106 protein-coding genes (1 of these 106 cut by a window edge) are annotated in these 115,343 nt (G+C 50.2%); 41 read left to right on the forward strand and 65 right to left on the reverse strand.

From position 1 onward, the window contains the following. From ACO0LB_RS03375 to ACO0LB_RS03395, 5 genes are all read left to right on the forward strand, one after another. Window positions 1-601, forward strand: the 3' portion of a protein-coding gene (locus tag ACO0LB_RS03375; protein ID WP_423046477.1) for a methylglyoxal synthase. 302 nt of this gene lie to the left of the window's left edge; 601 of the gene's 903 nt are visible here — the last part of the coding sequence; its start codon lies off the left edge, out of view; it ends in the stop codon at window positions 599-601. A gap of 49 nt (window positions 602-650) precedes the next feature. Then, entirely contained in the window at window positions 651-1,139 is a 489-nt protein-coding gene (locus ACO0LB_RS03380; RefSeq protein ID WP_423046479.1) for a phage regulatory CII family protein, read from the forward strand. A 62-nt stretch (window positions 1,140-1,201) separates the two neighbouring features. Then, window positions 1,202-1,792 carry a chromate transporter gene (locus ACO0LB_RS03385; protein WP_423046481.1) on the forward strand — a complete coding sequence of 197 codons (591 nt, stop codon included), beginning with the start codon at window positions 1,202-1,204 and terminating at the stop codon, window positions 1,790-1,792. Then, window positions 1,789-2,385, forward strand: a complete 597-nt coding sequence (locus ACO0LB_RS03390) for a chromate transporter (RefSeq protein WP_423046483.1) — start codon at window positions 1,789-1,791, stop codon at window positions 2,383-2,385. Before ACO0LB_RS03385 ends, ACO0LB_RS03390 begins: the two co-directional genes overlap by 4 nt. A gap of 257 nt (window positions 2,386-2,642) precedes the next feature. After that, window positions 2,643-3,485: a hypothetical protein gene (locus ACO0LB_RS03395; RefSeq protein ID WP_423046485.1), complete on the forward strand. Its 843-nt coding sequence runs from the start codon at window positions 2,643-2,645 to the stop codon at window positions 3,483-3,485. Here the strand turns inward: ACO0LB_RS03395 and ACO0LB_RS03400 are convergent. Then, window positions 3,465-3,902 (reverse strand): hypothetical protein, encoded by a 438-nt coding sequence (locus ACO0LB_RS03400; RefSeq protein WP_423046487.1) that lies wholly within the window; start codon window positions 3,900-3,902, stop codon window positions 3,465-3,467. The genes ACO0LB_RS03395 and ACO0LB_RS03400 overlap by 21 nt on opposite strands. A 271-nt stretch (window positions 3,903-4,173) precedes the next feature. Here ACO0LB_RS03400 and ACO0LB_RS03405 point away from each other — a divergent pair, with 271 nt between their 5' ends. Both ACO0LB_RS03405 and ACO0LB_RS03410 read left to right on the forward strand, forming a co-directional pair. Then, window positions 4,174-5,616 (forward strand): PLP-dependent aminotransferase family protein, encoded by a 1,443-nt coding sequence (locus ACO0LB_RS03405; RefSeq protein ID WP_423046489.1) that lies wholly within the window; start codon window positions 4,174-4,176, stop codon window positions 5,614-5,616. Window positions 5,617-5,789: 173 nt separating this feature from the next. Then, window positions 5,790-7,112 (forward strand): dicarboxylate/amino acid:cation symporter, encoded by a 1,323-nt coding sequence (locus tag ACO0LB_RS03410; protein ID WP_423046491.1) that lies wholly within the window; start codon window positions 5,790-5,792, stop codon window positions 7,110-7,112. A gap of 78 nt (window positions 7,113-7,190) precedes the next feature. Here the strand turns inward: ACO0LB_RS03410 and ACO0LB_RS03415 are convergent, their stop codons facing one another. Next, window positions 7,191-8,432, reverse strand: coding sequence for a TCR/Tet family MFS transporter (locus ACO0LB_RS03415; RefSeq protein ID WP_423046492.1), 1,242 nt, complete (start codon window positions 8,430-8,432; stop codon window positions 7,191-7,193). A 78-nt stretch (window positions 8,433-8,510) separates the two neighbouring features. On the opposite strand from ACO0LB_RS03415, the gene ACO0LB_RS03420 reads away from it, so the two are divergent. The 3 genes from ACO0LB_RS03420 (at window position 8,511) to ACO0LB_RS03430 (ending at window position 13,616) form a co-directional block, all read left to right on the forward strand. Beyond that, window positions 8,511-9,833 carry a hemolysin family protein gene (locus ACO0LB_RS03420; RefSeq protein WP_423046494.1) on the forward strand — a complete coding sequence of 441 codons (1,323 nt, stop codon included), beginning with the start codon at window positions 8,511-8,513 and terminating at the stop codon, window positions 9,831-9,833. A 159-nt stretch (window positions 9,834-9,992) separates the two neighbouring features. Continuing rightward, a complete protein-coding gene (locus ACO0LB_RS03425; protein WP_423046496.1) occupies window positions 9,993-11,267 on the forward strand; it encodes an Hsp70 family protein in 1,275 nt (424 codons plus the stop codon). 78 nt (window positions 11,268-11,345) lie between these two features. Next, window positions 11,346-13,616: an EAL domain-containing protein gene (locus ACO0LB_RS03430; RefSeq protein WP_423046498.1), complete on the forward strand. Its 2,271-nt coding sequence runs from the start codon at window positions 11,346-11,348 to the stop codon at window positions 13,614-13,616. Between the two features lie 187 nt (window positions 13,617-13,803). Here the strand turns inward: ACO0LB_RS03430 and ACO0LB_RS03435 are convergent, their stop codons facing one another. From ACO0LB_RS03435 to dnaA, 9 genes are all read right to left on the reverse strand, one after another. After that, window positions 13,804-14,418, reverse strand: a complete 615-nt coding sequence (locus ACO0LB_RS03435; RefSeq protein WP_423046500.1) for a hypothetical protein — start codon at window positions 14,416-14,418, stop codon at window positions 13,804-13,806. Between the two features lie 89 nt (window positions 14,419-14,507). Beyond that, the gene (locus tag ACO0LB_RS03440; RefSeq protein WP_423046501.1) at window positions 14,508-14,756 is read right to left on the reverse strand and encodes a DUF3297 family protein; all 249 of its coding nucleotides are present in this window, start codon (window positions 14,754-14,756) and stop codon (window positions 14,508-14,510) included. Between the two features lie 59 nt (window positions 14,757-14,815). Continuing rightward, on the reverse strand, window positions 14,816-15,628 hold the full coding sequence (locus ACO0LB_RS03445; RefSeq protein WP_423046503.1) for a tRNA-uridine aminocarboxypropyltransferase: 813 nt from the start codon (window positions 15,626-15,628) through the stop codon (window positions 14,816-14,818). A 151-nt stretch (window positions 15,629-15,779) separates the two neighbouring features. Then, window positions 15,780-16,445, reverse strand: a complete 666-nt coding sequence (locus tag ACO0LB_RS03450) for a glutathione S-transferase (protein ID WP_423046505.1) — start codon at window positions 16,443-16,445, stop codon at window positions 15,780-15,782. A 478-nt stretch (window positions 16,446-16,923) separates the two neighbouring features. Beyond that, a complete protein-coding gene (locus ACO0LB_RS03455; protein WP_423046507.1) occupies window positions 16,924-17,799 on the reverse strand; it encodes a DNA adenine methylase in 876 nt (291 codons plus the stop codon). Continuing rightward, window positions 17,786-19,501, reverse strand: coding sequence for an AAA family ATPase (locus tag ACO0LB_RS03460; RefSeq protein ID WP_423046509.1), 1,716 nt, complete (start codon window positions 19,499-19,501; stop codon window positions 17,786-17,788). The genes ACO0LB_RS03455 and ACO0LB_RS03460 overlap by 14 nt, the downstream gene beginning before the upstream one ends. 126 nt (window positions 19,502-19,627) lie before the next feature. Next, the gene (gene gyrB / locus ACO0LB_RS03465; protein WP_423046510.1) at window positions 19,628-22,126 is read right to left on the reverse strand and encodes a DNA topoisomerase (ATP-hydrolyzing) subunit B; all 2,499 of its coding nucleotides are present in this window, start codon (window positions 22,124-22,126) and stop codon (window positions 19,628-19,630) included. Between the two features lie 191 nt (window positions 22,127-22,317). Next, on the reverse strand, window positions 22,318-23,424 hold the full coding sequence (dnaN, locus tag ACO0LB_RS03470; RefSeq protein ID WP_423046512.1) for a DNA polymerase III subunit beta: 1,107 nt from the start codon (window positions 23,422-23,424) through the stop codon (window positions 22,318-22,320). A gap of 147 nt (window positions 23,425-23,571) precedes the next feature. Further along, on the reverse strand, window positions 23,572-24,957 hold the full coding sequence (dnaA, locus tag ACO0LB_RS03475; protein WP_423046514.1) for a chromosomal replication initiator protein DnaA: 1,386 nt from the start codon (window positions 24,955-24,957) through the stop codon (window positions 23,572-23,574). Window positions 24,958-25,516: 559 nt separating this feature from the next. Here dnaA and rpmH point away from each other — a divergent pair. The 5 genes from rpmH (at window position 25,517) to mnmE (ending at window position 29,704) form a co-directional block, all read left to right on the forward strand. Continuing rightward, complete coding sequence (gene rpmH, locus ACO0LB_RS03480) at window positions 25,517-25,651, forward strand: 50S ribosomal protein L34 (protein ID WP_061535510.1); 135 nt, start codon at window positions 25,517-25,519, stop codon at window positions 25,649-25,651. Window positions 25,652-25,691: 40 nt separating this feature from the next. Next, window positions 25,692-26,102, forward strand: a complete 411-nt coding sequence (gene rnpA, locus ACO0LB_RS03485; RefSeq protein ID WP_423046516.1) for a ribonuclease P protein component — start codon at window positions 25,692-25,694, stop codon at window positions 26,100-26,102. 1 nt (window position 26,103) lies between these two features. Further along, entirely contained in the window at window positions 26,104-26,403 is a 300-nt protein-coding gene (gene yidD, locus ACO0LB_RS03490; protein WP_423046518.1) for a membrane protein insertion efficiency factor YidD, read from the forward strand. Window positions 26,404-26,411: 8 nt separating this feature from the next. Next, entirely contained in the window at window positions 26,412-28,079 is a 1,668-nt protein-coding gene (gene yidC / locus ACO0LB_RS03495; protein WP_423046520.1) for a membrane protein insertase YidC, read from the forward strand. Between the two features lie 227 nt (window positions 28,080-28,306). Then, the gene (gene mnmE / locus ACO0LB_RS03500; protein ID WP_423046522.1) at window positions 28,307-29,704 is read left to right on the forward strand and encodes a tRNA uridine-5-carboxymethylaminomethyl(34) synthesis GTPase MnmE; all 1,398 of its coding nucleotides are present in this window, start codon (window positions 28,307-28,309) and stop codon (window positions 29,702-29,704) included. Window positions 29,705-29,829: 125 nt separating this feature from the next. Here the strand turns inward: mnmE and ACO0LB_RS03505 are convergent, their stop codons facing one another. Together ACO0LB_RS03505 and ACO0LB_RS03510 are read right to left on the reverse strand one after the other, a co-directional pair. Continuing rightward, the gene (locus ACO0LB_RS03505) at window positions 29,830-30,468 is read right to left on the reverse strand and encodes a DsbA family protein (RefSeq protein ID WP_423046524.1); all 639 of its coding nucleotides are present in this window, start codon (window positions 30,466-30,468) and stop codon (window positions 29,830-29,832) included. Window positions 30,469-30,480: 12 nt separating this feature from the next. Next, window positions 30,481-31,347, reverse strand: a complete 867-nt coding sequence (locus ACO0LB_RS03510) for an MBL fold metallo-hydrolase (protein WP_423046525.1) — start codon at window positions 31,345-31,347, stop codon at window positions 30,481-30,483. A gap of 120 nt (window positions 31,348-31,467) precedes the next feature. Here ACO0LB_RS03510 and ACO0LB_RS03515 point away from each other — a divergent pair, with 120 nt between their 5' ends. After that, the gene (locus ACO0LB_RS03515; RefSeq protein WP_423046527.1) at window positions 31,468-32,358 is read left to right on the forward strand and encodes a LysR family transcriptional regulator; all 891 of its coding nucleotides are present in this window, start codon (window positions 31,468-31,470) and stop codon (window positions 32,356-32,358) included. Between the two features lie 109 nt (window positions 32,359-32,467). Here ACO0LB_RS03515 and ACO0LB_RS03520 read toward each other — a convergent pair whose 3' ends face one another. Beyond that, window positions 32,468-32,635 carry a hypothetical protein gene (locus ACO0LB_RS03520; protein ID WP_423046529.1) on the reverse strand — a complete coding sequence of 56 codons (168 nt, stop codon included), beginning with the start codon at window positions 32,633-32,635 and terminating at the stop codon, window positions 32,468-32,470. A gap of 62 nt (window positions 32,636-32,697) precedes the next feature. Beyond that, a complete protein-coding gene (locus tag ACO0LB_RS03525) occupies window positions 32,698-34,413 on the reverse strand; it encodes a tannase/feruloyl esterase family alpha/beta hydrolase (RefSeq protein ID WP_423046531.1) in 1,716 nt (571 codons plus the stop codon). Between the two features lie 105 nt (window positions 34,414-34,518). On the opposite strand from ACO0LB_RS03525, the gene ACO0LB_RS03530 reads away from it, so the two are divergent. The 3 genes from ACO0LB_RS03530 to ACO0LB_RS03540 all read left to right on the forward strand — a co-directional run bounded on the left by ACO0LB_RS03530 (window position 34,519) and on the right by ACO0LB_RS03540 (window position 36,762). After that, window positions 34,519-34,893 carry a LysR substrate-binding domain-containing protein gene (locus tag ACO0LB_RS03530; RefSeq protein ID WP_423046532.1) on the forward strand — a complete coding sequence of 125 codons (375 nt, stop codon included), beginning with the start codon at window positions 34,519-34,521 and terminating at the stop codon, window positions 34,891-34,893. Between the two features lie 105 nt (window positions 34,894-34,998). After that, window positions 34,999-35,769 carry a class II glutamine amidotransferase gene (locus tag ACO0LB_RS03535; RefSeq protein WP_423046534.1) on the forward strand — a complete coding sequence of 257 codons (771 nt, stop codon included), beginning with the start codon at window positions 34,999-35,001 and terminating at the stop codon, window positions 35,767-35,769. A 6-nt stretch (window positions 35,770-35,775) separates the two neighbouring features. Continuing rightward, window positions 35,776-36,762 carry a LysR family transcriptional regulator gene (locus ACO0LB_RS03540; RefSeq protein WP_423046536.1) on the forward strand — a complete coding sequence of 329 codons (987 nt, stop codon included), beginning with the start codon at window positions 35,776-35,778 and terminating at the stop codon, window positions 36,760-36,762. Window positions 36,763-36,944: 182 nt separating this feature from the next. On the opposite strand, the gene ACO0LB_RS03545 is transcribed toward ACO0LB_RS03540, so the two are convergent. The 4 genes from ACO0LB_RS03545 to ACO0LB_RS03560 all read right to left on the reverse strand — a co-directional run bounded on the left by ACO0LB_RS03545 (window position 36,945) and on the right by ACO0LB_RS03560 (window position 41,987). Further along, on the reverse strand, window positions 36,945-38,114 hold the full coding sequence (locus ACO0LB_RS03545; protein WP_423046538.1) for a BMP family ABC transporter substrate-binding protein: 1,170 nt from the start codon (window positions 38,112-38,114) through the stop codon (window positions 36,945-36,947). A gap of 164 nt (window positions 38,115-38,278) precedes the next feature. Further along, window positions 38,279-39,193, reverse strand: a complete 915-nt coding sequence (locus ACO0LB_RS03550; protein WP_423046707.1) for an ABC transporter permease — start codon at window positions 39,191-39,193, stop codon at window positions 38,279-38,281. A 6-nt stretch (window positions 39,194-39,199) separates the two neighbouring features. Beyond that, window positions 39,200-40,267 (reverse strand): ABC transporter permease, encoded by a 1,068-nt coding sequence (locus tag ACO0LB_RS03555; protein WP_423046540.1) that lies wholly within the window; start codon window positions 40,265-40,267, stop codon window positions 39,200-39,202. Then, the gene (locus tag ACO0LB_RS03560) at window positions 40,260-41,987 is read right to left on the reverse strand and encodes an ABC transporter ATP-binding protein (RefSeq protein WP_423046542.1); all 1,728 of its coding nucleotides are present in this window, start codon (window positions 41,985-41,987) and stop codon (window positions 40,260-40,262) included. The genes ACO0LB_RS03555 and ACO0LB_RS03560 overlap by 8 nt, the downstream gene beginning before the upstream one ends. Window positions 41,988-42,310: 323 nt before the next feature. Between ACO0LB_RS03560 and ACO0LB_RS03565 the strand changes: the two genes are divergently transcribed. The 3 genes from ACO0LB_RS03565 to ACO0LB_RS03575 all read left to right on the forward strand — a co-directional run bounded on the left by ACO0LB_RS03565 (window position 42,311) and on the right by ACO0LB_RS03575 (window position 47,573). Then, on the forward strand, window positions 42,311-43,489 hold the full coding sequence (locus tag ACO0LB_RS03565; RefSeq protein ID WP_423046543.1) for a serine hydrolase domain-containing protein: 1,179 nt from the start codon (window positions 42,311-42,313) through the stop codon (window positions 43,487-43,489). A 146-nt stretch (window positions 43,490-43,635) separates the two neighbouring features. Then, window positions 43,636-45,078: a metallophosphoesterase family protein gene (locus ACO0LB_RS03570; protein WP_423046545.1), complete on the forward strand. Its 1,443-nt coding sequence runs from the start codon at window positions 43,636-43,638 to the stop codon at window positions 45,076-45,078. A 275-nt stretch (window positions 45,079-45,353) separates the two neighbouring features. Continuing rightward, on the forward strand, window positions 45,354-47,573 hold the full coding sequence (locus ACO0LB_RS03575) for a TonB-dependent receptor (protein ID WP_423046547.1): 2,220 nt from the start codon (window positions 45,354-45,356) through the stop codon (window positions 47,571-47,573). A gap of 95 nt (window positions 47,574-47,668) precedes the next feature. Here ACO0LB_RS03575 and ACO0LB_RS03580 read toward each other — a convergent pair whose 3' ends face one another. Together ACO0LB_RS03580 and ACO0LB_RS03585 are read right to left on the reverse strand one after the other, a co-directional pair. Further along, on the reverse strand, window positions 47,669-48,307 hold the full coding sequence (locus ACO0LB_RS03580; RefSeq protein ID WP_423046709.1) for an ATP-dependent Clp protease proteolytic subunit: 639 nt from the start codon (window positions 48,305-48,307) through the stop codon (window positions 47,669-47,671). A gap of 56 nt (window positions 48,308-48,363) precedes the next feature. Then, window positions 48,364-49,572 (reverse strand): M20 aminoacylase family protein, encoded by a 1,209-nt coding sequence (locus ACO0LB_RS03585; RefSeq protein WP_423046711.1) that lies wholly within the window; start codon window positions 49,570-49,572, stop codon window positions 48,364-48,366. A 259-nt stretch (window positions 49,573-49,831) separates the two neighbouring features. Here ACO0LB_RS03585 and ACO0LB_RS03590 point away from each other — a divergent pair, with 259 nt between their 5' ends. The 6 genes from ACO0LB_RS03590 to ACO0LB_RS03615 all read left to right on the forward strand — a co-directional run bounded on the left by ACO0LB_RS03590 (window position 49,832) and on the right by ACO0LB_RS03615 (window position 56,078). Beyond that, the gene (locus ACO0LB_RS03590) at window positions 49,832-49,990 is read left to right on the forward strand and encodes a hypothetical protein (protein WP_423046549.1); all 159 of its coding nucleotides are present in this window, start codon (window positions 49,832-49,834) and stop codon (window positions 49,988-49,990) included. Between the two features lie 67 nt (window positions 49,991-50,057). Then, on the forward strand, window positions 50,058-51,038 hold the full coding sequence (locus ACO0LB_RS03595) for an ABC transporter permease (protein WP_423046551.1): 981 nt from the start codon (window positions 50,058-50,060) through the stop codon (window positions 51,036-51,038). Further along, window positions 51,038-51,970, forward strand: a complete 933-nt coding sequence (locus tag ACO0LB_RS03600; RefSeq protein ID WP_423046713.1) for an ABC transporter permease — start codon at window positions 51,038-51,040, stop codon at window positions 51,968-51,970. Before ACO0LB_RS03595 ends, ACO0LB_RS03600 begins: the two co-directional genes overlap by 1 nt. A 10-nt stretch (window positions 51,971-51,980) precedes the next feature. Beyond that, window positions 51,981-53,033, forward strand: a complete 1,053-nt coding sequence (locus ACO0LB_RS03605) for an ABC transporter ATP-binding protein (protein WP_423046553.1) — start codon at window positions 51,981-51,983, stop codon at window positions 53,031-53,033. Then, window positions 53,033-54,052, forward strand: a complete 1,020-nt coding sequence (locus ACO0LB_RS03610) for an ABC transporter ATP-binding protein (protein ID WP_423046555.1) — start codon at window positions 53,033-53,035, stop codon at window positions 54,050-54,052. The genes ACO0LB_RS03605 and ACO0LB_RS03610 overlap by 1 nt, the downstream gene beginning before the upstream one ends. Window positions 54,053-55,367: 1,315 nt before the next feature. After that, window positions 55,368-56,078 carry a GntR family transcriptional regulator gene (locus ACO0LB_RS03615; protein WP_423046557.1) on the forward strand — a complete coding sequence of 237 codons (711 nt, stop codon included), beginning with the start codon at window positions 55,368-55,370 and terminating at the stop codon, window positions 56,076-56,078. 66 nt (window positions 56,079-56,144) lie between these two features. Here the strand turns inward: ACO0LB_RS03615 and ACO0LB_RS03620 are convergent, their stop codons facing one another. The 15 genes from ACO0LB_RS03620 to ACO0LB_RS03690 form a co-directional block, all read right to left on the reverse strand. Further along, complete coding sequence (locus ACO0LB_RS03620; RefSeq protein WP_423046559.1) at window positions 56,145-56,675, reverse strand: DUF6985 domain-containing protein; 531 nt, start codon at window positions 56,673-56,675, stop codon at window positions 56,145-56,147. Window positions 56,676-56,798: 123 nt separating this feature from the next. Continuing rightward, window positions 56,799-58,088, reverse strand: a complete 1,290-nt coding sequence (locus tag ACO0LB_RS03625; RefSeq protein ID WP_423046561.1) for an HDOD domain-containing protein — start codon at window positions 58,086-58,088, stop codon at window positions 56,799-56,801. 227 nt (window positions 58,089-58,315) lie between these two features. Beyond that, window positions 58,316-59,347, reverse strand: coding sequence for an adenosine deaminase (locus tag ACO0LB_RS03630; protein WP_423046563.1), 1,032 nt, complete (start codon window positions 59,345-59,347; stop codon window positions 58,316-58,318). A 14-nt stretch (window positions 59,348-59,361) separates the two neighbouring features. Beyond that, window positions 59,362-60,243, reverse strand: coding sequence for a xanthine dehydrogenase accessory protein XdhC (gene xdhC, locus ACO0LB_RS03635; protein WP_423046565.1), 882 nt, complete (start codon window positions 60,241-60,243; stop codon window positions 59,362-59,364). Between the two features lie 298 nt (window positions 60,244-60,541). Further along, window positions 60,542-60,799 (reverse strand): BTH_I0359 family protein, encoded by a 258-nt coding sequence (locus tag ACO0LB_RS03640; protein WP_423046567.1) that lies wholly within the window; start codon window positions 60,797-60,799, stop codon window positions 60,542-60,544. Window positions 60,800-60,938: 139 nt separating this feature from the next. Next, on the reverse strand, window positions 60,939-61,370 hold the full coding sequence (locus tag ACO0LB_RS03645) for a GTPase (RefSeq protein ID WP_423046569.1): 432 nt from the start codon (window positions 61,368-61,370) through the stop codon (window positions 60,939-60,941). 1 nt (window position 61,371) lies between these two features. Beyond that, window positions 61,372-62,100 (reverse strand): response regulator, encoded by a 729-nt coding sequence (locus ACO0LB_RS03650; protein ID WP_423046571.1) that lies wholly within the window; start codon window positions 62,098-62,100, stop codon window positions 61,372-61,374. A gap of 85 nt (window positions 62,101-62,185) precedes the next feature. Beyond that, window positions 62,186-64,567, reverse strand: a complete 2,382-nt coding sequence (locus ACO0LB_RS03655) for an ATP-binding protein (protein WP_423046573.1) — start codon at window positions 64,565-64,567, stop codon at window positions 62,186-62,188. Continuing rightward, complete coding sequence (locus ACO0LB_RS03660) at window positions 64,564-65,154, reverse strand: DUF4390 domain-containing protein (protein WP_423046575.1); 591 nt, start codon at window positions 65,152-65,154, stop codon at window positions 64,564-64,566. The genes ACO0LB_RS03655 and ACO0LB_RS03660 overlap by 4 nt, the downstream gene beginning before the upstream one ends. A 66-nt stretch (window positions 65,155-65,220) precedes the next feature. Further along, window positions 65,221-66,549: a 16S rRNA (cytosine(967)-C(5))-methyltransferase RsmB gene (gene rsmB / locus ACO0LB_RS03665; RefSeq protein WP_423046715.1), complete on the reverse strand. Its 1,329-nt coding sequence runs from the start codon at window positions 66,547-66,549 to the stop codon at window positions 65,221-65,223. A gap of 91 nt (window positions 66,550-66,640) precedes the next feature. Beyond that, window positions 66,641-67,279 (reverse strand): LysE family translocator, encoded by a 639-nt coding sequence (locus tag ACO0LB_RS03670; RefSeq protein WP_423046716.1) that lies wholly within the window; start codon window positions 67,277-67,279, stop codon window positions 66,641-66,643. 47 nt (window positions 67,280-67,326) lie between these two features. Continuing rightward, window positions 67,327-68,214 carry an alpha/beta fold hydrolase gene (locus ACO0LB_RS03675; protein ID WP_423046577.1) on the reverse strand — a complete coding sequence of 296 codons (888 nt, stop codon included), beginning with the start codon at window positions 68,212-68,214 and terminating at the stop codon, window positions 67,327-67,329. A gap of 3 nt (window positions 68,215-68,217) precedes the next feature. Beyond that, window positions 68,218-68,562, reverse strand: coding sequence for a DUF1840 domain-containing protein (locus tag ACO0LB_RS03680; protein WP_423046579.1), 345 nt, complete (start codon window positions 68,560-68,562; stop codon window positions 68,218-68,220). Between the two features lie 83 nt (window positions 68,563-68,645). Beyond that, the gene (locus tag ACO0LB_RS03685; RefSeq protein ID WP_423046581.1) at window positions 68,646-69,152 is read right to left on the reverse strand and encodes a hypothetical protein; all 507 of its coding nucleotides are present in this window, start codon (window positions 69,150-69,152) and stop codon (window positions 68,646-68,648) included. A 44-nt stretch (window positions 69,153-69,196) separates the two neighbouring features. Continuing rightward, on the reverse strand, window positions 69,197-70,144 hold the full coding sequence (locus ACO0LB_RS03690) for a DMT family transporter (RefSeq protein ID WP_423046583.1): 948 nt from the start codon (window positions 70,142-70,144) through the stop codon (window positions 69,197-69,199). A 389-nt stretch (window positions 70,145-70,533) separates the two neighbouring features. Between ACO0LB_RS03690 and ACO0LB_RS03695 the strand changes: the two genes are divergently transcribed. Beyond that, on the forward strand, window positions 70,534-70,890 hold the full coding sequence (locus ACO0LB_RS03695) for a hypothetical protein (protein ID WP_423046585.1): 357 nt from the start codon (window positions 70,534-70,536) through the stop codon (window positions 70,888-70,890). A 19-nt stretch (window positions 70,891-70,909) separates the two neighbouring features. Next, complete coding sequence (locus ACO0LB_RS03700; RefSeq protein WP_423046587.1) at window positions 70,910-71,416, forward strand: GNAT family N-acetyltransferase; 507 nt, start codon at window positions 70,910-70,912, stop codon at window positions 71,414-71,416. Between the two features lie 94 nt (window positions 71,417-71,510). Here ACO0LB_RS03700 and ACO0LB_RS03705 read toward each other — a convergent pair whose 3' ends face one another. Next, on the reverse strand, window positions 71,511-71,759 hold the full coding sequence (locus ACO0LB_RS03705; protein WP_423046589.1) for a DUF1161 domain-containing protein: 249 nt from the start codon (window positions 71,757-71,759) through the stop codon (window positions 71,511-71,513). A 369-nt stretch (window positions 71,760-72,128) separates the two neighbouring features. Between ACO0LB_RS03705 and ACO0LB_RS03710 the strand changes: the two genes are divergently transcribed. Then, window positions 72,129-74,297 (forward strand): PAS domain S-box protein, encoded by a 2,169-nt coding sequence (locus ACO0LB_RS03710; RefSeq protein WP_423046591.1) that lies wholly within the window; start codon window positions 72,129-72,131, stop codon window positions 74,295-74,297. Window positions 74,298-74,305: 8 nt separating this feature from the next. Here ACO0LB_RS03710 and ACO0LB_RS03715 read toward each other — a convergent pair whose 3' ends face one another. The 5 genes from ACO0LB_RS03715 to ACO0LB_RS03735 all read right to left on the reverse strand — a co-directional run bounded on the left by ACO0LB_RS03715 (window position 74,306) and on the right by ACO0LB_RS03735 (window position 81,805). Beyond that, on the reverse strand, window positions 74,306-75,541 hold the full coding sequence (locus tag ACO0LB_RS03715) for a DUF1501 domain-containing protein (protein ID WP_423046593.1): 1,236 nt from the start codon (window positions 75,539-75,541) through the stop codon (window positions 74,306-74,308). Between the two features lie 179 nt (window positions 75,542-75,720). Beyond that, entirely contained in the window at window positions 75,721-77,325 is a 1,605-nt protein-coding gene (locus tag ACO0LB_RS03720; protein WP_423046595.1) for a DUF1800 domain-containing protein, read from the reverse strand. 158 nt (window positions 77,326-77,483) lie between these two features. Next, window positions 77,484-78,212, reverse strand: coding sequence for a DUF2076 domain-containing protein (locus tag ACO0LB_RS03725; protein ID WP_423046597.1), 729 nt, complete (start codon window positions 78,210-78,212; stop codon window positions 77,484-77,486). Window positions 78,213-78,345: 133 nt separating this feature from the next. Then, window positions 78,346-80,100, reverse strand: coding sequence for a GspE/PulE family protein (locus ACO0LB_RS03730; protein ID WP_423046599.1), 1,755 nt, complete (start codon window positions 80,098-80,100; stop codon window positions 78,346-78,348). A 181-nt stretch (window positions 80,101-80,281) separates the two neighbouring features. Beyond that, window positions 80,282-81,805 (reverse strand): YifB family Mg chelatase-like AAA ATPase, encoded by a 1,524-nt coding sequence (locus tag ACO0LB_RS03735; RefSeq protein WP_423046601.1) that lies wholly within the window; start codon window positions 81,803-81,805, stop codon window positions 80,282-80,284. 173 nt (window positions 81,806-81,978) lie between these two features. On the opposite strand from ACO0LB_RS03735, the gene ACO0LB_RS03740 reads away from it, so the two are divergent. Further along, complete coding sequence (locus tag ACO0LB_RS03740) at window positions 81,979-83,577, forward strand: glycosyltransferase (RefSeq protein ID WP_423046603.1); 1,599 nt, start codon at window positions 81,979-81,981, stop codon at window positions 83,575-83,577. Here the strand turns inward: ACO0LB_RS03740 and ACO0LB_RS03745 are convergent. The 3 genes from ACO0LB_RS03745 to ACO0LB_RS03755 form a co-directional block, all read right to left on the reverse strand. Then, window positions 83,558-84,223, reverse strand: coding sequence for an acetyltransferase (locus ACO0LB_RS03745; protein ID WP_423046718.1), 666 nt, complete (start codon window positions 84,221-84,223; stop codon window positions 83,558-83,560). The genes ACO0LB_RS03740 and ACO0LB_RS03745 overlap by 20 nt on opposite strands. 20 nt (window positions 84,224-84,243) lie before the next feature. After that, entirely contained in the window at window positions 84,244-85,086 is an 843-nt protein-coding gene (locus ACO0LB_RS03750) for a 3-keto-5-aminohexanoate cleavage protein (RefSeq protein ID WP_423046605.1), read from the reverse strand. A gap of 239 nt (window positions 85,087-85,325) precedes the next feature. After that, window positions 85,326-85,565, reverse strand: a complete 240-nt coding sequence (locus ACO0LB_RS03755; protein WP_423046607.1) for an accessory factor UbiK family protein — start codon at window positions 85,563-85,565, stop codon at window positions 85,326-85,328. A gap of 475 nt (window positions 85,566-86,040) precedes the next feature. Here ACO0LB_RS03755 and ACO0LB_RS03760 point away from each other — a divergent pair, with 475 nt between their 5' ends. The 3 genes from ACO0LB_RS03760 (at window position 86,041) to ACO0LB_RS03770 (ending at window position 88,742) form a co-directional block, all read left to right on the forward strand. Beyond that, a complete protein-coding gene (locus tag ACO0LB_RS03760; protein WP_423046609.1) occupies window positions 86,041-86,787 on the forward strand; it encodes a TorF family putative porin in 747 nt (248 codons plus the stop codon). Window positions 86,788-86,802: 15 nt separating this feature from the next. After that, entirely contained in the window at window positions 86,803-87,141 is a 339-nt protein-coding gene (locus ACO0LB_RS03765) for a P-II family nitrogen regulator (RefSeq protein WP_110254759.1), read from the forward strand. A 77-nt stretch (window positions 87,142-87,218) separates the two neighbouring features. Next, window positions 87,219-88,742 (forward strand): ammonium transporter, encoded by a 1,524-nt coding sequence (locus ACO0LB_RS03770; RefSeq protein WP_423046720.1) that lies wholly within the window; start codon window positions 87,219-87,221, stop codon window positions 88,740-88,742. 288 nt (window positions 88,743-89,030) lie between these two features. On the opposite strand, the gene ACO0LB_RS03775 is transcribed toward ACO0LB_RS03770, so the two are convergent. The 5 genes from ACO0LB_RS03775 to ettA all read right to left on the reverse strand — a co-directional run bounded on the left by ACO0LB_RS03775 (window position 89,031) and on the right by ettA (window position 94,098). Next, window positions 89,031-90,299: a tetratricopeptide repeat protein gene (locus tag ACO0LB_RS03775; protein WP_423046611.1), complete on the reverse strand. Its 1,269-nt coding sequence runs from the start codon at window positions 90,297-90,299 to the stop codon at window positions 89,031-89,033. A gap of 380 nt (window positions 90,300-90,679) precedes the next feature. Then, window positions 90,680-90,979: a DUF2288 domain-containing protein gene (locus ACO0LB_RS03780; RefSeq protein WP_423046613.1), complete on the reverse strand. Its 300-nt coding sequence runs from the start codon at window positions 90,977-90,979 to the stop codon at window positions 90,680-90,682. Between the two features lie 113 nt (window positions 90,980-91,092). Next, a complete protein-coding gene (locus tag ACO0LB_RS03785) occupies window positions 91,093-91,674 on the reverse strand; it encodes an IMPACT family protein (protein WP_423046615.1) in 582 nt (193 codons plus the stop codon). 206 nt (window positions 91,675-91,880) lie between these two features. Next, window positions 91,881-92,294: a flagellar basal body-associated FliL family protein gene (locus ACO0LB_RS03790; RefSeq protein WP_423046616.1), complete on the reverse strand. Its 414-nt coding sequence runs from the start codon at window positions 92,292-92,294 to the stop codon at window positions 91,881-91,883. A gap of 136 nt (window positions 92,295-92,430) precedes the next feature. Next, a complete protein-coding gene (gene ettA / locus ACO0LB_RS03795; RefSeq protein WP_423046618.1) occupies window positions 92,431-94,098 on the reverse strand; it encodes an energy-dependent translational throttle protein EttA in 1,668 nt (555 codons plus the stop codon). A 183-nt stretch (window positions 94,099-94,281) separates the two neighbouring features. On the opposite strand from ettA, the gene ACO0LB_RS03800 reads away from it, so the two are divergent. Next, entirely contained in the window at window positions 94,282-94,893 is a 612-nt protein-coding gene (locus ACO0LB_RS03800; protein WP_423046620.1) for an OmpW/AlkL family protein, read from the forward strand. A 103-nt stretch (window positions 94,894-94,996) separates the two neighbouring features. Here ACO0LB_RS03800 and ACO0LB_RS03805 read toward each other — a convergent pair whose 3' ends face one another. Beyond that, complete coding sequence (locus ACO0LB_RS03805) at window positions 94,997-95,329, reverse strand: hypothetical protein (protein ID WP_423046622.1); 333 nt, start codon at window positions 95,327-95,329, stop codon at window positions 94,997-94,999. A gap of 291 nt (window positions 95,330-95,620) precedes the next feature. Here ACO0LB_RS03805 and ACO0LB_RS03810 point away from each other — a divergent pair, with 291 nt between their 5' ends. Further along, window positions 95,621-96,130, forward strand: coding sequence for a DUF1993 domain-containing protein (locus tag ACO0LB_RS03810; protein ID WP_423046624.1), 510 nt, complete (start codon window positions 95,621-95,623; stop codon window positions 96,128-96,130). A 59-nt stretch (window positions 96,131-96,189) separates the two neighbouring features. On the opposite strand, the gene ACO0LB_RS03815 is transcribed toward ACO0LB_RS03810, so the two are convergent. The 7 genes from ACO0LB_RS03815 to ACO0LB_RS03845 form a co-directional block, all read right to left on the reverse strand. Beyond that, window positions 96,190-96,756: a YceI family protein gene (locus ACO0LB_RS03815; protein ID WP_423046626.1), complete on the reverse strand. Its 567-nt coding sequence runs from the start codon at window positions 96,754-96,756 to the stop codon at window positions 96,190-96,192. A 76-nt stretch (window positions 96,757-96,832) separates the two neighbouring features. Beyond that, window positions 96,833-97,636 (reverse strand): class I SAM-dependent methyltransferase, encoded by an 804-nt coding sequence (locus ACO0LB_RS03820; protein WP_423046628.1) that lies wholly within the window; start codon window positions 97,634-97,636, stop codon window positions 96,833-96,835. 137 nt (window positions 97,637-97,773) lie between these two features. Beyond that, entirely contained in the window at window positions 97,774-98,448 is a 675-nt protein-coding gene (locus tag ACO0LB_RS03825) for a methylamine utilization protein (RefSeq protein WP_423046630.1), read from the reverse strand. 102 nt (window positions 98,449-98,550) lie between these two features. Beyond that, a complete protein-coding gene (locus ACO0LB_RS03830; protein ID WP_423046631.1) occupies window positions 98,551-99,000 on the reverse strand; it encodes a group I truncated hemoglobin in 450 nt (149 codons plus the stop codon). A gap of 56 nt (window positions 99,001-99,056) precedes the next feature. Next, a complete protein-coding gene (locus ACO0LB_RS03835) occupies window positions 99,057-99,881 on the reverse strand; it encodes a DUF3034 family protein (protein ID WP_423046722.1) in 825 nt (274 codons plus the stop codon). A 292-nt stretch (window positions 99,882-100,173) separates the two neighbouring features. Further along, window positions 100,174-100,662: a group I truncated hemoglobin gene (locus ACO0LB_RS03840; protein ID WP_423046633.1), complete on the reverse strand. Its 489-nt coding sequence runs from the start codon at window positions 100,660-100,662 to the stop codon at window positions 100,174-100,176. A gap of 9 nt (window positions 100,663-100,671) precedes the next feature. Continuing rightward, window positions 100,672-101,574, reverse strand: a complete 903-nt coding sequence (locus ACO0LB_RS03845) for a DUF3034 family protein (RefSeq protein WP_423046635.1) — start codon at window positions 101,572-101,574, stop codon at window positions 100,672-100,674. 466 nt (window positions 101,575-102,040) lie between these two features. Here ACO0LB_RS03845 and ACO0LB_RS03850 point away from each other — a divergent pair, with 466 nt between their 5' ends. Next, window positions 102,041-103,762, forward strand: coding sequence for a diguanylate cyclase (locus ACO0LB_RS03850; protein WP_423046637.1), 1,722 nt, complete (start codon window positions 102,041-102,043; stop codon window positions 103,760-103,762). 50 nt (window positions 103,763-103,812) lie between these two features. On the opposite strand, the gene ACO0LB_RS03855 is transcribed toward ACO0LB_RS03850, so the two are convergent. Next, window positions 103,813-106,185, reverse strand: a complete 2,373-nt coding sequence (locus ACO0LB_RS03855) for an EAL domain-containing protein (protein ID WP_423046639.1) — start codon at window positions 106,183-106,185, stop codon at window positions 103,813-103,815. A gap of 72 nt (window positions 106,186-106,257) precedes the next feature. Then, window positions 106,258-106,872, reverse strand: coding sequence for a methylamine utilization protein (locus ACO0LB_RS03860; RefSeq protein ID WP_423046641.1), 615 nt, complete (start codon window positions 106,870-106,872; stop codon window positions 106,258-106,260). A 277-nt stretch (window positions 106,873-107,149) separates the two neighbouring features. On the opposite strand from ACO0LB_RS03860, the gene ACO0LB_RS03865 reads away from it, so the two are divergent. Beyond that, entirely contained in the window at window positions 107,150-108,196 is a 1,047-nt protein-coding gene (locus tag ACO0LB_RS03865; protein ID WP_423046643.1) for a GGDEF domain-containing protein, read from the forward strand. 141 nt (window positions 108,197-108,337) lie between these two features. Here ACO0LB_RS03865 and yedA read toward each other — a convergent pair whose 3' ends face one another. Further along, window positions 108,338-109,225, reverse strand: a complete 888-nt coding sequence (gene yedA / locus ACO0LB_RS03870; protein ID WP_423046644.1) for a drug/metabolite exporter YedA — start codon at window positions 109,223-109,225, stop codon at window positions 108,338-108,340. A gap of 330 nt (window positions 109,226-109,555) precedes the next feature. On the opposite strand from yedA, the gene ACO0LB_RS03875 reads away from it, so the two are divergent. Both ACO0LB_RS03875 and ACO0LB_RS03880 read left to right on the forward strand, forming a co-directional pair. Then, the gene (locus tag ACO0LB_RS03875) at window positions 109,556-110,011 is read left to right on the forward strand and encodes an Lrp/AsnC family transcriptional regulator (RefSeq protein WP_423046646.1); all 456 of its coding nucleotides are present in this window, start codon (window positions 109,556-109,558) and stop codon (window positions 110,009-110,011) included. A 3-nt stretch (window positions 110,012-110,014) separates the two neighbouring features. Then, window positions 110,015-110,950 (forward strand): LysR substrate-binding domain-containing protein, encoded by a 936-nt coding sequence (locus tag ACO0LB_RS03880; protein ID WP_423046648.1) that lies wholly within the window; start codon window positions 110,015-110,017, stop codon window positions 110,948-110,950. Window positions 110,951-111,015: 65 nt separating this feature from the next. Here ACO0LB_RS03880 and ACO0LB_RS03885 read toward each other — a convergent pair whose 3' ends face one another. From ACO0LB_RS03885 to ACO0LB_RS03900, 4 genes are all read right to left on the reverse strand, one after another. Further along, the gene (locus ACO0LB_RS03885) at window positions 111,016-112,164 is read right to left on the reverse strand and encodes a glucokinase (protein WP_423046650.1); all 1,149 of its coding nucleotides are present in this window, start codon (window positions 112,162-112,164) and stop codon (window positions 111,016-111,018) included. 57 nt (window positions 112,165-112,221) lie between these two features. Continuing rightward, complete coding sequence (locus ACO0LB_RS03890; protein ID WP_423046652.1) at window positions 112,222-113,358, reverse strand: ABC transporter ATP-binding protein; 1,137 nt, start codon at window positions 113,356-113,358, stop codon at window positions 112,222-112,224. 77 nt (window positions 113,359-113,435) lie between these two features. Next, a complete protein-coding gene (locus ACO0LB_RS03895) occupies window positions 113,436-114,305 on the reverse strand; it encodes a carbohydrate ABC transporter permease (protein ID WP_423046654.1) in 870 nt (289 codons plus the stop codon). Beyond that, entirely contained in the window at window positions 114,295-115,218 is a 924-nt protein-coding gene (locus tag ACO0LB_RS03900; RefSeq protein WP_423046724.1) for a carbohydrate ABC transporter permease, read from the reverse strand. Before ACO0LB_RS03900 ends, ACO0LB_RS03895 begins: the two co-directional genes overlap by 11 nt. Between the last annotated feature and the right edge of the window lie 125 nt (window positions 115,219-115,343).

Here is a 115,343-nt window from a genome sequence, read left to right on the forward strand (position 1 = left end):
TGATCCGGTTGATCCTTCATCCGTGTTTCCTGAGGCAGCCGCCTTGAAGCGCCAGTGCGTGATTCATCGCAAACCGTTTCTATCCACATTGGCCAGTGCCCTGGAATGGCTGGAAATCGAAGCCGTGGCAGCCGGTGCGGTACCGAATGCAGCACTGAATGCCAGTTTTCATACTCAGCAGGAAGGCATTGCGCTGATTGCGCACGATGCGATGAAAACCAGAATGCTGGAGCTGGCCGAAAAGCATTTTGATTTGCTTGATCGCTTTTCTTTTCGTTATGCGACAGGAACAACGGGTGGCTTGCTGAATCAGCTGGCGCAAAAAATCAAAGGTGTGGATGCAGGACGTAACTGGGTTAAACCTTTTTTGTCCGGGCCACTCGGAGGTGATGCGCAATTGGCAGAACTGGTACTGGATCGACAAATCCGCCGCATCCTGTTTCTGGAAGATCCCCATGTGGCACGTCAGCATGAAGCCGATATTCAATTGCTGGAAAGAGCCGCACGTACAGTCACCGATTTTTCTCAGGTGATTAGCGAAGTGAACGGCGCTGACCGCTGGATGCAATTGCTGTCGCGACGTATGGCTTTACAGGCCTGATAGAAATGTTGATTTCTACATTTTTCAGGATACTTGATCAGGACACGATATGACTCGCAGATATTCAGACATGAACCAGCATGACGCTTTGTACAAGGTCGCGCGCGCTTATCCCGGCGGGTTGGAGGCACTGGCAGCGCGCATGCAGATTTCGGTCAATGTCCTTCGCAATAAACTCGCTCCCGGGATTGAAACCCACTACCCTTCATTTGAGGAGTTGTCCCAGATTATCGAACACTGTCAGCAGGCTGGCGTCAAGGATGCCCATTTGCCGCTGCACGCGTTACTGAGCAGGCATGGTATGGCGGCGTTTATTGTTCCCGAGCCGGAGATTACCAGTGGTGATGATTTATCGCAGACAGTGTGTCGTGTCATGAGTCGTGTCGGCGATGTAGCGGAGGCAGTCTCGACCGCATTGCTGGATGGTGTGATTACCGATGTGGAAGCAGATCTGATCGAGCGCGAATTTCAGAGTGCACTGACGGTGCTGGGTGAGTGGCGTGCCAGAATCCGCGCCCATCGCCATCAACAGGAATAAACACTCAACACAGAAAAGGCGTCTGATTTAAAATAGGGGCTCTTCTGATGTTCCGCTGCCCCATGTCTACTGATCCCGCTCCCCTTCATGCTGATGCGCCTCTGGCGCGTCCTGAGTCCCTGACTGATTTATTTTTCTCGTTCACCTGGCTGGCTCTGCAAGGTTTTGGCGGGGTTATGGCGATCGTACAAAACGAGATCGTCGAACGAAAACGCTGGCTGTCGCCTGAAGAATTTCTGGAAGACTGGGCAGTTGCCCAGATTATGCCGGGACCGAACGTCATGAACCTGTCGATGATGCTCGGTAGCCGTTATTTTGGCCTGGCCGGTGCGTTGACGGCGCTGGCGGGAATGCTGGCCTTACCGTTGGTGATTGTCGTCGGCTTGGCACTGTTGTACGGCGAATTTGCCTCTCATCCCGGTGTGGCAGGCGCTTTGCGCGGCATGAGTGCCGTGACTGCCGGGCTGATTATTGCCTCCGGTCTGAAACTGGCTCCAGCGTTGAAATACCATCCGCTGGGATGGCGCTCGGCAGTCATGCTCAGTATTCTCTGTTTCATTTGTGTTGGTCTGTTGCGTTTGCCATTGGCCTATGTATTGTTCGGGCTCGGTGGCCTGGCTTGTGTCTGGACTTACAGAAAGCTGCGTTCATGAGCGTTGAACATTTGCCAGTGATACAACTGACCTTGGATTGGACTGACTGGTTGCAGCTATGGTTGCATTACATGATGCTGTCCTTATTATCCGTTGGTGGTGCAATTTCGACCTTACCTGACATGCATCGTTATCTGGTTGATCACCAGCATTGGCTCAGTGATGCACAATTTAATGCTTCACTGGCGATTGCGCAGGCTGCACCGGGGCCGAATGTGCTGTTTGTCGGGTTGATGGGCTGGAACGTCGGAATGAATGCCGGCAACATCTGGACCGGCCTGTTTGGCATGATGATTACGATGACCGGGATCTTGTTGCCCAGCGCGACGCTGACATATAGCGCCGCCCGTTGGGGGCACAGGAATCGCGAGTTGTTATCGGTACGCAGTTTTAAATTGGGCATGGCACCGATTGTGATTGGTCTGCTGGTAGCGACGGGCTGGATTATGGCAGCATCGCATCACGAGGTATCACGCGACTGGCCATTATGGGTATTGACTGCCGTTTGTACGCTACTGGTCTGGCGCACCCGCATTCATCTGTTATGGCTGCTGGCTGCTGGTGCTGTCATGGGCGTGATGGGAATGGTCTGAAGCAGATACAGGCAGCTTATTCACATCGCAGTGGCAGTATCAGCATCAGGAGTTACGCAAGACGGCTCTGGCGACGTGCTGGCTCCAAGCTCGTACCGCCTGTCGACTTGCTTTGCCGGGACAATGTTGGGTTAGTCCTCCGTATTATTTTGTTGAAATATCAATATCAGATCAGCCGTCAACATTTGTTACAGGTGATAAGCGGACTTTGAGGTATGCTTGCCAGCTTAAAATTCTGCCAAACCTGACCGTAGCCTATGAAGTTGAGCATAGAAGCACCTGAAAACGAAGTCGCCTTGCCGGGCGAGGTGCATTTGCATATCCGCTTTCGCCCTGCTAATTTCTTCGGCATCGTACTGGTTATTTTGCTCCATGCAGTGCTGCTTTATTTCATTTTGCATATGCATGCGCCAACAAAACAAGGTGACAATGCCGGGACGCCAAATCCCATCGTGCTGATGATTGATAAGGCCACGGTGAAGAAAATGGCAGCGGCAGAAACCAAAAAAAGCCAACCTAAGCCCCCACCTCCTATTCCGCATACCAAGAAATCGATTACTCCGCCTGTCATTCCACCGGTCGTGGCGACTCAGTCACCGGTGGTACAGCCGCCTCCGGTGGCCGAAGCACCGCAGCAAGATATGATGAGCATGCTCAATGCTGCCCGGGCACGTCGTCAGGTCAGCGAGCAGGAAGCGGCGCAGGAAAACGAGAGCAGTCGTCAGGCTGGCCGTGGTATGAGTCCGCAGGAAGTGGCAGAGGCCAATGTGCGCAGTAGTATGCAGCAGGCTGCGGGGCGCGATGGCACCAACGGTGTATTTCAGGTACTGAGCAAAAGTACCCGTATGGCCACATTCTCTTTCAATGGCTGGCGACCGAATTCTAATAACCGCTGGAGACAGGTCATCGAAGTCGATGCCGGTTTGGGTGGCAATGTTGAGTTGGCCATCGTACGCCGTATGATAGAGCTGATTCGCTCCCATTATCAGGGTGACTTCCAGTGGGAATCACGACGTCTGGGGCAAGTCAGAACATTGTCCGCCAGACCCCAGGATCAGAGCGAGCTGGAAGCCTTTTTGTTAAAAGAGTTTTTTAGTTAAAGTATGTTCTGTTGAGACATTCCTTTTTGGGATGCCTTCACTCTGGCGGTCATTCGTCGTACCAGCGCGTTGAACCAGCTGGCATAAGGCTTTCCAACTGCGATGGCATTGCCGAAGCCAGTTTTTGTCATTTTCCTCTATTCTGATGTTACAACTGGAGTGTGCTTCCAGCTGTAACCAGCCACTGTCTGCGATCAGATAATAGTCTTCCTGCGATAGCCGCAGAGTAGTCGGGACAGCGAATCCATCCGTTGTACAGATGGTTCTGTTGATCGTCAATGTACCTGATGCCAGATACAAGAAACTGCCAGCACTGGCATGCCAGTCGTAACGCTGCCCCGCTTGCAAGGTTTTCACACTGCTGTTGCTGCTTTTGCTGGTGTCAGTGAGGTTGGCGGTGTTGTTGATTCTGTTCATGCTGTTTCTCCTTTGGTACCTGCGCTGGCGATATAAATGAATGAGAACAAACGGATGAGAACAAACCGATGGGGCGCAGGTGTTACCACAGCATAAGCATTGTTGATGTGCGCAGACAGACACAGAATGTCGGCTTCTGTATCGTATCAAACACGAATTTTTGCATCTGTTATCGTCAGTATTATGTTCAACTGTATCTGTTCGTCTTCGGCCCGAACAGAGATGATCAATTCCTGTGTTTTCAGGCACAGACTTCTGACAGGTGATTTTGATGCATACCCAGACTCCAGCGTTGTACCGGCAATTGTCGGCACATTATCTGAGCGCGATACAAACCGGTACCTTGGCCACCGGTGACCGCATGCCATCGGTTCGTAAGCTGATGCAGATACATCACGTCAGCCTATCGACCGCCCTGCAATGTTACCGTCAGCTTGAAATGGAAGGCTGGCTGGAAGCCAGGCCACGTTCAGGCTATTTTGTCCGCCAGCCGCGTCGTTCGCGTCTGATTCCGGCGCAGGAGCCAAAGCCAATGGCGCGTATCGATCCGGCACAATATGTTGGCATTCATGAGCGGGTATCAGCGATCATTGCCAAAGGTCAGCGTGCCGTCAGCGTCAACCTTGCGCGCGCCACCGGTGCTGCTGAGCTTTATCCACATCAGGCCTTACGTCGTTTGGCGGGAAGTGTATTGCGTCAGCATCCCTATTTGCTGACGAAGGCGATTTCACCCGGTGGTAATGCTGAACTCAAAACCGTAGTGGCCAGACGTGCATTGAATGTCGGTATCAGTACCGTGGCAGAAGACGTGATTGTGACGAATGGTTGTATCGAAGCGCTGAACCTGGCCTTACGCGCTGTTGCGCAGGCAGGTGACGTCATTGCAGTGGAGTCGCCGACGTTTTACGGCTTATTGCAGGCGTTGGAAAGCCTGGGAATGAAAGCGCTGGAAATTCCAACCAGCCCCAGCACCGGCATATCGATCGAGGCGCTTGAGCTGGCGATACAAACGTATGCCAATATCAAGGCTGTCGTGGTAGTACCGCATTTACAGAATCCACTGGGCAGCATCATGCCCGACCAGCACAAACAACGCTTGCTGGCCTTATGCGAGGCACAGCAGATTCCATTGATTGAAGATGATTCTTACAGTGCGCTTGTGGACAGCGACAGCATACCGACAGCGATCAAACACTGGGATCGGACTGGCAACGTGATTTATTGCACGTCACTGCATAAAATTCTCGCTCCCGGAATGCGCATCGGCTGGATGCTTGCCGGACGCTGGCATGCCCGTGTCAACATGCTCAAATATGCGCAGACACGCTACAACGAAGAGCTGTCGCAGGCGATTGTGGCGGCGTTTATGCAATCGAGTAACTTTGACCGTCATCTGCGTCAACTACGCAGCACCTTGTCCAGGCAAAGAGAATCGATGGTAGAGGCAATTGCCACGTATTTTCCGGAAGGCACCCGGCTCAACCTGCCGAATGGCGGTATTTCTGTCTGGGTAGAGATGCCGCAGGCAGTATCCTCCATGACTGTATTTGATGCGGCACTGGAACGTGGCATTCTGGTTTCTCCGGGTTTGTTGTATTCCAATTCAAATCGTTTTGATCATTTTCTCCGCCTGAATTGCGGGACGACTCCTTCACCGCATCTGGACAAAGCCATGCGTACACTCGGGCGGCTGGTCACAGACTTACAAAATTAAATACGATTTTGTCATCCGAAAAAAAGGTGAGTTAACAGGCGCGTGTGGAAACCCACAATTGCCGGAATTTCTGCTGTTTTTCATAATGGGACTATCGACGGAAAAATGATTCCGCGTTGTTGAGCGTTGCTGTCTGGGCGCGCAGCACATCATTCCTATAACGGAGATTCAGGATGAACAAGCCCCCCTTTTACAAGTCTCTCTATTTCCAGGTCATCACCGCGATTATTCTTGGTGTCTTGCTTGGACATTACTATCCCGAATTCGGCGCCTCGTTGAAACCATTAGGCGACGGATTTATCAAACTCATCAAAATGATGATTGCACCGATTATTTTCTGTACCGTGGTGGTGGGTATCGCCGGTATGGAAGACATGAAAAAAGTCGGTAAAACCGGTGGCATGGCGCTGCTGTATTTTGAAATTGTCAGTACCTTGGCATTAATTGTCGGTCTGGTGATTGTCAACGTTGTACAGCCTGGAGCAGGTATGCATATTGATGTGCATACACTTGATACTAAAGGCATTGCTGCTTTTACCGCACCAGGTAAGATGCAGACAACGATAGAATTCGTGATGGCGATTATCCCGACGACAGTCGTGGATGCCTTTGCAAAAGGCGAAATCCTGCAAGTATTGCTGATCTCGGTATTTTTTGGTTTTGCTCTGCATCGCTTTGGTGGTCGCGGTACCTTGATTTTTGATTTCATCGAAAAAATGTCCCACGTCCTGTTCGTCATCGTCGGTTACATCATGAAGGTAGCTCCACTCGGTGCGTTTGGTGCGATGGCATTCACGATCGGTAAGTTCGGTATTGGTTCACTGTTGTCGTTGGGATATCTGATGGCGACTTTCTATGCAACCTGCCTGATCTTCATTTTTGTTGTTCTCGGAACGATCTCCAGACTGCACGGCTTCAGTGTCTGGAAGTTCATCAAATACATCAAAGAAGAATTGCTGATCGTATTAGGAACTTCTTCTTCTGAATCTGCCTTGCCTGGCATTATTGCTAAACTTGAAAAACTGGGCGTAAAAAAATCTGTGGTCGGTCTGGTGATTCCAACGGGTTATTCTTTTAATCTGGATGGCACGTCTATTTATCTGACAATGGCAGCAGTCTTCATTGCGCAGGCGACGGATACACCGATGACATTGGTACAACAGATCACCTTGCTGGCAGTATTGCTGCTGACATCCAAAGGTGCTGCGGGTATTACTGGTAGTGGTTTCATTGTGCTGGCAGCGACTTTGTCCGCAGTAGGCGGGATTCCGGTAGCAGGTCTGGCATTGATACTCGGCATTGATCGCTTTATGTCGGAAGCCCGCGCGTTGACCAATCTGGTCGGTAACGGTGTTGCAACCATCGTCGTTGGTAAGTGGGGAAATGACGTGGATATGGAGCAATTACATAAGCGTCTGAATAATGAAGTGACGGATGATGAAGAGGAGCTTCCTGTCTCTGTTTCCGGTCATCCAGCAGTTCATGCAGCACATTAATTGATGATCTGATACTCACGATATCAATCAAAAAAAGCGGACCATGTGTCCGCTTTTTTTATGTCATACCAAAAACGTTTATTGATTTCTGACCTTGATTAACAGATGTCGTGCCGCCAGAATCAATGCCAGCATTTGTACGCTGGCAGCCATGAAAAACGGTGCTCCCAGCCAGATACTCCCTGCAGGTTGATGGCTGACTCGTGCCAGAATGGAGGTTCCGGCCAGAGTAGCAGCCACGCTCATAATACTGGTCAGCGCGGATAAAGAACCCATCGCGACACCCTGAGAGCGAACATCCACTGCCCGTGAAAATATGGCCTGCATGGCCGGACCGGCAGCATATGCCAGTACATTGCATAAAATCAGGACGTACATCATCCAGCCCTGGCTCGCAAAGCCGTATAAGGTTAATGCGATGCAGGAAGAGCATAGTCCTGTCAGCACGGCTCTGGCATCACCGATTTTCTTGATATATGCGCCCAGAAATACACCCTGCATCAGTACGCTGGAGATGCCTACTAAAAATAAGGAGAGGCCATTTTGCAGCGGTGACCAGCCAAAACGCAATTCTGTAGAGAGCACCCAGGTTGTTTGCAAGGTGAACTGCGCAAACATACTGAGTGCATAGACCCACACCAGCGGGCCGACGCTATTCAGATGTGCCAGACCGCTCAGGCCTGCAAATGGGTTTGCCGAACTCAATGAAAAAGCCTTGCGGTGACTGAGTGGCAGTGATTCAGGTAAAGAAAAATAGCCGTAGGCCACGTTCATCAACGAGACGGCTGCGGCCAGATAAAACGGATAATGGATATGCATTTCACCCAGAATACCGCCGAGTACAGGGCCGCAGATAAATCCCAGACCAAACATCGCGCCGATTTTACCTAGCGCTTTACTGCGGTTTTCTGGCGATGAGACATCCGCAATATAGGCGTTTGCCACAGACAAGTTACCTGCCGTGACACCGCCAAACGCACGTACGACCAGCAACCAGAAAATACTGGTAGCCTGAGTCAGCATCAGAAAATTCATTCCCAGACCAAAGACGCAGGTCAGTAACACAGGACGCCGTCCATATCGGTCACTAAGCGCCCCGATAATGGGCGCGCAGAAAAATTGCATCACCCCATACATAGCGACAATGGCACCGTACCAGTAGGCTTGCATGTCTGCCTGTTGCGTAAATGAGCCAACCAGCCGGGGTAAGACCGGGATAATCAGGCCAATGCCTAAAATATCCAGAAATACCGTAATCAGCACAAAACGGACATTGGTGGCAGGTGGTGAAGCGGTGACATCATTCTTTGGTGAAGGCATATCGGCGAGCTTTCTGGCGGGATCGTAAAGGCTTGATAGTATATGATGCGCATAGAACACACGAGAACGAGTGCATGTATGGCCTTATTTGACCACTTCCTGATCATCGCCCTGCTGGTCGCAATCAGCGCTTTTTTTTCCATGGCAGAAATTTCCCTGGCGGCTGCCCGTAAAGTCAAATTGCAGGTGCTGGAAGCGGAGGGTGAAACCCGCGCTGCCAGAGTCTTGCAATTGCAGCAGGAGCCAGGACATTTCTTTACCGTTGTGCAAATTGGGCTGAATGGCGTTGCCATTCTTGGCGGTATTCTCGGAGAGCAAGCGCTGACACCTTATTTTGCCCGTTTGCTACATTCTCTTTTCGGCGACATCGCCTGGGTAGAGACCGTCAGTTTCCTGAGTTCTTTTTTATTTGTCACGTCGATTTTTATTCTGTTTGCCGATTTAATGCCTAAAAAACTGGCAATGATTGCGCCAGAGTCAGTTGCCATGCTGGTGGTGACGCCGATGTCGCTCTGCGTACGTGCTTTCAAGCCGCTGGTATGGGTATTTAACGGATTGTCGGAATTATTCTTCCGCATACTGCATTTACCGACTGCCCGCGATGAGCAGATCACCTCTGACGAAATTTATGCGATGGTCGATGCCGGCGCCGAAGCGGGTATCTTGCAGGCACGTGAACATCATATGATCGGTAATGTGTTTGAGTTGGAGAGCCGGACGGTGCCCAGTGCGATGTCGCAGCGTGACAGCATCGTGTTTTTTACGTTGCAGGATAGCGATGTGACAATACGGCAAAAAATTGCTGACCATCCGCATACCAAATTCCTGGTATGCGATGGACATATTGATAATGTGGTCGGCTATGTCGAATCCAAAGACATCCTTAAACGGGTGTTGACGAATCAGCCCTTTTCCAAGGTACAGGAGCTGTCATTGCGCACCGCGCTTGCCGTTCCGGACTCACTGACCCTATCGGATATGCTGGAGCAGTTCAAAGGCACACGTGAGGATTTTGCCGTCATTCTGAATGAATATGCGCTGGTGGTCGGTATCATCACGCTCAATGATGTCCTGAGTACGTTAATGGGGAATCTGGTGCATCCGTTTCTGGAAGATCAGATCGTTCAGCGTGACGCGGCTTCCTGGCTGATTGATGGTGCGACGACGATAGAAGACGTGTGCCGGGCGCTGGAGATAGATTCCTTGCCCGAGCAGGGCAGCTATGAGACTATTGCGGGCTTCATGATGACGATGCTGAAAAAAATCCCGAAACGGACTGACTACGTCATGGTAGGCTCGTATAAATTTGAAGTCGTCGATATCGATCATTATCGTATCGATCAACTGCTGGTGGTGCGCATGGATGCACCGCCCGCATCCCCCGGTGCATCCACCGGATAATGCAACAGGCAATCAACGCCGCCAGTGACAGACTGACGGCGTTTTCGTTTTTTACAGTACTTATAGAGCTTAAGGGCTTACAGGACTTACACACACCACAGCAGCGTGACCGTTTGTATCGTGACGATGGTGTATAGGTTCTTTTTTTCAGGAAGTTTCATGTCGCAAGCTTGTGGAGTAGATTTTGGTACATCAAATTCAACGGTCGGCTGGCACCGCGCGGATCAGCCTGCGCTGCTGACGCTGGAGCAGGATAAGGTCACCTTGCCTTCCGTCGTTTTTTTTAACGCAGAAGATGACGAGATCAGTTATGGCCGTGCCGCGCTGGCAAATTATCTGGCTGGATATGAAGGTCGTCTGATGCGGTCAATGAAAAGTCTGCTGGGTACCAGCCTGATCGATGGACAGACTGAAGTGCTGGGCAAATCTGTGCCGTTTCGTGGTCTTCTCGGACAGTTTATCGGCGAGCTGAAAAAGCGTGGCGAACGAGCTGCTTGCCAGAGTTTTGATTGCGCAGTATTTGGTCGCCCTGTGCATTTTGTGGATGACAACAGCAAGGCGGATCAACTTGCTCAGGATACTCTGGAAGAGATTGCCCATGCGGCAGGTTTTAAAGAGGTACAGTTCCAGTTTGAGCCGATCGCCGCTGCATTTGATTATGAATCCCGTATCAGTCAGGAAGAGCTGGTATTGATCGCCGATATCGGCGGTGGTACTTCCGATTTTTCTCTGGTGCGTCTGGCGCCGGAGCGCTCACATTTGCTGGATCGTCGTAATGATATTTTAGGCAATGGCGGTGTGCATATTGGTGGTACGGATTTTGATAAATATCTGAGTCTGACGCACATCATGCCTTTGCTGGGGTTGGGGGGCCGTCTGGCGAGCCAGATTGAAGTGCCTTCCAGTTACTACTTTAATCTGGCGACCTGGCACACGATCAATCTGGTGTACACCCAGAAAGTCTGGCGTGAATTACAGGATGTGTATCGTGATATCCAGAGCAGCGATGTACGTCAGCGTTTTGAACGTTTGCTCAATCTGGTGGAAGACAGGGATGGTCACTGGCTGGCGATTAAATCCGAAGAAGCCAAAATTTTATTATCTGATCAGGAATCGATACAGTTATCGCTTGAACGCCTGCGCAGCAAGCAGCCTTCAGCACCTTGTTCACTGATGCTGGATCAGGATGGATTGCAGCAGTCTATCGCTCATCTGAGCAGTGATATTGGTCGTGCCGTATCACAGGTATTGCAGACTGCAGGTGTTCGCCCGGAACAGGTAGACACCGTGTTTTTTACCGGTGGCTCCAGCGGAGTACGTAGCCTGCGTCAACAAATTGCAGCGATTGTGCCGGACGCACGGAAGGTCGAAGGAGACTTGTTCGGCAGCATTGGCGCAGGCCTCGGCCTGGATGCGGCACGTCGGTTTGCCTGATTTTTTGCTGTGATGTCATCGCGACTCTACGTTATACTGAGGTCATCAGATTTGTAGGCTTTCTCATTCGGAGGTTGCATGTCAGTTGATTGTGGCGATGATGATGCGTTATTGTTTGACGACGATGCTGAGCAGCCTGCTCCTCTCGCACCGCAAAACGCACGCACCTGGAAAATCGCTATCGTCGATGATGATGATGATGTTCACAGAACGACGTGTTTCGCTCTGGAATATGTGCAGATCCTGAATCGCCCTCTCGAATTTATCCACACCTATTCCAAAGAAGAAACCCGCCGGGTGTTTGCCGGCGAATCTGACATCGCGGTGATTTTGCTGGATGTGGTGATGGAAACCGAGCATGCAGGTCTGGAGCTGGTCAGTTATATCCGCGATGAATTGCAATGGCATGATACCCGCATTATTCTGCGTACCGGTCAGCCCGGATATGCACCGGAAGAAGATGCGATACGTGATTACGACATCAATGACTACAAAACAAAAAACGAACTGACACGCAAAAAACTGTTGACCGCGTTGACTGCTGCTGTCCGCTCGTATGAGCAGATTCGTACGATTGATGCGAGCCGTCGCGGCTTACATCAGATCATTTTATCCAGTGCCGCATTTACCTTTGATCATGGCATACAGGCGTTTGCTGCCGGCGTCATTACGCAGATCGCCGCATTATGCGGTGTGCCGCCCGAAGGTTTGTTATGCGCTCAGGGCGAGCTTGCAGAGCAAGGAAAATCCCCGCAAATATTTAATGTGATTGCGTCGGCAGGACGTTATAGCGAGCTGATGAATCGCACGATTGACGACATCCATGATGAGCGCATCCGCGATGCATTAAAGCATGTGCTGATCCGGGGGGAGTCTTTGTTTACCGAGCACAGTATGACCCTGTACTTTGCCGGGCGCTCCAATCGTCCGCTGGCAGCCTATATTGATCTTCCTTTTGCTCTTTCAGAAATCAATCATCATTTGCTCGAAGTATTTTGTTCGAATCTCGGTGTCTGTCTGGATAATCTGGGACTCATTAATCAACTGAAAAATCACGCTTATCGTGATCAGTTGCTCAAACTTCCTAACCGGCTGAAATTTATTGAGCAAATCGATCTGTTGTTACAACAAAAACAGTCAGACCAGATGGCTGTGTTGATTGATATTGATGATTTTGCCGAGATTAATGATGTACTTGGACATCACTATGGCGATCTTTTATTGCAGGCGGTGGCTGACCGGCTGCATCAGGAACTGGGACAGCAAATTTTTCTGGCGCGGATTTCGGGTGATGTGTTTGGTTTATTTGGTGATGCCGCGTTGTTGCAGCCAGAGCGCTTGCGCGGGCTTTTTACAACGCCATTCTTTATTGAAGAAACAGCACATGCCGTATCGGGTTCGATGGGAATGGTGGCGCTGGAGGGATATGAAGGCAATGACGGTGCTGAAGTTCTCAAAGACGCCAGTATTGCGCTGAAACGCACCAAGAGTCAGCAGCGCGGTACCTATACCTTGTTCACGCGGCAGATGGGAATACAGATACGCGAGCGTGCCACGTTGATGCAGCATTTGCACAAGGCATTTGATGCCGAGCGTCTGTTTCTGATGTATCAGCCTCAGATTGATCTGGTCAGTGGCAAACTGACAGGTCTGGAAGCGTTAATACGCTGGCGTAACGATGATGGGCAATTGATTCCACCGAATGATTTCATTCCGTTGGCAGAGTATTCGGGTTTGATTATCAGCTTGGGTGCCTGGGTACTGCGGACGGCTTGTTTCACCATGGTGCGCTTACAACAGGCTGGTCTGACGCCAGGCCGGATTGGTGTGAATGTGTCTGTTATCCAGTTTCGTCAGGATGATTTTATTGATATCGTGCGCCGTGCATTACAGGATAGCGGATTGGATGCGCACAAGCTGGAACTGGAAATTACTGAATCCGTGACCATGAGCAGTGCGGCATTGTTTGAAAGCCGTTTAAATCAGTTAAAAGCACTGGGGGTCAGCATTGCTATTGATGATTTTGGCACCGGGTTTTCTTCTCTTAGCTATCTCGACAAATTACCCGTGGACAGGCTGAAGATTGATCGTGCTTTTGTACAGCAGATTGATACCCCCGAAGGGCCACGCATTGCCGAATTAATTACCCAGCTTGGCCAAAAACTGGGGCTGCAAGTCATTGCGGAGGGAATAGAGCAAGCAGAGCACATCAAGATTCTGGCAAACATGGGTTGTCATGAAGGTCAAGGTTTTCATATTGGTCGTCCCATGCCGGAGGAACAACTGATCGACTGGATCAGAACCTATGTGAACACACAGAGTGCGCAGAACACGCCTGAATCTTGCTAATTCTTTGCCATCACAGCATGGTCAGAATCATGCTTTGTACCGCCAGGCGATATGATTTTTCAACATAAAAAGAATGATGTTTGTCGCGGCATCATTCTGTGGTGAGATGTTTATTGGTTCTGATTCTATCGGTATGTTACTGACGTCATGGATGGATTTTGTGGCAATCCTGATGGCGTTAGTTTGATCAATGCTCACTCATATAAATCACTCTTGGACAAGGCAATGTCGCGGATACTTGCGGGCACCAGAACGACACCGTAATCGACCAGCGGCGACAAGAAATTTCGATCAGATCAGCAGTATCGCCCATGCCCAGATTACAGGTGGACTGCAATGCCGCATCCAGCGATTTCGCCTGAAAATATCCATAGGTGCTGATTTTTTGAATGGCGTTGACTGCCCGTAATGGTGCTACAGTGCCGGGGCGCACGATCAGATCACGATCTTTGAGTGGCACGAGGGTTTCCAGTTCGGCGTGACCGCAACTCCATCGCCCAGCATCGCGTCCGCATTGCGCTACGTAATACAGGGGCTTACCTTTTAACTGTGTATGAGGTTGACAGCGAACATCGGCAAAACTGGCTTGCTTCGCATTGGCTTCAAATGCCCAGGCATCTACCTCTGCCAGCCTCATACCAAACTGCGCACCACATGCAAGGTGCTCCAGACGCAGACGTTCATCACGACTGATTTTCGCAGGAAAAGTCTGCTCCGCCCGGACAGTGAGTGCGCACAATGGCAGCAACAATAAGCTTGCCATCAACATCGTACGCAACGAAAAATCTGACAAGGTTCTCACGTGTTATTCACCTGATGGTGAGATTGAGTGAAAGAGTCAAAGGATGGCGGCATACAAATGGATGCGGGTAGTACATCCATTTGTTTTTATTAACGGTAAAACGCGGTGACTACGCCTTTGACCTTGATCATCATTGGATTACCCTTGCGATCACGGGTTTTACCAGCCTGAACGCTGATCCAGCCTTCGCTGATGCAATACTCTTCGACATCGGTACGTTCCTTGCCGTTGATGGTGATCCCGATTTCATGCTGAAACACGTCAGCGTTGTAAAAGGGGCTGCGCGGATCAATAGATAAACGATCCGGTAATGGAGGGAGTTGAGTTGTCGTATTCATGGGGCAGAATTATCCATCAGATAGGCGTCGTATTCAATGGTTGAATCGACAAGCCGGTGTCATGTTGTGCGTGCTTGCGCCATCAGATCACGCAGACGCTGATGCGCCGCATCTTCACGGTCGATTTTCCATTGCTGCTTTGCGCAAAGATAATGCCCCGTAAATACATCCAGATAAGCTTCCAGCGTTTGCGCTGCCAGCGCCTCGCCAGCCAGATCCAGACACAGCGCCGCGACCTCAGAGGTACACAGATGATCTTCGCGACGTGAACGGCGCAGCTGATAGCGTGATACCTGTTCCGGCTCCAGGCTCAGCACCGGAAACGGCAGCAGATAGGGGCTTTTCTTAAAGATTTTGCGCGCTTCCGACCAAGTGGCATCGAGCAGGATAAACAGCGGTCGCTTAGGTTTGATCGTATCGCCAACAGCGAGAGTGAGCGTATTATCGGTATCCGACGATAGCATTGGAGGTGCCGGCAGCAATTGCGTAATCACCCGTTCCGGTGCAACAAATTCACCCGGAAACACCACATACGGTTGCCATTGTGGATCTGCCAGCAGCGCCAGCAAGGCCGGGTCCGTTTCCGTACGAGCCCAGCCGAATGCTATCGTATCCTGCACCATATCCGCGATCAACCAGCCGGTATTGCTTGGCTTTAATGTCTCATGCTCCGCCATCAACAGGCAAAACCCCGCCCGTGTCGGCACCACAGGCCGCAAATCGCACAGGCAATGACTGAGGATCAGCCGACAGCCGCTACATCGCTCACCATGCGGCCCTCCCCGCGCAAGAAACGGCCGCGTACTGCGCGCCAGGCGGGCAGTACGTAAACGGGAAACAGCATGGGGGGAATGAACATCAAGTGACATCATACAAAAACGAGAGAACGAAACAATCAATCAGCCAATACAGAAAACACTGAGGCGCAGATAATCTGCGTCAGCATGTGGCAGCACTATATAAAAAAACCACCTGCATGATAACAGGTGGCCTATGTAAAACCCGGTGAACGAGGTCGCCGTTTTATTTTGCAAATTTGGCGTAATACGCCTGTACAGCTGGCAGCGCTGCAATGCGTTCCATATGCGCATTCAGCGCCGGAGCAACCTGTTGCACTAGGTCTGTTGGTATATGATCGAGACGACCGGCATTCAGCGTGCGGATATCCATAAATACCTTCAGATCCGCCACCGTCAGGCGGCCATCCGCAAAGTATTCGCCGCCATGTGCGAGCAGTTGCTTTTCCAGCCATCGCAGATATACCGGCATCGAACCATTCACGAGCGCCAGTCGCGCCGCCTTTTGCTCTTCACCTGTCATGCGGAAGGTCGGCCCTATTTTGATGCTCGCTTCTTCCACCACGAAACTGACTTCATCGCAGTACAGCGCCTGCAAAGGATCCGCCGGATACAGCCCCTCCAGCTTGCCTGCATAGCGCAGCATCGCATCACACTGCGTCACCTGTATACCATCCACTTCCAGCACCGGTACTTGCCCGAACGGCGCAGTCTGACGCACATCGGCAAATTCCGGATACGCAAAACGATGATCCTCAAACGCCACCCCGCTAATCGCCAACGCCAGCCGTACCGGTTCGCCACGACCACCGTGAAAATCGAAATAAGTCAGTTTAAGTTGCGGTATTTTTCTCTTGGGGATTGATAAAAGTCGGGCGGAAAAATTGAGCATTTCGGGTGTGTGATACACCCAAAACCCGCGCCATCATAGCAGGGAACGCAGGGATCAGTGGAACACTGTATTGCCAATTACCTTTTGGTCATATGTATGAACGTGATCCAGAAATCATTGAGTTGAATAAGCTGATCAAGCGCAAACCATTTGCAGTCGTAATGAAGTTGGTCAATCTCGCAAGCCTAGACAAAATATTACTAGCACCGGACGCAGCGGATTAAAAATACATCGCGCATTGATCGTCAATTACGAGACGAATTTAAGAAAAATTGGGAACTGAGACGAAATCTAAGTATCGGCTGCCAGTTTTTCATAGGAATATACTTTCAGTCAACATCATCGAATTCAAAAGCAAATTTGATAAAAAAAACGGCTCTTCGTACAAGGCTTACAGTGCGTTCATTAAGGTGCGAGCATGAACTTCAATAAATTGCGGTGGTAGCGTCAAAAGGGTCAATATCGACTAAAAATTAATTTATACTGACCCTTTGGCTCGAGGAATTTCATCCTCAGAAACGATAAGACCTTGGCTAAAGAACATGACTTCATTACCTACGTAACGTCGGTGTGCCGTGTAGTTGAGTCCATATGTTTTCGCATTGGCGAATTGATACATGGCACTGATTTCGTCAGTATTGTCATATGAAACAACCCAATGTCGCTTAAAGCTTTTGGCTTGAATGGCTTTTGCAATCGCAACGTGATCGTCGTGCTCATAATAATTTCGGTATAAGCCTTTGCCCTTCACGTAATAGGGTGGATCAAGATAGATCAGTGAATCTTTTGGCAGAAAATCTTTGCATCGCTTCAACAGAACCAGCGAATCTTCACTGTAAACCGTAATGTCTTGCGCCCGTTTGGCGATGGCAAGAATGCGTGCCGAAATCACGTCTTTTTTGAAACGTGCATCCAGCTTATAAGCACCCTCTTGTTTTTTTCCTCCAATGACGCCGGCCTTTAGGATTCCCGAGCGGTTGGTTCTGTTCATGAACAACGTAGCAAATCCTTTCTCGACCACGCTGGCTTGGCATTCTTCACGGAGTACCGAACGCCACTTGAACCATTCAGCCATGGTGATGGGGGTTGATGCGAGCAACTCAAGCAACTGATTAGGATATTGTGTAACAGACACCCAAAACGCATACACGGCGGGGTCTGCATCGTTTATATGGATGTGTTTAGCCTGGCCCTGAAACAGAAGATCGAGAGCTACCCCCGCGCCCCCCGCATAAGGCTCTAGGTAATGACCACCCGCAAGACCATTATCCACCATCAACTTAGCGATGAATGGCGCAAAAGATGCCTTGCCACCGGGATAGCGTAATGGGCTGTAAAGCCTATTTGAGAACATGAGGTATCTTCTTCAACTTTACTTGTAAGGCGCAGAGTTTGGCATCGTCAACGGCGTAAGCATTTTTCATGACACCGTAGATTGTAGCCCTGAATTGCTCCAAAAACTGGTTCGCAAGCTCTGGATTACTTTCGATCCAATGTTTCCATGCGCCATACGGTTTAGTTCCGCAGTTCAGCACTTTCTGTACTTCATCGCCTTTGTAGAACTTCTTGAAAATGTCACGTGGCTTCGGCGTACCCTTGTATGCTTTGATACGCTCATCTAGATCAACCTTGGAACCTGCAATTTTCAGCTCATTGGTTGTATCCCGCGCTGCATTGGTGAATACATCACGAGTGAATTGCAACTCATTTTGCCAAAATTTATCTTCAGCAGAAAGGTTATATAAGTGCTGAAAAATCAACTGATCAGGTGGAAGGTTTCCAGGTAAAAGTACAATAGTCTTATAGTTTTTCCCTTTGATGTGTGAATGTGCATCTGAGTCAAGACAGATCACACTTTTTTCTGTGAACTCGGGAACGTTGTTTTTGATGAGATTCACGTAGTTTGTACATCCCAATGTCACCTCTGACATTGAGATAGTGAATTTTTTAACCGACTGCCTACTCATTAACGCATCAAAAAAGTTCTCTGCCTCTTTGTCTTCAAAATAAACATTGACGCTTGGCAGGGTTGCGGATGGTCCTGCGCTAACAGTTCTTGTGTGGATGTCTGCACTGATTTTCGCCCAAGACCAGTCTTGCATAACTTGAACAGATCCATACGTATTGCTCAAATAGACGGTTTTGAACTTCTTGCTATATTTGTGCTGACTCTGCTCATAAGCGTACTCGATCATAACTGGTGAATGAGATGTCATCACAACCTGCAAATTGAGTTTCCTGCATTCGCGTTCAAGAATCCTCAATAGGTTGACTTGTGCGGTTGGAAACAAGCCCGCATCAGCCTCATCGATCAGCAGCAAACCACCTTTGTAATCACCATATTCTGATTGGAGTTTTTTGAAAGACAGCAGCGCCATGATGATTTGCCCAGCATTGTCTTCGCCTGCCGAAACCGACTCATGATTATAGTTGTCACCGTGAGCTACGGCAGAGGTGATTGTTCCATGGGTGCCGGTAGCTTGGGTTGAGTTGCGGTTGAGTAACTCGTTTGTTAGCGCAATGAAATCCTGCTCATGAGTTTTCAAATAATCGAAGTCGATTGCTTTGTAGTCTCGATCTGCAATTGGGTACAAACGTTTCAAACTCAAAAAAACTACCGGATGGGTGAAGTTCCTACTTGTATTGCCCTTAGCCGTGCTATTTTTACGTATGACGGGGCGCGGTAATATTTTCTCATCATCAGTCCGCGTCATTAACTCCAAGTTGGCTGTTGCCTCTTGGTCAGTGTACCCATCGTGGAGAAGAATGCTGGCTGAAAGGGAGCCTGGCACGTCAAATTTCTCCGATATGCGGATGTGTTCTTTGTACTGCGACTTGAATCCCTTACCGCTAATTTGTTTGAAGCTGCGAAGACTCGCTTCTGTTACGTAGTCTTTTTCAAAGCTGAAAATTTGCGCTGCGATCCCAAGGATTGAGGACTTGGATGTGCCGTTCTTGCCACAAATCACGGTGATGTAATCACCGAATTCGACCTCGACATTGTTTAGTGCACGAAATTTCTCAATTGTTATTTTTTTGAGTCTTGTTTGTGTCATGTTGCATCCTTTATGCACTAAACGGGGGTTCTTTCTAACGTTCCGAAACTCCCCTTTCAGTTTTGAAATTCACCAACCAACAAAAAAGCCCAACAAACTGCTGGGCTTCGTCAAATTCAACAGATATCAAACGTCAATATTCCCTGCCCTTAACGCATTGCTTTCAATGAAGGCGCGGCGGGGTTCTACGTCGTCGCCCATCAGGGTGGTGAAGATCTGGTCGGCGGCGATCGCGTCTTCGATTTGCACTTTGAGTAAGCGGCGTACGGTTGGGTCCATGGTGGTTTCCCAGAGTTGGCTTGGGTTCATTTCTCCCAGACCTTTATAGCGTTGCTTGGAGACGCCGCGTTCGGCTTCGTCGCGCAGCCATAGCATGGCGTGGTGGAAATCTTGTACGGCGATTTCTTTGGTACGTTCGCCTTCACCGCGGCGGACGAATGCACCTTCACCCAGCAGGCCTTTGAAGGTTGCAGCAGCGTTTTCGAGCACTTTGTAGTCGGTGCTGTCGACAAAATCTGCTTCGATGTTGCTGACTTTGATGTTGCCGTGGTGCAGACGTTCTATGCGCAGACTGAAGGCGCCGGATAGTTCGTCGGTGCGGACAATCGCTTTAACGGCGTTGTCCCCCATGGCTGCTGTCATGGCATCGGCAGACATTTGTGCGTTGTCAGCTGTATCGAGTTTTAATGTTACGCCTGTCATGATGGCAGTCAGTGCGGCACGGTCAATGACGCGTGTCAGTCGCAGCATGATGGCATTGGCCAGGTTGTACTGGCGTACCAGCTCACTCAGTGCTTCGCCGACGATAGGCGTGGCACCGGTGCTGGGTGTTAATGAGGCACCGGTTAATGCAACAGTCATCATGTAGGTGGCTTCTTCGGCATCATCTTTCAGATAGCGTTCATCGCGGCCTGCTTTGACTTTGTACAAAGGCGGTTGGGCAATGTAGATGTGGCCGCGTTCTACCAGTTGCGGCATCTGGCGATAGAACAGGGTCAGCAACAGGGTACGGATGTGGGCACCATCGACGTCGGCATCGGTCATGATGATGATGCGGTGGTAGCGCAGTTTGTCTACATTGAATTCGTCGGGTCCGATAGAGGTACCGAGCGTGGCGATCAGTGTAGTGATTTGCTCGCTGGACAGCATTTTTTCAAAGCGGGCTTTTTCTACGTTCAGGACTTTACCGCGCAGTGGCAAAATCGCCTGGAATTTACGGTCACGGCCTTGTTTGGCTGAACCGCCCGCAGAGTCACCCTCGACGATGTACAGTTCGCATAGTGCCGGGTCTTTTTCCTGGCAGTCTGCCAGTTTGGAAGACAGGCCGAGTCCATCCATCACACCTTTGCGGCGCGTCAGTTCACGTGCTTTACGCGCAGCTTCGCGGGCGCGTGATGCTTCTACGATTTTGCCGCAGATGATTTTGGCATCGTTTGGTTTTTCCATCAGGAAGTCGGTCAGCGTTTTGGCGACGATTTCTTCGACCGGACCACGGACTTCGGAAGAGACGAGTTTGTCTTTGGTCTGAGAACTGAATTTTGGTTCAGGCACTTTGACAGACAAGACGCAGGTTAAACCTTCGCGCATATCGTCGCCGGTGACTTCGACTTTAGCTTTTTTAGCGTATTCGTGTTCTTCGATGTATTTGTTGATGACGCGGGTCATCGCGGCGCGCAAACCGGTCAGATGCGTACCGCCATCGCGTTGCGGAATATTGTTGGTGAAACACAGAACTTGTTCATTGTAGGCGTCGTTCCATTGCATAGAAACGTCGACAGTGATGTTGGTGCCTTGATCAGAGACGCGTTCGCCGGTTGCCTGGAAAATGGTTGGATGCAACACGCTCTTGGCTTTGTTGATGTATTCCACAAAACCACGGGTGCCGCCTTCAAACGCAAATAACTCTTCTTTACCAGTACGGTGATCGTTCAGTTTAATGCGCACGCCATTGTTCAGGAAGGACAATTCGCGGATACGTTTTGCCAGAATTTCATAGTGGAATTCGACATGCGTGAAGATTTCTTCATCAGCCCAGAAATGGACTTCGGTACCGCGTTTGTCGGTTTCACCGATGACTTTGATTGGCGATGTCAGTACGCCGTCGACCGTTTCCAGTTCGCGGTTTTGTACAACGCCTTTCGCGAATTCCATCGTATGGACTTTGCCATCGCGACGGATGGTCAATTTCAATAATTTGGACAGACCATTCACGCAAGAGACACCCACGCCGTGCAAACCACCGGAGACTTTATACGAGTTTTGATCGAACTTACCACCCGCATGCAGTTCGGTCATGACGATTTCGGCGGCGCTGCGTTTTGGTTCGTGCTTGTCATCCCATTTGATGCCGGTCGGAATACCGCGGCCATTATCAGTAATCGAAATCGAATTATCGGTATGAATCGCGACGTTGATTTCAGTACAGTGACCTGCTAAGGATTCATCGATGGAGTTATCCAGAACTTCGAATACCAGATGATGTAGGCCAGTGCCGTCCGATGTGTCACCAATGTACATGCCCGGACGCTTACGCACGGCTTCCAGACCTTCCAGAATCTGAATGGAAGATGCGCCGTAAGATTGATTTGGCTGCGCTGGAGTGTTGTCTTGGGTGTTATCGGACATGGCTACCTTCTGTTATGTTTGCTTCTGAATCAAAACTAATGTGATGCGAATGACTGCATTCACATGTTGTACTGCTGTCGTACGTGTCTGACCTGAGTATGATTTTGGTGAACCGGAGAGCTGCTTGATATGCCAATAAGTTCGTTATATCAAGCGGCTGTTTTCCTGGTGTTATTTTAAAAAAATCAACATCAAATTCGCATTGGCATCACGACATATTTAAAGTCAGTGTTATCTGGAATCGTGATCAATGCGGACGAGTTGGAGTCGCCCAAAGAAACGCACACTTGATCACATTTCAGATTGTTGAGCACATCCAGCAGATAGCTGACATTGAAACCAATATCGACGCTGTCGCCGCCGTAGTCGATTTCGATTTCTTCCATTGCTTCTTCCTGGTCGGCATTCGTCGACAAAATTTGCAAGCTGCCTGGTGTGATAACGCAACGCACACCTTTAAATTTGTCTGAAGTCATGATCGCTGCTCGTTGCAAAGAGCGCAGCAACTGTTCGCGGCTCAGGGTGAAGCTGTTTTTGTACCCCTTCGGAATCACGCGATTGAAATCAGGAAACTTACCTTCGACCAGCTTGGAAATCAGTTCGATATCGGCAAAGGTCAGTTTGACCTGATTATTTGCGATATCGATTTGTACCGGGTCTTCTTTATCTTCCAGCAAGCGTTGCAGTTCAATAATGGTTTTGCGTGGAATGATCACTTCGTGACGAGGAAATTCCTGTTCTACTTCTACCTGGCAATAGGCCAGACGATGACCATCGGTCGCAACCGCAATCACGTTTTTGCCATCCACAACCAGAAGCAATCCGTTCAGGTAGTAGCGGATGTCTTGCTGCGCCATGGAGAAATGCACCATGTTAAACAAGTGCTTCAAGGTTTTTTGCGGCAGATTAACGCTGGCATTGAAATGTTCTGCCTGTGCCACGGTCGGGAATTCTTCTGCTGCCAGTGTCTGCAAGGAGAAACGGGATTTGCCCGATTGCACGGTCATCTTTTTATTGTCGAGCTTGAGCACGACATCATTATCATCTGGCAGTGCACGCAAAATATCCAACAGTTTGCGGGCGGCGACAGTAGTGGCGATATTGTCTCCGCCAGAACCGATTTCAGCTTTGGTTGTGATCTGAACTTCTATATCTGTCGACAGAAACGACACTTGCTCACCATCTTTGCGAATGAGGATATTGGCCAGAATCGGCAATGTGTGCCGACGCTCGACAATACCACTCACGATTTGCAGAGGCCGGAGCAGGGTGTCCCGGTGGGTTTTAACCAATTGCATTTGACTATCCTCGCTTAATTTGTCATTGATAAACGATGTTAACTTTTCTTTTGCCGCTGTACTTCTGATGTGTTGTCATTCCGCTCATTTGAAATGTGATCAACATGTAATTGGGTGGGTATGCTCCACCCAATCGCACTCAACTACTTAACCTTTCAGTGTCTGTTCCAGTACATGTAATTCATGATTGCATTCAGGATTTTTACTACGATCTGCGGTGATCTTCCGTACCGCATGCAAGACCGTAGTGTGATCACGTCCACCAAATAACTCACCGATTTCAGGCAAACTTTTTTGTGTCAGTTCCTTTGCCAGATACATTGCAATCTGACGCGGTCTGGCAATATTTGCCGGACGTTTTTTTGAATACATATCGGCGACTTTAATATTGAAAAAGTCAGCTACAGTTTTTTGAATATTTTCGACAGAAATCTGACGGTTCTGGACGGACAGCAAATCTTTTAATGCTTCCTTGACGACATCAATCGTGATTTCTTTGCCGTGAAAACGTGAGTAAGCAAGAATCTTGCGTAGCGCACCTTCAAGCTCGCGTACGTTTGAGCGTAGGTGCTTGGCGACGAAAAATGCAACATCATCTGAGAAATGCACGCCTTCGGAGTGGGCTTTTTTCAGCAAAATAGCGACGCGCATTTCCAGTTCAGGTGGCTCAATTGCGACCGTCAGACCAGAGTCAAAACGTGAAATCAGGCGGTCATCCATACCAGTGATTTCTTTTGGATAGGTGTCACTGGTGATGATGATCTGTTTCTTGGCAGCGATCAGTGCTTCGAAGGCATAAAAGAATTCTTCCTGTGTGCGGCTTTTGCCACCAAAGAATTGAATATCATCAATCAACAACAGATCCAGCGAATGATAGTAGCGCTTGAATTCGTCAAAGCCTTTTTTCTGATATGCAGTCACGACGTCGCGCACATACTGTTCTGCATGGATATAACGGATTTTAGCGTTCGGATTATCGACCAGAATCTGGTTGCCTATCGCGTGGATCAAATGAGTTTTACCCAAACCTACGCCGCCGTACAAAAATAGCGGGTTATAGGAAACACCAGGATTATTCGCGACCTGTATCGCAGCGGCACGTGCCAGTTGATTGGCTTTACCGGTAACGAAACTGTCGAATGTGAGCTCGACATTGATGCGGCTTAAATCGCGTCGCGGAGATACCTCCGGGGCGATGACTTCAACCGGTATTTCTGGCATGGTGCCTTGCACATCCGTATTGGCATCTGTCCCACCAGGGCGTGTAGCTGTTGGTGCTGGTTTTTTGCCGCCGCGCGGATCCAGTACGAACTGAACTTCAACAGCATCATCCCAATACTGGTTTGCCAGCTCTGAAATACGATGAGCAAACTGCGCTTTCACCCAGTCCAGTTTGAAACGATTAGGCGCAGCAATACGCAGCTTGCCATTCTCAAAATCGAGTGGGACGAGCGGTTTGATCCATGCACTATATTGTTGCGGTGGAAGCTCTTGCTCCAGTTGGGAAGAACAGGCTTGCCAGAAATTTTCCATGTATGACTTTATTTATTAAATGCAAATGCGCGGAGCCGAATCTACGAGAAATGACGAAATCACCCTGGCGTTTATTTACATTCATTTGCCAGACCCATTTCGCAGCAGTCTCTCAAGGCTTCTTACTGAGCAGTAGCACCTGAAGATGCCACCTGATCGTCAGGTTCATATTGATCCCGTATAAGAAGTTGCCAATAAGGCATAAACCGGTGCCGCGCTAATCCTCTATTTTAACCGTGTCGGGCAGAGTTATCCACAGCCTGATGCTTAAATTTATTCCTTGCTTTTTATCAGAAGCCAAAAAGCGCTTTGATTAAAATTTGCGCTAAGTGATTGACATGTAAGCTAAAAATGGTGTCTAATTCAGGGTTCCCTACCCTCTTTTATTGGATGGTGCATTGTTTGTACTCAGCTTGTACATATTTGCAGCAAGCCATGAGCAGCGGTTTTGGGGCAGTAAAGGCGAAAGGCCTGACGTTATGCGCGAGCCGAAGTCGTATGCACGACAGCCTTTATCCGTAATTCCGATTTTTTTTATTGCTCAAATAGCGAGACCAACATGAAACGTACTTACCAACCTTCCGTCGTTCGCCGCAAGCGCACTCACGGTTTCCGCGCACGTATGGCAACCCGCGGTGGCCGCGCTGTTCTGAACGCACGTCGCGCCAAAGGTCGCAAACGTCTGGCTGCTTGATTTTAAGTTATTGGTCAGCGTCAGCTTTGGCTGAACCTGCATGATCAATCATTTAGCTGACCCAGCTCAGACAGATGCAGGCGGTGCAGATTTTGCCCGCGTCCGGCGCATCGTTAAAACGGATGAATTTTCATCCGTTTTTCGTTTGCGCCCTGTGCAAAAAACACCCCACTTTGTGCTGTATGCACGAGTGAACGAGTTGTCGCATGCCCGTTTAGGGGTAGTTGCGGCAAAGCGTTTTGCGCCACGGGCGGTTACCCGCAATACCATTAAGCGTATGACGCGTGAGATTTTCAGACAAACCTGTTTGCTGAATGTTGATTGTATTGTGCGTTTGTCTCGCCCTGTCAACAGCAAGGATGGCCCTGCCACAACGTCGCAGCTCAAACGCGCGCTGCGGGCGGAGATCGTGCGTCTTTTTGCCGCGCCTGTCTGTAAAAAGGTAGGTTAGGATGAAAAAAATTCTGCTGTTGTTGCTACGGTTTTATCAAGTCGCAATCAGTCCTATGCTGGGGCAGAATTGTCGTTTTTATCCCAGCTGCTCGGAATACGCTACACAGGCAATTCGCTTGCATGGCGCGACCAAGGGCTCGTTGCTGGCTGGCAAACGTTTGTGCAAATGCCATCCGTGGCATCCCGGAGGCGTGGATCATGTTCCACCTGCCACTGAAAAAAAAGAAACTGTCCCCACATCCGACAAGTGCTGCCATGAACATTCTGGTCACACTGGTCATTCTTCACACCTTTCCTGACATACAAAATGGATATCAAACGTACCGTCCTGTGGGTTATTTTTTCCATGTCGCTCTTGCTGTTGTGGGATAACTGGATGCGCCATAACGGCAAGGCATCCATGTTCTTTCCTGCCGCGTCTACTCAGCAGAGTAAAAATGCATCTGCAACTACCGCATCTGTAGCCAGTGCCGCTGGTGCGACTGGTATTGCTAACGGCAGCAGCGCTGCGTTACCAGCTGCCGGCGCAGCAGCAACTGCGATCAAGAGTGAACGCATCACCGTGACCACGGACGTGATCAAGGCCGATATTGATACCATTGGAGGTGAGCTCAAGCGTCTGGAACTGCTCAAGCATAAAGATGGCAGCGATCATACACAAAACGTTGTTTTGTTCAATGAATCGGCGAAGCGTACTTATCTGGCACAGACAGGTTTGCTGGGTGGCGCATTCCCGAATCACAAATCAGGATTTATTGCCAAGCCAGGTGTGCGTACTCTGGGTGATGCGAATCAGGTGCAACTGGTGCTGGAATCCGAGCAGGGCGGCGTAAAGCTGACTAAAACCTATACCTTCAAAAAAGGTGATTACACGATTGATGTCCGTCATGATGTGACGAACAATTCTGGCGCGGCAGTCAAACCTTCTTTGTATTTGCAATTGCTGCATGATGGTACGAAACCTGAAAGCGGTGGTATGTTCTCTGGCAGTGGTGAATTCTATGCGCCAGCGGTCTATACGGATGCAGACAAATTCCAGAAACTGGATTTTGAAAAAATCGAAAAAGGTTCAGACAGTCATGCAAGCAAATCAGATAATGGTTGGGTCGCATTACTGCAGCATTTCTTTGTTTCTGCATTTATTCCACAAGATAAAACACCTCGTGAAATATTCACCAAAAAAGTCGATACCAATCTGTATGCTGTCGGTAACATTTTGCAGGTAGGTACTATTGCCCCAGGTGCAACCGTGACGCTCAATGCACGTTTGTATTCTGGTCCGCAAGAGTCGGCCAAACTGGAGCAAATTGCTCCTGGTCTGGAACTGGTGAAAGACTATGGCGTACTGACGATTCTGGCAAAACCTTTGTTCTGGCTGATGACGCAAATTCATCAGTTGCTCGGCAACTGGGGCTGGACGATCGTGGTCTTCACAATTGCCATCAAATTGGCATTATTCCCGTTGTCCGCTGCTGGTTATCGCAGCATGGCCAAGATGAAAGTAGTGACGCCTAAGATGCAAGCCGTGCGTGAGCGTTATAAAAACGATCCGCAAAAAATGAATCAGGCCATGATGGAGTTGTATAAAACCGAAAAAATCAATCCACTCGGTGGTTGCTTCCCTATCCTGATTCAGATGCCGGTTTTCCTGTCTTTGTACTGGGTATTACAGGCGAGTGTGGAAATGCGTGGCGCACCATGGGTAGGCTGGATTACTGATCTGACTTCGCCTGATCCATGGTATATCCTGCCGGTAATTTATGCGATTTCCATGTACATCACGACCAAGCTCAATCCTGCTCCGGCAGATCCTATGCAGGCCAAGATGATGATGTTCATGCCACTGGCTTTCTCGGTCATGTTCTTCTTCTTCCCATCTGGTCTGGTGTTGTACTGGGTTGTGAATAACGTCTTGTCGATCGCTCAGCAATGGGTGATCAACAACAAGCTTATTCCGCAAGAGCATAAGGCGTAAAAAACGCTGATCCCTTAGAAGCCCGCGCCTGTTGCGCGGGTTTTTTTTCATGTCATATCCTTTCGATCCATTGAAAAAGAGAGGGCACGAAAGCAGCGTCTCATGCGCTGATCGAGCAGCATCTGCAGGACACTCACCACCTTCCCATGTGTACATTGTCGTATTTGTGTCACAGTCGATTTTTTATTTCCGTATTGCTTTTGTCTCAGCACAGATAGAATTTACCTATGATTTATGACCCTATCCCTATCGTTGCCATTGCCACAGCGCCCGGACGCGGTGGTATCGGCGTTGTCCGCATTTCAGGCAAAGACCTGAGCGGTATCGTTACGGCCATGTTTGGTAGTACCAGATTCACGCCAAGGCACGCGAGTTATCTGCCATTTACTCAGCAAGACGGTACCGTGATTGATCAGGGAATTACTCTGTATTTCAAAGCGCCACATTCCTATACAGGAGAAGATGTACTGGAGTTACAAGGTCACGGTGGCCCTGTGGTGATGCAGATGTTATTGGCGCGGTGTCTGGAAGCGGGTAAAGAGTCTGGTTTGCGACTTGCCCAACCGGGGGAGTTCACGCAACGTGCATTTCTGAATGACAAACTAGATTTGGCTCAGGCTGAAGCCGTGTCTGATCTGATCGAAGCATCAACCGAAGCCGCGGCTAAATCGGCATCTCAATCGTTGTCAGGTGCCTTTTCAAAAGTGATCCACGACCTGGTCGATAAAGTGGTGCATTTGCGCATGCTGGTCGAGGCGACGCTGGACTTTCCTGAGGAAGAAATTGATTTTCTGGAAAAATCCAATGCCAGAGGACAGCTCAATACCATACAGACCGCTTTACAAAAAGTATTTGAACAAGCTGCACAAGGTGCATTGCTGCGTCAGGGACTCAATATTGTGCTTGCTGGACAGCCTAATGTGGGCAAATCTTCCTTGCTGAATGCATTGGCCGGTGATGATGTGGCGATCGTTACGCCGATTGCTGGTACGACTCGTGACAAGGTAACAGAAACCATACATATCGAAGGCATACCTCTGAACATTATTGATACTGCAGGTATTCGCGACGATCACGACGAACATGAAACATCCGGTGGAATCGATGCGGTAGAGCGTATAGGGATAGAACGCACCTGGGCAGAAGTAGAAAAAGCGGATGTGATTTTGCATCTGCTCGATGCCAGCCGTGGGCCGACACGCGCCGATGAAGCAATCATTGCACGCTTTCCGACAGGTGTGCCTGTGATTCGCATCTGGAATAAAATTGATCTTTCCGGTCATCATGCCAGTGTGGATAGCACTGAAGAAGCAACGCACATCTATCTGTCTGCACAGGATCATATCGGCATCGATTTGCTGCGTTCTGAATTATTGCGGATTGCTGGCTGGGAACAAACTGGTGAGTCATTATATCTGGCGCGCGAACGCCATCTGATTGCTCTGAAACATGCGCATGAACATTTGCAGCATGCGGCCGACTATGCCGCGCAAAATGATCAGTCGCTGGATTTATTCGCTGAAGAACTGCGCCTGACACAAGATCGCCTCAACAGCATCACTGGTGAATTTACTTCGGACGATTTGCTAGGGGTGATTTTCTCGCGTTTCTGCATAGGAAAGTAGGCAGACAATTGTTGACGGCAGAATGATCGGTAATCACCGTGTTGGGGTAATTTGCTCGGATGCGACGCTAAAAAAGCTGACCAAACGGTCAGCTTTTTTTATGGTGATGAGCGGAATGATTTGCGTCACGCTCCCGCAATGTCGCTGAGCAGGGTATCAAAGCTGGTGTACAGTGCATTACTTCTGAGCAGACGGCTCCCCTGTTCATCGCTGATAATCAACGCCGGTACTCCTTGTACGCCGAAACTGTGCATCATTTCCTGTGCGTTGCGGATACGCGTCCGGTGACGGTCGCGCAGGGCATCGTCGGGTGATGCCAGACTATCTGCAGCACGATTAAAATTGTTATTGCGTAAAACTGTGGTCACGACAGACCAATCGCAGGTGTCCTGTGCGTATAGATAACGGGCTTCCTGTAACAGCCTGAGTGCGTCGAGTTCCCTTTCCGGTGCGCTCATCGCAACCGCGCTGAGCGCCATTGTTGCTGCTGCCGAATCGAACCGGCTACCCGGCTTACCCAGAATGTGCGAGCGGTATTCCGGAGTAAAGCGTTGTCCTGTGAGTTTTTCGATACGCTGATCATTTGACCATGCGTAATCAGCAAACGCCGCATCCATGACGCGTCCGCCGCTGTCCGAAAACAGGCCGGATGGTGCCAGCACCAGAGTGATATCGCTTTGTTCGCTCAGCTTTCCTATCATCGGTGCCGTACCGTAACACCAGCCACACAAGGGATCAAACAAATAGGTGATTGTCGTTTTCATGTTGCTTTCTCCTTACCACTTCATTTCGCCTTTGTTGACCTTGGCGCCGATGTCCAGCGACATACTACCAGCGCTGATTTGAGGATAGGCCTGTTTCATTGCATTGATCAGCTCTGCACTATTGCTGCTGGTCGTGAGTTTTTTCTCAAATGTTTGCAGATAATCTTTAGTGAACGTGATGTTGCTGATATCGATTTTTGTTCCTGATTGCATGTGGCTGGGCACGACGAGCTCAGGTTTCAGCGCTGCCATTTCATCCAGTTGCGCGACCCAGGCGGCACGCTCTGCTGCGGTTTGGGTGTCTGCTGTCCAGACATGCATCTGACCGAAAACACCGATGTTACCGACAATGGCTTTGATGGACGGAATCCAGGTATAAGGACGGTGCGCCAGTACGCCTTGTGTGCCGCGGATCTCAATGGTTTGCCCTTCCAGCGTCAGGGTATTACCTGACAATGCACGCGGTACCACCGGTTTGCGCGGTGCATTGGCGCCCATTTTAGGTCCCCAGAATGCGACTTTACCTGTCAGTTTCGGCATCAGTTTTTCCAGCACAGCCGGAGTCGTTACGACGTCAGCCTGAGGAAATATTTCTTTCAGCGTTTCCACACCAAAGTAGTAATCGGGATCAGCCTGACTGACATAGATGGTCGTCAATTGTTTGCCACTGTCGAGTACATTGGCGGCAATACGCAGTGCGTCTGCGCGGGTAAAGCCGGCGTCAATGACCATCGCATCTTTCTCGCCATACACCAGGGTTGAATTAACGTTAAAACTATTGCCGTCCGCGTTGTACACCTTCACTTGCAGCGGTTGTGCTGCGTGTGCAGAGGTGAAAGCGATGGCGAGAGATGCTGCGACGATGGATGTGCGGATCATGGTGAACTCCTGTTGAGGATTAAAAAACTGCTTTGCAGTACAGGTAGCTACTATAGTTTCAGTATTTGTACAGATAAATACGATAAAGTGCGCATAACTGTTTCATAAAATGAGCTAATGATGGATAGACTGATTGCAATGCAAGTGTTTACCGAGGTGGCAAAGAGTGGCAGTTTTACGGCAACTGCTGACAAGCTCGATATGTCGCGTGCGATGGTCACGCGCTACGTCAGTGAGCTCGAACAATGGCTGGGCGCACGTCTGCTGCAACGGACGACGCGACGCGTGACGCTGACCGATGCGGGTGAAAATTGTTTGCGGCGCAGTGAGCAAATGATGGCGCTGATGGAAAACATGGAAGAAGAAACCGGTAGCCACGAAGGCGAATTGCGCGGGCAGTTGCGTATCACTTGCAGCATGTCATTTGCCTATGCGCAGATCGCAGCAGCCATTGTCGATTTTCTGAAACGCTATCCACAACTCAAAATCGATCTGAACATCAGTGAAGGCGCACTCAATCTGGTTGATGCCCGTATTGATCTGGCGATCCGCATCAGCGCTGAACCTGATCCCAGCCTGATAGGGCGGGTGCTGGCAACGTGCTCTTCGGTTTTGGTTGCGTCTCCCGCGTATCTTCATGCTTACGGTATGCCACAGACACCAGCCGAACTAGCGAACCATCGTGGCCTCAGTTATGCCAATTTTGGTAAAAGCGTGTGGACTCTCAGGCGCGGACAAGAGCAGGTGTCCGTCAGAATCAGCAGCTATTTCAGTGCCAACGAAGCAACCGCATTGTTGCGCGCTGCGCAGGCCGGTGGCGGCATTGCGCTGCAACCTGTTTATCTGGCAAAGCCATATCTGGAAGACGGAAGTCTGCAAGTGGTGCTGCCCGAATGGCAATTGCCGGACATGTCTATCTATGCGCTATACCCGTCACGCAAACATTTGTCGCCAGCAGTAAGGGCGTTACTTGATTTTCTGGTTGAGCGCTTCGCTGTGACTATCTGGTAGCGTGGCTTCAGGTTGATATCACAGTCTGAATATCCATCGCTGGGAAGCATAAATAAGTTCACCTATGTTGAGGTGTGCGGATACCAAATTTTTCTGTTTGCATCATGTATCAATGATTAGGAATGAATTGCAATATCCCGACCGACATCGTATTCAGCTTCACCAATTTGCCACGCATGGCAGCCAGGCCGGGTACCGCACCAATGGAAGCGGCGGCCGGCAAGGATAGAGTAGCCAGCACCAGCAGGACGGCAGAAGCCCATGGACGTGATTTCATGGGCGTCCTTTCTTACGCCAGACCCACCGCGCTCTGATTGTACCGGCCGCGCGTTAGCGAAACTAGCTGCAGCTGAAGTTCGCAGCGTCCTCGATACTGCCGCTGCCCTTATATTTCGCTACCTTCGGGTAAGCGCACAGCGGCCGCGTGCGGTTCGCTGCCCAGGACGACGGCACGTCGGCACTGACGCCACCGCTGTTGCCGGGGCCCCGGACGGAGGCCTGCACAACATCGGGCGCCAGTCCCTTCTCAACCCAGTTGACGAGTGGCGTGAGCATATCGAACTGTTCGGTGGCAGGGCCGCCCGAGCAGTGGTTCATGCCTGGCACCGGGAAGTAGCGGGCAAAGTTCGAGGCGTCGCCGCCATTGGCAGCCCGTACGCTTTCGTACCATGCGGCAGTGTCGTTGCTCGAAAAGATAGGATCGCTGGTGCCGTGGTAAGCCAGCAGCTTGCCACCGCGCTTCTTCACAGCACTCAGATCTGTCCGGTTGGGCGGTGTCATGAACGACATCCCGCTTTCCGTGTAGAGGCCGCTCGTGGCGTTGACCTTGGCTACCATCGATTCGATATTGCCATTGACAAGGAAGTTCTGGGCATCGAAACCGGTGGCGTTTTCTGGCGGCGATTGCCAGATCAGGCCAATGGCCCCGGCATTGCGCTGGGTCGGCATATTGAATTTCCAGGAAGCCCAGCCGGCTGTCGCCAAGCCTGCGTCATACGGGAAACTGGTATAGACCAAATTACCAGATTCGGTTGTGGCACCCGTAAACAAACTGCCAATGGCGGTCTTTTGCGCCGGGCTCAGGCAGGTACCGTCGCGCGCGCCGGAGCAGACCGGAACGTCGCGCTCAAAGTTGAAGGCAGCCTGGCAGGCGGCGACGTCCTGTACCAGACCGTCCTTGACACCATCGAGGCTGTCACACTTGGCCAGCACGGCGTTTGACACCAGCGCGCGCTCGGCGAGCGTGAAGCCTGTGGATAGGTCGCCCGGCGTAGTCGCGAGTTTGTTGTAGAGTTTGGCGCCAGCCAGATTGGCGATGGACGCCAGCGGCAACCGGATGCCCGGATCGCCGACCAGGAAGCCGTCATACAGTTCGGCGTAGCGCGCAGCGGCCACCAGGGTATGACGCCCACCGTTGGAGCAGCCCCCTATGTACGAGCGGTCGGGCTCCTTGCCATAGGTGGATTTGATGAAGGACTTAGCCATTGGCGTCAGCTTACCGACGGCCTGGTAGCCGTAGTCGAGCCGCGCCTGTGGATCGATGCCGAAAGTGGGGTTTTGCGCGTCGCTGTGTCCGGCGTCCGAACTGATGACAGCGAAGCCTTGGTTCAGCGCATGATCGAGTGGGCCACCGCCGCCCACTGGGCCGGTAGCGGCGAGAACGACCCCGTCCGTGCCGCCGTTGGCCTGATAAAAGAAGCGCCCGTTCCAGTTGAGGGGGAGCCGCATTTCGAAACCGATCGCGTAGCGCTGGCCGTCCACCGGACTGACGCGCTGGAACATCTGGCCGATGACCTGGCAATGTCTCGGCACTGCCTTGCCCGCCACGGTCTGCGCACCGGCGGCGATGTCGTTCACCGCCGTGACGGTGGTATCCGGATAGGTCAGGCGTCCGACCAGACTGGCGCAGGTCGCCAAGTTGGCGCCCGTCGCCGCTGTCAGTTGCGGCAACAGTGGCGTGGTCGTTACGGTTTGCGTGCTATCGCTTCCGCCGCAAGCGGTGAGCAGCAGTGCACTGACGGCAGCAGCCGTCCCGGTCAGTTGCAGACCTTTCATGTTGTGTCTCCTATTTGTTGTTGTAGGTTGTTGTGAGCCAGTGCATGCGGAAACGTGCCGCGTTGCACTGGCCTAAGTTGGACTATACACATACAAGTATATTTTGTGCATAAAAATATTAATGAGCATAAAAATATATTTACGCATAATATTGGTGGTGTGCGTGTAATCGGCCGCACGGTGCCCAGGCGGGGAAGCCGCATCGGTGGCATACCGGCTGTGGATAGGCCGCGTGGCGGCCGGCGCACTCCGAGCAGCCATAGCGTGGCGCGGGTGGCGACCACTCGGCTCGACTGTCCGCAATCTGTTTATCTGGCCAAACCACATCTGGAGGACGACAGCCTGCAAGTGGTGCTGCCCGAATGGCAATTGCCCGACATGTCTATCTATGCGTTGTACCCATCACGCAAACATTTGTCGCCAGCGGTACGGGCGTTACTTGATTTTCTGGTTGAGCGTTTTGCTGTGACTATCTGGTAGCACGGCTTCAGATTGGCAATCACAGTCTGAATATCCATCGCTGGGAAGCATAAATAAGTTCGCCTATGTTAAGGTGTGGGGATACCAAATTTTTCTGTTTGCATCATGTGTCAATTATTAGGAATGAACTGCAATACCCCGACCGACATCGTGTTCAGTTTCACGGGTTTTGCCACGCGGGGTGGTTTGACGGATGAGCATAGGGATGGCTGGGGGATTGCATTCTTTGAAGGAAACGGTGTCCGTCATTTTGTCGATCATCAACCTGCCATTTCGTCGCCTGTTGCTGAGCTGATCAAGAGTTTTCCGATCAAGTCAAAAAATGTGATTGCGCATATCCGCAAGGCGACACAAGGCCCCGTGATTCTGGAAAACTGTCATCCATTTGTCAGGGAATGCTGGGGGCGATATTGGGTTTTTGCGCACAATGGCGATCTGAAAGACTTTGCACCGGTGCTGGATGGCGCTTACCATCCGGTGGGAACCACAGACAGTGAGCAGGCTTTTTGCTATCTGCTGCAGGAAATGCGTCGCCGTTTTGGCGATACCCTGCCGGCGATGTCTGAACTGACAGCATTTATGCGTGAGATGACGGCAGAAATTGCCAGCTATGGAACCTTCAATATGCTGCTATCCAACGGTGAGGCGTTGTTTACACATTGCTCCACTAACCTGTATTACATCGTGCGCCAGCATCCGTTTGCGACTGCTGCGTTATCCGATGACGAAGTGGCAGTGGATTTTTCTGAGCTGACGACACCCAAAGACAAAGTGGCCGTGATCGTCACTGCACCGCTGACCAAGAATGAGTGCTGGACACAGTTTAAAACCGGTGAGTTGAAAGTGTTTGTTGATGGCGACCTTTTGCCAGATTAATGAACAATGAACAAGCCATCTTTGGTGGAACAGCTGGATGCCTACTTGTTACGGGTGCTGCATACCTTGTTGACAGAGCGCAGCGTCACTCGTACGGCGATCCGGTTGGGGCAATCGCAACCGGCGATCAGCAATACCCTGAAACGCTTGCGCGACATTACTGGCGATGCCATTCTGGTACGCGGCAAAAATGGTATGACTGCCACTGCACGCGGGGAAGAGTTGCTGAAGTTGGCGGCAGAGGGTTTGCAGATACTGGAGCAGATTGCCAGCCCTGCACCAGCATTTGTACCGGCATCCAGTCAACGCGTGTTTCATCTGGGAGCACCAGATTATCTGAGTCCGTCGCTGATTCCTCTGGTCATGGAAAAAATCCGCATTCAGGCACCACAGGCGGGTCTGGTGGTGCATGCGCTGACCGCAGGATTTGACTATGCTGCGGCGCTGGAACTAGGAGAGCTGGATTGTGTGATCGGCAATTGGCCAGAGCAGTTGCCTCACTTGCATCTGGCACCATTGTTTGACGATGAACTGGTCTGTATGCTGAATCGTCAGCACCCAGTCATCAACAAAGGTTTGTCGCTGCGATATTATCTGGACATGCCGCATCTGGCACCGACGCCTTATATGGCGGGGCATCGCAGTATTATCGATGTCGCACTGGAGGCGCAGGGACTTAAGCGGCATATCCAGATGACCGTGCCCTATTTTGGGATGGTGCCTTATATCCTGTCACGCACAGATCTGATCTTTACCACCAGTCGTAGTTTTGCAATCGCCTGCGCGAAAGACTGGCCACTGGCCATCTTACCGGTGCCTGTCCATATGCCGAAAATGCAGTTTTTTATGCTTTGGCACCAGCGGGCACATGCGGCGGCAGATGTTCAGTGGCTGCGTGGCATCATTGCTGAAACTTCGACTCAGGTGCTCGCATCAGCGCCGAATGGCATTGCTGGCGTTGTCACCGATGCTCATGCGCCACCTCATTGCTGAAACAGGTTATCGGGACTGAGGCAAAACCATCCCAGCGACGGGATGGATTCTTGCTGTAGCAACTACAAGCGCCAAAGCTGGCAGTGCCGTCGCCTCCATACTTTACCGGGATCATGTTGCGTCAGTCCTGCTGATAAAAAACGCGAAACCGACGCTGCGTTCGCGTTTTTATCGATCTGCTATTAGCCAGGCATTTTTCCTTCAACACCTTCTACGTAAAACTGAATATTACGTAGGAAAACATCGTCAGCCACAGCGTCTTTGGCGAGCACTTCGTTACCCGAATTGTCTTTGATGGGGCCTTTCCAGATCGGCATACTGCCATCGATGACACCCTGACGTTTTTCTGCTACCAGTTTTTTAACATCCTCAGGCAACGCGGCATTGAAGGCCTTCAGGTCGATCATGTTTTCTTTCAGACCCCACCAACTGGTTTCTGATTTCCAACTGCCATTCAGCACTTCTGCCACTCTTTGCGTGTAATACACGCCCCAGTCGATGACAGACGCGGCGATATGCGCCTTGGTGCCAAATTTGCTCATGTCGCTGTCCCAGCCGAATGCGTAGACGCCTTTTTCTTCTGCGGTCTGCACGACAGCAGCAGAATCTGTATTTTGCATCAACACATCTACGCCCTGACCAATCAGGGTGGTTGCCGCTTCACGTTCCTGACCGGGATCAAACCATTTATTGATCCAGACCACTTTGGTAGTGGCTTTGGCATTGACCGACCGCGCACCCAGCGTGAAGGCGTTAATGTTGCGCAGGACTTCTGGAATCGGTACCGAAGCGACAACGCCGAGTTTGCCGGATTTACTCATTTTTCCCGCTGCTATCCCTGCAAGATAAGCGCCTTCATAAGTACGGGCATCGTATTGCGCCAGATTACCTGCTGTTTTAAAGCCGGTAGCATGTTCAAAGCGGACATCAGGAAAATCCTTTGCGACTTTCAGCATGGCTTCCATGTAGCCAAATGTCGTGCCGAAAATCAGTTTGTTCCCCTGATTCGCCAGATCACGAATAACCCGTTCGGCATCTGCCGCGCTTTCCGGAATACTTTCGATGAAGGTAGTTTTTACCTTATCGCCAAATTTTGCCTCCACTGCCTTACGGCCAGCATCGTGGGAGTAGCTCCAGCCAGCATCGCCAACAGGGCCAACATAGATGAACGCAACTTTGAGAGGGCCAGCTGCGCCCACTGAGGCAACTGATCCGGCAGCTGCAGGGCTTGTCGGTTGAGATTCTTCTTTTTGACCACAACCCGCGAGGCTGCTGATGGTTGCGAAGCCAGTCAGGTGGGCCATCGCCAGCGACAGGCTGGCAGTCAGTGTTTTGCGACGAGAAATAGACATGCTCGACATCCTTCGATAAGCAAATAAATAGTGAGAATTATGCAACGTTGTTTCAACGGTGGTATAGCGGTATAGCGTACTGGTGATGCGTTCAGTGCTACTTTTCCGCTATACCTTGTCGGATTGTTATTGCATGTATCGGATAGCAATCAGTTATGTCTGACTCAGCCCGGGCGGAATGGTTTGCCCAGCGAGGCCGGCATGTTCAGCCGTATCCAGTCCGGGTTACGCGAGATCAGTACGAGTACAACGATAGTTGCAATATACGGCAGCATCGACAAAATTTGTGACGGAATCGTGATTCCAATCGCCTGAAAATGAAATTGCAAAATGGTCACGCTGCCAAATAATAAGGCACCGAGCAGGACGCGCGCCGGGCGCCAGGTAGCGAAGGTAGTCAGTGCCAGTGCGATCCAGCCGCGTCCCGCCACCAGTCCTTCCACCCACATCGGTGTGTAGACGACTGACAGATAAGCACCCGCCAGACCACAGCAAGCGCCGCTGAACAATAAGGCAAGATAGCGGATTCTGATGACCGGATAGCCAAGCGCATGGGCCGATTCTGGTGATTCTCCAACAGCGCGCAAGACTAGTCCGGCGCGGCTGCGATACAGAAACCAGACCAGGCCAGCACATAGCAACCAGCTGACATACACCATCCCGTGATGATCAAACAAGGCTTTGCCCAGCACTGGCAGATCGCTGAGGAACGGTATTCCGTGTGCGTTGCTGGTCAATGACTGCCCGACAAATGATTGCCCGATAAATGCGGACAGACCACCGCCAAAGATAGACAGCGCAAGTCCCGTGGCAACCTGATTGGTATTCAGCACCAGCACAAACCAGGCAAACAGACTGGCCATGAGCATTCCTGCAACAGCACCAGCCAGCATGCCCAGAAAAGGCATATGCGTCTGATGGGCGACGGCAAAGCCGACGATGGCAGATACCAGCATCATGCCTTCGGCACCGAGATTGAGAACGCCTGCCCGTTCATTGATCAGCAGACCGAGCGCAGCGATCAGTAACGGAGTTCCAGAGTTGATTGAGGCCGCAGCCAGAGTGGCAAAATTTTCCAGCATGGCTTAGTTCTTCCAACGCAGACGGTAATGGATCAAAGTATCGCAGGCCAGCAGCATGAACAGCAACATGCCCTGAAACAGGCCTGTGATCGCAGATGGCAGACCAAGGCGGGATTGTGCCATTTCACCTCCCAGATAAAACAACGACAGAATCAAGCCGCCGAATATGCATCCGACTGGATGCAGTCGTCCGATAAAGGCAACAATGATGGCGGCAAAGCCATAGCCGGGTGAAATAGAGGGCAACACTTGTCCTATCGGCCCGGTCACTTCAAAAGCGCCTGCCAGTCCAGCGAAGCCGCCAGAAATCAGCAGGGATGCCCACAATGCCTTGCGACTCGAAAATCCGGCATATCTGGCTGCCAGCGGCGCCAGACCGCCCACTGTCAGACGATAACCGGCAATGCTGCGGAAAATGAACACGGTCATGCAGGCACTGGCGATCAGCATGACGATCAAGCCGATATGGAGGCGACTTCCATGAAACAGGTGCGGCAACAAGAAATCACTGGAAAACACTTTCGACTGAGGAAAGTTCATGCCATGCGGGTCTTTCAGTGGACCGCTGACAGCGTACATCAGCAATAACTGTGCGATATAAGTCAGCATCAGCGACACCAGAATTTCATTGGCATAAAAGCGATCACGCAGCCAGGCAGTGATGGATGCCCAGCATGCGCCGCCGGTTACACCCGCCAGTGTTGCCAGCCAGAGCACACTGCTACCGGATAAAGCCGGATGTGCTGTATCGAACAATAAAACGGTACTGCCCGCTGCCAGTCCGCCGGCAATTAACTGACCTTCCGCACCGATGTTCCAGACATTGGCGCGATAGCAGACGGACAGACCAAGGGCGCACAATACCAGTGGCGTGGTCTTCAACAACAGTTCTGCAATAGCCGCAGTGTTACGTACTGGTTCAATTAACAATACCTGTAATCCGGTGACTGGATTTTTACCCAATGCGATGAACAGTAATCCACCGAAAAAAATCGTCAGCAGCAATGCCAGCACTGGTGACAGATACGCCATGCTACGTGATGAGGCCGTCCTTAATTCGAGTTTAAACATGATCTGTCTCTGATTTTTTAACGCTTCGCTGGGATACGGTTTGTGCCGTCGTCCACGCGTCCCACAAGCCACTCATCCACAAACCGATTTGTTCACGAGTTGCGCTGGTGGTGGCGACCGACGGAGATAAACGACCTTTGGCCATCACATACATGCGATCACACAAGCTGAATAATTCATCCAGTTCTTCAGAAATCACCAGTACCGCACAACCAGCGGCGCGCAGTTGCCGGATTTCCGCATGGATCTGCGCTGCAGCCCCCACATCTACGCCCCAGGTTGGTTGGGCGACGATGAAGACATCGGGTTGGCGCATGATTTCGCGTCCGACAATGAATTTTTGCAGATTGCCACCGGACAAACTGCGTGCGATTGCCGACGGCCCGGAAGCCTTGACGCCGAACCGGCTGATGATCTCTGCTGCTGCCTGTCGGATTTGTGCAAAATTGATCATGCCATGACGTACAAACGGCGTTTCCTGATGCGATAGCAGCATGTTATCCGCCAGACTCAGCTCTGGCACGGCACCGCGTCCCAGTCTTTCTTCCGGCACCAGACTTTGTCCCAGCGCGCGTCTGGCCTCCGGACCCGATTGTCCTACGGCACGACCTTTCAGCAGGATCATTTGTGCAGCGGTACGCTGATCTTCGCCGGATAACGCGGCCAGTAATTCTTGCTGACCATTGCCGGAAACTCCTGCAATACCGACAATTTCGCCGCCAAACAGCTCCATATCGATATCAATCAACGTGGTACCAAAGGCATGTGCTTTGGGCAGATTCAGGCGTTGTAAGCGTAAGCGCGACTCGCCCAGCGCTACGTTGCCGGTCAATGGGTTCTCAGCGCTGCTTGTTACTGCATTGCTGACGTTTGTTGTATTCGTTACGTTGGTTGCATGTGCCGTTTTTGTGGGCAATGCTGTTCCTATCATCATGCGCGACAGGCTTTCTGCGGTTTCCTGCGCCGGGCTGCAATGCCCAGTGACTTTACCAGCACGCATGACGGTGGCTGAATTGCAGAGTTCGCGGATTTCGTCCAGTTTGTGGCTGATATACAAAATACTGCAACCTTCTGCTGCGATTTTGCGCAAGGTGACAAATAGCGACTGTACTGCCTGTGGCGTCAGTACCGATGTGGGTTCATCGAGGATCAGCAATTGTGGATGGGTTAGCAGCGCGCGCACAATTTCTACTCGTTGTCTTTCGCCGACGGACAGCGTATGTACATGCCGGTGTGGCTCAAGCTCCAGACCGTAATTGTCCCCGGTCTGGCGAATTTGCTCCGCCAGCGCCTGCATATCCACCTTGGTATCCAGGCCAAGTGCGATATTTTCTGTGACTGTCAGCGTGTCAAACAGGGAAAAATGCTGAAATACCATCGCAATACCCATCTGGCGTGCCACTTGTGGCGTCGTGATGTGAATGTCCTGCCCATTCCAGCGCAACTGGCCGGAATCCGGGCGTACAGCACCGACAATGATTTTCATCAGGGTGGATTTGCCAGCGCCGTTTTCGCCCAGTACCGCATGAATTTCGCCGGGTGCGACACGCAGGTGGACATGGTCGTTCGCGATTACCGCAGGGTAGCTTTTGCAGATGTCTGTCAATTCCAGTCGTGCAGGGACGGATGCAGCAACAGAGGTCACGTTTTTTTCCAATACAGGTGGAGCGAAAATGAAACCGCAGTGCACGAGGTCGGTGGCTGCGGTGAGCAGGAGCATCGCCGTATTGCTTTGCTCTCTGCAAGAAGCCCCTATTATAAATGCCTTGAAGGCTCATCAGGTTCCTCAGTTTTAGCCTGTTCATCATAGCTAAGAGCCAAAATCACAGACCGCCATAACAGCCTGGTCTGGTCGGGGTAAGATGTTGGTTTTTTATTTCATCTCCTTTTTATTTCAGAACTGACGCAAAGCCGCCCCAGCGGCGTGTGGCTCCGTGTTGTACAAAGCTCCGTACTAGACCGTACTGCTTTCGTTGCCATACCTTGCTGTGACATTGTTGCACCAGTCCTCTATTTTTTTCTTTTACAGAACCCTGACAGAACATGCGCGATCAATTCAATGAAGTTAATCTGGCAATGCAAAAATATGTGGATAAGGAAATCCTCGCAGGTGTTTCGACGGCTGTATTGCATGGGCAGACGCTGGTACATCAGCATTGCACAGGCTGGGCAGACAAGGAAAACCAGATTGCCTTGCGCGAAGATCATTTATTCAGAGTATTTTCCAATACCAAACTCATTACTTCGATAGCGATTTTGCAATTGATGGAGGCAGGAAAATTAAGCCTCGATGATGCGGTCGAACATTACTTGCCACAACTGGGGCAGCGTCAGGTGTTGCTGCCCAATGCCAGCAGCCTTGACGACACCGAACCTGCACGTTCTTCCATTACGTTGCGCCAACTACTGAATCACAGCTCAGGTCTGAGTTATGGCCTGCTCGATCATGGCAGCATGATGTACAAGGCGTATAACGAGCGTCGTGTTTTGAATGCATTTCAGACGCTGGCAGAAATGATCGACGTGCTGGAAACATTACCGCTGAGTTTTCATCCCGGAGAAAGCTGGCAATATTCCATTGCCACCGATGTATTGTCGCGCGTGGTCGAAGTGGTCAGCGGTCTGAATTTTGATCAATATATACAGCTACGGATTTTCAATCCATTAGGCATGGACGACACAGGCTTTGTCGTGCCTGAACAAAAGCTGTCCAGATTGACAGCCTATTACGGTGGTGCTGATCCACAAAATATTTTGCAACGTGGTTTGCGCAGACTGGATAAATCACCTTATCCCGGCGCATTTGTCACGCCGGTAGCACGTCTTTCCGGTGGCGGCGGTCTGGTCTCGAGCCTGCATGACATGCTGGCGCTGATGCGTAGCCTGATGCCGGATGGCGACCATATTCTGAAGCCGGAAACCATGCAACTGATGATGCAAAATCATTTGCCTGATGGCATGAGTATTGGTTTTCCGGGCATCGGCGATGTGCCGGGCAAGGGGTTTGGACTGGGTGGCGCAGTGACCCTGCAAGCGTCTTCTATTGATCCCCCTGGCTCCGCCGGTGAATTTGAATGGGGAGGTATTGCCGGAACACACTGGTGGATTTCTCCGCGTCACAATATCGCGGGTATTCTGATGACGCAAAAACTGATGAGCTTCTGGCATCCGTTTTCTTTCGACTTTAAACGTCTGGCCTATCAAGCCATGGGTATCCGCTGAGTCTATGCAATTTCAATGATGGTTGCGCCTCATCTGCGCTTGATCGACCTCTCGCTTGTCATGGCGACAGGAAGGAGATTTCATCTTCCCGACATGATCAGCAGATATCATGATGTCATGCGTCCTGACTAATTTTGGAGAACTGAATGAAGGTAAATCTGAGTAGTAATATGTCTCATCGCTGGCTGACACTATCCGGTATTCTTTGTGCCGGGCTATTGTCTGCCTGTAGCAGTGTCCCTGTGCAATCCGGCAAAGCGGCAGCGCAATTGCAGACTGCCTGGGTGGTGATGGGTGAACAAGGGCAGGCAGTTGCCCGCGCGGTGACGACAGATGCTGTCTGCCCCGCTATTTCTCAGGATGGTGTGACGCAACTGATGTCAGTCAGAGCACCGGCCGAAGTACTGGCCCAACGTAAAACGGCGAGTAAGCCGGATGATTCCAAGGCATCGGCTTTTCCCGTATTGACATGTGAGGCCACGATTGCGCCGGCAACTCGCATCGCCAGTATCGTCGGACGTGAATTACCGTTACCGAAAGCTGTTGCGCAAAAGATCGTCGTGATTGGCGATACGGGCTGCCGTATGAAGCTGGCGGATAATTATTTTCAGTCTTGCAATGACAGCGAAAAATGGGCTTTCCGCCAAATGGTAGAAACTGCCGCCAAATTCCAACCAGATCTGGTGGTGCATGTTGGTGATTATCACTATCGTGAAAATGCCTGTCCTGATGGTAATCCTGCCTGTGGCGGAAGCCCCTGGGGTTATGGCTGGGATACCTGGCAGGCAGATTTTTTCTCACCGGCGAATGCTTTATTGAAAGCGGCTCCGTGGGTGGTGGTCAGGGGAAATCACGAATCCTGCCTGCGCGCCGGACAAGGCTGGTGGCGTCTGATGGATCCGCGTCCTTTGGTGAGTGGACGTGATTGCAATCTGGAACAGAACGATCAGGCGGGCGATTACAGCGCTCCATATGCTATACCTTTGGGCAAGGTCGGGAGTGAGCAGGCGCAACTGATTGTGTTTGATTCTTCCAAAGTCCCGAATAAAGTGCTGGCAAAAACAGATCGTGCTTATCAGGTGTACATGGAACAATTCAACACAGTGAATCAACTTGCTGAACAGGCCGACTTTAATATTTTCATGAACCACCATCCTATATTGGGGTTTGCGGTTGAAAAGAAAAAAAACGGTGAGCTTGCCACATATCCGGGGAACGCTGCATTGCAGGACGTGATGCAACAAATTAATCCTACTCGTTTGTTCCCTTCCAAAGTGCAGGCAGTCTTGTCAGGCCACGTGCATTTATTCGAGGCGCTGACTTTTTCTACAGATCACCCGACGCAATTCGTGTCAGGCAATGGCGGTTCGTCACTGGACATGATGTTGCCGACACCTTTGCCAGCAGGCGCGACACCGTTTTCCGCCGCTAAACTCGAGCATTTCAGTAATTCGAATGACGTAGGGTTTATGACGATGGAGCGTGAACTGCAGGGCTGGAAAATTCAGGCTTGGAACAAGCAGGGCAAACAGATTGCTGATTGCCGCATGCAAAACAAGAAAACCAATTGTACTCAGCTGGCACCTTGATGATGGTTCTGACGTTCTGATCTGTGCCGTGTTTCAGGAAGGAACAAAAACACAAATAGAACGTATGGGCTGAGTGCATCAATACAATACACAAACCGAACGTACAAACAGAACGCACAAACAGAACAGCGAAGCAAGCGCAAATCAGCCTTGCTTCGCTTTTTTTTAAAGTGTTGTTGTGTCATCGAATTGTCATCATCGATTCATTTTCCTGTCATACCGGCTTCCTACAATCGTGGGCTTTCTACCCACCAAATTACCCGGAAGGCACGACAATGGATCGCAAGAAGCAGCAATTCGCCAGACAATTGATGTCAGCGCATGTTTTAATGGCTCTGACACTGATGGCTCATCAGCATGTACATGCGCAGACTGTACAGACGACTGCAGAAACTGAAACAGTCTCTTCTTCCGCACTGGATGCAGAAGCGATCAAATCCAAAGTTGTGATTACCGGATCTGCTGTTGCCAACCGCGCACCCGTGTTGACTTCACTCAAAGCAACGCAGCCACAATCCATTATTACTGCAACATTCATTGAGCAATCCGTGACGCCACTGGCAGACTTTAATGCCGTGGCACGTATCGCACCAAGTATCGGCTCCGGCGTTTCTGCAAATGGTCCTGGCCTTGCTGAAACAAAAGTGACCCTGCGCGGTTTTCAGGATGGCGAATACAATATGACGTATGACGGTATTCCTTTTGGCGATACCAATAATCCTACGCACCACTCCACATCGTATTTCCCAGCCCGTATCATCGGCGGTATGGTGATAGAACGTGGTCCGGGCAATGCCAGCAATCTGGGACAAGCTACTTTTGGTGGCTCTATCAATTTGTTTTCCAAGGAATTGTCTAACGAATTCAATTTCACACCGTATGCGACTTTCGGCTCCTGGAACACGAGAATGTATGGCGCAGAAATTGATAGCGGAACGCTCGCCAATTTCGGCGACACTCGTTTCATGTTCAACGCATCGCGTCTGACAACGGATGGCTACCTGACATACAGCGGCGTGACAGAAGACAATTACCAGTTCAAGCTGCAACGTCCTTTAGGTAAAGACACAACGATCACGGTGTTTTCTACCTATAACAAAATCAATAGTTTTATTCCTGATAAAGCAGGCGTGACGTTGAGCCAGGTAGCGCAATTCGGTAAAAATTATTCTCTGAATAATGATCCGACCAGCCAGAACTATTTTGGCTACAACTACAACAATAAAACGACCGATTTCGAATACATCCGCCTGCAATCAAAATTGTCCGGCTGGGATATCGACAATACGTTATATACGTATTCCTACAACAACGACACCTACTCTGGTCAGGATGCCAGCGGTGCTACAGCGAACGGTACAAAATCCGGCGTGACTGGTAACAAAAATGTTCCGGGCTACAACAAGCTCAATGCGTATCGCGTCAATGGCGATATTTTCAAGGCAACGAACAAGCTGGAATCAGGTCTGTTGCGCGTGGGTGTCTGGCTGGAAAGTTCCAATACCAATCGCCATACCTATGATCTGGACTGGACACTTGGCGTGCCTAATCCTAAAGAAGCGACAGCACCAAAAAATGTCTCTTACGATCAGCGTTCTTCATGGAAGCAGTATCAGCCATTCGTTGAATTCGAATGGGCACCGGTGGCAAATCTGACGATCACACCAGGCTTGAAATACATGAATTTCCAGCGTTCACTGGATGCGACAGTCAATCAGACAACCCGTATCGCCACAACAGCGGATCAGACTTACACATCAACATTGCCGTTCCTGACAGTCAACTACAGCATCAACAAGGAATGGTCTGCTTATGCACAAGTAGCAAAAGGTTTCCTGGTGCCTGATCTGTCCATGTTCTATGTGAACAACCCGACACTGGCAACACCAAAACCACAAACCTCCACTAACTACCAGTTGGGCGCGGTGCATCATTCCAGAAATCTGACACTGGATGCGGATATCTACTACATTGATTTCAATGACAAGATCGCTTCTACTGGCACCGGTAATGATCTGGTGTATTACAACCAGGGCGGTGTGATTTATAAAGGTATCGAAGCGGCTGCTACTTACTACATCGGTTCTGGTTTCTCTGTTCACGCCAATGCGTCTCTGAACAGCGCGAAAACAAAAGACACTAATCTGCAAGTCGCAAAAGCACCTGAATCGACTTCTGCATTGGGTCTGTTGTACAAAGCCAATGGTCTGTATGGTTCTCTGATCGCAAAAACGACAGGAACTCAGTACGCCAAAGACGGTGAACCAGCAGCGTATAAACTTCCGTCTTACACCACGACGGATTTCACGCTTGGTTATCGCTGGAAACTGGCTGGCAATATGTTGAAAAACATCAAAACCCAGATCGGCATCAACAACCTGTTTGACAAACAAGACGTGACTTCTATTTCTGCGAATAGCAAAGGCGCGGCATTTGATCAATATACATTTATACCAGCCCGTAGCTGGAATCTGTCTCTGAGCGCAGATTTCTGACGATTCTCAGTTTGACGACACAAAAAATGGCATGCTATAAGGCATGCCATTTTTTTCTGAAATCGTGACAGTCTGGATTAGTCCCGGACAATCTATCAGGCAATATCCGACTGTTTGATGATGATGCGGGAAATCAGGCCGTATTCTTGCGCTTCTTCGGCACTCATCCAGTAGTCACGGTCGATATCGTTCGTCACGCGTTCCAGACTCTGGCCTGATTCGCGGGCGATCAATGCCGAAATACGCTCGCGTACCTTGACGATTTCGCGTGCCTGAATCGCAATGTCCGTCGCCTGACCGCCGCAGCCACCACTTGGCTGATGGATCAGGAAACGTGTATTGGGCAGGCAGACGCGGCGTTCGGCAGGAACGGACAGAAAAACGCTGACCGCTGCACTACCGACCCAGCCTGTACCGACCATATTGACCGGAACGTCGATGAATTTGATCATGTCATGAATCACGTCGCCGGATTCGACATGGCCGCCTGGTGACGATACCAGTACGGTGATGGGGTCTTTGGATTCCGCTGCCAGCGCGATCAGGCGCTTGCTGACATCGGCTGCCAACTTGTCATTGATCGTGCCAAACACCAGTACGGTCCGGGATTTAAAGGCTTTCTCTTCGAGAAAAGGGCTGCGTTGCGCGTCGTTGTTGTCTTTATCGTCTGCCATGAGAAGGTCTTTATGGTTGGTTTGGTTGTGCGTAAGAACGTGAACACGTTCTAAGTCCAGTAGTTCTTCACGCAATCAGAACATATGCGGATGAGCATGATATCTTGATTGCTGGGCTACATGGCTGCTGTATCGGATTTTTTCAAGTAAGTTTCTGCCAGTGTGACCCAGTAAGTAGCACCCACAGGTAACAAATCATCATTGAAGTCATAGCTGGGATTGTGCAGATTGCATGGACCCAGACCATGGCCACGATCGCGATGGTCGCCGTCGCCATTGCCCAGAAACGCGTAGCAGCCCGGCTTGTCCTGCAGCATGAACGCAAAATCTTCTGCGCCCATCGTTGGTTCTACATGATCGTTGACCCGGTCTGCGCCGACCACTGCGCGCATGACTTCAGCGGCAAAAGCGGTTTCTCTGGCATGGTTAATCAGTGGCGGGTAATTACGTTTAAACGTAAATTCGATCTCGGCATCAAATGCCAGTGCCGTATGCTCGGCAATCTGGCGCATGCGTTTTTCTATCAGGTCGATCATGTCTGTGCTGAAGGCGCGTACCGTCCCTATCATGGTGGCATCATCGGGAATCACATTGGTCGCGCTGCCGGAATGAATTTGCGTGACAGATAAGACGGCGGCTTCCAGCGGACTGGCGTTGCGACTGACGATGGTTTGCCAGCTTTGTGCAATCTGTATCGCCACGATGATAGGGTCTATCCCTTTATGTGGCTGCGCTGCATGCGCGCCCTTGCCTTTGACCACGACTTCAAATTCATTCGATGATGCCATCATCGGCCCGCTGGTCACGCCAAATGTGCCCGCCGCCACGCCCGGCCAGTTATGCATGCCAAATACGGCGTCCATAGGATAATCCCTGAACAGCCCATCTTCTATCATGCGTCGGGCACCGGCACCACCTTCTTCGGCGGGCTGGAAAATCAGATAGACCGTGCCATCAAATTCTTTGTGCTGAGATAAATACCAGGCAGCACCCAACAGCATGGCGGTGTGGCCGTCATGTCCACAGGCATGCATTTTCCCTGCATGTTGGGAAGTGTGGGCAAACGTATTGATTTCTTGCATCGGCAAGGCATCCATATCGGCCCGCAGACCGATTGCACGCGGGCTGGTACCATGCCTGATGATGCCGAGCACGCCAGTGCCGCCTAAGCCGCGTACCACCGGAATTCCCCACTCTTGCAGCTTGTGGGCAATCACGTCCGATGTGCGGTGTTCTTCGTAACAAAGTTCGGGATGTGCGTGGATGTCACGCCGGATTTGCTGAATATCAGCGTGGAATTGGATAATAGGATCGATCAGTTTCATACAAGTCTCCGGATGCGCTTCATTGCTGGCCGCCAGCATCGATGCATCTCTGGTGGCAGAATGGCGCAACATTATTTGCATGGATGACGCTTCACTACACAATAGCAGAATGACGCCGTCCCCATCAGAGAGAACGATACCAGATTCTGTCGGCCTCAGTATGCGAAGTCATCATAAGCATTCTACAAAAATAGAGTTGGTCAGCGCCAGTAAATCGGTTATCGTTCGACCCAATTTCATTGACAGCAGATGCGCCGACATGTTCTCCGGAAGCCTGCGTTGCGAGCTTGATGCCATTCTGCGTTATCCATCCGGAAATAGGATGCCGGCACAGCCAGCGGCAACATCGGTACCGATGACAACGACGACACCAATGACACCAATGACAGAAGAGAAGCATCTGGTTGCGATACCATAGAGGCGTTCAGACCGAGCGCCGTTTTTTTCATTCACATGTACCAGCAGGAACCAACAGAGCCAACAGGATGCCGGGATTTATCTTTCGTCGTTTATCGCAAAGCATTATCGTTTTGTTCATCATGTCATTGCTGGTATTTGCCGGCGTGTATGCGATCGGGAATCCGATCGACATGCTGATCAGTCCGGATGCGGATCAGCTGGAAAAAGCAAAGATTATTACCAGTTTTGGTCTGGACAAATCCTTGCCTCAGCAATATGGACTGTTCCTGAGTCATGCACTCAGCGGTGACCTTGGGCGCTCATTTGCTTATGCCACACCGGCATTGACGCTGATACTCGAAAGGCTTCCTGCGACGATGGAACTGGCTTTGTCGGCATTATTGCTGGCGATCCTGATAGGTATTCCATTGGGTTTGCTGGCGGGTTTGCGACCGCATAGCATTGTCGGTAAGAGCATTATGGCGATATCGATACTGGGATTTTCATTGCCCACGTTCTGGGTCGGGCTGATGCTGATCATGGTATTCGCGGTGCAACTTGGTTGGCTGCCTTCCAGCGGACGCGGCGAAACCAGCCTGCTGCTGGGGGTACCCGTCAGTTTTCTGACGATCGATGGGCTGAAACACCTGATCCTGCCGGCATTCAATCTGGCACTATTTAATATCGCCATGGTGATTCGCCTGACCCGCTCAGGGGCGCAGGAAGCTCTGCTGCAAGACTATGTGCGGTTTGCGCGTGCCAAGGGCTTGCGCAACAGCCGGATTATCGGCGTGCATGTGCTGAAAAATATTCTGATTCCGATCGTCACCGTATTGGCACTGCAATTTGGTTCTATGATCGCCTTCGCGATTGTCACCGAATCGATTTTTGCCTGGCCCGGAATGGGGAAATTGATCATCGACTCGATCAGGATATTAGATCGCCCGGTGATTGTTGCTTATTTATTGCTGGTCGTGACCTTGTTCATTGTGATTAATCTGGTGGTGGATATTGTGTATTCCCTGATCGATCCACGTGTTCGCTTGTCTGACAGCGGGAGAGCATGATGGCAGATTTACCTTCTTCCACGACGAGTTCTGCTGTGGTGACGCCGTTGCATGCAGACACAGCGTTTCGTCGCTTTTGCCGGGATTTTTTTGCCAGTGCGTCTGCCACTGTTGCCTGCGTTGTACTGGGGGCATTGATATTGGCTGCTCTGCTGGCACCGTGGATTGCGCCACAGAATCCGTATGATCTGACGGTACTGGATATCATGGATTCACGACTGGAGCCCGGCGCGGTTTCTGCCGACGGAGCTGTGCGGTTCCTGCTTGGCAGTGACGAGCAGGGACGCGACATGCTGTCCGCCATTCTGTATGGATTACGTATTTCCTTGCTGGTCGGTTTTAGCAGTACCGTGATTGCACTGGCAATTGGCCTGACTCTGGGTTTGCTGGCTGGTTATGTTGGCGGGCGCACGGAGTCGCTGATCATGCGCATTGCTGATATCCAGTTATCGTTTCCCGCCATTCTGATTGCTTTGATTTTGCTGGCGCTGATGGGGCAGGGAACGGGCAAGATTATTACTGCACTGGTACTGGTGCAATGGGCTTATTATGCCCGCACCGCACGCAGTGCCGCGCTGGTGGAGCGGCGTAAAGAATATATTGAGGCTGCCATTGGCCTTGGTTTATCTCCGGTACGCATTATCTTGCGGCATCTGTTACCGAATTGCCTGCCACCGCTGATCGTGATTTCTGCTTTACAGGTGGCATCGGCGATCTCGCTGGAAGCGACCTTATCTTTTCTGGGGCTGGGTTTGCCAGTGACGGAACCTTCACTTGGCCTGCTGATTGCCAACGGTTTTCAATATATGTTGTCGGGAAAATACTGGATGAGTTTTTTCCCGGGACTGGCATTATTGTTGAGCGTGGTGACGATCAACCTGGTGGCCGATCAGTTGCGGGATGTACTCAATCCACGTCTGCAACTCCATTGAAACATTGGTTATGACAAACTCTTCCCATGCAACCTTATCCGTCAGCCATCTGACGACAGAATTCACGAGCCGTGCCGGCATCATCCGCGCTGTGAATGATGTGTCTTTCAGTATTGAGCCGGGACAGATTATGGGCCTGGTCGGTGAATCGGGTTCCGGAAAATCCATGACTGGCTATTCGATTCTGGGATTGATTGACGCGCCGGGCAAGATCAGCCACGGCAGTATTTTGTTTCAGGGGCAGGAGTTGCGCGGCATGTCAGCGGAAGGTTTGCGGCAATTGCGTGGCAATCGTATCGCTATGATTTTTCAGGACCCGATGATGACCCTCAATCCGGTATTGCGGATTGATACGCAAATGATGGAAACCATCTTTGCACATCAACAGGTCAGTCACGCCAAAGCCCGCGAGATGGCGCGCGATGCACTGGTGAAAGTCGGGATTCCTGCACCAGATCAGCGTTTGCTGGCGTATCCGCATCAATTTTCGGGGGGGATGCGCCAACGTGTTGCGATTGCGATTGCACTGCTGAATCAGCCCGATCTGATTATTTGCGACGAGCCAACCACCGCGCTGGATGTGACGATACAGGGGCAGATTTTGTTTCAGATGCAGCAGTTATGCAAAGATTCGGGGACATCACTGATCTGGATCAGCCATGATTTATCGGTCGTTGCAGGTCTGGCCGATACAGTAACGGTCATGTACGCCGGTAAAATCATTGAACATGGCACTACGCAGCAGGTATTGGAGCAGCCGCGTCATCCTTATACCCAGGGCCTGATCGCGTCGGCACCCTCACGCCAGGCACCACAAACATCACAGACACGAGGGCGCTTGTTGCAACAGATTCCCGGTATGACACCTTCATTGCTGAATTTACCCACGGGCTGTGCTTTTCGCCCGCGTTGTACGTATGCAAGCGCTGCTTGTGAGCTGGTACCGCCATCACGCTTGGTGGATGGACGCGATCTGCGCTGCCACCACCCTTTGCCCTCCTTGCCCCCTTTGCACACACCGCAGACCTTGTCCTCATTGGCATCGCAACAGGAGGCGAATTGATGAGCCGATCCGATATGACGCGAGCCAACGCAGAGCCATTATTGGAATTACGCGCAGCTGGTAAGCGTTTTGGGCAGGAGATGGATATGGTTGCCAGACTGCTGCATTTCTGCGGCGCACAGCAGCCTCAACCGGTCGTGCATGCAGTTCAGGGAGTAGATTTGCGTCTGCATCAGGGCGAAGTGCTTGGACTGGTGGGCGAATCTGGTTGTGGTAAATCGACGCTCGGGCGTATGGTCGCCGGTTTACACAGCATGTCAGACGGAAGCCGCTGGTGGCAGGGGCAGGATGTGACGCAGGCAGATGCAGCACAGCGCAAACAGTTGCAACTGGCGATACAGATGATTTTTCAGGACCCCTACGCATCTCTCAATCCGCGTATGCGCGTGAAGGATATCGTCGGTGAAGCTCCGTTGGCGCACCGTTTGATCAGTGCTGGCGAACAGCGCGATTATGTCGAACAGTTACTGCAAAAAGTTGGGCTGGACCCCGCCGTTGCACAACGCTTCCCTCATCAGTTTTCTGGCGGTCAGCGTGCGCGTGTCGGCATTGCCAGAGCACTGGCAGTGCAACCGCAGGTGTTGGTGTGCGACGAAGCCGTTGCTGCGCTGGATGTCTCGATACAGGCTCAGGTACTGAACTTATTTATTCAATTACGCGATCAGCTGAATCTGACCTATTTATTCATCAGCCATGATCTGGGCGTGATCCGGCATGTATCCGACCGGGTGATGATCATGTATCTGGGGCGAGTGGTGGAATCTGCCGCTACTGAAAATATTTTCAGACATGCGAATCATCCCTATACTCAGGCGCTGCTGGCTTCTGCACCCAGACTGGAAGTGAAAAAAACGGCATTCATTGCGATTCAGGGTGAAATTCCCTCGCCACTGCATCCGCCCAGCGGCTGCCATTTTCATCCACGCTGCCCCCATGCGATGGCCAGGTGTGCGGTAGATGTACCTGCGCTGAAAGAAATTGCGCCCGGCCATTTGTCCGCCTGCCATCTGAATGCCTGAATAGCTGAATGACGGCAAATACGGCAAATACAGTGTCTGAGATGTTGATATTTTTACGTTGTGGCTTCGTGTACAGGTCAGTACTTCCTTGCATGTAGTGGCGTATGCGAGTGATGAATTGAATGCTGAAGGATGCGCTCATTGCTGATCAGGACTGATGGAAATTGCTCCGGCGGCCTTGTGACACCCTGTTGTATCCCCTCTGTGCAAGCCCAAACCCAGCGCCTGCCCAATACCGACCCAATAATGAACCAATATAAACGCGTACGGCTTTCGTTGCCAAACCTTGTCAGGACAATGTTGTATCAGTCTCAGTTATTTTTCATGTGAATGTCTGATATGTAAAAATAGCGTTTTGTGAATTTGTTGCGCTGCGATATAGTTATACCTGTCTCCTCCAACACCTCCTAAGGTTTGGATTTAAGCCCGCACTTTGCGGGCTATTTTTTTGCCCTTTTTCTTTTCATCTATTTGTGCGAAGTAAGTTCGCGCTGGTTCAGCGTATGCTTCAGGATAACTTTTCTATTGAATACCTTGATATGTATCGATGCAGGTGAAGCGGGTTGATGATCTTCTTATCTGTTTTGTGAATAATTGATATGCAAAAATAGTGTTTTGTGAATTTGCTGCACTGCGATATAGTTACACCTGTCTCCTCCAATACCTCCTAAGGTTTGGATTTAACCCGCAACCAACAGGTCGCGGGTTTTTTTTTGCCTTAGCATGACGGTCAAAGAAAAAGCAGGCCTGCAGTTCTCTCGCGCAGACAATGTATGGCGAAAAATTATCATGAAAAAGAATTTATTTAAAAAAGCTACATAAAAAATGGTAATGAAATGGCAATGAAAATGATAGTCCGGTGGCTATATTCGATTTTATTGCGATGCGATATAGTGTTCTCAGTCTCTTCCAGGCCTGAAATGCTTTGAAATTCGGCTCGCCTTTTGTGCGGGCTTTTTTTATGTATTCTCCATATGCAATTGTTGAGAAATACGATGCAGATGTCATGCATGCGGAGCTTCATGTGGTGCGTCCCTCGCGGATGAATGGCCGCTGTTATTCTCAATATTAATGACTGATATTCAGACAATAAAGCATACAAATATGTTGCGCTGCATTAAAGTAGTACCTGTCTCCTCCAACACCTCCTAAGGTTTGGATTTAAGCCCGCACATTGCGGGCTATTTTTTTGCCTGTATTTATCTGTATCAATATCAAATCTGATCAAAAGTGGTGCAGAACACGTAAAATCGACGCTCATAACACTGAGCCGCTTGTCTTGATTGACATCAACCGATTTTTTACGCTATTCCCAATGACAGAACCCGCATTGAATGATGTACACCGCGATCAGGCTGATCCGGAGCAACGCATGTATCGTGATATTTATGATGCCATCATGGATCATCGTTTGCCGGCACGTACCAAGTTGACTGAACAATCGCTGAGCCAGATTTACGACATGGCGCGTCATGGTGTGCGCAAGGTATTAAGCCAGTTGGCAGCGGATGGTCTGGTGGATCTGGAGCCGAACCGCGGGGCTTTTATTGCCAGTCCTGGGGAGAAGGAAGCAGAGGAAATGTTTGAACTGCGTCAGGTGCTTGAAAGAATGGCGGTAGAGCAGGCGCTGGAACACGCTGATCAACGTGCTATCCGCAGTTTGCGCAGCATGGTTGAGCGTGAACGCGATGCCTATTTGCAGGGAAACCGAACGCAGTGGATACGCTTATCCGCCGAATTTCATCTGGAACTGGCAAAAATGGGCGGTAATGGTTTGCTGGTGGATATGCTGCGTCGTTTGGTCTCGCGCACAACGCTGATGATTTCCAGTCCCGACGCCGCTGGCACGCGTCCCTGTTCGTTTGATGAGCATTTGAAGGTGGTGGATGCGCTGGAGCAGCGCGATAAAAAAGCGGCTTTGCAGGAGATGGCGCACCATTTACAGCAATGTGCCTGCCGCACGCCAAAGCAGGGCGGCAAGCATTTTGATTTACGAGCCGTACTCGGCGCTCAAAAAAATACCTGAACTCTGTACGCCCTGGTTTGTTGGGGTTGTCAGAAGTGATCCCGGGTGTAGCCCCGGGCCTTATCGTTAACCCGGACTCTGGTAAATCACCTGATCCAGTTCCGCTAAACCGTAGACATCGGCATTGCTTAAAAAGTCATCAAACGGACCAACTTTGCTGATTTGCTTGCCATATTTGAACACCAGTTGCAGACCGCGTTCTTCTTCCCAGTCACAATCGCATTCGAGCGATACATACACGGCTTGATCGCCGGTACTGCGACGCACGATCAGGGCTTCTGCGCCGAAGCGAATATGTTGCCAGACATCGGCGGGCGTTGCGATATCAATCACATCCTGTTTTTCGGCGCGACGTAGCTGTGTCACGTCTTGATAGTAGGCAAAAATCGCCGGTTCTGCGGCGGCCAGGGACGTTTTGCTGAGGTGAATAAAATTTTCTATGGCCTCATGAAAATCCTCGGTTTTACTATCGCCGACATAGGCTTCAATCAGCAGTTCGCATTCGATGCCGTCGAGGGCAGCAATGGCGACTGGCTGGCTGATCAACCAGTCGTTGTCATCGTCCTGGAGTAAGGTGCCAAGACCAGGGATGTTCATCAGATGTTCCATAATACGCGCTCAGGTTAACCAGGAAAGATGCCTGGATTCTACTATACTCCCCAGAAGTATATTTGTAACACCGAATAAAATTGATGGGGAGCGGCTATATAACTGATATTTTTAAGGGAGTATATCCATATTCACAGAATTGACTCCCGCCAGATCATGCAGTTGCAATGTATTGAGCCGGGTGTAGCACAGACTCGCCTCCTGGCTTAGTCCGGCAGTCAGTTGCACATCATTGCCGCTCAGTTGTACCTGATTCACCAGCACCCGCATTTTGCTGATCAGATCGGCGGTATGCAATACATGGCCGAGTGGCGTCCATGCCACCGGTTTGCGGCCGCCAGCTTGTTGCTGTAATGCCTGTACTATCTGTTCAGGAAATTCCCAGCGCTGGGCAATGCGGTATGCCAAGGTGGCAGCGACGGATGACATCGCCAGTTGAAAACCCATGGAATATTTAAATTTTGCCTGTTTGCATTCCTGATCCAGCAGGCGAAACGCAATGATCAGCCCGAGATTTTTAGTCAGGCCGGCAAGGAAGGCGTGAAAAGGATCAAAGCTGCTGTCCTTGTGTGTCAGAGTATGGCAGGCGATGGCGCATTTTTCGGATTGCGCCCAGATCAATGGTGCTGCCCGGCGCGTGTACTGGCCTGCATGCAGATTGATGATGGGGCGGAATGCGACTTTGGCAATTACCAGTCGTAATCCTTCTTCGCCCAGCATCATGATGGCATTGTCCAGATTGTCTATCCGGTCTGCCGGATTGTAGAGTGCGCTGTTGACCGTATTAATCACTTCGCCAACCAGACTGGCATCTTTGACGATATGCCGGGTCAGTTCGCCCGTCGATACGGTTTTGCTACGCAGACTATGCAGCAGTTGTGGGATCACAGAAGGCATGCGCGGGACGATGACGGCATCATTCAGATCCGAGGCCAGCAGTCGATACAAGGACTGCAACAGTTCCTGTTCATTATCTGCGCTGCTGCCTTCGCCCGGATATCCCATCAGCCAGTCAAAAAACAAGTCATCAATGGCGATATGGGGTTTCCAGACGACCAGAGCCGGTGTCGTTACATGGCTGGTGTCAGCAGTGGCAGTCTCTGCTGCCGCTGTCGCCGCAGTGTTCGATGGTGTGGCGAATGTCGTCGCTGACGTACTTGCAGACGCACTGGCTGATAGGTCGTTGGCAGCGCTGTGGTCGGTCGCTGGAAGCGTATCTGTAGTTGATGCAGTGGCAGTGATCAGATTGTCGTTGACTGTCGGCGTTTCTGCATTTGATGCTGCTGAAGTGGTAGAGCTTGCCACGGTGGTAGCGATGGTTGGGCGATTGGCAGGAGCTGTGGCCGTGCTGACACCGCTGCCGAACAGGCGTTGGAAAAACTGGCTGAGGGGATTTGCCACGATGGCCCTTTCGTTATCCGGTGCAATCCGGCGCAGATCAGCAGAATGCAAAAAGCATAGCAGCTTATCCTGCGCTCGTGGCAGGCAGATGACAGCAGTGTAGTGTGTGTGTCTTGTGTGCGACGTTTGTGCACGGTTTATGCGCCGCTTGTGAGACGCCGGTACGCCGCTTGCAACGTTGATGCCAATATCTACGCAACGTCTATGCGGCCATTCGACGCCATTTGCTACTGAAAACCTGCGGCATATGTTGCGAGCTCACGCAGCCAGATTTCTTTTTGCTCTGCCGGAACAAACGATGCTTCAAAGCTGTAACGGGCAAGTTGCACGATCTCATCGGCATTCAGCATCAGCGCGTCGGCTGTCGCTATAAAGTTGGCATTGATATAACCACCAAAATACGCCGGATCGTCTGAGTTGATGGTGACGCGGATTCCTCGTCGTAACATTCGTGCCAGATTATGATCACGCAAATCCTTCACCACGCACAGTTTCAGATTCGACAGCGGGCATACGGTGAGAGGAATACCTTGCTCTTGTAAGCGATGCATCAAGGCAGCGTCTTCTTCCGCACGTACGCCGTGATCTATCCGTTCCGCATGCAGTTCATCGAGTGCGCCCCAAATATACGCTGGCGGCCCTTCTTCGCCTGCATGGGCAACCAGATGCAGGCCCATTGCTTCGGCAATGGCAAACACGTGCCGGAATTTTTCGGGTGGATTGCCCACTTCGGCAGAATCGAGCCCGACGCCAATCCAGACGTCGGCATATTCCTCGCGTAGGGGTAATGCCGATTCCAGCGTGGCAATCGCCTCTTCTTCACTCAGATGACGCAGAAAAGACAGAATCATGCGCCCTGATAATCCGTGTTCATGCTGCATTTTTCGCAAGGCGCGGGCGATACCGGCAAAAACGATGCGAATATTGACTCCCCGCGATGTATGGGTTTGCGGATCAAAGAACAACTCAACATGACGTACATTGTCGGCCATCGCCTTTTGCAGATAGGCGAACGTCAGATCAAAAAAATCCTGCTCCGTTCGCAGAACGGCTGCCCCTGCATAATACAAATCCAGAAACGATTGCAGATCCTCAAAATTGTAGGCAGCGCGGACTTCGTCAACAGAGGCATAAGGAAGTGGAACCTGATTTTTCTTGGCCAGCGCAAACATCATCTCCGGCTCCAGGCTCCCTTCGATGTGCAAATGCAATTCTGCTTTTGGCAAGCCGCGGATCAATTCGTGTAAGTGAGTACTCATGATGTGATCTTTCATTATGTTGTTTCAGCAAATGCGGAGGAAGCTGTCTGAACCGATTTTTCAGTCCAGACCTGCAATAACTGTGCCGCAACGGCGATGGCAATCACACCGGGTTCTTTTCCTGTGATGCCGGGTAATCCTATCGGACAATGCATTTGGTCCAGTTGCCGCTGGCTGATGTGTTTCTCGCGCAGACGATGTTCAAAGCGTGCTCGCTTGGTCAGTGAACCTATCAGTCCAAACCAGGCTGCATGATTGCTGCGCAGTATGTGCTCGCAGAGATGCAGATCCAGTCCATGATGGTGCGTCATGACCAGAAAGTAACTGCCCGGCGCGGCATTGGCAATCACTGCTTCGGGTATGTCGGTCGCTTCGGTGATGATGTGAGCCGGTAAATCGGCAGGAAACAGATGATCACGTTCATCTACCCAGGTAATACGACAGGGCGTGTTTTGTAATGCGTGCACTACGGCGCAGCCCACATGACCCGCGCCAAACAGGTATAGATGTGGCAACACCAGGCTTTCTTGCTGATAGCCCGCAAGTCGCTCAACCCTTGCTGCATCGCTCCATGCATCGACTCTTTCCAGCATGATGCGCACCACACCGCCGCAACATTGACCAAGAGAGGGGCCGAGTGCCAGCGTTGCATGACGAGTACAGTCCAGCACATCTTGCTGATCCTCCAGCCACAGGCGCGCCTGAGCGATGGCTTTCCACTCCAGATGCCCACCCCCTATCGTGTCATACAGGCTGTCTGTAGTGACCAGCATGCGTGCTCCGGGCTGACGAGGTACCGAGCCTTGACTGCCAGTGACGGTGATCAGTACCGCAGGCTGATGCGGCGATAGTTGTCGCAGTTGTTCCAGCCAGAGATGAGGACTTGCTACATGCATAAGGCGTGTTTGGAAGGTGGGGGGAGAGGGATGATTTCCGTATTCATTTCCACATCACGATAACAGCAAATGCGCACAGCTGTATCTGCGATAGCTGATGTTCAGTATGCCTGCACAGATATACGCAACAGAATTGACGGAACATGAATATGTTTGCCGGATAACAACAAGGGCTTTATTTTTATCAGAATACCATCATGCTGAATGAAATTCTGCTCCGATAAAGCCCTTTGCCCAGCGCACATACGCTTGTTGACGCCTGGATACTCATGCCGCTGACGATTCAGGCGAGAGTCAATCAGTGCAACAAGACGCTTTGCCCCATGTAAGCATCAAATTGACCGAGAAAATCGTCGATCTCTTCTATGCTGGGTTCAGTGGCAATCAGATCATGCACATCTTTACGAAAGTGAATAGCAAGTGAGCCACCGATAAACCATTCGCGACGTACTGATTTATCGGTAATTTCATACCCACCGAAGCGCAGGGCTTCGTGCTCGGTATCTGCGCCATATTCGACGACGCTGTATTGTTCGCTGTTGTAAATGATATTCATTTTAGGCATCCTTTCTGGCTGGAGGGGTGTTTCCTCATATAAACCGGACATGGTGCTGATAGCAGCGGATTTCAAGCAGACTGACAACGCTGTTACGGCTGTTACTGTTAGTTACGACGTGATTGTCAGTGACTTGAGTCTACAAGCAAATAGAATAATCTGCCAGTAGCAACTGATCGTAGGGGCTGGCCAGTAAGGCGGAGCGAATCGCATCCAAATGCGCGCTGCTGGCAACGCCGAGATAAATGCGTTGCACGGGCTGACGTAAAGCGCGGTTCAGGCTGACACGCATGGGTAGATTGCCGATGCAACAAAAACAACCGGGGGCGATGCGTTGCAAAGACAATTGCGGTGATTCTGACAGAATCATCTTACCGTCTGGCAAACCTTCCAGAATAACTGCATGAATCGCTGCATGAATGACGGCAGCAGAGGCGTTGGCGTTATCAGAGATGAAAGATGAAGTGGTATCTGAGGCAGTGGATGATCGCTGGATAGCGTCATGGATTGCCGCCTCACGTTGCTGGTAGCTACCACCACTGACGAGCGTCAGTGGTACAGGCTGACGCATCTTATTCGCCGCGTTTAGCGTATTTCACGGATTCCACACCGAGTTGTTTGAGTTTGCGATACAGGTGGGTACGTTCCAGACCGGTTTTTTCGGCAACGCGGGTCATGCTGCCGCTCTCACGGTTCAGGTGATATTCAAAATAAATTCGTTCGAATGCATCACGTGCTTCGCGCAATGGTAAATCAAAAGACAAGCTCGCAAACTGGTTGGCTGGCGAGGCTGATATCGCTTGTGCGGTACTGAATTGACGGGTTTCGTAATTCACCGGCGCAGTGTTGCTCACCGTCGCGGCCGAGGCAACCGCAGCGCTGCTGATGTCGCTACCAATCACACGCAGAACCGGAATCGCTGGTCTTGGTGCTTCAGCGGTGCGAGTCAGCCCTTGCTGAACGGCCTTGAGCAGTTTTTGCAGTGCAATGGGTTTTTCGAGGAAATTCAATGCGCCGATGCGGGTCGCTTCAACTGCCGTGTCGATAGTCGCATGTCCGGACATCATGATCACCGGCATCGTCAGCAAACCATCGCGCTGCCATTCTTTGAGTAAGGTCACACCATCGGTATCTGGCATCCAGATATCGAGCAGCACCAGATCCGGCCTTGCGTCCTGACGTGCCTGACGCGCCTGTTGTGCGTTCTCAGCCAGTTGTACCACGTGACCTTCATCACCCAGAATTTCCGAGAGCAATTCCCGGATTCCCATTTCATCATCAACGACTAATATGTTTGCCATAAATCTACCCTATTACCACCCTGTGTTTTTGTACTTCTCTTGTCCGTGCTTCTCTGTCGGAAGCCTGTGACGAATAGCCGGATTTTTATGCTGTTTTCAAATCCGGTGCTAACTTTAACAGCAAAATCGCTACTTTTGCACCGTTTGTATCGCTACGATTCTGAATATCGATTCTGCCGCCGTGTTCATCAATAATTTTTTTCACCATTGCCAGACCCAATCCGGTGCCGCGCGGCTTGGATGTGGCATACGGTTCGAATGCGCGGGCCAGAATTTTGCCGGAAAATCCGGGGCCATTATCAATGATCGATAATCTGACTGCCGAGCGCGCATCTTTCCCGGCGCTCTGATAACGCACCACTTCCGTGATCACATCAATACGTGGTGCGATGTCTGTCTGCGGGTTTTCGGCAACGGCATCCTGTGCGTTTTGCAGCAGGTTGTGAATGACTTGCCGCATCTGCGTTGCATCTCCCATGACCTGCGGGAGATCAGCTGCCAGATTCAGGCGGATGATGTCGCGGTCATCTCCCGCCATGTACAGGTGTAATACTTCATCGATCAGTTCGCCAAGATTGAGTGGCGTCAGCACTGCCGGTGGTGTTTTAGCATAGTCGCGGAAATCATCGACCATGCGCTTCATGGAGGTAACCTGATTGACGATCGTGGTGGTGCTTTTGTTCAGGATAGCGACATCGGCGTCACCGAGTTTGTCCTGCAACTTCATTTGCAGTCGTTCAGCGGATAATTGTATGGGCGTCAGCGGGTTTTTGATTTCATGTGCCAGACGGCGTGCCACTTCACCCCAGGCGATAGAGCGCTGGGCAGAAATGATATTGCTGATGTCATCAAACACGATCACATAACCATTGCCGTTTCCTACCGGTAAATGCGAGCCGCGTGCCAGTAAGGTAATGCTCTGTCCGTCGTCGCTTTGCATGCCATTGGCAGATTTTTCCGGCATCACCCCCGCGTTTGGCCGAGGTACTTCGATTTGCTGCTGCCAGTGCTGTTCTTGCGCGCTATCGCCACCTGCCGCGGATTGTGCGTGTTGTTCAGAAAATGCTTTGTCGATGGCGACGGCAAAGGTATTCATCCCTTCAATATCAGTCAGCGATTTTCCAATATCGCTTTCTAAGCGACGTTGCAAAATGCGCTCAACAGATTCATTGCATGTGACCAGATGCGAATGTTGGTCCAGCACCATCACACCGGCGGACATATTGGCCAGTACGGATTCCAGATAGGCTTTGGCGTTTTCGAGTTCGTTCCGGTTTTTTTCGACAGTAGTCCGGGCATCGAATAACTGGCGCGTCATCGTATTGAAGGATTGCGTCAGACTGCCTAGTTCGTCTGAACTGGTGACGATAGGGCGCGGTGAGAAGTTTCCTTCTGTGACGGCCTTGGTGCCTTCAGCGAGCAACAGCAATGGACGTGCGAGCTCACCTGAAATCAGGAAGGCGCTGGTGATGGCGGCAAATATCGCCAGTAACAGTGTCAGGGTCAACGTAAAAATATACATGGTTTTCAGGCTGCTACGGCCAAGCGACCTGACCTGATATTCGCTGGACGCACTACGTAGCGCTTCTGCATGCATGGCCAGATTGGAGGGAACGGGTTGGATCAGCTGCAGATACAGTGTTTCGCGTTGCAATGACAGGCCGTTGCTGGCACTTTGTAGCTGGATCAGTACGCGTGAACGCAGGATTTTGCTTGGTTCCGGGGCCAGTGCAGGACGGTTGGCTCCGCTGCTGGTATTACCATTACCACCGCTGCCGTCGCTTTTGATGGTGTTGTCAGTCGGGTTGGCGTTGACGATTTTTTCGTCGGTCGCTGCATAATAGCGTGCATTACGCGCCTGCCTTAGCATGTCGGCGGTCGGCAGTTCCGGTACCAGGCTACCGACATTTTCGTTGGCGGTGGCAATCACACGGCCCCGGCTATTGAAGATAGTTGCTTCCTGTACCTGCGTTCTTTCGCGCAATCGGGATAACTGGATGGCGACTGAGCTTTCAGATGGTTCGGACAATTCCGCCGCCATTTCACGCGCTTTGGCGCGCAGGTCTGCCAGCAAAAAATCGAGTGCACTGAGGCCGAGGTTTTTACCAGAATCCAGTGCTGACTCGACTTTGACGTCAAACCAGGATTCGATGGAACGCGAGACAAACTGCACCGAGACGACATAGATGACCGTACCCGGCAAAATGCCGACCAGAGCGAACAACAGTACCAGCCTCGTCATCAGGCGTGAACCGAATTCTTTGGTGCGATAGCGTCTCAGCAAGCGCCATAACAGTGTCAGTACCAGTACCAGCAAGGCCAGCGCGACGACCGCATTGGCTCCCAGTAGCCAGCCATAATAATGTTCAAAGCGTGCAGAGTTATCGGATGCGGTTGTCAGAAAAAATAGCAGGATACTCATGAGAGCACCGCCAATAATCAAGGCATACCGCAAAAATCTGGTCACTTGTCGTCTGCCTTGAAGGTAAAGCGTTTCCAGTCAGATGACAGTCGCCAGTCACTATTATTGAGTGACGTGATCAGGAAGGTTTTTGGCAGATAATTCAGATCCAGGCGCAAACGCACTGCAACGTTATAGACGGCGCCATTGCTGAGAGCATTTTTTTCCGCAACCACCCAGCGCCGTGGTCTCAGTACCAGTGCCAGCGCTTCTTCCAGAGTAGGAAAATTTTGCTGTAATCCGTTGTTGATGGTGGCGGTGTAATTGCGTGTCCAGGTGTTATAGCCGATGCGAACGGTTTGTACTGAACGTATCGTTTTTTCGTCGAACCAGTACCAGCGCGGTCGTGTCAATTCGACTTCGGTCGTAAATGACACCGGAATTTCGCGCTGGGAAATGGCTTCTACCAGTCCGTGGCTGAGTTCAAAGGCAAAACTGGCAGCGAGGCGATACCCTTCTTCGCTCGATTCCAGTCTGGCAGATGTGACTTCGGCTTCGATGGCATGACTGTGTGGCGCGATCAGCAATGCCAGTAGCGCTAACACACAGGTCAGCATTAGCCGGCGCAGCAAGTGAGTCGAGCGTTGAATCATGCAATCAGTGAAGAAAAATGAAGTACGAATAATAGCCTTAACATAGCCTGAACTGCTTTGTTTCTGTCAGCTTTCCAGCGGTTTTTGAAATAAGGCGTAAAACAGGCCGTCATGTTCAGTCGATACATCATCACCGTTACCTTTGCTATGAATGGTCGCTAAGGTCGGAAGTAATTGTCCGGGCGCATCCAGTCGGACTGCTCCGTGTCGCTGGACGAAAGCAGCGGCCTGATTTTCTGATTCCAGCGGCCAGATTGAGCAGGTAACCATCAGCATTTTCCCACCGGGTTTCAGCATACGCCACAGATTGTCCAGAATGCGGGTTGACAATGCTGCCAGCTGTGCCGTGTCGGTTTTACGACGTAGCCAGCGACTGTCCGGATGACGTCTGACCACACCTGAGGCGGTGCATGGTACATCTGCCAGAATGCGGTCATACGCTTGTCTGTCCCACCATCCTGAGCGGCTGGCATCACCATCTTTGATCGCGGCAAACAGTTTCAGGCGTGCCAGATTGTCGTGGATGCGTTGTATTCTGGCCGGATCAGTATCCAGTGCCAGTAAATCAATCTCTGCCAGCTCCAGTAAATGTCCGGTTTTACCACCGGGTGCAGCACAGGCATCGAGTACTCGCATGCCGTCTTGCACATCTAACAACGGTGCTGCCAGCTGTGCTGCTGCATCCTGCACCGAGACCATGCCGTCTTCAAAACCCGGAATCTGCACTACGGGAACAGGCTTGACCAGACGAACAGCATATGGTCCGATCTGGGTCGCATCAATCTGGTGACTTGCCAGCAGACGCAGGTATTCCTCTACGGTGCTTTGACGCCGATTAACACGTAAAGTCAGTGGTGGTGGGCGATTACCCGCGTTCAGAATGGCTTGCCAGTGGTCAGGATAGGCGGCTTTACACTGATCTATCCACCACTGCGGATAGTTCCATGCAGCAGCCGGTTGTTTGATGACCAGTTTGAGCAGCTCATCCTGTTCGCGCAGGAAGCGACGCAGTACTGCGTTCACCATGCCCTTGGCAAACACCATGTGGGAGCTTGAACTGGCGGCGGTGACAGCCTGATCCACGACGACGAAGGCTTCGTAAGGCGCATCTTCGCCATCGACCGGCACCAGCAAGGTCAGCGCGCAGCATAGCAGGCCGTACAGCAAGGCTGGTTCAGGTGTTTTATTGGTCATGACCTTCATCAGGGCATCAACGCGACCTACCTGACGCATCGTGCGATAGGCGATGTCCTGTATGGCACCGCGCGCTTGCGGTGTGGCATCTGTCTGGGTAAACACTTTCGCCAGTGCCTGTGGTAATGCTGTTCCTTCGAGTACAAAAGCGACTGCCTGCGCCGCACCGGCGAGGCTGAACGCCAGTGAATCTGGTTTCATCTCTACCAGTTGGAATTCCGGTACTGGTGTCGCGGCCGGACGTGTCGGTCTGGCGGGCTTGCCCAGTATTTTTCTTGGTTGTTCTTGCATATTAGTTCTTTGAAAATGCCAGCTTGATGCCGAGTGCCACAAAAGCACTGCCTACAACACGTTCCAGCCAAAGCTTGATATGCGGATTGCGGCCTGCGCGGCGCGCTAGTGTACCAGCCAAAAAGGCAGTTCCACTATTCCATATCGTGCTCATGATGACAAAAGTCGCTCCCAACAACAAAAAAGCTGTCGTTTTATGCTCAGTGTCAGTACTGACAAACTGAGGGAAGAACGATAAAAAGAACAAAACAACCTTAGGATTGAGGATATTCGTCAGCACCGCTTGCCAGAAAATCTTGGGCAGAGGGCGATTATCTTGCAATATCGGGCTCTCTGTCGGGCGTATGGGTTTGGTCATCACCATGCGTATGCCGAGGTAAATCAGGTAAGCGCCACCAGCCATTTTTACCAGCATGAACGCGGTGGCGGAGGTGGCAATGATGGCGGTCAGGCCAAAGGCGGATGCCACCGAGTGAAACAGACAACCAACAGAAATGCCTAACGCGGAAACCATGCCTGCGGCGCGTCCCTGCGCTACGCTGCGGCCAATAATGTAGGCAGTATCGGGGCCGGGAGTGGCGTTCAGCAGCAAAACTGCGACGCAAAATAAGCCAAAGTTAACAATGCCAAAAGTATTCATCATCAGTACTTGTTTATTGTTGTTTATATCGTTGTCTGATTCATCGCTCAGGCTGCTTTCTGAGTTGTTTCTATCGGAGTGAAATGTTGTTGTTCCAACCAGGTGCGCAGATCGTCGAATACTCTGGTGGCATCCAGCTCATTAAAGATTTCATGATAAAAACCTTCATAAAAATGTGCGGTGATATTGCCGGAGAGCGATACCTGTTCCAACCATCGTCGGCTACCAGCCGGATCGACCAGATGATCATCTTCTGCCGCCAGTAACAAGACCGGGATCTGTAGTTTGCTGGCATTGGCGTGTGTATATTCCATTGCAGCCAACATGCTGCCAAGTAGTCTTGCACTGATTTTTGGATGCACCAGATGATCATTCTCGTAAGCCCGGATGACTTCACCATCGTGCGACAGATAGCGGGTTTTGAGTCCGTTTGGTATGCCGACGCCTGGAATCAGTGCCGAGGCGATTTTTAGCAAGCCTTGTTGGAACTGCGACATCTGAATCGCCAGCGCTGGTGACGACAGGATCAGTCCTTGCAAAGGCGCCAGGCCTTCAACAGCAAAGCGTGCCGCGAACAGCCCGCCCATGCTGTGTCCCAGCAGTAGCGGTGGTTGCGCGAGTTGCTGGCTGAAATCCGCAATGAGTAGTTGTGCATCGGACAGCAGTGTGGTGTTGTCCGGTACATCACCAGCACCACCACCTGAGCGGCCATGACCCCGATGATCGTAGGTACGCACAGTAAAACCCAGAGCATTGAAAAACCGGGCAACATGGGCATACCTTCCACAATGTTCTCCCAGACCATGCATGAGAACAATGCCTTGTTTCGCCGTGCTATCTTGTGCCGCACTGACAGGCCAGTCACGCACGAACAGGCATGTGCCGTCAGTGGCCCGGTATTCAAATTCTCTGGTGCCTTCGATGTGCGATGTCATGGGTTACACCCCCCACATCACTTCACGCTGCATTTTGTGCGCTGCATGCAGCATTTCCAGTACCGGAAACGCTCTGGTGGCAAAACTCACCGGCTCCGGGGCTTCATGTTCGTGGTCGTCGCCATCGGCGTTGTGATGCGCATTGACATCACGGCTGACTTCGTCTGTGATCGGATGGGCTTTGCTTTCGGCCACTGCTGCTTCAATTTTTTGTATTGCCTGTGGCAGTTCTGCCGGGGTGATGATGCCGCGCTCAATATCCTTGTGGAGCAGATCCAGGATGCGCCTTGCGTGTTCCTTATACATAGTGACTTCAGTCGCAGCTTTGGATTTAAACGTGATCAGCATGGTCATTTCTCCTCTTGTTGAAGGCTTGTATCGACGAGCGAAGTACGGTTCCTATCATAATCCCAAAATGAGGTATCCGTGTTTCAGTTTGTTTTGAAAGAGGTCATAAACGTGTCGATCACGTCACGGGTGACAGCTTTTTCGGGACCCAGTATGACAGCCTGATACACCCATTGCCCTTTGGTGATGAAGCGCGCTGCCATCATGACGGCTTCACCGTTTTTCAACTGGCCACGGACTTCAATGTCATTGCTGGCATTCCCCGCCTGGCTGGTATTGGTGTTCAGCGAGCCTTGTATATTGTTGATCATGCCTTTTTTCATGGCCTCTATCACGATGCCAGCGTCACCGGGATTGCTGAGTTTGGCGCTGCCGACCGCAAAGTTGACGCCTGCCACTTCGCTGGCAGTCATGTTCATGTGCAGGGTGATTCCCTGTAATTGCATGTCTTTTCCTGCGCTGGCAGGCTTTCCTGGCATCAGTACTGTGTAGGGAGCATCCGTACCCCGGATTTCTCGCCAGTCAAACTTTGGGCTACATGCCATCAAGACAAACATGGACGACATCAGCAGGGCTTTTTTAGTCAACATGAGATCAGTTCAGGTAATCAAATAGTAGAGATAATGAGGGAGTATCAATGCGACACGGGTTGAAATGCTTTCACTGACAGGCTGACCCCTACGCATAATAGTAATACTCCCATGAGTATCTGTGGCGCTGGTACAGTTCCCCTGAGGATAAACGCATACAGCAGTGCCGACAAGGTTTCAAACACAATCAATTGCCCTGCCAGACTGGTAGGCAGGCGTTGACTGGCGTAATTCCACAACAGTGTGCCTAGCCAGGAGGCGAGAAAACCCAGAGTCAGCATGAATAAGATAAATTTTTGTGGCTGGCTTCCTGCCGGAAACGCAAAATTCATTTCAGGATGATGACTCTGGATCAGGCCATATCCAATAAATCCTGACAACGCGAGTGGCAGTGTTGCCAGTCCCTGTGCTGTAGCCCATGTGCCAGAGCCAATATGCGTGTAGATCTTCATATAGCGGCTGTTCATGATCGGATACCAGGTCCAGGCTGCGACGGCGAACAGCGCAATCCCTCCTCCCAGCACATAATCGCGCATGCTACGTTTGCCCTCCATATGTGCCAGTTCTGCGGCATTGACCAACATCAGGCCAATAAAAATGCATGTCAGCGGCAGAACGAGTTTTTTCCATGCGATGGCTTCACTGGGATCGTGCGGTGACCAGTTCGAGCAGATGGCGATCACAACCGGCAACGTGCCGATCAACATGGTCGGCAAAGGCGCGTCCGCCAGTTGTATGGCGGTGGCCAGCGCTGCGTAGTACAGAATATTGCCAACCAGTGCCAGCTTTAATGCAGCGATCCAGTCCTGTCGCCGTAACTGCCGCAGCTTCTGACGGTCAAACCAGGCCGGAACCAGTGCAATGACACCAAAGGCGGCATAACGCCCGAATGACAGGATCAGCCCGGGATAATCAGGCAACATCAGCGGTGTGATGAAGACCAGCCCCCAGAGCAAACCGGCGCCCAGTGCTGCCAGTACACCGCCTAACATCGTGACCTCATCCTATTTGCCTCATACAGATTTTCATTCGATTTCCCTGTGAATTTGATATTCATATTGTTTAACGTGTATCCCACCTATATTCAACGCATATTCAACGTATTTTTGGCACGTATTCAGCCTGTATCTAGCCATATCCTGAGTATTGCCAATACAGTTTCAACGCGTCCTCAGCGCAACATGATAGATGCTTTGCGTCACGTAGGACCATTGACCGTGCAAACAGAGGTGCAATTCCCCTGCTATCCTCAGGATCAAAGCTGCAAAACGATGCCTACACTGCGGTATCATTGTAAAAATTCCATGGTACAAGGCCTTGCCTGAAGTGCATGTGCCTGATTCTTTCGTGTTGTGTCTGATATTTTCTGAGCGGTGTTGCAATGTCACTTCCTTCTTCTGCGGTATGTCTCTTAATTGCCCTGACAGTCGTCAGTGGTTGTGATCGTCTGGGAATTGCGGATCCAGCCAAAGAAGCTGCCATCAAGGAGGCAGACGCACGTGCGACCGGCAGCGCTTGCCGCCATGCGGGTCGCGCAATAGAAGATTGCTACACACTCAATCCCGATGCTGCGCGCGCTGCTGTGTACGCTGGCTGGAAAGAGATGAACGATTACATGCGCGAAAATAAAATAGAAAACGTCAAACCAGAAATCGCCCGTGCGGAACCCGCTGCCAAAGAGGAAGAGGAGGTGAGTGCATCCGCTTCTGCATCCGCGTCCGCCAGTGCAAAAAAATAAGCTATCGTAAGGACTGAGTATGGCGGTGTTAATACGTCCTATGCAATTGCAGGATGTACCTGCGGTGTTTGCGGTGCAGGCTCGTGCTTATGTTCCTGCGATGGTCGAACCGGTTGAACTCATTGCGCAGCGCTGGCATGTCGCTCCGGATACTGCCTGGGTGGCAGTAGCAGAAGGCAGTGTTTGCGCGTATCTGATGGCTTACCCGTCACGCTACGGAAAAATCGCTCCACTGGGCCAGGCATTTGAACCCGCACAACAGGCAGATGCTCTGTATCTGCATGATCTGGCGGTGGATGCCGCGATGGCTGGGCAAGGCATCGGTGTGCAACTGGTGCAGCAAGCGTGGGATTATATGTCGCAGACGGGGATGGGTTTCTCCTGTCTCGTTTCGGTACAAAGCACAAAGACCTTCTGGGAGCGTCTGGGATATTCGGAGTTGGTAACGTCAAGCCCGGATCAGTTGGCATCGTTGCAAAGTTATACCGGGCCTGCTTATTATCTGGTCAGGCAATTTCCGGGTTGATCTCGTTAAAGTGTCAGCCGCATCAGTTGTATCAGACGTCCACGATTTGACTTACTGACAAACACATCGTGTTCAGAATCGCAGACGCAGACATTTACTCATCGGCTTTATTCGCACGTTTGTCTTTCTGATAAATGATTTTCTTTTTCCCACCTTCGCAAACACCGACGACACGCAACTTCGTTGGTGTATCCCTGGAAACCACTTTCAGCGTGTAATCACTGACACCCTTGCTATCAAGTCTGGCATCCACTTTATCTTTGATGGTCTCGCAAGAAGTAATGGCAGCACCAGCGGATATGCTACATAGCATCAAACTCAATGCCAGGCTGTTTATCAACATATGTTGTTTCATTTTGCCTACTCCTTGGTGATGGAAGGTTTGTTACTGTGAATGGCAGCGGCTCTGTGGCCGCCTCATGACAGTGAAATTTATAGCAGACATTCCGCATTCTTTACAATCGCTGTATCGTAATTCTTGTGGCGGTGTTGTTGCGCGCGGCATTTTATGTCGCAGATGCTGGTCACCGTGCCGGAGGTATGTTAAGAAGTTGTCTGGCAGAATGCTGGCAGCGTCTGCGTACCTGATCAACATGGATATACCAGCGAGCCGGAGAAAATCTTCCTATGACATCTTCGGCAGAGTATGCTTTCACTTACTTCTGTTCATGGTGTAAAAGACACCAACTACTAAGGACACAAGCAATACAACATGAAAAAGGTCGTTACCTATACCAGTCGCCTGACGATTGCACTTGGCATCAGCCTGATTCTTGCTATTGCACTCGGTGCAGGATTCTCTATCTGGATGTTGCGCCTGCAGGAAATTTCGAAGTGGGAAAAACAAACGGAAACCTTTTCCCTTGTGCTGGCCGAAAATACGATCCAGCAGATGGATTTTGCTTACACAGCACTCAACAGCATTACTGAACGTATTGAAGATCGCTGGAGTATCAGTGCTGAATTTCTGACGAGCCAATTGGCAAATAATGATTTTCACCAGTTTTTAAAAGAAAAAGTAACCATTTCACCAGCGATCGATGTGATTTCTGTGCTGGATGTGAATGGTAACGTGATCAATACCTCACGCAATTTTCCAGTGCCGACATACAGCCTGGCGGACCGCGATTATTTTATTGTCCAAAGGGATAATCCTACCCAAGGCGTTTACCTGAGTTCAGCCGTGCGCAGTAAATCAACTGGTCGCTGGACATTTTTTCTGAGCCAGCGCCTGACCGGCAGTGACGGTGAATTTATCGGTATTGTCATGCTTGGTTTATCGCCGGTTTTTTATTCCCGGTTTTACGAAAAACTCCATGTCGGTGAGCATGCATCAATTGCTTTGATGAGGAATGATTTCACCTACCTGGCGCGCTGGCCTGAGCATGACGATGTCATTGGTAAAAAGAACCTCAGTGGCAGTACTTATCAGGTCATTCATGAACAAAAGAAAAAAGCGGGAGTGCTGATCGGCACACAACCCAGAATGTCCTACGATAACAAGGTAGTCACTCGTCTGGCCGCAGTGCAATCATTGGACAAATATCCATTAATCATCAATTTTTCTGTGGATGAGGATATGTATCTGGCGGACTGGCGCAAGATCAGTATCGGGGTCATCGTCATTGCGTTAGTCTGTATTCTTGCCGTGATGGCGGGGTTTGCGGCACTCGTGGTGTTATTACGCTTACGCGAAGCGGATATGAAAATCACCACGGAGTTGAAGCAAAAAGCTGAAGTGATCAATCGTAATCAGGCGGGCTTATTACAGAGTCTGACGGAGCAGAAAAAAGCATTAACAGAATCTTCCGAACGGCTGGAAGCGATTTTTCAGAATGCTCCCGATGGAATCATCATGATCGATGATCAGGGTCTGATCGAAGCACTGAATCCTGCGGCGGTCGCCATCTATGGTTATCCACCGGACGAGGTGGTTGGCCGCCATGGAAAACAGTTTTCACCACCGCATCAAATAGATTTATTGACTCTTGCCATGCAGCAGGAAGAATTTTTACGCACTGGTCGCCTCCATATGGAAGTTGAACGTATGCGCAAAGGTGGCAGTATGTTTCCGGCTGAATTATCGATCAGCGAATATTTTCTGCTTGGGAAGCGCAAGCTGATTGTGATCGTACGGGATATTTCTGAGCGTCGGAAGATCGATAAAATGAAAAGTGAATTCATTTCGACGGTCAGTCACGAACTCCGCACGCCGTTGACGGCCATCCGGGGCGCTTTGGGATTGGTGGTTGGTGGTGCGATGGGGACGCTGACGGACAAGATGGCACCCTTGCTCAGCATCGCCTACAAGAATAGCGAAAGCCTTACGCGTCTGATCAACGATTTATTGGATATACAAAAAATTGAAGCCGGAAAGATGGATTTTGTGTATGAATCCGTTTCTGTGCAATCGTTGTTGCAGACATCCGTGAGCAGTAATCAGACGCTGGCGCATAGTCTGGGTGTCAGTATCGTCTTTAACTCCACCAATAGCGATGTGATGATTCAGGTAGATACCGGGCGTTTTCAGCAAGTCATGGCAAATCTACTGTCGAATGCCTGTAAATATTCTCCTGCTGGTGGTGTGGTGCGCGTAGTGTGTCAGCGTCCTGATGAACACCACATCCGGATTGAAGTAATCGATCGCGGAAGTGGCGTGCCGGAAGGTTTTCGCGCTCATTTGTTTGAAAAATTCTCTCAGGCTGACGCTTCCGATACCCGTGCCAAAGGCGGCACAGGTCTGGGGCTGGCGATTTCTCAGGCGATCGTTGCGCAGATGCGTGGTGATATTAACTATTACATGGAACACGACAGTAGCGGCCAGAGCACCCATTTTTATATCGAATTTTCCGTCGTACCGGCGGCATCGCCACAGGTGTAACCGACCACCTATATCAAGCCGAGATCACGGGGTTTTACGCCAGCAAAAATTTGCTCGCTCTGACGTGGATTGAGCCCATATAAACGCGTGAACAAGCCGCCGAGCACGGAGCGGTATTCATTCAGAACCGGATAATCACGATTCTGAAACAGGGTTTTTTGCTCGATTTTTTGCTGTTCACCGGCAATACGGCCACCTTTGACATTACCGCCGAGCACCCAGTACACAGAACCGTGGCCATGGTCGGTACCACGTTTGCCATTTTCACGGAAAGTGCGGCCAAATTCACTGATCACGACCACCGTCGTGTCACGCCATGCACTTCCCATTTCTTGTCGGTATGCCGCCAGACCTCGCCCTAATTCTTCGAATTTAGATGCCAGTGTGCCATTGGCTGCGCCTTGATTGACATGCGTATCCCATCCACCGATATCGATGAAGCCCAGTGCATATTTGTCTCGCATCAGTTTGGCAATACGTTGTGCTTCCAGTTCAAAGCCTTTGGTAGAAATGGCATTGCGGTTCGCTGTATTCATCTCTTCGCGCATTTCGCGTGCCAGATCTTCGCGCATGGTAAAGCCCTCGTTGACGGATTGCGCCAGCGTGGTTTGCGCATACATACTGGTGATCAGCTTGCTCTGGCGTTGATCTACTGCAGTCTGATTGACATTACGTAAGGCAGTATTGGCAACCTGAGCGCTTCCCTGCAGGATGAGAGGTAACTGGTCGGTAAATGACATAGCATTGATTTTATCGTTGCCGTTGCTACCTCCACTTCCGTTCACCAGCACGGACGCCAGACGGTTCAGGAAGCCGGAATGAAAATTCCTCGTGCCCTGTAAAGCCTGCCCCATTTCTATACTGTCCTGAGTTTCGAAATGGCTGCGCGACAGATCGTCCGTGCCAGCAAAAGGGATCAGGGCTAATTCACCTTGTTGAAACAAAGGGTACATCGTATCGCGCAAGGCTGGATGCAGACCCCAGTCCGCATTTAGTTCCAGTGCGGCACTCAGATCCGTGCCGGGACGGGCAATGGCGATGTTAGGTCTGGCTTCATAATAAAACTGACTGGATGTGGGAATCAGCAAGTGACTTGCATCATATCCTCCTCGCAAAAACACCAGCAGTAAGCGTGGTTGGGATTTGGCATTCGCCGCCATAACTTGCCCGCTGATTCCCATACCTGACAATGCAGTGAGTGCCGGAATGGCTGCCAGACTTTTTAATAGATGCCGACGTTGCATGATGACTTCCTGCGAATTGGGTCAATAAAAAAACAATAATCAATCAGAACTTACGCAAAACCGCCTTGGCGTTATTGGTATTGGTATCTGGTTCCTTGTTATGCAAACCAGGTACAAGCTCGTATCGCCCTTGCACCATGCTTTGCATGGACATGTTGCGCCACTCCTGCTCAGCAGGATCAGTGTCGCATCATTTCCGGCGAAGCAAGAAACAGCGCATTCCATTCCTGTGGTGAGGCAGCCTGTTTCAGAATATCCTGTGTGCTGGGACTGAACTGTTTGCTCCATTGATTCACATAATGTGAACTGGCCAGTGCAGGCAATGGTGGCTTGTCTTTGACTGGTGCATCGCCTTTGAATAAGCCGGGGCTACCGCCACTCATTGCTTTGGCCAGATCAAAGCGCACCGCCATCTGACCCGGACTTGCCCAGGCGCTTTCTGCCATGGAGTAGCCATCCGGCGTTTGTCTGCCATTGAGTGTTTCGCCCATCATCGTTAACCAGTTCAGCATCGGTGCTGTATTGACGATGACGCTGCCATCGTACGCCAGACGGATTGCCGAGAGCATGTAATGTATCGGGTCTTTGAATTTTTTTCCTAGCGAAGCGGTGAATTCAGTGCTGTCAAACATCGTGCGCAAGGTGAGCGGAATATTCCCGTCACTACGCAGGAAACTGCCTGCCATTGCTGTGACCAGCGCCTCTGAAGGCGTATCGGAGACCCAGAATACGGCCAGTTTATGACTGATATAGTGGGCAGTTGCAGGTTGTTTGCAAAGCAGGCGGATGACTTCATCCACTTCAGACAAACCTTTGCCCTGTATGTTGATGCCAAGCAGGTGTTTGTCGCCAAAGTCGTGACGATGTGGATGAAATTCAGTCAGTCCCTGCCTGACATATAATTTTTCCAGTCCGGGTTTCAGTTTTGGTATATCACTGCTTTGATTCACGCCCAGACCGGTCAGCACCCTTGCCAGTTCCTGTACGTCGCTCTGAGTGTAGCCGCTGTTGACCCCCATGGTGTGCAATTCCATTAACTCACGAGCGTAGTTTTCGTTAATGTGATTGACGGCATTATGTTCATTATCGAGATAACGCAACATGGCCGGATGCATGACCGTGGCACGTAACAGATCGCGGAAATTACCCAGAGCATGAGGACGAATTGCGTGTTCTTCAAAATCCCCCAGCATGGCGCGCAGGTTGTGTTTGCCGCTATGTATATTGAAATGATTCATCCAGAACCACGTCATTTGTTCCTGAAGCTGATTCGGCGAATAAATACTGCGTAGCAGCGAACGACTTGCTGCTTCCCGCGCCAAACGGTTCAGTTCTTGTTGATATTCTTTACGTAACCGGTCATCCACGCCTTTTTGCTGTTCCGCCGTAATGCGTCTGACCTCCAGTTCGCGCATCATCGGCTCAAATGCCTGTTGTGAAATACTCATCGCGTTGATCTGCGCCTGCACCGCCGTCGGCAATATGGCGTAACGCCCGCGCAATTGCTGGTCCAGATAACGATCCATACCGATCGCCTGCACTTGCAGGGTGGCAGAAAAATTATTACCCCACGTCAGGCGATTCAGTAATTGTTCCGATGTGATACCCGCTTTGGTCAGCGTGTTGCCAACCGGAGGTAATGGCTGGTTGATCGACTCACCCGATGGCGGACGTACTGATGGCGCGGCGCAGGCTGCCAGCAGACATGCCAAACCTGCGCAAAAACTACGTCTGTGCAATGGAGGCGCATTGGGCGGGCGATTCAGCGGGGGATTCATTGGCATTGCCTCCGTGCAAGATGTTGACCATACCAGTCTACAACGCCAAGCAAGCGGAACGGTGCACCGATCTGTGTTGGGGCAATGTTATTTTTAGTAACGCGCTGTAACAGCAGACAAAGCTGCTGTCATGTCAGCGCGTTGGCACATCAGTAATTTATCGATCAGATGATGTCAGTATCATCAGTCATGTTGTCAGAAAGAGCAGTCTGATCCTGATCAAAATAACCTGGCAGCAGACCGCCATCACTGCTATTCAGATTTGATGCCGCACCATCTGTGGCATTGTGGTGGCTACCATGTCCCATCATGCTGTTGATGCCCTGATACAGAAACGCCCCTGCCGCAACGCCAGCAGCGGTGGCTGCTACCGTACCCAGAACATTCCCTGTATTGCCGCCAAAAAACCCTGAAGGTGCTAGTTGTGCGGCTGGCTGGGCAGCAAACGCAGTACTGGTCTGACTGGGAGAGGTGTTGTAGGTGTTGCCGTACGATGGCAGAGGAGTGCCGGTGACCGAGGTCGTTGCAGAAGGCGCAATGTTCAGGGGACGGCTACTGGCGCTATTACCCCAGCCACTGATGGCTGGATCGAGAAAGCTGGTATTGTTAGTGTTATTCGCGCTGCTGCCTGTGTTGCTATTTGTGTTACTGATGGCGGCGTTGAGTGCTTTCAATTCGTGAATTTCAGCTTGCAGGCTGGCGATCTGGCTGTTTGCGTTTGCCATCGCCTGATCCAGCAACAAAGCGCGTTGCACGAGCAAATAAGCCGCATCTGGTTGTTTGCTGACAGCATCACTGATCAGGGCTGATGCTTGCGCATCTTTGTTGATGCCTTGTACTTTGACTAACTGATCTAAAAACTGACTTAAAACCTGATTTTCTTGAGGGGACATAGAATACTCCTGAGGTAGTCTGACCTCCCCTATCTGGTTATCTAAATACGATTTTCAATACTGCGCATGAGGTTTGTAGCTCGGAAGTCATTTCTGGCTTTATGTTGCGTCTTGTTTATCTGTGGCATGTCTCTTACATGCAGGCTCGATAGACTTCAGCGATAGAAATCTTACCGCTGCGCGCCTGTTCGACGCCATTGACTGCCAGACTGGTCATACCATTGCTGAGTGCCAGATGACGGTATTCATCGTTGGCTACGCCCATTTTTACTTGTGCCCGCAAGGCGTCGTTCATCACTAATAATTCATAAATTGCCAGCCGGCCCTTAAAGCCGGTCTGATGGCAGCTCTTGCAACCACAGCCACGATAAAATTTTTCATTGGCATCCAGCTCCAGATTTTCGCGCATGATGGGAGAGATTTCTTCTTCTATCAGGCAATCGGGACAATTTTTGCGTACCAATCGTTGTGCCAGCACGCCGATGACTGCCGAACGTATCATGTAGGGCGCAATACCGATTTCCATCAGGCGTACCAAGGCACTGGAGGCATCGTTCGTATGCAGGGTACTCAGCACCAGATGTCCGGTCAATGCACTTTCTATGGCGATTTTGCAGGTTTCCACATCACGCATTTCGCCGATCATGATGACATCAGGGTCGTGCCTTAATATATGGCGCAGAGCTTGTGGAAAACCGTAATCAATAACAGGATTGACCTGAATCTGGCGTGTATTCGAGAGTTCGTATTCAATCGGGTCTTCTACCGTAATGACATTGATATTTTCTTTTTCGATTTCCTGCAACGCGGCATACAAAGTGGTCGATTTGCCTGAACCCGTGGGGCCGGTAACCAGAATAATGCCGTAACTGCGATGGATCAGATCAAGAAAACGTGCACGATCATTGTCCTTAAAGCCGATATCTTCTACCGAGCGCAATCCCTGACTCTTGTTCAGGATACGGATGACGACACTTTCTCCGTATTGCACCGGAATGATGGAAATACGCAGATCCACTGGCTGTGATTGATCTTTGATGCGTATGCGTCCATCTTGTGCCAGACGATGCTCCGCAATATTCAGACTCGAGAGGATTTTGATGCGACTGACAACGGCAGGTAACAGATTGCTGCTGAATGTCCGGATATGCAGCAGACTACCGTCGACCCGGTACAGCAGTTCGAAGCTATGTTCTCCGGGACGGATATGAATATCCGATGCGCGCTGGTTGATGGCATCCTGAATAATGGAGTTCAGTAATTGCACCAGTGGTGCTTGTTTGGCTAGCTGTTCTGCGTCGTGCCAGATACGCTGTTCATCAATCGGATCGGGGGTAGGAATGTTCAGTTCCTGTACCGTTTGCGACGCCTGATAGTTGATACGGATAGCGCGTTCTAATTCCAGTTCATTACAAATGATAAATCGCACCGGGTGCTCTACCGTAAAACGTAGTAACTCCAGTGTTTGTGAACTGGGAATCGCGTGTGCTCCCAGCACCAGGACGCCGTCATGCATCATCAATGGCAAGACATGCAGATTGCGTGCGAGTTCGAACGGAACCAGACTGGTGATTTTGGTATCGAAATCAAATTCTGATAGCGACGCTTGTGGTAAATCCAGATGATTCAGCACAACACGGTCAATATCAGCTTTCTGGAGCGCACCGCTGTCCAGCAAGATATCTCCCAGTTTTTTGTTGGGAGACATTTGTTGCGTGTGCAATGCTGAGCGCAGGGTTTCACCCGAAATCAGTTGTTCATCGACCAATAATTGACCGAGTTTTTTCTGATGATGAATATTGTGCGTGTCGAGTAAGTGCTTTAATTCAACCGTATTGTGCGCGACATCGGGTTCGCACCAGATACTTTCTGCTTCCTGCAACTCCATTGCCAGAATCTTTCAGATCATTAATTTGAAAATAGTCTGGCACAAAACTGGGTATATCAATGTCAAACATCTTTTCTTAGTCGCTGTTTGACCGTGAATTGGTCACACGCATCCCTGTTTGGTTTGATGAGTGTTGAGCTTCTGTTTACCGACTTGCAGTTCAATACAACAACCCAAGAATTTATTGCTCCCTCAGCGCGCGGCGATATTGAATCGCTTCTGCGACGTGGGCAGAGCCGATGTGCTCCTGCGCTGCCAGATCGGCAATGGTACGGGCGACTTTCAGCACCCGGTGATAGGCGCGCGCGGACCAGTTCAGCCTGGTCATCGCATTGCGCAGTAATTGCACCGCTGCTGCATCCGGCTGGCAATACTGGTCAATTTCTGATGTGGTCAGCAAATAATTGGCTTTATCCTGCCGTTGCAACTGCCGTGTAAACGCTGCTTCTGTCCGCGCATGGATTTCTGCACTGGATTCGCCGTCAGCCTGCCGTAGCAAATCTTCTTGCGGCAACGCGCCAACCTGAATCTGTAAATCGATGCGATCCAGCAAGGGGCCCGAAATCTTTCCCTGATAGCGGCTGATGACATCCGGCGTACAACGACATTTCCCGTTGCTATGGCCGAAATACCCGCATGGGCAGGGATTCATCGCGGCGATCAGTTGAAAGCGCGCCGGAAAATCCGCTTGTCTGGCGGCGCGTGAAATCGTAATGCGCCCTGACTCCAGAGGCTCGCGCAATACTTCCAGCACTTTGCGGTCAAATTCAGGCAGCTCATCCAGAAACAGGACGCCGCGATGTGCGAGAGAGATTTCTCCGGGACGCGGTGTGCCGCCGCCGCCCACCAGCGCCACTGCAGAAGCCGTATGGTGTGGCGCCCGGTAGGGTCGAGCTTTCCAATTCAGAATGGAAAAACCAGACGTCAGCGATTGCACTGCCGCAGATTCCAGTGCTTCCTGATCCGTCATGGCTGGCAAAATGCCCGGAAAACGTGCTGCCAGCATCGATTTTCCTGTTCCGGGAGGCCCGATCAGCAATGCGGAATGCCCTCCGGCTGCGGCTACTTCCAGTGCCCGTTTAGCTTGTAGCTGACCTTTCACTTCTGAAAAATCAGGATATTGCGGTAGCATCCTCTGAGACGCGGGACGATGGCGGCAGAGCTTACTGTCATCAGCTAGCCCGGCAAAGTGAGCACATACCTGTAACAGAGAGTCCGCGGGATAAATCGTCGCATCGCTGACCAGTGCTGCCTCATCCGCATTGGCGCGGGGCAGGATAAATGCTGCTTGTCGCTGCGTATGCTGATCGGTTTTGCAGATAGCAAATGTCATTGCCAATGCCCCGCGGATGGGACGCAATTCGCCCGAGAGCGACAGTTCACCAGCAAATTCGTATTGATCCAGCGTATCAGCCGGAATTTGCCCTGATGCAGCTAAAATTCCCAATGCGATCGGCAAATCAAAGCGCCCCGATTCTTTTGGCAAGTCAGCCGGAGCCAGATTGACCGTAATACGCTTGGCGGGAAACTCGAACCGGGCATTTTGTAACGCAGCCCGGACACGATCTTTGGATTCCTTGACCTCAGTTTCTGGCAAGCCAACAATCGTAAACGACGGCAACCCATTCGCGAGATGAACTTCCACCGTCACTTGCGGTGCTGTCATCCCATTTAATGCACGACTTTTCAGGACTGCGAGGGACATTATCAGAGTAAATATGAGCAAATTGGCATAATAGCAAAGTACTGAAAATCAGGCTAAAACTATCAATGGTTGAGGCGTCAATCACATTGGTGCTGCTTGTCGGCATGAGGGATTCACCGTACCCAACAGATGCAGGGATTACAATGATTTATTTGAGTCCAGTAAGTTTTATTATGTCCTCCATTTCCACGCCATTATTCAATCAGACATCGGAACAATGGTCACTATTAATTGACGTCATTGATCGTACATGCAGCAATCCGTCGGGTAGCCATTGCTGGCTTGAACTCAGCCAGAGATTGAGTGCCATCAGCGATGAGTCAGTCTTGCAGAAAATCTTACAATCGCTGGTAAAGTCGATTCCTGATCAAGGAATTTCAGGGTTTTACCTTGCAACCTTACTGGATCTTTTTACGCATGACCGTATCTTTCTTAAGAGAGCACGTGCTTTACTGAAAACAATGACGCCGTTTGATGCAGACAGAATGTCGGCGTTTTTTAATGTTGCGGTACAACGCGCGTTAATGTGTTCTGGTCGTCGTCAGAATTTCAAAGATTTTTTAGAAGATGTCGGATTGGTTGAGCTGTCTCAGGATATTGCCAGGCATTTGGAAAAACAGATTGTCATTAATATCGAACCAAGACCAGTTTCTCATATTAAAAAAATTGCCATTGTCGCACCACAATTACGCAGTATGATACATCCTCCTACGCAAATGGCACTGCATCAGGCTGAATTATTAAGCAGAAATGGTGTTGAAACTCGATTGTTTTCCTGCCAGGAAGGAGTGGGGCCTGGATTTGATCATTTGTATGGCACAGGGGCATCAGAGAAAACCTTTCAGGTTGATTTGCAGCCATGGCTGACATCTGTTGGCGCAGGAGTTACTGTCCATTTGGGAGATCAACGCTTTTCACTGATGCGGCGTTGGCTCGATATATTGAAAGAAATCACCTTATTCGCCCCTGATCTCATTTTATTTGTTGGTCTGCATTCAGGCCTACTTTCCTCGCTGTATAAAAAATATCCTATTTTGGGATTAGGAACTAATTCAGTTCCCCCCATGGTTCCAACAGATGTCTGGCTCTCTTCCGACAAAAAATTATCTGGACTTGATTCTTCAACGTGGGGTGACGTTTTTCCTGCCAGTCTGGCGTGGTATCACCCTTATCGTATTCAACGTAAGACCATGTCGGCGCGTTTGACGAGAAGTGAATTAGGAATAGATGACCACAAATTAGTGCTGATTTCTTTAGGCAGTCATTTGGATTCGGCCATACAAGGATTATGGGCCAAAAAAATGTGTCAGCTAATAAACGAGCATGCCGATGTTGTCTGGCTGATGATTGGCGGTGCAGGACGGTTTCCTGTAGCTCTTCAGGGCATACAGGAAAGTCGTTTGCAGCTCATGCCCTACACAATTCAGGTGCAAGCCTTCATGATGGCGAGTGATATCTATGTCAATCCACCGATCATGGGCGGTGGATTTTCAGTAGCAGAAGCCATGCAGATCGGTTTACCTGTTGTGAGTTTCGCAGATTCTGATGGTGGTGACAAAGTTGGTGATATGGCGGTGACTGATATGGATAGTTATTTCGGACTTTTACGCAAACTGATATCCGATCGGCCTCTTCGAGCAGAAATGGGCACACAGCTTCAACGACAATTTACGCAGCAACTGGATCTCGATCACTCTGATGCCAGCTTGCTCAGAGCATGTGCGATAACTGCTCAGAGGTACAACCAGCGTATTATTTCAGTGTCTTCTTGAATTTTGCGGGTATACCAACAACCAGAACATCATCGGTCACATCTGCGGTTACAACCGCACCAGCACCAATGAATGCATGGTTTCCTATCACCAGACGTTCAATGAGTGTCGCCCCTATTGCAACAGTAACACCACGTCCTATACGGGATAAGCCTCCCAGATTGGCGCCGGGTTGTATGCGGGAAAATGCACCTATCGATGTATCGTGTCCAATAGTGACGCCCCGATTGACGAATACATGGTCTTCCAGCACTGCGCCAGGGCCGATAACGCTGTTTGCACCAACAAATACTCCTTGGCCGATTGTCGCCATTGGAGAAACGTAGGCCGTCGGATGGATCAGTGTGTGAAAATTGAATGCGAAACGGTTTGTCAGTTCAGTTGCCAATATTTCGCGTGTGGGAGTTGTTGGACCTAAAATATATTTTTCTCCCTCCGTCGGTAAAAATGCGTCGAGTTCTTGCACTAACGGAGTTGCACAATGTTGACTTAACATTTTCAGTCGTTCGTCAAGCCCGATACTTCGTTCATCGACTGCTTCAGGAAGGTGATGGACGATTTTTTTAATACCTATTTTGTTTGCCAGAGCGCAGTCAAATAAGTCTGACAAGATGTTGCTGCTGCCAAAAATCACTAATTGATTCATTGTCAAATATTACTCAAATATTATTCAGATGCTGGAAGTAAGCCCAACTGTTGACGGGTTTGTCTGGCAGTGGCTATCGGGCGTCCTAATATGTTCGCTTGTTCAGTGATGCGCTCAACAAGTTGAGTATTACGTGCTAATTGCGTACGTTCGTCAGTGAGCCATAAATTATCTTCCAGTCCTACCCGTACACCATTCCCCATAATGATTCCCAATGCATTCGCCTTCAACTGAAAACGACCAATTCCACCAAGTGACCATATAGAATGGGGCGGAAGGTCGTTAACGATGGTCGCCAGATGCAATAAGTTCAGTTGAGCTGTGCCTGGATTGCCAAGCAGAATATTAAAATAATAGGGAGCTTCAATTAAGTTTTTTTCTATGAGTATCTTGGCAAAGTGAATCATGCCAAGATCAAAAACTTCCAGCTCTGGTTTAATTCCCCGCTCTTTCATGATTTCTGCCAAACGCAAGATTGTTTGGGGTGAGTTGACACTTGCCTCTTTAGAGAAATTCATCGAGCCTAATGTCAGGCTGGCCATATCTGGTTTGTATTGTTCTTCCAGATATAAAGTACTGGCACGTTTTTCCACATCATGAACAATTCGACCACTCGTCGTTGTAATAATAACGACTTCGGGATGCTTGTTTCGTATTAAAGAAATAATATTCTGGTAAGTACGAATATCTTCTGTTGGTCTGCCATGCAAGTCGCGCGCGTGTAAATGCACCATGGACACTCCAAGATCAATACAGGAACTGACATCTGCAAAGATTTCTTCTGGAGTAAGCGGAACATAGGGTGTCTGTTCCTTTGTCGGAACCATTCCGGTAGGTGCTAAATTGATGATGAGGGGCTGCATAATCAGAAAAAGCTGGTTAACTTTGGTTTGTAGAATTCACTAGATTGTATCTGCATTCTGTCGTCAGCCATGCGGGTCATTTTTATGTCACGAAGTAGTCCAAAATACTGACAAGTCGTATTTGCTGTTACTGGGATCTGCTCTGACAGCAGCCATTCCATGATCTTTTCATAACGAATCAAATATTCTACACACCTCAGCATCGTTCTTTTTGGAAAAAAAGACGATGCCGTTCTTCATTATTTGTTGATTTGTGCTTCAAGTGCGGCAACGCGGGCTTCCAGTGCGTCGAGTTTGGCGCGGGTTTTGGCGAGTATCTGTGCCTGGATATCAAATTCTTCTCTGGTGACCAGATCGAGTTTACTGAATCCCTGGCTCATCATTGCTTTGACATTTTTTTCCAGGTCTTTGGCTGGTGAGCTTTCCAGTGCCTGACTGATTTTTGCCTGCATATCATTAAAGAAATTTTGCTTTTCCATTATCGTTCTCGATTCATCGTCGTTATTCGGGTTTGCTGAGTCAGCATAGTGACATTCCGCTTAAAAATGGTGCAGATCATCGTATGCCTTTATCTGGTGCTGCATTAAATTGGTGCATCAAAATGAGGCATGCAATGCTTTTCTATGGTCTGCTGACCAGACATGGGTGAAATCATAACGCATACCAGCGATGGCGCATACGAAACCATAGAAAACCTTGTGGCACCGCAGAGTGCCTTTTTATCTATGAAGAACTGCACGAACGTATCAATATTTTTATTGTTTATTTCTATTTTTTTCAGAGTTGGCACGACTCCTGCTAATACCGATGTAAGCACTACCAGGATGTAAAAACAAAAATCGCGCATTGATACAGGGTGCAATCAGGTGCTGTTAATACCTTGAATGTACTGAGAACTTGGTTTTTTTGGTTTGTATTTTATTATTAAAGTGTTCATCTCAAAGGGGAATCGCAATGAAAAAATTATTACTCGCAGCAGCAGTTGCCACAACATTTGCCAGCAGTCTTGTTCATGCGGAAGATGCCAAACCTGATAACGAAGTCAGCTTCAACGTTGGTGTTGCAAGTGAATACCGCTATCGCGCGATTTCACAATCGCGTCTGGATCCAGCGCTGCAAGGCGGTGCTGATTATGTGAACAACCCAAGCGGCTTCTATGCCGGTACATGGTTGTCTTCCATCAAGTGGACAAAAGATGCAGGCGGCAGCGGTGACGTTGAGTGGGATTTGTATGCGGGTAAAAAGGGCGAGATCGTCAAGGACGTTTCATATGACGTCGGCGTGCTGTCCTATATCTATCCATCCAATGGCCTGAATAAAGTCCCTGGTTTTGTTGATGCTAATACAACAGAAATTTATGGCCAGGTAGGATACGGTCCTGTGTATGCGAAATACTCGCATTCTGTGACGAATCTGTTCGGTTTTGTGAACAGCAAAAACAGTGGCTATATTGATCTGGGCGCAAATATCGAGTTGCCGGAAGCCTACACGTTGAATTTGCATGTTGGTCGTCAGATCATCAAAAACAATTCTGCTTATTCGTATTCCGACTGGAAAATCGGCGTTTCTAAAGAATTCTTTGGTATCACGTTCAGTCTGGCAGCGTTGGGAACGAATGCTGACAAGAATTTATACGTCACACCAGCAGGAAAATTTACTGGTAAAACAACAGCGGTTCTGACCGCAGTGAAAACCTTCTAATTGTCAGAGGCTAGCATGAAACTGATTACCGCCATTATCAAACCCTTCAAACTCGATGAGGTGCGTGAAGCCTTATCCACCATCGGCGTGCAAGGGATTACCGTCACCGAAGTCAAAGGCTTTGGTCGTCAAAAGGGCCATACTGAGTTGTATCGTGGTGCTGAATATGTGGTCGATTTTTTACCAAAAACAAAAATCGAAGCTGCCGTTGATGATGCGATTGTTGATCGCGCCATTGAGGCAATCGAAACTGCCGCCCGCACAGGAAAAATTGGCGACGGCAAGATTTTTGTCTACGACCTGCAACAAGTTGTGCGTATTCGTACCGGTGAAACCGGCAACGACGCACTCTAACCAGCATTCAGGGAGCTCACATGAAAAAACTATTTAAGACGATGCTGGCAGCCAGTGCGCTGCTGGTATCCGTAGGGATGACTTCTGTTGCCGTAGCAGATGATGCACCTGCCAAGGCAGAAGCGGCATCAGCAGCGTCTGTCACGGCTGCTGCCCCTGCGCCAGCTTCGGCACCTGTTGCTGCATCCGCTGCAGTAACACCGGCGGCACCAGCAGCGCCAGCGGTTGCCGCTGATCCTGCTGCAGCGTCGGCTGCTGCTGCACCGGCACCTGTACCAAACAAGGGCGATACGGCCTGGATGATGGTATCGACATTGCTGGTGATTCTGATGACGATTCCGGGTCTCGCGCTGTTCTACGGCGGTCTGGTTCGTTCCAAAAACATGCTGTCGATTCTGATGCAGGTATTCATGATCTTTGCTGTGATCATCGTCCTGTGGTGCATCTATGGCTATTCGCTGGCATTTACTGAAGGTGGCAAGTTCATCGGTTCGTTTGACCGGGCTTTCCTCAACGGTATCTGGGACCCTGCCAAGGCATCGTTCACAACGGCTGCGACTTTCAGTAAAGGCGTCGTGATTCCTGAGTTTGTCTACGTCGCATTCCAGGCAACGTTTGCTGCGATCACATGCGGTCTGATCATCGGTGCGTTTGCAGAACGTGCGAAATTCACAGCAGTACTGTTGTTCGTTGTATTGTGGTTCACTTTCAGTTACCTGCCAGTGGCACACATGGTCTGGTTCTGGACTGGTCCTGATGCGATTAAAGACGCGGCAACATTGGCAACTGAAACAGCAAAAGCAGGTTTCCTGTTCCAAAAAGGCGCTCTGGACTTCGCAGGTGGTACGGTCGTACACATCAACGCAGCGGTTGCAGGTCTGGTTGGTGCGTTCCTGATTGGCAAGCGTGTTGGCTACGGCAGAGAAGCAATGGCTCCACATTCCCTGACAATGACAATGATCGGTGCGTCTCTGTTGTGGGTGGGCTGGTTCGGTTTCAATGCGGGTTCCGCACTCGAAGCTGGTGATGTTGCGGCTCTGGCTTTCGTGAATACATTGTTGGCGACTGCGGCTGCAACGGTATCCTGGGTATTTGGTGAATGGATGTCCAAAGGCAAGCCTTCCATGTTGGGTGGTGCATCTGGCGCGGTAGCAGGTTTAGTCGCTATCACTCCAGCCTGCGGTTTCGTTGGCCCTATGGGTGCTCTGATCATCGGCTTGCTGGCAGGTATCGTTTGCTTGTGGGGTGTGAACGGTCTGAAACGCCTGATCGGTGCTGATGATTCTCTGGACGTATTCGGTGTACATGGCGTTGGTGGTATTCTGGGCGCATTGCTGACAGGTGTATTCGCTTCTCCTTCTCTCGGCGGCCAAGGTATTTTCGACTACGTTACAAACAAAATGTCCGCTGATCCTTACTCTATTATTGATCAGGTGACAACACAGGCAACAGCAGTCGGCACAACGATTATCTGGTCTGCGATCGTATCGGTTATCGCTTACAAACTGGTTGATCTGGTCGTTGGTCTGCGTGTACCTGAAGATGAAGAACGCGAAGGTCTGGACATCACCAGCCATGGCGAGTCTGCATATCATTCCTGATCATGTAGTAATCTGAGCAAGAGTATGTTTGGCATGTGGCAGAGCGCACAATGCTGATTTGACAGGCAGTTTCACTCACAGGTGAAACTGCCTTTTTTCATGTCGCTGCGTTTCTTTGATTGATTATTCTATCTACTTACTCCTCTACTTTCGCAGCAACACAGCACTCCTGCACCAGCAGTCAACACATTCCGGCATGTACTGAAAAACAAAAAAACGCGCATCCAGTCAAGGAAGCGCGTTTTTGTGGTGTCCTGTAGCCTGTCGCAAGCAACAGGCTGTCAGCCATTATTTACTGGCAGGCTTACGTAACAATAGCCACATCCGTCCAAGGTCTGCTGCACCATCAGCACCCTGAATGGCTTTAAAGCTTTCAATAGCTTTGTCGCGCTTACCTGCCTGCAGATACGCGATACCCAGATGCAGACGCGCTTCATCAACCGATTTCAGGCCGCCTTTGGCAATACCTTGCTCAATCAGAGTAATACCCTTGTCTTCCTGATGATTGATGACATAGTTGTAGCCGATATTGACCAGACCTACGCCGGTTTTTGCCGACTTGGCAGATGCTTCACCTGCATCCAGTGTTTTGGCATCCTCTGCTGCTTGTTTATTCACACGGTCACGTAATTGTTTGTGCTTGGCGGCTTCTTTACCCGTACCCAGTAAATTTGCTGCATAGCCTGCATCAACGGCTGTTTTTGCTTCTGCTGGCAAACCTGCCAGCAAGGCCAGTTCTGCCATTTCTACATATTGTGCCGGATCGTCCAGACTTTCTGTTGCCAGCAACAGGCGATACAGATCCAGACGCAGGCGATCAGAAAAACCAGGTTTGTGCTCGATGCGGTACAGTAGATCAGCCCAGTAATCTTTTTGTGGATAATGCTCCACCATACGTTCCAGTACTGTCGCATAACCCGCATTGTCTTTTAACTGCTGGTAACTGCCGCCAAGCAGACGCAAGGTTTCCTGAGTGGAAACGCGACCAGCTTTGTCATCTTCTGCAATCTGTGTTTTTAATTCCTGGATCGCCGCAGTGAAATCATTTTGCAGATATAAGGCGCGTGCCAGCAGATTGTGCATGGCCAGACTACTGTTGTCCTTGCTCAGATAACGACGTGCCCATGTAGTTGCTAGATCGTATTTTTTTTCATTGAAATAGGTACCTGCAACGGCTTCTGTCAAACGCAGTTTTTCTGGTTCTTTCAGAAAATCGGTATTGATCATGTTTTCAAATGACTGCGCCAGCAAGGTCGTGTTGTTGGTACCAGAAGCCAGCACAGCGCGCATACGGTCAATCGCAAACATCTCGTAAGGTGTTTTATTTTCCATCGCTGCCAGCGCATTAATTTTTTCTTGCGCTTGCGGATATTGCTTATTGGTCAGCAATTCCTGAATGTCGTTGAGCGGTTTGCCCATTTCCGCGCGTACCGTCAGCTGTTTGGTTTTGTCAGCAGCGTCGTCGGCAGCGATTGCTGCATTGCTTGTCAATGTCGAGAAACCTGAGCCAAGGGTCGTCAGCATCATGGCAGCAAACAGGTAAGAGATTTTTTTCATGAAATATCCGGGTAAGAAATGAAAATGACCGCACCAGCAAAACATGGCAGTCTGACGTCGGTCACGTCTGGCGCTGATGTATGTAGATAGGCTGGCATACGGAATCGGACATTATAGCCGAGCGTTTGCAGCTGTCTGTAACGTACTGAAAATTCCCTGACTGGGTAGAAGAGTGCTTGTTGATCAGGATTGTCACATGGCGTCGTCATCAATTTTTTATTACGGATGACATTCTTGATCAGCAGCGGCAAGTGGTGTGTCGATGAGCAATCACCGACACACTTGACCGCTTTGCCTGACGTGATGATCTGCAACCGCCACGGCAACTATTACGGTAGCTGGTCTTACTGTTGCCCTCTTTACGATTCTGACCTGATAGCTCAATTCAGACGTTGCTGTACCAGAACCCAGGGTTTGACAACGACTGTCCACAAATTCAGATCCTGCTCCAGCCATAGCTGCGCCTGTGTATCGCTGACTTTGGCAATTTTTCCGCTGGACAGCAGCTGACCGACGACGTTTGCATCATCATTCGCCATGGCAACCGCCACGTCTACCAGATCCAATGTACTTTCTACGGCAATCACATTACCTGTGGCGAAATGCCGTAATAGTTCTGACCATGGAAAAGTCGCGGTTTCAAGATTGATTTTTTTACGTAAAAGTTCGTTGTTGTCCATATACATCAGAGAAAATCGTTAAAAAATGAGATGCGTCAGAATGAGTACCGTTGCACTGGCCTATTGTCGTATCACCATATCACCGTACAATTCGGCAAATATTGACGTCGCGCTTATCCTTTGATCGTGACCTGGCCTTTGAGCATTTCTGTCAGTTCACGATTGAAGTGGGATGCCAGTTTTTGCCTGATGCGGATATGTAATGTTGCTGCGTCGGCATATTCCACTTGCGTGACCACGGCAGCAAATTTTTCACAACAGCGCCGTACATGGGATTCATCTCCAAATCCTGTTTGCACGGTGAGATCTTGCATGGACTCGACCGCAACCAGTTCTGCAGTTTTACACGCTTCCGAAATTGCCTGACTATAGGCGCGCGTCAGCCCACCTGCGCCGAGTTTGGTGCCACCCCAATATCGCACAACGACGGCCAGCACATTCATCAGGTCTTTATGAACCAACACGTTATACATCGGTTTGGCGGCAGTGCCTGAAGGCTCTCCATCGTCATCAAGACCGGAATCACCTTCACAAAGCAGTACCCAGCAGACATGGACTGCGCCGGGGTGCGCACTACGTATCTCTGCAAGCTTACTGCGTGCCTCGCTGCGGCTATTGAGCGGATACAGTTGTCCCAGAAAGCGACTTTTTTTAATGTCGATTTCTGCAAAGGCAGGAGCGGCTAGTTGATACATGAATGCTAATACGTAGATGGAAATGAGTGAAATAAGTGAAATGCAGATAGTCGGGTATTGTCAGCAAACGTCGAACCTGACCTGAACCTGAACCTATCAGACAGATATGTCGATGCTGATGGCTCTTGGTGCAAGACCGTGTAACCAGCATCGAACATCGGTGACCAGAATGACAATGATTTTCGTCATCGACATCACTGAAAAATTTACTGAATCACGAAATTTTCGAAAAACACGTCTGTGACGCCATCATGTTCTTTCAATTCCAGCGCTCCATTGACGGCATCCTTGATCTCATCGATTAAGTGATGCTTGCCTTCCGCCGATTGCAGATCGGCAGCGTCTTTGTTGCCTAACATCAGGATCATTTTATGTCTGACAATTGGCATCAGTGTTTTGATTTTTTCACCCACTTCAGCATTGGCAACTTGTAAGGCAATACTGATTTGCAGGTAGCGATCAAAGCCAGATAAATTGACCGTGAATGCTTCCAGTTTGGCCGTAGAGCCCCCACCTGCACTGGCTTCTTTGCCGCCGCCAGAGTTTGCCAGTGCGTGACCGGAACAGGCCATCATCAGGCAAAGCAGCGTAGAAAATACGATATTGTGAATTTTTTTCATAAATTTGTCGTGCTAAGAAATGAGGCTAAATGAGGCTCACGATCTTATTCAACGAGCAGCACGTCACGTCAGCCGCCACGCTCCATCCTGATATAGCGCATATCGGATGGACAGTGGCAGCTGATAAGACGATCACTCAGACTGTCAGTGGTTTGTAACGAATACGCTTAGGCTTGGCACCTTCTTCACCCAGACGTTTTTTCTTGTCGGCTTCATATTCCTGATAGTTACCGTCGAAGAAGGTCACTTGGGAATTACCTTCAAACGCCAGAATGTGCGTCGCGATACGGTCGAGGAACCAGCGATCATGCGAAATCACCATCACACTACCAGCGAATTCCAGCAAGGCGTCTTCCAACGCGCGCAGGGTTTCCACGTCCAGATCATTGGATGGTTCATCCAGCAGCAGCACATTACCGCCTTGCAGCAGCGTTTTAGCCAGATGCAGACGGCCGCGCTCACCACCGGACAGATTGCCGACAATCTTTTGCTGATCGCCACCTTTAAAGTTGAAGCGACCCAGATACGCGCGTGATGGCATTTCAAAACGACCAACCGTCAGAATATCGGCACCATTGGCGACATCTTCAAACACGGTTTTGGTATTGCCGAGATCTTCGCGCGACTGATCCACCAGCGAGATTTTGGCGGTCTGGCCAAGTACCACGTCGCCGCTGTCCGGCTGTTCCAGACCTTTGATCATTTTAAACAACGTCGATTTACCAGCGCCGTTCGGGCCGATGATACCGACGATCGCGCCAGGTGGAATCTTAAAGTTCAGGTTATCGATCAGCAGACGGTCGCCAAAGGCTTTCGAGACATTCTTGAATTCGATAACTTCATTCCCCAGACGCTCAGCGACAGGGATAAATATCTCCTGGGTTTCGTTGCGCTTCTGGTATTCGTGTTCGCTCATTTCATTGAAACGGGCCAGACGCGCCTTACTCTTGGCCTGACGCGCCTTGGGATTCTGACGAGACCATTCCAATTCTTTTTGCAGCGATTTCTGACGAGCAGATTCGGTCGCTTCTTCCTGTTTCAGGCGGGCTTGTTTCTGATCCAACCAGGAGGAATAATTGCCTTTCCATGGAATACCGGCGCCGCGATCCAGTTCCAGTATCCATTCAGCGGCGTTATCAAGGAAGTAACGATCATGCGTGATCGCAACAACGGTGCCGGGGAAGCGCAACAGGAATTGCTCCAGCCAGTCAACAGATTCTGCATCCAGATGGTTGGTTGGCTCGTCGAGCAGCAACATGTCGGGTTTTGACAACAGTAAGCGACATAAAGCGACGCGGCGTTTTTCACCACCGGATAAAACGCTGATTTTGGCATCCCAGGGAGGCAGGCGCAACGCGTCAGCGGCCATTTCCAGCTGCAGTTCAACATTGTCGCCTGCAGAAGCCGAGATGATCGCTTCCAGACGCGCCTGTTCTTCTGCTAAGGCATCAAAATCAGCATTTTCTTCTGCATAGGCCGCGTAGACCAGTTCCAGTTTTGCCTTGGCTTCAAATACTTCTCCGAGTGCAGATTCGACAGCTTCACGTACGGTTTGCTCTGGATCGAGCTGTGGCTCCTGCGGCAGGTAGCCGATGTTCAGGTTTGGCATCGGCACAGCTTCGCCCTGAATATCCTTATCGATTCCGGCCATGATCTTCAATAAAGTCGATTTGCCTGAACCGTTCAGACCCAGTACGCCGATTTTTGCGCCAGGGAAAAAGGACAGGGAGATATCTTTCAGAATCTGGCGTTTTGGCGGCACGATTTTGCCGACGCGGTTCATGGTATAGACGTAATTGGCCATTGTTGAATGTGGTAAATGGTGATGACAATGCCCGCAAGGATACCTCATGCAGGCTGCGACACGCATATTTTGCCAAATTTCACATCATTTTGTGCTTCGCACCAAACTTGATGTAGCTCAAATTGAATCATCGATGGCAGAACTACACTAGGTTCATCAACTTTGACAACCAAGGAAAACAAAATGAAAAAGATCATCCTCGCTCTCTCTTTAGCTGCTATTGGTTTGACAGCAACACAGGCAATGGCTCAACAAAGCCCATGGCAGGTACGTGCACGCGCAGTGAACATCAGCCCTGCAAACGGCTCTGACCCAGTTGGTGGCGTTGGCGCAGCAGACCGTATCAATGTCAGTTCCAAAACGATCGCTGAAGTTGACTTCACTTACTATGTCACACCTAACTGGTCTGCAGAGTTGATTCTGACTTACCCACAAAAGCATGACGTAACTTTGGATGGCACAAACATCGGTACATTCAAGCATTTGCCTCCGACATTGACAGCGCAATATCATTTTGCGCCAGATGCACAAGTCAGCCCATACCTCGGCGCTGGCGTGAACTACACACGTATTTCTGATGTGAACCTGTTAAAAGGTGCTGGCGGTCTGGATAACAACAGCTTTGGTTTCGCTCTGCAAGCTGGCGTTGATTTCAAACTGGATAAAAACTGGTCTTTGAATCTGGATATCAAAAAAGTACAAATTCGTAGCGATGTAACTATTGGCGGTGCCAAAGTCAGCGCAGTCAAAGTTGATCCAGTCTTGATCGGCGTGGGCGTTGGCTATCGCTTCTGATGACTTTGATCACTTCTGAGCCGTTAAACATCACGGTATAGGACGAAGTGACAAAAGCCAGTCGAATGACTGGCTTTTTTTATGATTGGTCGATTGACTCGACTTATTTCCTGGGGGGAGATGCCTCGCCTCCATCTGGACGTTCATGTGGTGGCCTATCAGGGCGGGCAAACAGCCCTTTGGGGGAATTCACACAGACAGCGCCGATGTTTCCTTCCCTTGGTGTATTGATCTGTACCTTGTCACCATCTTTTTTACCTTTACATTTTTCGTAAGCTTGTGGCGGTGGTTCGCGCCGTGGGCCTTGGCTTTGCCCTTTTCCTTCATGTGTTTCCGGGGGATTTTTTGCTGGCGCCTGCGCCCACGTGATCATGGGAGCCAGCAATGTGGCGAGCAGTACCAGTGTTTGTACGCGGCTGGAGTGAGGTAGTTTCATCACGATTCCTTTGTTGATTAATGTCATCAGGTGCAAACGAGCATAAGCGAAGAATATGGAGAAAAAATGAAGTTGCGGAGATTGTAGGTGGACTATTCGGACATTGTTGACCTTTCGTGTTGACATCCTTTGTGTGACTTTGGCAGCGTCATACGCAAACAATGTAACCGTCCTATAATCATGCTCCTTATGCATCCTAAGCGTCTTATCGTTGGCGCATGGACGCATGATCTGGCTCATGTTGTTGTGCCAGCCTGCTTGCCAATGTATTACTTATTACGGAGAACTTCCATGTCTATTTCTATGTATGCCGCTTCTGTCCCGGTACTCACACAAATGCTTGATAGCCTCAGCGATGTACTGAGCAAGGCTGAGGCACATGCCGTAGCTAAAAATATTGCACCGGAAGTATTATTGCAGTCCCGTTTATTTCCGGATATGTTCCCGCTGACACGTCAGGTGCAGATAGCAGCTGATTTTGCCAAAGGCATTGCTGGACGTCTGGCGGAGGCTGAATTGCCTGCGTTTGAAGATAATGAGCAAACATTTGCTGAATTACAAACCCGTATTGCCAATACCAAGTCATTCATCAGTAGCCTGAATGTTGCCCAATTTACAGACAGCGAAACACGTGAAGTGGTTTTACGTCCGGGAACGCCGAAAGAGAAAAAGCTTTCCGGTCAGGCTTATTTGCTGAATTATGGTTTGCCGCAATTCTTCTTTCACGTGACAACTACGTATGCCATCCTGCGTCATAACGGTGTAGAGATTGGCAAAAAAGATTATATGGGTGCTTACTGAGTATAGTTTTGCCCGGATTTCTGTTCGTTTGAGTCCGTTTCAGTGGCCTTGTACCAGTGTTATTCTTTGATCGCTTCCACACTGAAAAACAAGGTCACTTCATCACTGACGAACGGCACATAACGCCCAATTTTGTAATCGCTGCGCAAGATTTTGGTATACCCATTTGCGCCGCATGCCTGCTTCAGGTACAAGACCATAAAACGACAGTTGAATTGTGTGATGTCGATAGTTACACGACGTGTAATATCTCTGATGCGCAAGTTCCCTTTTATTTGCGAGAGTTTATCTTCCGTGAAAATAAACTGGTCCGAACTGAAAAATATTTTCGGATGACTGCCTGCATCAAAAAAACTCTCCGAACGTAGTGCCTTGTTGAACAGATCAGAGCCAGTGCTCACGGAGTCGGTATCGATTTCCAGTGTGACTGCACCGGTTTTTGATGCAAGATCCAATTCGATACTGCCCGTATTCTTATCGAACCGACCACGTTGTGTCGATAAGCCCCAATGCTGGTATTCAAAACTGCTGAAAGTATGTTCAGGGTCAATCTGGTACCGTTCTGCCGCCATCAGCGGCAGGCAGAATGAGCATAATGCAACTTGCAAATATAGGCGTGACAACATGCTCATTCTCCTGTGTTGATATGTTCGGAATGGTTCTGCCTTCGCTACAGGACCGTGTCCTTTAATCGATTGACGCTCAACGCTTAATGAATTTGAGTGTCATACGATCACTCTCACCAATAGCTTCATAGTTTGCCTTGCCTTGTTCTTTATTGGCAAAGGTCGGTGGTAATGCCCAGACGCCATTATCGTGATCAGCGGTGTCTTTTGGATTGGCGTTCATGTCGGATTTGGCAGCCAAAGTAAAACCAACACTGGTCGCCATATTGATGACATAACTTTCATGCACATAGCCACTGCTGGCTTTCGCATCTTGTGATCGCGATTCTGGCAGGCGATGTTCAACCACGCCAAATACGCCACCTGGTTTCAGACTGTTGTAGGCTTGTTGGAAGATGAATTTGACGGTGTCATCACCAAAACTGATCCAGTTATGAATATTACGGAACGTCAGCACCAGATCAACGCTGTGATTGGCGGCATAGTCGATTTTGGCGGGTGGCTCAAAAATCCCTAATCCCACTTTGTCATACAGGGCAGGTGCGGCATCGAGTTTTTTCTTGAAATTGGTGATGGAGCGTCGCGCATACTCACTACCGGAGGCTGGGTCGTTGGCAGCAGCAGTCAGCTTTCCCTGATCGCGCAGATAAGGGGCCAGAATTTCAGTATACCAACCGCCACCGGGAGACAATTCGACCACATGCATATCAGGACGAAGACCAAAAAATTCCAGCGTTTGCGCAGGATGACGGTAAATATCCCGTTGTTGATTTGCAGCGCTTCTGTGGCTGCCAGCAATGATGGTGTCGAGTGCAGTATCTGCCAGCGCTAACTGATGACATCCTGTCATGATGGCGACAGCGAGCAAGATTCGTTTCATATCGATATCCTTTTGATAAAAAAAGTCTGACCATGCAATACGAACAATGTTCCTGCATTCACTCGTCGATGATGAAATAAGTAGCCCACAGCCATTCCCGCGCCGATTCATCCATGTGCCAAGGTCTGTCTTTATGCCTAGTATGCAGTACTTGCACTGGCAGGTTTTGCTTTTCTGACGGTCGGAATGAAATCAAACTGGAATTTCAATGTTCCAGTCTGCGCGTTGACTGCCACGGTTTGCGTCAATGGTGGTTTGATGCTGCCCATATTGGGGTGCCATGCTTCAATCTTGTAATTGCCATCAGGCAGATGATCCAGAGTCAGATGACCGCTGGCATCGGTTTTTGCAAAATAGGGAGTATCCACTGCCAGTACATATGCACGCATCCAGTTATGCAACAGACAATACACCACTACAATACCCGGCTTATCAAACAAAACAGGTGGTGGCGTGACTCCGCGATCATATGTTTTGATTTCAAATTCCTTGGCGCTGGAAAAGGATTTGACATGGTGTTCCATCTTGTCATAGTTCGGAAACTTGACTTGGGAACCGACACGTATTGCGGTCACATACGGTGTGAATTGCATGTCGTTTTGTGCAATGACCGCTGTATCCATTTTGCCTGCGGGCGGAATCGCAACGCCGATCGGTGTTGCATAGACGATCACGTCAGCCATTGCTGCCGCATTTTTGTCGACTGTATTTACGCTGACAGACGCAGCGTATGCTTGCACACTGCCTGTCAATAAGACGCCTGCCAGCACGCTGCGTAGCGGGGAAGAAACTGAAAAAAGGGATTGCATCATGGTTTCTGTTCCAGAGAGGAGTGACATTGGATCAGGCCCTCAGCGCTACATGGTGTTTGCCGGCAGCGCTGGAGTGTTGCCTGATTGACTTGCACTGTTACATTACTTAGTCACGATAGGACGCTGCATCGGCGCCAGTTTAGCGACGAGTTTATTTTGTACTGACGAGGGGATATTATTTTTTTCCATCGCGATTTGTAAATCTTCTGCTAACGCAAAAAATTGTGCATTCGTGACCTTCATATCCTGATGTGCTTCTTTCATCTCTTTGCCGCTGTATTTGCAGGGACCGCCGCTGAGTTCACAAAATTGCTCTGCCAGCATGGCTCCCAGTCGTTCCATGTCAGTGTCTTTAAATGCAGCATTGATGCGCTGATCTGCCAGAATAATGGGTAAAAAATCTGCCACGATTTTACTGATGCCAGACTTGGCGCCCAATCCCTGATATACCGCGTCATTCATGGTTTGTGCCTGTGCTGCTGCACTCAGCCCGGCAAATAAAGAGCTGACTAGTACGCATGGTGCCAGTAGTGCCGCAAATGTTGTTTTCATGATGTGTCTTTCTTATCTTGTCTTAAATAAAATGAGCTGTAGCAAACGGGGCGGAATCAGAATCCAGCCTGTACTGACAAATACCAGCCGCGTTGATTTTTAGGATTGAAGATGGTGATGTCACCAAGCGTTGCATAGGCTGCGGTGACAGACACGTTTTTACTTGGGAACCAGGCAACGAAGGCATCGTAATAGTCTTTTTCGTTATCAACACCCAGATTCCGTGGCTTCATCCGGTATTCCGCACCGACTGCCAGTTTGCGGTTGATCAGATAGGCTGCCGAGCCTTCGAGGAGAGGTTCGTATTTATCTTTTTTGTCGCCACCAAAACCGAGTATGCCCATTTGATTGGCTTTGCTCAGACGCAGAGTGGCATTCAGTAACAGGCTTTGGTCCAGATAAATTTTGGTCGCAGAAGCATAGTAATCGACGCCACGGTCGTCTTTTGCGCCCAGTTGCTTGACATTCGTGACGCCCAAAGCGCCCAGGCCACCAATGCCATTATTGCGTTTGATCATCGCACCGACCGCGATCTGCGGCATCCAACTGTCCTGATCAACGACGGCATCACCCGCGACTTTGACTTTGATCCCCAGAATATCCTGTTTAATTTTTAAGCTGTTTAATGGTGCCAGGCTGCCAGAAAATTCCTGATTCGCCAGCGACAATTCAACCCGATCAGCAATGCCGATAGCAACGCCGTAGGTTTTTAGTGTGTAGTCCTGAGTGCTGACTTGTGTGTAATGTGCGTTGGCGCCATAGCTGTCGCGGCTGCCATAGCCTGTGATCAATGCCCACGGCGTGATGCCACCTCCACCCGCACCTTCAATCTGACTTACGCCTCCGGTCGCAGTTAGTTTGCCCATGTCGGGTTGCGCCATCTGGGCATGTGCCAGAACGGAGCTGAGGGAGCAGAATCCCGCGATGGCAGCTTGTGCCAGGTGTCTCTTTGTTTGCATGTTGCATCCTTGCTTATTGATCAATAAATCGACATCGCGAAGCTTGTCGGCCAATAATCTATACGCAGGACTCCGAAGACCGGATTCATTTTTTTAGCAAAATTTTTCAGTAATAGAAAACATAAAAAAAATGAAAAACAATTGGATAGGAAAAAGGCCGGACAATCACCGGCTTCATCAAGGTAAATATCAAAAGAGCAAAAATAGCCTGCGATCAGGGGGCAGGGTCTGCCTTTTTAGGAAAAACGATATCTTTTTTCATCGGCGCTAATTTGGCAATGAGCTGATTTTGTATATGAGACGGAATATGCAGATTCTCCATCACGATTTGCAGGTCTTCTGCCAGCGCATTGAACTGGGCGCTACGGATACCCAGATTTTCATGGACAATCTTCATTTCGTCACCGGTATAGGTGCATGGCCCATGACTGAGTACACAAAATTGTTCTTTCAGCAGCAGCGCCAGTCTGCGCATATCCGTATCTTTAAAGGTGTCTTTGATACGATCATCTTTGAGGGAGAGTGTCAGTAAATCATCCACAATCCGGCTGATACCGGCCTCTTTCCCCAACGCCTGATACAGAGCATCGTTGGTGTGTGTTTGTGCCATACCGGTCAGCGGCAACAGAAAACTGACTGCAATCAAGCCTGATATTACTGGTTTGACGATGTGTGTGATGACATGGTTTTTATGTGTGTACATGGCTTTTCCTTAATTCCCGATTTGCAGAGATAAATACCAGCCACGCTGCGTTTTAGGATTGAGGACAGTGATGTCGCCGAGAGTCGCATATGCCAGCGTCAGTGACAGGTCTTTGCTCGGAAACCAGGCAAGAAATGCATCGTAATACGCTTTTTCATTGTCAATACCAAGATTATTCGGTTTCATCCGGTATTCCAGTCCGGCCACCAGCTTACGGTTGATCAGATAACCGACAGAGACTTCAGGCATTAGCTGATAACGATTTTTTTTGTTGCCGCCGAATCCAAGCAAGCCCATCTGGTTTGCCTTGGTCAGACGTAAGGTGCCATTCACCAGCAAGCTTTGCTCCATAAAGAGCTTGGTGGCAGAAATATAATAATCGACGCCATTTTCATCTTTGGCTCCCAACTGCCTGACGCTGGTGACGCCCAGTGCATCGAGTCCCTGCACCGCATGATTGCGCTTAATCATGGCACCGACTGCGATCTGGGGTTGCCAGTTGTCCTGATCGGCGATGATGTCTCCGGATAATTTCAGTTTAATACCAACGATATCCTGCGTTAGTTCCAGTTTGTCCAGAGGAGCCTGACTACCAGAAAATTCTTGTTTGGCGATGGATAGCTCGAGTTTGTCAGCGATTCCCAATGCCACACCATAGGTTTTAAGGCGGTAGTCCTGAGTGCCAACCTGGGTGATATGTGCGTTGATACCGTAGCTGTCTTCACTGCCGTAACCGGTGATCAACGCCCAAGGAGTCAGGCCACCACCACCCGCGCCCTCGAGTTGTATTACGCCACCCGTTGCAGTCAGTTTGCCTTTGTCTGGAAGCGGAAAGCCGTCTGCCACTGCTATGGATGGTAGATGGATGAGTGCGACGCCAAATAAAAGTGCTGTGAAGGTAAAGAATCTCATTCGATATCCGTAATGAAAACGTTGGCTACATCATCTGACCAGTGTTGAGCATAGTTGCAAATCCTGTTAGAGGATACTTTTCTTTGCCACTTAGTTTACCGGAGACTGATATCAATTATGTTGCCAAACACACATTTGACTGTTGCCAGAGTTGATATTTACTGTGTCAATAGTAGTTTTTCTCCACAGAAAGTACCATACTCGATAGTATTCTTGTGGTGGATTCATCCAGTAATCTGGATGAATGAGCTGGATGCCTCACGAACCATCAACATATGCCCGATGATTGGTTCATAAAACGAGATGAATAGGTAACGCTTGTATTTTTGTTCATCAAATCAGTTTCCCTCAATATAACGGCAGGTACTAAACACGTGGTGATGTATAAAGTTAACAGACGTAGCCATTGTCTGCGTTTACCTCAGATAACAGCGGCCTATGGTCGCTTGTTCGATTGATCCGTTATATGAACGGATTGAACAGATCATCATTGCGTCGGGAACTGGTGATTCCGATTACGGTTCTGGTGATCGTTGTTTCTGCGGCTATAGGGTGGGTTTCGATGAAAGCCGGGTCAGATGCCGTGCATACGCTGACCCAGCGGATTTTGATCGATATGGCAACGCGGATCAATTTGTTGACTGAAAAACATCTGGATGGTGCGATCACAGCACTGGAATCTGTCGCACCAAGCTCTCAGCATATCCCGCAAACGCAGGATTTCTCGCCAGATATGCATCTGTTGGAGAGCAAGTTCTGGGCGGCGAGCGGCTTGTTCATGGATGTGAATAATTATGTCTACTTTGGTGGTAAGGATGGCCGTTTTGTCGGTGTTTATCGCGTCTCCCGTGATGACGTGCAATTGCTGTGGCGTGAGCCGGGTGCGGCAAAGCGCCAAGTCTATAGCGTCAAAACAATCGGTGACCGTCACGAGCTGATCCGCTCTGATGAACTTGATCCGCGAAAACGCCCGTGGTATCAGGCTGCGATGTCGTCGGAACAACCTGTTTGGTCAAAAATTTATAATAACTTTTCGTTTCATTATCCGACGATCACATTGGCAAAAGCTGTTTTTGAAAAAAATCATGAATTTGTCGGTGTAGTTGCCACGGATTTGACGCTTAAGGAATTGTCGGGCTTTTTGAGTAAGCTTGATATCAGCAAAAACAGTGTCGCTTACATTGTGGATGCAGACGGTTATATTGTTGCCACGTCTGGTAAGGAGCTCCCCGAACGTACGGTCAACGATTTACCGGAACGTATGCGCGCCATAGACATGAAGACAATGTTGATCAGCGAGACGTTTAAAAAAATCAATCAGACCCATGCTAGCGGAGCAGAAACATATTCTTTTGATATCGGTAACGGAACGGTGGACGTGGCCGTATCACCTCTGGGTAACAAACAGGGACTCAGATGGCAGACGGTGGTAGTGGTGCCGCGTTCTGATTTTATGAGCGCCATTAATCAGGGATTGGTGCAGAGTATGGTGATTGCCAGTGCCTGCATTATCTTTGCACTGGTGATAGCACTGACGATTGTTGAGCGTGTAATACGAGATATACGCAAGCTGACTTCTGCTGCGAAAAAATTCGGTAATGGAGAAACCATGCCGAAACTCGATATTCATCGCAAGGATGAAATCGGCATACTGGCACAGACTTTTACGGAGATGGAAAACAAACTACGCTTTGATAAATTAACGCAGGTTGCGAACCGCGAATCTTTATTTTCGCAAATTAACGCTCTGCAAAAGCAGGCGCGGGAAAATCCGGCTTCATCTGAAGGATTTACCTTGCTGTTTGTTGATCTCGACCGTTTTAAATTTATTAATGATAACTACGGGCATGACGCTGGCGATAAAGCGTTGGTCATTATTGCGGCACGTCTTCGTGCGGCGATACGCGATACTGATGAGGTGGCACGGTATGGCGGTGACGAATTTGTTTTGCTGTTAAAGGGCACAAGAAATTCGATTGATATCAATCATATGGCCGAAAAAATATCGTCACTGGTGGAAGAACCTATTGTGTTTGAGGACGTGGTGGTCGATGTCGGTGCTTCTATCGGCTGGGCTAATTTCCCAGAGGATGGTGATGATTATGTGCGCCTGATTAAAATTGCAGATAGCAGAATGTACAGCCGCAAACGGGACAAAAAGGGGAGCCAGTCGATACGTCTGGCCTGATACAGAGCGCTCTAGGCATATAGCGCATAGCGCCCTATATCAATTCAATCTTAGCCAGTGATGATTTCTGAGTGATGCGTTTTCCAGTCACTGAGCCACTGCGCCATATTCGCAGCGGGCATGGGTTTGCTGATGAAATAACCTTGTGCCTGGTCACAACCAAGGTCTTTCAGTAACGCCATTACTTCGGCATTTTCAACGCCCTCGGCAACCACGCGCAATCCCATGTTATGCCCGAGATCAATGGTAGATTTGACGATCTTGGTATCGTCGATATCTTTTTCCATTTTCAGCACGAACGATTTATCGATCTTCAGCTCATCGACTGGCAGACGTTTCAGGTACGCCAGTGAGGAGTAGCCGGTACCAAAATCATCAATCGATAAATCCATACCCATCGCATGTAATTTATCAAGCGTCTGATGAGCGCGGACGGGGTCGTCCATGATGGCGCTCTCTGTAATCTCCAGACAGAACGATGCTGGTGCCACCTGATGTTCTTCCAGAATCTGGGCGAATTTTGTTGGCAATTCCTGATCTAGTAAATCCCGGGTCGAAATATTGACCGAGATTTTCATATGCATGTCATTGGCATCCCATTCGCGGCAGGTTCTGGCGGCTTCGTTCATGACCCAATGTGTTAACTGACGGATAAACCCTGTTTGCTCCGCAAACGGAATAAACTGATCCGGAAAGATAAAGCCGCGTTCCGGATGTACCCAGCGTACCAGGGCTTCCACCGCGACGACTTTGCCAGTGTCGAGCGCCACTTTAGGCTGCACATACAGGCGAAAGGCCTGTTGTTCCAGCGCTGCCCGTAATTCGCTCAGCAATGACAGGCTTTGCTGGCTGGTTTTATCAATCGCAGGCGAATAGGTTACGGCACCGTTATTACTCTGCTTTGCCGCATACATGGCTACTTCTGCCCGGCTCAGCAATGAAACCGCATCTGCCGCGTGTTCAGGAAAACCGGCAATCCCGATACCGGCGCCAAGATCGACTGTCTGATCTTCAATCGAAATAGGTTTTTCGAGTGCCAGCAGAATCCGGGTCGCCAGGTCTTGCGCATCTTCTCTGGTGGCGCTGGGCAGCAATATGGCGAATTCATCGCCGCCCAACCTGGCCGGTTTTGTTGCTCCGGCTCCAAGCTCTGCCGTCAGACGCGCAGCAACCTGTTTCAGTAGTACGTCACCAAAGCGATGCCCCATAACATCGTTGACATGTTTGAATCGATCCAGATCCATCATCAGGATGAAGCAGCCAGTGTGCCGGAGTTTTGCGGTAGTGATCGCCTGTTCCAGCATGTCGGTAAACAGTGCGCGATTGGGCAGGTTCGTCAGCGTATCCCAGTAAGCAAGGCGACTGATTTCTTTTTCTCTTTGCGAGATACCTTCACGCATGGTGGAAAATGCCCGTGCCAGATCACCGATTTCATCTTTCTGATTGATCGTGATCGGTGCCGAATAGTCTCCCGCGCCGAGCCGGCGTGCAGTTTCAGCAAGTTGGCGTACCGGACCAGTAATGCGTCTGGCCGTGATCGCGCTGATGATGCTGGCGATAATCGTACCGATGACGGTCAGAATCAACAGATTACGCTGTAGTTTTTTGTATGGTGCGACAGCCTGGCTGACGGATAACTGTAATATAGCAATTGTTGTGATCTGATCGCTTTTGGCAATAGGCAAGATGCGCGCGTTGTACAGATCGTCATCGATTTCCAGATTGGGGATGGACTTCAGTTTATTCTTCGCTTCGGCTGGCATCAACTGAGCAAGTTTCAGTGCCTGATCGTCGCTTAGTGTCGAGACATTGCTGGTCCATTTCTGATCTGTGCCAGAGGTCAGCAATGAAATTTGCATCATCGACAGGTCCCGCATATCGTTGACGATGTTTTTGCCAATCGGAATGGCCATCACAACCCAACTGATGGTGACTGGCGCTTCTACAGGAACGACGACCATTTGATACGGCTTGCCATCCACAATCGCGGTAGTAGCCGCGCTGCCACTGCGTTCTGCCATGCGGATCAGGTTTGCCACGGATTCTTGCAGACTGTTGGTCAGGACGGTGCTGGTGGAGGCGCTGATTTGCCTGTCAAGTCCGACCAGCATTGTCAGATCGGCACCAATACGTTTGCCATGATTGGACAGCGTTGATACGATGGTTTCTGTGTCGTGCGTACCGATCGCCTCGCGGAATGCATAGTCTTTTGCCAGTACGATAGAACCTTGTATCAGTTTTTGTGCATTCTGATCCAGCAAGCGAACAAAGATTTTCTCATTGATGCGGAGATCCTCTTCTGCTGCCGTACGGGCATTTCTGTCGATCGCACTGTCAATGGCTATAAAACCTGACAGTTGCAGTATCAACAGTAAGCCGATAAACAAGGTAACTACCCGGCTTTCCAAACTATGCAAACGCATCAACGATCCTTATTTATCTATGTAATTTTGTGGTGAAGCACATTGACCTGCTTCAGGGTTGATGGCGAAGCGTTAAGTTGCCTTATAGCCCAGTTTGACTATCAACGGTACTGTATCGTTCCCTATCTGCACATTTTGTTCTGGCGGCAAGCTATTGTTCGGTTGCTTGAAATGCCAGGTCTTCAGCGTATATTTGCCAGCGGGCATACTGGCAGGCAGATGCGCCTGACCATTGGCATCGGTTTTCGCAAAAAATGGTGTGCTGACAACTTGCACATAGGCGACCATCTGATCATGAATGTTGCAGCCAATGACGACTGTGCCGGCTTTGTCAAAGACGATAGGCGAAGAAGGCTTGCCCGAATACAGTTTTAACTCAAAAGGCTTGGTCGGCGAGAAAGAATAAGCATGGTGCCGGACAGTATCATTATTTGGAAACGATACAGATGTTCCTGTTTGTACAACGCTGACCAAGGGAATAAATTTCTTATCTTTTTGTTGGATTTCCGCATTCGCATTTTTAGCAACGACCGGACCACCCGTTGTTTCTGCATACACGACAGCATCTGCCACAGGCTGACCAGCACTGTCTTGCACCTGAATCAGGTGGCTGGCATGTACTTGTTGTGTTGCAGCCATGCAGCACAACAAGACGGCTCTGGTCCAGCGAAGTGAAAAATCAGGCATGTCATGTTCCTGTTCTGAAAAAAGATGGCAAAGAGTCAAACGATCAGGCCGCTCAACGGCTCAAATGACTATTGAATGCCTATATTACTTCAGTTCGACGCACGGCAAAATGCGTGACAGCATTTACCTGCCTCTTATTTCAGTATTCTCCGCATGTATGTATATTTGAACAAAGAAAGTTGCATGCAAGACAGAATCACCCAGTATACTAAGCAAAAGAATAATGGGTGACCGGGCATTATCAATGTCCATCATCTACCTGTGTAGGGTTGCACGCATGAACTCAATCATCAAGCATCTGGTTGAAATCACCGGTCATCGTGATCACGATCTGTTGAATATTTCCGTCATCTCCGCCTTACGTGAACTCACGCAGGCAGAGTCCGCACGTGTGCTGGATGTGGTATTTGTTGGAACGCAGATTCTGATCAAACCACAGATATCGATTGCTGAAGGTGGGATCGTCAAGGTGTTCCATGAATCCGAAGCAGAGTCTGCTGACGAACCTGTTGTGCAATATGATGAACTGAAAGAAGCGATTATCCATCGTGCCGCGATCATTGAAAGTGATACTGCGCGTGGCAAACTGATCTGGCTGCCTGTCTGGATCAACGATCAGTTACATACCTGCCTTGAGGTCATACGTCCAGCCAATTACAACGCCAATACCAAAGAAGTGGTTGGTGGCATGTTGATTGTCTACCGCAATTTTCAAAATTTACTGGATTACAGCGAACGTGATTCGTTAACAGGTCTGCTAAATCGCAAAACCTTTGACGATAATTTCTCCAAGGTATTACGATCCGGTGCGCTGCAGAGGTCAGCAGATAACGAACAGATTCAGATCGAAGAACGTCGCAGTAGTGAACCTGATCGCCAGCACTGGCTGGCAGTGATTGATATTGATTTTTTTAAACGGGTCAATGATCAGTTCGGGCATTTGTATGGCGACGAAGTCCTGATTCTGATTGCGAATATCCTGCGCTCATCTTTCCGTCCCGGTGACCGTCTTTTCCGTTTTGGCGGTGAGGAGTTTGTGGTGCTTTTGCGCTCCACCTCGCAAACGGATGCGCAGCATATTTTTGATCGTTTTCGTCAAAATGTGGAACAACATCATTTTCCACAGGTAGGACGTGTCACGGTCAGTGTCGGTTATGCCCGCATTGATCCGTTTGAGCCTGCGGTAGCGATTGTCGGTCGGGCTGATCAGGCCCTGTATTTTGCCAAAACCAATGGCCGTAATCTGACCTGCTATTACGACCATCTGGTCAGCAGCGGCGATCTGCATGCTGAGCATGCCAACGATACGGCAGAATTTTTCTGATCTGCTTTCATTGACAGCCTGCGATAGTCTTTCAATGACCTGAGCACGTACCAGCCGATTCATCACTGATTCACTGCACATCCGCAATGAATCAGTGATGAATCAGCCTTCTATCAACAAGCCTGCATGGGCACATCGGCTTCAGGCATTGCTCTCTTTTACTTTAGGCTGGCGCGCTGTGGTCAGCATGACGACGCTGCCCAGAATGATCAGCATCGCCAGCAAGGCTTTTCCTGACAGATGTTCTCCGCCGAATACCACACCCAATCCCACCGCAATCACCGGATTCACATACGCATAGCTGCTGGCCAGACCAGCGGGGACTTTCGATAACAGATACATATAAGCAGTAAATGCCAGTAAGGAGCCTGCAACCACCAGATATGCCCAGGCTGCCAGCGCGTTCCAGGTCATCTCGCCATGCATGCTTTCTCCGCGTAAGAGGCTGACGATGCACAAAAACAGGCCACCAACCAGCATCTCACTGGCAAAGCCCATGCCGCCAGCGGCCATGCTCAATTTTTTCTGTGACAGCACCGAGCCTATGTCCCAGCTGAATATCGCGCCAAGCAAGAGCAGAATACCCAGTGGTTGCGCCGAAAACTGACCGTCAGATGCCAGCAGCATCGCTCCGGCAAAGCCGCATACGATGCCCGTCCATTCCCGTCGCTTTGGCCAGTCGCCGAACAAACCTGATAAGCCAGACAACACCATCGGTGAGCAGGCAATGAATACGGCGGTCAGACCAGATGACACATATTGCTGCGCACAGGCGGTCAGCCCTGTGCCACCGCCCAGCATCAGTATGCCGATGATGCCGCCGTCACGCCATTCCCTGAGTGTAGGATTGGCAGCACCGCGTAGTTTCTGCCACAGATAGAGTATTCCACCGGCAACCAGAAAGCGGCTGCCTATCATCAGAAATGGCGGAAAACTCTTGAGCGCTACCTGTATCGCAAAATAGGTAGAACCCCAGACGACATAGACTGTCAGCAGGGCGAGTAACACTTGTCTGGGCAGATGGCGCATGAATATTCCGTTTCGGGTCTGAAAAAATGAAATGAGGGCTTACGCAAAACCGCCCCAGCGGCGTTATGACTCCTTGTCGTACAAGCACGTACTGCCTTCGTCGACATGGTGTAGCCAGGGTTTCAGGCAACATGTTGCCTGCTGGCGAAACGAACCTCACTTGCAAGTGAGGCTTCCCAAAGAACAGGAAGCTTTTTCCGCCTTGCCGGGACAATGTTGCGTAAGTCCTGAAAATATCAGTGTATTGCAGTAACTTTCTATTTTGAATGGCAAGATCAAGGTAAATCGGGTACATTTCATTGAGATTAACTGAAAAAAATGGATTTCCCCATGAAGATTGATTTGGATATGATGGACGCCAAAATCCTCGATATTTTGCAGGCAGATGCCCGTGTCACGCTGGCAGAAATCGGTCGTCGGATTCATCTGAGTCAACCGGCAGTGGCAGAGCGGGTCAAACGGATGGAGGCTGCGAATGTGATTACCGGTTACCACGCCAGAGTCAATCCAGAAGCACTGGGTTATGGCATCACTGCGTTTGTCAGGATTGCCAGTCGCTCCAGTGATATTCCCGTCGTCAAAATCGCTGAACAGGTACCGGAGGTAGTGGAGTGTCATGCGATTACCGGTGAAGATTGTGTGATCGTCAAAGTAGTGGCGCCATCTGTCCGGGAACTGGAAAGGGTGATCACCAGTCTGGCGCGTTGCGGTGTGACCTCGACTTCGCTGATTTTGTCGTCTTCGATAGAGCGGCGTGCAATCAAACCTGCCGCGTCTGCCGAGTAAACGATGGAATTACGTCAGCTCCGCTATTTTGTATCGATTGTTGATCATGGCTCGCTGTCGCGCGCAGCAAAAGTCCTGCATATCGTGCAGCCAGCATTGACACAGCAATTGCAACAACTCGAAGAAGAACTCGGCGCCACACTGCTGCATCGTTCAGCCCAAGGCATGCAGGCAACCGATGCCGGGAAGCTGTTTTATGAACATGCTCAGGCCATTCTCAAGCAAGTCAGCGATGCCAGATCTGCCGTGGCGCAATCAACCGACAAACCTACAGGCACCGTGGCGCTGGGAATACCACAAAGCGTTTCGGGTGCGCTGGCATTGCCGCTACTGATGGCCGTGCGCGAGACGTATCCTGATATCGTGTTTCAATTGACTGAAGAACTGACTGGCAACCTCACAGAACAGTTGCGTTCTGGTCGCCTGAATCTGGCGATTCTGTTTGATGACGGGCAGCTATCCGGCCTGAACACGGTTGCCTTGGCGGAAGAGCAGATGATGTATATCACCCGCCATGATTCCCGTTTTATCTGCAAACGCAAGACCATCAGTCTTGATCAGGCGTTGCAGGTACCGCTGATTTTGCCCAGCATACAACATGGTGTGCGCCCCCGGATCGAGCGCGTGGTACGTGAACATGGCCGTACGATTGATAAGGTGATTGATATCACATCGATTGCAATCCTCAAATCCGCATTGCTGGCGGATATGGGGGCAACGATTTTGCCAGTGTCACCCGTGTTGGCAGAAATCAACCGGGGCGAATTACATGCCTGTGCTTTTCGCGACGCGGAATTGTCACGTACCGTCACTCTATGCACATCAAAAAACATTCCGCTGACGAATGCAGCAATGGCAGTGGCAAAACTCGTGCAACAGGTGACGCACGACCTCTGTCGCAGTAATACATGGCTGGGTGCACGTAGTTTGCTGCGTTAAAGCATCCATCGCAGCAAACGATGAGCAGATAGCGTCCTGTGCTTGTTTACGGTATCTGATGCTGATCAAGCGCACATAGAAGCAGCGGTAGGAATTGACGCAGACCCAGTAGCCATGCCGTGTTCCGGAAGGTCGTGCGCTGTTCTGACATCAGCAGGCGTGCTGGCACAGGTGGTGACGTGAACGTCGCTATTCGTCAGAGTGGATTTTTCTGCGGCAGCCAGTATCGCAGACAGACCGATAAATGCTGGATATGCCTCCGTAATGACATACACCGGCACTTCAGCCAGATAAGCAGAGAAACGACCTTTCTGTTCAAAGCGCTGACGGAAGCCGGAGCGCAGCAGAAAATCGCCAAGACGCGGCACAATGCCACCACCGATATAAATACCACCACGTGCGCCCAGTGTCACTGCCAGATTGCCTGCCATTGTGCCCAGCATGTCGCAGAACACGGAGAGCACTTCCTGGCAAAGCGAACAGGTATTATCGAGCCCGCGCGACAGAATTTCTGGTGCGTCGATATCGTTGATGGCTTTTGTTGTCTCTTCTGCGCCCCCTGCTATCTCTGTCGTTTTTTGTTGCCGTGCTGCCAGTGCACGATAAATCAGCCGTAAGCCCGGACCTGAAAGCAGGCGTTCCGCAGAGACATGTTCGAATTCCTGCCATGCAAATCGCAAAATATCGATTTCAAGTGCATTCGCAGGTGTAAAGCTGACGTGTCCACCTTCGCTATGCAAAGGTACCCAGGCATTCTCTGTCCAGACCAGACCTGATACGCCCAGACCAGTGCCGGCTCCCAGCAGACCAATTGCCGCCTTCGGTAAGGCTTGCTGGCCACCAGCCTGATACTTCTGTGCTGTGCTCAGCATCGGTAAAGACATTGCCAGTGCAGTGAAATCATTCACCACGACCAGAGAATCCAGCCCGAACTCCGCCTGAACGGCGCTGATCGAAAAACTCCAGTGATGATTGGTCATCTGCACCTGATCACCGTGGATAGGATTGGCAATCGCAATACCTGCCTGGCGCACCCCGGCAGCGCCAGCAGCAATGCTGGCAGCACCTTGTAAATAGGCGCGCATGGCGAGTGACAGGCTGGCATAACCAGCGCAGGGCAAGACCTGCACTGCCTCTATCTGTCCTTGTACGGTTTCAAGCGCAAAGCGGGCGTTGGTGCCGCCAATATCAGCTAATAATTTGGGATAACTCATATCAGATTCCAGAATGATGCAACTCGCTGTATTCCCTGTGTGAGGGCGAAGCAGACGTCATGCCAGACGTTGTTCGCTGACCGGGTCAAAGAACACGGCTTGTGATAAGTCAAATGCCAGACGCATGGATTGACCAGGCACTGCGAATGCGCGTGGATGTGCGCGGCATGTGGTACGCACTTGATTGAAACTGGAAAATACCAGCGTATCAGGCCCGGTCGGTTCGGTCAGCTCTATCGTGCAATCCACTTCCGTCGGCTTGTAGTCATGCGCCGTTTCTGAATGGCGGGCACTGATCGCATCTGTCACGTGTTCCGGACGTATCCCCAGAACGATATCCTGGCCTGCCTGATGGCTCTGGCGCAACTGATGCAGCATTGGCGCAGGCAGTGGCAAGGCCGTTGTCTTCCCTTGATGGTTCAGGGTAAATGCCAGCCCATCCTGATGTGAAATGAGTTGACCACGCAAGAAATTCATCGATGGTGAACCGATAAATCCGGCAACAAACATATTCGATGGCTGATCATAAATTTCTTGTGGGCTACCGAATTGCTGCACCACGCCATCTTTCATGACCGCGATCTTGTCGCCTAATGTCATCGCCTCAACCTGATCATGCGTCACATAGACCGTGGTTGTGCCCAGGCGCTGATGCATGAGCTTGATTTCTGCCCGCATTTCCACGCGTAATTTTGCATCCAGATTGGAGAGCGGCTCATCAAACAGAAACAGCGATGGATTCCTCGCAATAGCCCTGCCCATCGCGACACGTTGACGTTGACCACCAGACAAATGCGCAGGTTTGCGATCCAGTAAATGTGTCATCTGTAAAGTTTCTGCCACCCGATCAACAATTTTTTTCTGCTCTGCTGCCGGCACTTTACGAATCCCCAGGCCAAAGGAAATATTTTCCCTGACTGTCATGGTCGGATACAGGGCATACGACTGAAATACCATCGCAATGTCACGGGATTTTGGTGGCACATCATTGACGCATTTATCACCGATATAAATGCCGCCCTCAGAGACAGTTTCCAGCCCGGCGATCATGTTCAGCAGCGTTGATTTACCGCAGCCCGATCCACCGACCAGAATTAAAAATTCGCCATCCTGAATCTCCAGATTAATGCCTTTTAAAATATCGGCACCGTTAGGATAGACCTTGCGGACATTGCGGATCGATAAGCTAGCCATGTTTGTTCTCCTGATGTTCTTTGACGATGCCCTGGTATGACTGAAGGCATCGCTGTGTCATGTAGTTGTTGGTACTATCAGCCTTTGACAGCACCGGCTGTCAGTCCCCTGACAAAATATTTGCCTGCCAGCAGATACAGCACCAGCGTTGGCAGTGCTGCGATAATGGCGGCAGCCATGTTCACGTTGTATTCAGTCACGCCGGTAGAGGTATTTACCAGATTATTCAATGCCACTGTGACTGGTTGCGCATCTGTTCCGCCGAATACCACCCCAAACAGAAAGTCATTCCAGATCTGGGTAAATTGCCAGATGAAACACACCATAAAAATCGGTAGCGACAACGGCAGAATCACGCTGCGATAAATTCTGAAAAAGCCAGCACCATCAATCCGGGCAGCTTTGACCAGCTCATCTGGCACGCTCACGTAGTAGTTACGGAAAAACAGTGTCGTGAAAGCGACGCCGTAGACAATATGGACGAATACCAGGCCACCAGTGGTGTTCGCCAGTTCTGCCATACCGAGTAAGCGTGCCATTGGTAAAATCACGACCTGAAACGGGATGAAGCAACCGACCATGAGCGCGGTGAAAACGATTTCCGAGCCTTTAAACTTCCAGTGCGCCAACACATAGCCGTTGATGGAACCTATCAATGTTGAGATCAACACGGCCGGCACGGCCATTTTGACTGAGTTCCAGAAGTATGGCGCCAGACCCTCGCAGCGAACGCCGGTACAGGCAGCGCCCCAGGCTTTTTCCCATGCAGAAAAACTGGGATGCAGTGGAAAATCCAGCAGATTTCCGCTGCGAATTTCGTCCAGTGATTTCACCGATGTGGTCAGCATCACGTAGAGCGGAGCGAGGTAATACAAGGCACATAACACCAGTAAGGTATAAATCACTAGCCGCCCCGGGCTGAATGATCGGCTTGTTTCAGTGGCCATGACGAGCCTCCTTGGTTTCCAGATAAATCAATGGCACTAAGACGGCCAGCACTGTCATCAGCATCATCATGGCAGATGCAGCACCTAAACCGAGTTGACCACGGGTGAAAGAGAACTGATACATAAAAATTGCCGGAACATCCGAAGACGTACCTGGGCCGCCAGCGGTCAGCGCCATCACCAGATCAAAACTCTTGATGGCGATGTGAGATAACACCAGCAAGACACTGAAAAACACAGGACGTAATGCTGGAATCACGATGCGGCGATAAATCGTCGGCAAGCTGGCACCATCGACCATCGCAGCCTTGATGATGCTGTCGTCCACACCGCGTAAGCCTGCCAAAAATAACGCCATCACAAAGCCTGAAGATTGCCAGACACCGGCAATCACGACGGTATAAATCGCCATATCGGAATCGACCAGCCAGTCCATGGAAAATTGCTGGAATCCCCATTCATGCACCATTTTTTCGAGGCCAAGACCGGGATTTAATATCCATTTCCACGCTGCACCGGTGACGATGAACGACAGAGCCATCGGGTATAAATAAATTGCCCGCAGTGCGCCCTCCATTCTGATTTTCTGATCCAGAAATACGGCGAGTAACAGGCCCACGATCAGGCATACCAGAATGAACAGACCGCCGAAAATGCCGAGATTGCTGGCGGCAACCCACCAGCGATCAAGTTCAAACAAGGCCATATACTGATCAAAACCGACCAGATCGCCGTTAGGCATCAGGCGTGAATTGGTCAACGATAAATAGGCGGTGAAGCCGATGAAGCCATACACGAACAGCAGTGACGCGAGTATCGTCGGTGAGAGTACGATACGCGGCAGCCAATGGTCTGCCAGCGCATGCAAACGCGTCGTGGCTGAAGTGCTTTGCCGGGTGGTGGGTAAGATGATTTCTGATCTGGATGTGACCGACATACTTGTCTCCGGGAACTGAGGAGAGGTCGCTGCAAGGAGACCTCAGGCAACCAACGTTCTGCAGGCAGAACTTGGTTGCCTCGGGATATAACTAAGTGCAA

The sequence above is a fragment of the Undibacterium sp. SXout7W genome (genome assembly GCF_049339385.1).
In the GTDB taxonomy this organism is placed as follows: domain Bacteria; phylum Pseudomonadota; class Gammaproteobacteria; order Burkholderiales; family Burkholderiaceae_D; genus Undibacterium.

What these genes read in the sequence shown, in the direction of transcription:
- ACO0LB_RS03590 (WP_423046549.1), top strand. Translation starts at nt 49,832, where the DNA reads ATGTTCTCCGGAAGCCTGCGTTGCGAGCTTGATGCCATTCTGCGTTAT.
- ACO0LB_RS03760 (WP_423046609.1), top strand. Translation starts at nt 86,041, where the DNA reads ATGAAAAAATTATTACTCGCAGCAGCAGTTGCCACAACATTTGCCAGC.
- ACO0LB_RS03405 (WP_423046489.1), top strand. Translation starts at nt 4,174, where the DNA reads ATGCATACCCAGACTCCAGCGTTGTACCGGCAATTGTCGGCACATTAT.
- ACO0LB_RS03775 (WP_423046611.1), bottom strand. Translation starts at nt 90,299, where the DNA reads ATGAAAAAAATCTCTTACCTGTTTGCTGCCATGATGCTGACGACCCTT.
- ACO0LB_RS03780 (WP_423046613.1), bottom strand. Translation starts at nt 90,979, where the DNA reads ATGGACAACAACGAACTTTTACGTAAAAAAATCAATCTTGAAACCGCG.
- ACO0LB_RS03890 (WP_423046652.1), bottom strand. Translation starts at nt 113,358, where the DNA reads ATGGCTAGCTTATCGATCCGCAATGTCCGCAAGGTCTATCCTAACGGT.
- ACO0LB_RS03730 (WP_423046599.1), bottom strand. Translation starts at nt 80,100, where the DNA reads ATGGAGTTGCAGGAAGCAGAAAGTATCTGGTGCGAACCCGATGTCGCG.
- ACO0LB_RS03650 (WP_423046571.1), bottom strand. Translation starts at nt 62,100, where the DNA reads ATGGCAAACATATTAGTCGTTGATGATGAAATGGGAATCCGGGAATTG.
- yedA (WP_423046644.1), bottom strand. Translation starts at nt 109,225, where the DNA reads ATGCGCCATCTGCCCAGACAAGTGTTACTCGCCCTGCTGACAGTCTAT.
- ACO0LB_RS03770 (WP_423046720.1), top strand. Translation starts at nt 87,219, where the DNA reads ATGACTTCTGTTGCCGTAGCAGATGATGCACCTGCCAAGGCAGAAGCG.
- ACO0LB_RS03820 (WP_423046628.1), bottom strand. Translation starts at nt 97,636, where the DNA reads ATGAAACGAATCTTGCTCGCTGTCGCCATCATGACAGGATGTCATCAG.
- ACO0LB_RS03515 (WP_423046527.1), top strand. Translation starts at nt 31,468, where the DNA reads ATGGATAGACTGATTGCAATGCAAGTGTTTACCGAGGTGGCAAAGAGT.
- ACO0LB_RS03575 (WP_423046547.1), top strand. Translation starts at nt 45,354, where the DNA reads ATGGATCGCAAGAAGCAGCAATTCGCCAGACAATTGATGTCAGCGCAT.
- ACO0LB_RS03850 (WP_423046637.1), top strand. Translation starts at nt 102,041, where the DNA reads ATGAACGGATTGAACAGATCATCATTGCGTCGGGAACTGGTGATTCCG.
- ACO0LB_RS03670 (WP_423046716.1), bottom strand. Translation starts at nt 67,279, where the DNA reads ATGAATACTTTTGGCATTGTTAACTTTGGCTTATTTTGCGTCGCAGTT.
- ACO0LB_RS03755 (WP_423046607.1), bottom strand. Translation starts at nt 85,565, where the DNA reads ATGGAAAAGCAAAATTTCTTTAATGATATGCAGGCAAAAATCAGTCAG.
- ACO0LB_RS03450 (WP_423046505.1), bottom strand. Translation starts at nt 16,445, where the DNA reads ATGCTCAATTTTTCCGCCCGACTTTTATCAATCCCCAAGAGAAAAATA.
- ACO0LB_RS03570 (WP_423046545.1), top strand. Translation starts at nt 43,636, where the DNA reads ATGAAGGTAAATCTGAGTAGTAATATGTCTCATCGCTGGCTGACACTA.
- ACO0LB_RS03455 (WP_423046507.1), bottom strand. Translation starts at nt 17,799, where the DNA reads ATGTTCTCAAATAGGCTTTACAGCCCATTACGCTATCCCGGTGGCAAG.
- ettA (WP_423046618.1), bottom strand. Translation starts at nt 94,098, where the DNA reads ATGGCCAATTACGTCTATACCATGAACCGCGTCGGCAAAATCGTGCCG.
- ACO0LB_RS03660 (WP_423046575.1), bottom strand. Translation starts at nt 65,154, where the DNA reads ATGATTCAACGCTCGACTCACTTGCTGCGCCGGCTAATGCTGACCTGT.
- ACO0LB_RS03385 (WP_423046481.1), top strand. Translation starts at nt 1,202, where the DNA reads ATGTCTACTGATCCCGCTCCCCTTCATGCTGATGCGCCTCTGGCGCGT.
- ACO0LB_RS03855 (WP_423046639.1), bottom strand. Translation starts at nt 106,185, where the DNA reads ATGCGTTTGCATAGTTTGGAAAGCCGGGTAGTTACCTTGTTTATCGGC.
- ACO0LB_RS03895 (WP_423046654.1), bottom strand. Translation starts at nt 114,305, where the DNA reads ATGGCCACTGAAACAAGCCGATCATTCAGCCCGGGGCGGCTAGTGATT.
- yidC (WP_423046520.1), top strand. Translation starts at nt 26,412, where the DNA reads ATGGATATCAAACGTACCGTCCTGTGGGTTATTTTTTCCATGTCGCTC.
- ACO0LB_RS03690 (WP_423046583.1), bottom strand. Translation starts at nt 70,144, where the DNA reads ATGTTAGGCGGTGTACTGGCAGCACTGGGCGCCGGTTTGCTCTGGGGG.
- ACO0LB_RS03525 (WP_423046531.1), bottom strand. Translation starts at nt 34,413, where the DNA reads ATGAAAGGTCTGCAACTGACCGGGACGGCTGCTGCCGTCAGTGCACTG.
- ACO0LB_RS03445 (WP_423046503.1), bottom strand. Translation starts at nt 15,628, where the DNA reads ATGATGTCACTTGATGTTCATTCCCCCCATGCTGTTTCCCGTTTACGT.
- ACO0LB_RS03535 (WP_423046534.1), top strand. Translation starts at nt 34,999, where the DNA reads ATGTGTCAATTATTAGGAATGAACTGCAATACCCCGACCGACATCGTG.
- ACO0LB_RS03845 (WP_423046635.1), bottom strand. Translation starts at nt 101,574, where the DNA reads ATGAGATTCTTTACCTTCACAGCACTTTTATTTGGCGTCGCACTCATC.
- ACO0LB_RS03710 (WP_423046591.1), top strand. Translation starts at nt 72,129, where the DNA reads ATGAAAAAGGTCGTTACCTATACCAGTCGCCTGACGATTGCACTTGGC.
- ACO0LB_RS03680 (WP_423046579.1), bottom strand. Translation starts at nt 68,562, where the DNA reads ATGCTGATCACGTTTAAATCCAAAGCTGCGACTGAAGTCACTATGTAT.
- ACO0LB_RS03750 (WP_423046605.1), bottom strand. Translation starts at nt 85,086, where the DNA reads ATGCAGCCCCTCATCATCAATTTAGCACCTACCGGAATGGTTCCGACA.
- ACO0LB_RS03740 (WP_423046603.1), top strand. Translation starts at nt 81,979, where the DNA reads ATGTCCTCCATTTCCACGCCATTATTCAATCAGACATCGGAACAATGG.
- ACO0LB_RS03620 (WP_423046559.1), bottom strand. Translation starts at nt 56,675, where the DNA reads ATGAACATCCCTGGTCTTGGCACCTTACTCCAGGACGATGACAACGAC.
- dnaA (WP_423046514.1), bottom strand. Translation starts at nt 24,957, where the DNA reads ATGGAAAATTTCTGGCAAGCCTGTTCTTCCCAACTGGAGCAAGAGCTT.
- ACO0LB_RS03420 (WP_423046494.1), top strand. Translation starts at nt 8,511, where the DNA reads ATGGCCTTATTTGACCACTTCCTGATCATCGCCCTGCTGGTCGCAATC.
- rsmB (WP_423046715.1), bottom strand. Translation starts at nt 66,549, where the DNA reads ATGAAACCAGATTCACTGGCGTTCAGCCTCGCCGGTGCGGCGCAGGCA.
- ACO0LB_RS03735 (WP_423046601.1), bottom strand. Translation starts at nt 81,805, where the DNA reads ATGTCCCTCGCAGTCCTGAAAAGTCGTGCATTAAATGGGATGACAGCA.
- ACO0LB_RS03825 (WP_423046630.1), bottom strand. Translation starts at nt 98,448, where the DNA reads ATGATGCAATCCCTTTTTTCAGTTTCTTCCCCGCTACGCAGCGTGCTG.
- ACO0LB_RS03615 (WP_423046557.1), top strand. Translation starts at nt 55,368, where the DNA reads ATGACAGAACCCGCATTGAATGATGTACACCGCGATCAGGCTGATCCG.
- ACO0LB_RS03555 (WP_423046540.1), bottom strand. Translation starts at nt 40,267, where the DNA reads ATGTTTAAACTCGAATTAAGGACGGCCTCATCACGTAGCATGGCGTAT.
- ACO0LB_RS03400 (WP_423046487.1), bottom strand. Translation starts at nt 3,902, where the DNA reads ATGAACAGAATCAACAACACCGCCAACCTCACTGACACCAGCAAAAGC.
- ACO0LB_RS03785 (WP_423046615.1), bottom strand. Translation starts at nt 91,674, where the DNA reads ATGTATCAACTAGCCGCTCCTGCCTTTGCAGAAATCGACATTAAAAAA.
- ACO0LB_RS03510 (WP_423046525.1), bottom strand. Translation starts at nt 31,347, where the DNA reads ATGATCCGCACATCCATCGTCGCAGCATCTCTCGCCATCGCTTTCACC.
- ACO0LB_RS03880 (WP_423046648.1), top strand. Translation starts at nt 110,015, where the DNA reads ATGGAATTACGTCAGCTCCGCTATTTTGTATCGATTGTTGATCATGGC.
- ACO0LB_RS03865 (WP_423046643.1), top strand. Translation starts at nt 107,150, where the DNA reads ATGAACTCAATCATCAAGCATCTGGTTGAAATCACCGGTCATCGTGAT.
- ACO0LB_RS03745 (WP_423046718.1), bottom strand. Translation starts at nt 84,223, where the DNA reads ATGAATCAATTAGTGATTTTTGGCAGCAGCAACATCTTGTCAGACTTA.
- ACO0LB_RS03835 (WP_423046722.1), bottom strand. Translation starts at nt 99,881, where the DNA reads ATGGCGCAACCCGACATGGGCAAACTAACTGCGACCGGAGGCGTAAGT.
- yidD (WP_423046518.1), top strand. Translation starts at nt 26,104, where the DNA reads ATGAAAAAAATTCTGCTGTTGTTGCTACGGTTTTATCAAGTCGCAATC.
- ACO0LB_RS03645 (WP_423046569.1), bottom strand. Translation starts at nt 61,370, where the DNA reads ATGCGTCAGCCTGTACCACTGACGCTCGTCAGTGGTGGTAGCTACCAG.
- ACO0LB_RS03425 (WP_423046496.1), top strand. Translation starts at nt 9,993, where the DNA reads ATGTCGCAAGCTTGTGGAGTAGATTTTGGTACATCAAATTCAACGGTC.
- ACO0LB_RS03815 (WP_423046626.1), bottom strand. Translation starts at nt 96,756, where the DNA reads ATGTTGTCACGCCTATATTTGCAAGTTGCATTATGCTCATTCTGCCTG.
- ACO0LB_RS03695 (WP_423046585.1), top strand. Translation starts at nt 70,534, where the DNA reads ATGTCACTTCCTTCTTCTGCGGTATGTCTCTTAATTGCCCTGACAGTC.
- rnpA (WP_423046516.1), top strand. Translation starts at nt 25,692, where the DNA reads ATGATCAATCATTTAGCTGACCCAGCTCAGACAGATGCAGGCGGTGCA.
- ACO0LB_RS03585 (WP_423046711.1), bottom strand. Translation starts at nt 49,572, where the DNA reads ATGAAACTGATCGATCCTATTATCCAATTCCACGCTGATATTCAGCAA.
- ACO0LB_RS03675 (WP_423046577.1), bottom strand. Translation starts at nt 68,214, where the DNA reads ATGACATCGCACATCGAAGGCACCAGAGAATTTGAATACCGGGCCACT.
- ACO0LB_RS03860 (WP_423046641.1), bottom strand. Translation starts at nt 106,872, where the DNA reads ATGCCTGATTTTTCACTTCGCTGGACCAGAGCCGTCTTGTTGTGCTGC.
- ACO0LB_RS03685 (WP_423046581.1), bottom strand. Translation starts at nt 69,152, where the DNA reads ATGTTGACTAAAAAAGCCCTGCTGATGTCGTCCATGTTTGTCTTGATG.
- ACO0LB_RS03440 (WP_423046501.1), bottom strand. Translation starts at nt 14,756, where the DNA reads ATGAATACGACAACTCAACTCCCTCCATTACCGGATCGTTTATCTATT.
- ACO0LB_RS03725 (WP_423046597.1), bottom strand. Translation starts at nt 78,212, where the DNA reads ATGTCCCCTCAAGAAAATCAGGTTTTAAGTCAGTTTTTAGATCAGTTA.
- ACO0LB_RS03715 (WP_423046593.1), bottom strand. Translation starts at nt 75,541, where the DNA reads ATGCAACGTCGGCATCTATTAAAAAGTCTGGCAGCCATTCCGGCACTC.
- ACO0LB_RS03800 (WP_423046620.1), top strand. Translation starts at nt 94,282, where the DNA reads ATGAAAAAGATCATCCTCGCTCTCTCTTTAGCTGCTATTGGTTTGACA.
- ACO0LB_RS03395 (WP_423046485.1), top strand. Translation starts at nt 2,643, where the DNA reads ATGAAGTTGAGCATAGAAGCACCTGAAAACGAAGTCGCCTTGCCGGGC.
- dnaN (WP_423046512.1), bottom strand. Translation starts at nt 23,424, where the DNA reads ATGCAATTGGTTAAAACCCACCGGGACACCCTGCTCCGGCCTCTGCAA.
- ACO0LB_RS03700 (WP_423046587.1), top strand. Translation starts at nt 70,910, where the DNA reads ATGGCGGTGTTAATACGTCCTATGCAATTGCAGGATGTACCTGCGGTG.
- ACO0LB_RS03765 (WP_110254759.1), top strand. Translation starts at nt 86,803, where the DNA reads ATGAAACTGATTACCGCCATTATCAAACCCTTCAAACTCGATGAGGTG.
- ACO0LB_RS03610 (WP_423046555.1), top strand. Translation starts at nt 53,033, where the DNA reads ATGAGCCGATCCGATATGACGCGAGCCAACGCAGAGCCATTATTGGAA.
- ACO0LB_RS03460 (WP_423046509.1), bottom strand. Translation starts at nt 19,501, where the DNA reads ATGACACAAACAAGACTCAAAAAAATAACAATTGAGAAATTTCGTGCA.
- ACO0LB_RS03640 (WP_423046567.1), bottom strand. Translation starts at nt 60,799, where the DNA reads ATGAATATCATTTACAACAGCGAACAATACAGCGTCGTCGAATATGGC.
- ACO0LB_RS03560 (WP_423046542.1), bottom strand. Translation starts at nt 41,987, where the DNA reads ATGCTCCTGCTCACCGCAGCCACCGACCTCGTGCACTGCGGTTTCATT.
- mnmE (WP_423046522.1), top strand. Translation starts at nt 28,307, where the DNA reads ATGATTTATGACCCTATCCCTATCGTTGCCATTGCCACAGCGCCCGGA.
- ACO0LB_RS03545 (WP_423046538.1), bottom strand. Translation starts at nt 38,114, where the DNA reads ATGTCTATTTCTCGTCGCAAAACACTGACTGCCAGCCTGTCGCTGGCG.
- xdhC (WP_423046565.1), bottom strand. Translation starts at nt 60,243, where the DNA reads ATGCATGTAGCAAGTCCTCATCTCTGGCTGGAACAACTGCGACAACTA.
- ACO0LB_RS03430 (WP_423046498.1), top strand. Translation starts at nt 11,346, where the DNA reads ATGTCAGTTGATTGTGGCGATGATGATGCGTTATTGTTTGACGACGAT.
- ACO0LB_RS03630 (WP_423046563.1), bottom strand. Translation starts at nt 59,347, where the DNA reads ATGAGTACTCACTTACACGAATTGATCCGCGGCTTGCCAAAAGCAGAA.
- ACO0LB_RS03885 (WP_423046650.1), bottom strand. Translation starts at nt 112,164, where the DNA reads ATGAGTTATCCCAAATTATTAGCTGATATTGGCGGCACCAACGCCCGC.
- gyrB (WP_423046510.1), bottom strand. Translation starts at nt 22,126, where the DNA reads ATGTCCGATAACACCCAAGACAACACTCCAGCGCAGCCAAATCAATCT.
- ACO0LB_RS03565 (WP_423046543.1), top strand. Translation starts at nt 42,311, where the DNA reads ATGCGCGATCAATTCAATGAAGTTAATCTGGCAATGCAAAAATATGTG.
- ACO0LB_RS03810 (WP_423046624.1), top strand. Translation starts at nt 95,621, where the DNA reads ATGTCTATTTCTATGTATGCCGCTTCTGTCCCGGTACTCACACAAATG.
- ACO0LB_RS03875 (WP_423046646.1), top strand. Translation starts at nt 109,556, where the DNA reads ATGAAGATTGATTTGGATATGATGGACGCCAAAATCCTCGATATTTTG.
- ACO0LB_RS03380 (WP_423046479.1), top strand. Translation starts at nt 651, where the DNA reads ATGACTCGCAGATATTCAGACATGAACCAGCATGACGCTTTGTACAAG.
- ACO0LB_RS03720 (WP_423046595.1), bottom strand. Translation starts at nt 77,325, where the DNA reads ATGCCAATGAATCCCCCGCTGAATCGCCCGCCCAATGCGCCTCCATTG.
- ACO0LB_RS03415 (WP_423046492.1), bottom strand. Translation starts at nt 8,432, where the DNA reads ATGCCTTCACCAAAGAATGATGTCACCGCTTCACCACCTGCCACCAAT.
- ACO0LB_RS03540 (WP_423046536.1), top strand. Translation starts at nt 35,776, where the DNA reads ATGAACAAGCCATCTTTGGTGGAACAGCTGGATGCCTACTTGTTACGG.
- ACO0LB_RS03520 (WP_423046529.1), bottom strand. Translation starts at nt 32,635, where the DNA reads ATGAAATCACGTCCATGGGCTTCTGCCGTCCTGCTGGTGCTGGCTACT.
- ACO0LB_RS03595 (WP_423046551.1), top strand. Translation starts at nt 50,058, where the DNA reads ATGCCGGGATTTATCTTTCGTCGTTTATCGCAAAGCATTATCGTTTTG.
- ACO0LB_RS03390 (WP_423046483.1), top strand. Translation starts at nt 1,789, where the DNA reads ATGAGCGTTGAACATTTGCCAGTGATACAACTGACCTTGGATTGGACT.
- ACO0LB_RS03600 (WP_423046713.1), top strand. Translation starts at nt 51,038, where the DNA reads ATGGCAGATTTACCTTCTTCCACGACGAGTTCTGCTGTGGTGACGCCG.
- ACO0LB_RS03605 (WP_423046553.1), top strand. Translation starts at nt 51,981, where the DNA reads ATGACAAACTCTTCCCATGCAACCTTATCCGTCAGCCATCTGACGACA.
- ACO0LB_RS03840 (WP_423046633.1), bottom strand. Translation starts at nt 100,662, where the DNA reads ATGTACACACATAAAAACCATGTCATCACACACATCGTCAAACCAGTA.
- ACO0LB_RS03830 (WP_423046631.1), bottom strand. Translation starts at nt 99,000, where the DNA reads ATGAAAACAACATTTGCGGCACTACTGGCACCATGCGTACTAGTCAGC.
- ACO0LB_RS03410 (WP_423046491.1), top strand. Translation starts at nt 5,790, where the DNA reads ATGAACAAGCCCCCCTTTTACAAGTCTCTCTATTTCCAGGTCATCACC.
- ACO0LB_RS03805 (WP_423046622.1), bottom strand. Translation starts at nt 95,329, where the DNA reads ATGAAACTACCTCACTCCAGCCGCGTACAAACACTGGTACTGCTCGCC.
- rpmH (WP_061535510.1), top strand. Translation starts at nt 25,517, where the DNA reads ATGAAACGTACTTACCAACCTTCCGTCGTTCGCCGCAAGCGCACTCAC.
- ACO0LB_RS03705 (WP_423046589.1), bottom strand. Translation starts at nt 71,759, where the DNA reads ATGTTGATAAACAGCCTGGCATTGAGTTTGATGCTATGTAGCATATCC.
- ACO0LB_RS03790 (WP_423046616.1), bottom strand. Translation starts at nt 92,294, where the DNA reads ATGAAAAAAATTCACAATATCGTATTTTCTACGCTGCTTTGCCTGATG.
- ACO0LB_RS03505 (WP_423046524.1), bottom strand. Translation starts at nt 30,468, where the DNA reads ATGAAAACGACAATCACCTATTTGTTTGATCCCTTGTGTGGCTGGTGT.